The following is a 114,915-nucleotide window of genomic DNA, read 5'->3' on the forward strand; positions in this document are numbered from 1 at the left end:
GTGAATTAAACTTCGTAATGAATTACGTGTTCACTCAGCAAAGACTTGATATTTTTTAAAGCCCGTAGGCTTGTGATATCAATCCTGCGAGTGCCCACACAGATTGTCTGATAAATTGTTAAAGAGCAGTGCCGCGATTTCTCAAGCGGCGCGGGATGCGTATATTACGCTTTCCGCTTTCTCAGTCAAGCATTTATTTTTGCTTTTCTGAAGGTTGCCGTTAAGGGCCACCTCACTAACAGGGCGCTTCGTAAGCCGTTGTGCCGTGTCAGTGGAGGCGCATTATAGGGAGTTCTTTCGGGCTGACAAGGGCTAAATGCAAATTAATTTTCGAGTGCTGTTTTTTTCGGCGAAAGCCCGTCAAATCGCCAGTTTTTCCAGCAGCGGGAAGCCATAACGCTGCAAAACCGGTGATAATTGCACCACTTCGTCATCCATACGCGTACAAAATGCCACATTCTGTCCGCTGGAACGCGCCTGAGGCGCTTCGTGCTCTAACAACCAGGCAGTGCGCCGTGCAATGGCTGCGCCCGAATCCACCAGCCGGGTGCCATCAGGCAACACCTGCTGCAGCTCTTCACGTAACAGCGGGAAATGGGTACAACCCAGCACCACGGTATCCGGCGGCTCTTTCATACGCAGCCACGGTTGTACTGCGCGACGCACATCGTCCAGCGACACCGTTTCTCCGTGCAGTTTGGCTTCCGCCAGTTCGACCAGTTCCGCCGAGCCCAGCATTTCGATTTTACATTCGCGCGCAAACTGCGCCACCAGCTCATGGGTGTAAGGTCGTTTCACCGTGCCGCGCGTGGCCAGCAGGCCGACCACGCCGTTACGCGTCAGACGGGCCGCCGGTTTAATCGCAGGCACGACGCCAACGACCGGGAATTCAAAGCGCTGACGCAACGCTGGCAGGGATACAGTACTGGCGGAGTTACAGGCGATGACCACTAACGCCAGCGGCACGCGCTGCACGATAGCCTCCACCACCGCCACGACCCGCTCAACAATGTACTCTTCGCTTTTTTCACCGTAAGGGAAGCCGGCATTATCGAAGGCATAGAGATAGTGCAGGCCCGGCAGCAGTTGCCGGACCTCATCATAGACGGAGAGCCCACCGACGCCGGAGTCAAACACCAGCACGGTGGGGCGCAGATCAGAAGCTGTAGCTGGCGCTGAGATAGTACTCCGTTCCTGGAGTTTGATAGCCATACACTGTCTCGTAGTCTTTATCGAACAGGTTGGCAATTCTACCACGAACGGTGAGCTGTGATGTGACCGGATACGAAACTGCCAGATCCCATAAACTTACACCGCCCAGTTTGACGCGCTGCGGGGTAAAGGAGTGGTTGTAATCCGTATCATAGCGATCGCCGAGATAATGATAGGTCAGTGACCAGTCAAACTCATAAATCGTCCAGTCGAGCTGGTATTTCACCTGCTGCTTCGCACGGCGCACCAGCGGTTGATCGGTTTCAGCATCGCGCGCATCGACATAGTCGTAAGAAATCTGATGGCTAAGCGGACCGGTATCGAACGACGCCGTGGCTTCCACGCCCTTAATGCGCGCTTTATCAATGTTGTAATAGATATAGGTGGTGGGATCGCTATCAATCAGATTATCGATATCGTTACGATAACCGGATACGCGCCAGTTTACCGGCCCGGTCAGGCCGGAGAAGCCCGCTTCCCACTGTTTGCTCTCTTCCGGCTTCAGGTCGCTGTTGCCATAAGAACCATACAACTGGCCGAGACGAGGCGCTTTATACGCCGTCGCGTAATCGGCAAACACGCTATAGCCATCAACAAACGCCCATGACGCCCCGCCCTGCCAGGTGCCGTGCCAGCCAAACTGGCTGTTGTCGTCACCGCGTACCGCGCCTTCCAGCGTTACGCTGCCCAGCTGCTGCTGGGTGGTGGCATAAATGCCGGTGTTACGCAGCTCAGTACTGTCAGCCACGTAAGCCGTGCCGGGTTCCGTGGTCTGTTTCTGCCAGTCCACGCCCGCGCTTACGCTGCCCTGCGCCACCTGCAACGTATTACCCCACTGCACATTGTACTGCTTGCTGTCATCCAGCGTGGTCGACGGGCCGTAGCGGCCTGTACGCGGATCATAGTTATAGTCTTTGCTGCGGCTGTAGCTGGCGATCAGCTGCGTCGAATAAATGTCGTTGCTGTAACGCAGGCCGCTGTCCCAGGTCTGGCTGTAGAGCTGGCGGGTATCGTTTAATCCATTGATGTTGAAACTGTTATCGTAGCTGTAGGTGCCGTCGTAGGCCGTGCGGTTGTCAAAACCGTAGCCACGGACAAAGCCGCTCAGCCCGTCACTGAACTGGTGTTCCAGCGCGCCATACAGTGTTTTGTTCATGAAGCCATCGCGATCTTTCTGCGCCGGATCGCCATACACATCCGGCAGGTTTGCCACCACATCATAGCCGCGCGTGTAGGTGTAGTTGCCCGCCATGGTCAGCTTCGTGGCTGCCCCCAGCTGCTGCTGGGTAGAACCTTCATAGTTTTGATAGCCTTTCGAGCCCACGCCCGCGCTCAGCGTCGTGCCCGGCTTATCACGACCGGTGATGATGTTCACCACGCCGCCAATCGCATCGGAACCATACACCGCCGAGCGCGCACCGCGCACATATTCGATGCGCTGGACCAGAGAAAGCGGAATCTGGCTTAAATCAGACGATCCGGACACACCCGCCTGGTTTAGCCGGATACCGTCGATGAGTATAAGTACGTGGCTGGAGTTGGTGCCGCGCACAAACAGCGAGCTCAACTGGCCGAGGCCACCGTTCTGCGCGATGTCCACGCCAGGCAGGCGACGCATCACGTCCGTCAGGCTTTTAGCCTGCCAGCGATCGATATCGTCGCGGGTCACGACTGTCGTCGGCGCGAGAACGGAGGAAACCGGCTGCAAAAACCGGTTGGCGGTAACGATTTGCGTATCATCATTCTGCTGCGCGTAGCCAGATTGCGCCCAGAGCGACAACGCCGTTGCACTAAAGGCAAACAGCGAAGCGTGTGTTGTTTTCATTGTTATAGCATCCAAAAGACGAAGCAGGATGCCGCAGGTCCGGGATCGATAGCACGCGATGATCTCAGAAGTTGCGACGTCACACCGGCAGGTCTTCGGGCTGGGAATCATAAGTGGTGAAGACTTCCCATCCGCGAGGACAGTGTCTGCAATTGCGATCACCACGACATTCTTTTACCGCTGCGCGTCAGCTCCAGATTCACACTGGATTCCCTTTTAACTCAAGGAGGCCGGCAGCCGCAGTCTACGTTTAAGAAGGCCGGAAATCCAGACTGCCAGCCTTCCTGCACTGTCCGGGGCTGGACATCAGCAGGTGAATGCCTACAATCGCCCGGCAGGCAGGCTTAACACCAGGATTGAAGATGACACCCGAACAACTCCCGATTGAACAATACGACGCGCAACTGGCGGAAAAAGTCAGCCGCTTACAGGCGATGATGGCCCCCTACGCAGCGCCCGACGTGGAGGTGTTCCGCTCGTCGGTCAGCCACTATCGTATGCGCGCCGAATTCCGCATCTGGCACGACGGTGACGATCTCTATCACATCATCTTCGATCAAGAGACCAAACAGCGTATCCGCGTCGATCAGTTTCCGGCGGCCAGCCAGTTGATCAACACGCTGATGCCAAAGTTGATCGCCGCGATCCGCGATAATCGCGCGCTGCGTTTCAAACTGTTCCAGATCGATTATCTCTCCACCCTCAGCAACCAGATCGTGATTTCACTGCTGTATCACCGCAAGCTGGAAGCCGACTGGACCGAAGCCGCGACTGCGCTGCGCGATAGCCTGCGTGCAGAAGGGTTTGATGTGCAGCTGATTGGCCGTGCCACGAAAACCAAAATCTGCCTCGATCGCGATTACGTCGATGAGCGCCTGCCGGTAGCCGGCCAGGAGATGATCTATCGTCAGGTGGAGAACAGCTTCACTCAGCCGAATGCGGCGATGAATATTCAGATGCTGGAGTGGGCGCTGGACGTGACGCAAGATTCGCGCGGCGATCTGCTGGAGCTGTACTGTGGCAATGGCAACTTTTCGCTGGCGCTGGCGCGTAACTTCCGCCGCGTACTGGCGACGGAAATCGCCAAACCGTCGGTGGCTTCGGCGCAGTACAACATCGCGGCCAACCACATCGACAACGTGCAAATTATCCGTATGGCGGCCGAAGAGTTTACCCAGGCGATGAACGGCGTGCGCAGCTTTAACCGTCTGGAAGGCATCGATCTCAACAGCTATCAGTGCGAGACCATCTTTGTCGATCCGCCGCGCAGCGGGCTGGATGATGAGACGGTGAAGATGGTGCAGGCCTATCCGCGTATTCTCTATATTTCCTGTAATCCGCAGACGCTGTGCGACAACCTCAGCGTACTGAGTGCCACGCATAACATCACGCGGCTGGCGCTGTTTGACCAGTTCCCTTACACCCACCATATGGAATGCGGTGTGTTACTGACGCGCAAAGCCTAAAAAAAACGGGAACCCTGCGGTTCCCGTGATTGTTTTCAGTGCTTGTTCTTGCTGCGGCGGAAGCGCATGGCGATCCAGAACACCAGCGCCACCATCAGAATGGTCGGGATGAAGTTAGACCCGATATCCGGATATTCGGCACGCACCAGCGCGCTGTACACCAGAATCCCCAGCAGAAAAAATGCCGCCGCCAGCGAAGGCATGCCGTCCGGCATATTGCGGTTGAGATAGCGCTGATGCAGACACCACGCGGCAAGGCCAAGGGCGATCAGCGGGAAAATCGAAAAGGGAACAAAGGTGCTGAACAGCACCGAAAAGGAGCCGTTGATAGCTAAACCGGTGATAAAAGCCAGTAACAGCGTTCCTTTATCGCGAGGGTTTTGCTCAATCATTTCATTATCCTTATCACATTACTCTTCGGGGGTTTCCAGGGTAACCGCCAGGCGCTCTTGCTCCCGGCGATACCAGTAATACGCGCCTTTGGCGATCATTCGCAGCTGCAGCACCAGACGCTCTTCCAGTTTGCGCCGCTGTTCGATATCCACATCCAGCGCTTCCGCGCCGGCGCTGAACACAATCGTCACCATCGCTTCCGCCTGCGCTTCGGTAAAGCTGCGCGGCATGCGGTTTTCCAGCTCAAGGTAGTCGGCCAGTTCAGCGATAAAGTGCTGAATCTCCCGCGCGACCGCCGCACGAAAAGCCGCTGAGGTGCCGGAGCGCTCGCGTAGTAAGAGACGAAAAGCGTTGGGATTGTTCCCGATGAACTCCATAAACGTGGCGACCGAGGTTTTAATGATGCTGCCGCCTTTGGCAATGCGCTGGCGCGCCTGGCGCATCAGCTGGCGCAGCATCAGGCCACTTTCATCGACCATCGTCAGGCCGAGTTCATCCACATCGCGAAAGTGACGGTAAAACGAGGTCGGTGCAATGCCGGCTTCGCGTGCCACTTCGCGTAAACTCAGGCTGGCAAAACTCCTTTCTGCACTTAACTGACTGAATGCCGCTTCAATCAGTGAACGTCGTGTACGTTCTTTTTGTTGCGCTCGAACGCCCATTTTCCCGGCCTTGTGAGTAATCAGGCAGGCACTATAACAAACTTTTCAGCGTACAGCGGCGCAAAGTTTGTGACCGCCTGTTAACCTCACTGATTGTCAAACTTTGCCAATTTACGCTGTTAGAATTCAGATGTGCGCGGCGAGATGTTAGAATCTCGTTGTAAAAATGTATAGAAACATAGGACGTACTGGTATGCAAAAGTCTTACGATTACGATGCCATTGTGATTGGCTCCGGTCCGGGCGGCGAAGGTGCGGCGATGGGGCTGGTGAAGCAGGGAGCGCGCATTGCAGTGATCGAACGCTACCACAACATCGGCGGCGGTTGTACTCACTGGGGAACCATCCCTTCCAAAGCTCTGCGTCACGCTGTCAGCCGTATCATCGAGTTCAATCAAAACCCTCTTTATAGCGATCACACCCGACTCCTGCGCTCCTCGTTCGCCGACATTCTGAATCATACTGAGAACGTCATCAGCCAGCAGACTGCCATGCGTCAGGGCTTTTACGAGCGTAACCGCTGTGAGCTTTATCAGGGCGACGCCCATTTTGTTGATGCCAACACCATCGAAGTGGAACAGCCAGACGGCACGCGCGAGCGCTTAACCGCAGAGAAGTTTGTCATCGCCTGTGGTTCCCGCCCGTATCACCCGGCGGACGTCGATTTTACCCATCCGCGCATTTACGACTCCGACTCCATCCTCAACCTGCATCATGAACCCGGCCACGTCATCATTTATGGTGCGGGCGTGATTGGCTGTGAATATGCGTCGATTTTCCGCGGCCTTAACGTCAAGGTTGACCTGATCAACACCCGCGATCGCCTGCTGGCGTTCCTCGATCAGGAGATGTCTGATTCGCTCTCTTATCACTTCTGGAACAGCGGCGTGGTGATTCGTCACAACGAAGAGTTTGAGAAGATTGAAGGTGTCAGCGATGGCGTCATCATGCACCTCAAGTCCGGCAAAAAGGTCAAAGCCGATTGCCTGCTGTACGCTAACGGCCGTACCGGTAATACCGATTCACTGGCGCTGGAAAACGTCGGGCTGGAAGCCGATGGCCGTGGACTGCTGAAAGTGAACAGTATGTATCAGACCGCGCAGCCGCACATTTATGCGGTGGGCGACGTGATTGGTTACCCGAGCCTGGCCTCTGCCGCTTACGATCAGGGCCGCATTGCCGCGCAGGCGATCATCAAAGGGGAAGCCACCGCGCACCTGATTGAAGATATCCCGACCGGGATTTACACCATTCCGGAAATCAGCTCCGTCGGCAAAACCGAACAGCAGCTGACGGCGATGAAAGTGCCGTATGAAGTGGGCCGTGCGCAGTTTAAGCATCTGGCGCGCGCGCAGATTGTCGGCATGCACGTTGGCAGCCTGAAGATCCTGTTCCACCGCGAAACCAAAGAGATTCTGGGTATTCACTGCTTTGGCGAGCGTGCGGCGGAGATCATTCACATCGGCCAGGCCATTATGGAGCAGAAGAACGGCGGTAACACGATTGAGTATTTCGTGAACACCACCTTCAACTACCCCACCATGGCCGAAGCCTACCGCGTAGCGGCGTTAAACGGCTTAAACCGCCTGTTTTAACGAACGGTCCAGGTAACCCTGCATGTGGGTTTTAATTGCTTCTGCCAGCTGCTCATAGCGGCTGCGCAGAGGCGATCCCGGACGATACACCAGCGCGATGGTGCGCTGCGGCACCGGTTTGTAACACGGCAGATAGCACACGCCATCACGTACGCGCTCATTCGGTACCGCCAGCGACGGCAGCAAAGTGATACCGCTGCCAGCTGCTACCATGTTGCGCAGCGTTTCCAGGCTGGTCGCGCGGAAATGGGTATCTTCATCAGCGCCGGCTTCGAAGCAGAAGCCCATCGCCTGATCGCGCAAACAATGACCATCTTCCAGCATCAGCAGTTTCTCACCAGCCAGATCCGACATCGGCACACGATCGCGATCGTGCCACGGGTGATCCTGGTAGATCGCCAGCTTCATCGGCTCATCAAACAGCGGCACTTCAATAAAAGCTTCGCTCTCTTTTACCAGCGCCAGAATCGCGCAGTCGAGCTTACCGCTGTCGAGCTGCGCCAGCAGCTGCTGCGTTTGCGCCTCGTGCAGATACATCTCGAGTTTCGGGAAGGTCTGATGCAGCATCGGAATAATATGCGGCAACAGATAGGGACCGGTGGTCGGAATCAGACCAATGTGCAGCGGCCCGGACATGGTTTCGCCCTGCTGGCTGGCCATCTCCTTCAGTACCTTCACTTCACGCAGCACGGTTCGCGCCTGATCCACCAGCAGCAGTCCAGCCTGAGTAAACAGCACCTTACGGCTGGTCCGTTCCAGCAGCATCACACCCAGTTCATCTTCCAGCTTGCGAATCTGCCCGCTCAGGGTCGGCTGGCTGACATGACAGGCATCAGCGGCACGACGAAAGTGGCGATGTTCCGCCAGCGAAACCAGATATTCCAGATCACGAATGTTCATTGATAGCCTCCAAACCACGATAGCCCGTGGCGATAGATAGAATAGCAATGAACGATTAGCCCTATCAAGCGGTGAACAGGAATAATACCGGCCATCTGATTAAGACCACAGATTGTTAAAGCGGCTAACGCAGACACGCAACAACAACAATCTGGAGCAGCACCTGCAACCTGCTCACGAAATCACTGAGTTGGCCGGGAGTGCCAGCCCTTTGATGATGTGCCTATAACTATATGTAATTCCGAAGCTAGAGGTTGGCGGGCTACTTAAAGCCCGCTTTTTTTTGCCTTTGCATCACAGTGGTACATCACCCAGCAACTGCTGCAAATCCTGCTCCGTCAGCACCAGGAAGTGGCCAACAATACCGGACTGCGTCAGCTCCTGCTGCAGATCGTCATTATTCAGCACCAGCTCATACTGCTGCGTGGCCGGGTTAAGCTCCGCGTCCTGGAACAGGTTAACCGGCACGCTGGCCAGCAGGTCGTGCAGATGCAGGCCACTGAGTGCCTCCGGCCGGGCCACATCTCCCGTAATATCATCCGCGACGATCAGGCTGACCGGCGCACTGACATTCCCTGCGCCGCATGTCACCACGATCTGATGCTCGCCAGCGGCCAGCGCATGAGACGGCGTAAAGGTCCATTTGTGATCGCTATCGACCAGCGCACTGCCGAGCGGCTCATCGTTATCAAACAGCTCAACCCGGCTGCCGGGCTGGCCTTTACCGGAAAAGGTCGGCTGGGTTTGCGTAGTGCTCTCTTCCGGCCAGATAAACTGCGTGCCGCTGTGCATGGCGGTTAGCGTGACCGGTACAAAACCGGCATCCTCCACGATCAGTGTGAAGGGTGCGCTTGCGCTCTGCGGCATTGCCGCCACCTGTGCCACGAACTGATGATTCCCGCCAGCCAGCGCGTCAGGCAACGTAAAACTGAAGTAGCCGGTCTGAGCATCGCTGAGCGTGCTGCCTACTAACTCGCCGTGATGGTAACACTCAAGCGTGACGCCCCGGCCGGCATAGCCGTTCAGCGCAGGGCGCGTATCGCGGGTGATTTCGCCATCGACAATAAAACCGCCGTCATTCACCGAGGCGGAATCGAAGGTGACAGGAACCTGGTTTTCAACGGCCGGCTCCAGAGGAAAGAAAGGGTAGCCAAAGCGTGAAGTGCTCATTTATGTTCTCCAAATTAACTGCGAGCACACTTTAAGAACTCTTCACGCCAGACCGATCAAGAATTGTCTCTTTTTTGCGAAAGAAATTTCCTGGCGCGCATTACGCCAGGTTTAAGCGCTGCTTCGCTTCGCCGATCGCCAGCGCCACCTGCTGTGGTGCCACGCCGCCGCGCGCGTTACGCTTATCGAGACAAGACTGCAGCGACAGCACCGGATAAACATCTTCCCCGATCGCCGCGCTAAACTGCTTAAACTGCGCCAGACTTAATGCTTCCAGCGCGACGCCTTGTTTGATCGCTTCCACCACGGTTTCGCCGACGATATGGTGCGCTTCGCGGAACGGCACGCCTTTGGCTACCAGATAATCGGCCAGTTCGGTCGAGTTAGCGTAACCCTGCTCGGCGGCTTCCTGACAGCGCGGACGCTTCACCTGAATGCCATCCAGCACCAGAGCTGACATATGCAGGCAGTCAAGCCAGGTATCGAGCGCATCGAACAGCCCTTCTTTGTCTTCCTGCATATCTTTGTTGTACGCCAGCGGCAGCCCTTTCAGCGTCATCATCATGCCGGTCAGTGCGCCCTGCACACGACCGCACTTGCCGCGGATCAGCTCCAGCGCGTCCGGATTTTTCTTCTGCGGCATCAGCGATGAGCCCGACGTCACTTTATCGGACAGCTCAATAAAGCCGGCTTCACCGGTGTTGAAGAAGATCATGTCTTCAGCGAAGCGCGACAGGTGCACCATGCCAATCGAGGCATCAGACAGCAGCTCCAGCACGTGATCGCGGTCCGACACGGTATCCAGGCTGTTACGCGTGGCAGAGGCGAAGCCGAGCCAGCCGGCCAGCTGCTCACGGTCGATCTCATAAGCAGTACCGGCCAGCGCGCCGCAGCCCAGCGGGCTGACATCCAGCCGCTTCAGCGTATCCTGCAGACGGCTCTCGTCGCGCGCCAGCATCTCAACGTAGGCCAGACACCAGTGGGCAAACGTCACCGGCTGCGCCCGCTGCAGGTGGGTGTAGCCCGGCATCACGGCATCCTGATTGGCTTCAGCCGTGGCTACCAGCGCTGACTGCAGCTCGCGCGTGGCTTCCAGCAGCAGTGCCACCTGCGTTTTACACCACAGTTTGAGATCGGTCGCCACCTGGTCGTTACGGCTGCGCCCGGTGTGCAGCTTTTTGCCCAGCGCGCCGACTTTGTCGATCAGCTTGCCTTCCACCCAGCTGTGAATATCCTCGGCATCGCTCTGCAGAATCTGCTGCGGATTGGCGCGAACCTCTTCCAGCAGCGCATTCAGCGCGGCTTCCAGCTGCTGCTGCTCTTCACTGCTCAGCACGTTTACCGTTACCAGCGCTTTTGACCAGGCCACCGAACCGATGATGTCCTGCTCCGCCAGGCGGTAGTCAAACCGCAGTGAATCGTTGAACTGTTTAAACCGTTGATCTGCCGCCTGCGAAAAACGTCCGCCCCAAAGTGCCATCTGTTTGCTCCTGAATCTGTTAAACAAAGGGCGGCCCGAAGCCGCCCCTGCAAAATATGTCGCCTGCCGCCGGTATTACTTCTTCTGCTCGTTCAGCGCGCGAATGCGTGAAGAGAGCGAGAACAGACGGATAAAGCCGCCCGCGTGACGGTGATCGTACACTTCGTCTTCGCCGAAGGTGGCAAACTCTTCTGAGTACAGGCTGTTCGCCGATTTTTTCTGGATCGCCGTGGCCTGGCCTTTATACAGCTGCAGTACCACTTCCCCGTTCAACAGCTCTGCCAGCGATGCGGCAGCGGCCTGGATTGACTGACGCAGCGGTGCAAACCAGCGGCCGTCATACACCACGTAAGACATCTCCTGACCCAGCTGTTCACGCCATTTGAAGCTGTCGCGATCCAGTACCAGCTGCTCAACCGCACGCAGCGCGTTGACCATAATGGTGCCGCCCGGGGTTTCGTAGCAGCCGCGTGATTTAATGCCCACCAGACGGTTTTCCACGATATCAATCCGGCCCACGCCGTGTTTCGCTCCCAGCGCATTGAGTTTTTCCAGACACTGGAACGGGCTCAGTTTCTCACCGTTCACCGCCACAACCTGGCCTTTCTCCACGCTGACAGTGACGTTTTCTGGCTGATCCGGCGCTTCCAGCGGATCGACGGTCCACACCCAGCAATCTTTGTTTGGCGCGTTCCACGGGCTCTCCAGCACGCCACCTTCGGTCGAGATGTGCCAGGCGTTCTCATCACGGCTGTAGATTTTTTCCAGCGACGCGGTGGTCGGGATATTGCGCTCTTTCAGGTAATCCAGCAGCGCTTCACGCGAACGCAGGTTCCACTCACGCCATGGCGCCACCACTTTAAGCTGCGGTGCCAGCGCGGTATAGGTGGTTTCGAAACGCACCTGATCGTTGCCTTTACCGGTTGCGCCGTGGCACAGCGCGTCTGCGCCCACTTTCAGCGCCAGTTCAACCTGCGCTTTGGCGATGATAGGACGCGCCATTGAGGTGCCCAGCAGATAGGTGCCTTCGTACAGCGCACCGGTCTGCAGCACCGGGTAAACGTATTCGCTGATAAACTCTTCACGCAGATCGACCACGTGGCACTCAGACGCGCCCGACTGCAGCGCTTTCTTCTCTACGCCTTCCAGATCGGCCGGATCCTGACCAATGTTGGCCACGAACGCCACCACTTCACAACCACCGTAGTTCTCTTTCAGCCAGGGAATGATGGCCGAGGTATCCAGACCGCCCGAGTAAGCCAGAACGATTTTTTTGATGTTTTGCGTGCTCATGTCGTAATCCTTGATTATGCGAGAATCCGGGTGCCAATCGACACGCCGTTGAAAAGGGTTGGCAGCTGTTCAGCATGACGCCAGCTGGCGATATCCACCGGGCGGCCCAGCGTACGCGCCGCGTCGAGCGCCGCATGCACTTTCACAATCATGCCATCGGTAATAATGCCCTGGGCAATCAGCTGCTCGGCTTTGGCTGCGGTCATCTCGGCGATGCGCTGACCTTTGCCGTCGAGAATACCGCTGACGTCCGACAGCAGCACCAGATCGGCACCGATCGTCGCCGCCAGCGCGGTCGCGGCCTGGTCGGCGTTGACGTTCATCAGTTCGCCGCCGTCGGTGATGCCAATCGAGCTGATCACCGGCATATAGCCTGCATCCAGCAGCGTATTGAGCAGCTGCGGATTGCCCGGCGTGGCGTTGCCGACATGCCCCAGCTCCTCATCGAACTGTGCCACGTTCACCAGCCCGGCATCGCCGAGGCATAAACCCACTGCGCCAATGCCGTACTTCTTCGCCCATGCCAGCAGCGTTTTGTTGGCGGTGCCGGCCAGCGCACCGGTAATAATGTCGATCTGATCGGCTGGCGTCACGCGCAAACCGTTCTTCTTTTTCACCGGCAGCGCCAGTTTCTTCATCAGCTCGTCCACCAGGCAGCCACCGCCGTGGACGATGATCAGCGGACGCTGATACTGCGTGCGGTACGCCAGCAGGGCATCAAACAGACGCGCCAGCGCTTCTTCGCTATCCAGCAGTACGCCGCCCAGCTTAATGATCAGAGGATTGCTCATGGTCAGGTTATCCGTCCGTTAAATCAGAGACAGCGTTTCGGGGAAGCCGAAACGAATATTGAGACACTGCACCGCCTGTGAGGAGGCGCCTTTCAGCAGGTTGTCTTCCGCTGCGACAACAATCAGGTGCTCGCCCTGCACGGCAAAGCCGATATCGCAGAACGGCAGGCCAACCACCGCTTTCAGCGCCGGTACGCCTTTGTCGTACAGCCGCACCAGTGGTTTATCGTGGTAAGCGCTGTGGAACGCCGCCGCCACATCCTGCTGGCTCACACCGGCGTTCAGACGGCAGGTGATGGTTTCCAGAATGCCGCGCGGGAAATTACCGAGATGCGGCGTGAAGATCACCGGCGTGCCGAGATGGGCCACAATCTCCGGATGGTGACGGTGATTGAAAAGGCCGTACGGCTGCAGGCTGACTTCACAGAAGCTGGTGGTGACGCTGGCTTTACGTCCGGCACCGCTGACGCCGCTGGTGGCATTGATGACCGGCCACTGAGCCGGATTAAGCAGGCCAGCCTTAATCAGCGGTTTAAGCGCCAGCTGCGCGGCGGTCGGATAGCAACCCGGCACTGCCACCAGCTGCGCGTCTTTAATCTGCGCGTGGTTCCATTCGGCCAGGCCGTAAACGGCTTTGTCGAGCCACGCCTGGTGCTGATGGCTGAAACCGTAATACTGTTGATAAAAGCCGTCGTCGTTAACGCGGAACGCACCTGAGAGGTCGAACACCACGCAGCCGGCTTTCAGGAATTCCGGGGCCAGATCGTGGCTGACTTCGTGCGCGGTGGCGAGGAACACCACATCGACCTTGCCGGCCCACTCTGCGGCATCACCCAGCGGCTGCAATGGCAAATCGACCCTGCCTTTCAGCTGCGGATGGAGATCGGAGAGTAACTTTCCGGCATCCGGGCTTTGCGCTGAAACCGCCAAAGCGGTTATGTTCATATGCGGGTGGCGATTCAGGTAGGTGGCAAGCTCTACGCCAGCATAACCACTGGCACCAACGATCAGCGTATTCAACATCAGGCTGTATACCTTATTACAGTCACACGTATCGGGTCGCGGCATTGCCCCGTTGCCCACGATGCCGTTTGCAGCTTTTTTCAGTTCACATGCAGACGACGTTAATGTATTTTTATTCACTATTAATGCATTAATATTGATACATCCTAACCCAGGGACCGTCAACAGTGAAGACAAAAATTCCACCTTTTATCGAACTCTACCGCCAGCTGATTGCAACACCGTCGATCAGCGCCACCGACAGCGCGCTGGATCAGAGCAATGAAACTTTAATCAATTTGCTGGCGGGCTGGTTCCGCGATCTCGGCTTCAGCGTGGAAGTCCAGCCGGTGCCGGGTACGCGCCACAAATTCAACCTGCTGGCGCGCAGCGGCAGCGGCGCAGGTGGCCTGCTGCTGGCGGGCCATACCGACACCGTGCCGTATGACGACGGCCGCTGGACGCGCGATCCCTTCACCCTGACCGAACACGACAACAAGCTGTACGGCTTAGGCACCGCCGACATGAAAGGCTTCTTTGCCTTTATTCTTGATGCGCTGCGTGACGTTGACGTGACGAAGCTCAGCAAACCGCTGTACATCCTTGCCACCGCCGATGAAGAGACCACGATGGCCGGCGCGAAATACTTCTCTGAATCGACCCAGCTGCGGCCGGACTGCGCCATCATCGGCGAACCGACGTCGCTGAAACCGGTGCGCGCCCACAAAGGCCATCTGTCGCACGCCATCCGCATTCAGGGTCAGTCCGGTCATTCCAGCGATCCGGCGCGCGGCGTGAACGCTATCGAGCTGATGCATGAATCCATTACTCAGCTGATGCAGCTGCGTAATACGCTGAAAGAGCGCTATCACCACGACGGCTTCGCCATTCCGTATCCGACCATGAACTTTGGCCATATCCACGGCGGCGACGCGGCGAACCGCATCTGCGCCTGCTGTGAGCTGCATATGGATATCCGTCCGCTGCCGGGACTGACGCTGAGCGATCTCGACGGTTTACTCAATGAAGCGCTGGCACCGGTGAGCGCGCGCTGGCCGGGCCGTCTGACTGTCGGTGAGCTGCATCCGCCGATTCCCGGCTACGAATGCCCGGCCGATCATGAACTGGTGAAGGTGGTGGAGAAGCTGCTGGGGGTGCCGACAGAAGTGGTGAATTACTGCACCGAAGCGCCGTTTATCCAGCAGTTGTGCCCGACGCTGGTGTTAGGGCCTGGATCCATCAATCAGGCGCATCAGCCAGACGAGTTTATTGATACCGCATTTATTAAGCCGACTCATGCGCTTATCACTCAGGTTGTGCAGCATTTTTGCCATTGATGATTAAAAGATGGGGCATTTCACTGCGAAATCAGCAAATTGCCCCGTCATTATCCGGGATTTGATAATAAGAATAACTTATCCCACCTCCTGTCAATTAAATTCGATGAATTTCCGATAGTTAGCAGCACGATACCGGCAATTTAAGTCAATTGACGAACAGGAAGAACCGTGGCTAGATAAAAGACGATGTTATGCCCGTTGGGTATAGAGGTTTTATATTTAAGACGATAAGGGTGTCAGGGTCACATGAACGAACAATATTCCGCAATGCGAAGTAATGTCAGTATGCTCGGCAAACTGCTCGGGGATACGATAAAGGATGCACTGGGAGAGAACATCCTCGATCGGGTGGAGACCATCCGCAAGCTCTCTAAGTCATCCCGTGCAGGAAATGACACTCATCGTAAGGAACTGCTCTCCACGCTGCAAAACCTGTCTAACGACGAGCTGCTGCCGGTGGCGCGCGCGTTCAGCCAGTTCCTTAACCTCACCAACGTGGCAGAACAGTATCAAACCATTTCGCGCAGCGGCGACGGTGCTAACCATCCGGAGCTGCTGAAAAAAACCTTCGAGCGCCTGAAGCAGCAGAGCGATCTCAGCGAGCCGGCCATCCGCCAGGCGATTGAGGAGCTGTCGCTGGAGCTGGTGCTCACCGCCCACCCGACCGAAATTACCCGCCGCACGCTGATCCACAAGCTGGGCGAAGTGAACAGCTGTCTGCAGCAGCTCGACCACAGTGACATCACCGACTACGAACGCAACCAGGTCATGCGCCGTCTGCGTCAGCTGGTGGCGCAGGCGTGGCACACCGATGAGATCCGTAAATATCGCCCGACGCCGGTAGATGAAGCCAAATGGGGCTTCGCGGTGGTGGAGAACAGCCTGTGGGAAGGCGTGCCGGCGTTTCTGCGCGAGCTGAACCAGCAGGTGGAAGAGAGCTTCGGCATCCAGCTGCCGGTGGATTTCGTGCCCATCAAATTTACCTCGTGGATGGGCGGCGACCGTGACGGTAACCCGAACGTCACCGCACCGATTACCCGCCACGTAATGCAGCTAAGCCGCTGGAAAGCCGCCGACCTGTTCCTGCGCGACATCGGCGTGCTGGTGTCCGAGCTGTCGATGTCCGAGTGCAGCGACGAAGTGCGCGAACTGTGTGGCGATGCGGAGGCGCTGGAGCCGTATCGTGTAATTCTGAAACGTATCCGCAGCCAGCTGATGAGCACCCAGAGCTATCTGGAGCGCCGCCTGAAGGGCGAGCGCCTGCCGCGTCCGGCCGATCTGCTGGTTTCTAACGATCAGCTGTGGCAGCCGCTGTTTGCTATTTACCAGTCGCTGCAGCAGTGCGGCATGGGCATCATCGCCAACGGCCAGCTGCTGGATACGCTGCGCCGCGTGAAGTGCTTCGGCGTGCCGCTGGTGCGTATCGATATCCGTCAGGAGAGCACCCGCCACACCGAAGCGATTGCCGAAGTGACGCGCTATCTCGGACTGGGCGACTACGAAAGCTGGTCAGAAGCCGACAAGCAGGCGTTCCTGATCCGTGAACTGAATTCCAAGCGGCCGCTGCTGCCGCGGCAGTGGGAGCCCAGCGACAACACGCGTGAAGTGCTGGATACCTGCAAAGTGGCGGCAGAAGCGCCGCAGGGTTCGATTGCCGCCTATGTGATTTCGATGGCCAAAACGCCGTCTGACGTGCTGGCGGTGCACCTGCTGCTGAAAGAGGCCGGCATCCCTTACGCAATGCCGGTGGCGCCGCTGTTTGAAACCCTCGACGACCTCAACAACGCCAATGACGTGATGAGCCAGCTGCTGAATATCGACTGGTATCGCGGCTTCATCAACGGCAAGCAGATGGTGATGATTGGCTATTCCGACTCGGCAAAAGATGCCGGCGTGATGGCAGCCAGCTGGGCGCAATATCAGGCCCAGGATGCGCTGATTAAAACCTGCGACAAAGCCGGCATTACCCTGACGCTGTTCCACGGACGCGGCGGTTCGATTGGCCGCGGTGGCGCACCGGCGCATGCAGCTCTGCTGTCACAGCCGCCGGGCAGCCTGAAAGGCGGCCTGCGCGTGACCGAACAGGGCGAAATGATTCGCTTCAAATATGGCCTGCCGGAAGTCACCATCGCCAGCCTGTCGCTTTACACCGGGGCGATTCTGGAAGCCAACCTGCTGCCACCGCCAGAGCCAAAACGCGAATGGCAGGAGATCATGAACGGCCTGTCAGCCTATTCGTGCGCCATGTACCGTGGCTATGTGCGTGAAAATCCGGACTTCGTACCCTACTTCCGCTCGGCGACGCCAGAGCAGGAGCTGGGTAAACTGCCGCTCGGATCGCGCCCGGCGAAACGGCGTCCGACCGGCGGCGTTGAGTCGCTGCGCGCCATTCCGTGGATCTTCGCCTGGACGCAGAACCGCCTGATGCTGCCGGCGTGGCTGGGTGCCGGCGCGGCGCTGCAGAAAGCGATGGACGAAGGCCATCAGGATCAGCTGGAAACCATGTGCAGCGAATGGCCGTTCTTCGCTACGCGTCTCGGCATGCTGGAGATGGTGTTCTCGAAGGCTGACCTGTGGCTGGCGGAGTATTACGATCAGCGTCTGGTGGATAAATCGCTGTGGCCGCTCGGCAAACAGCTGCGCGATCAGCTCGATGCCGACATCAAAGCGGTGCTGACCATCGCGAATGATGCGCATCTGATGGCGGACCAGCCGTGGATCGCCGAATCCATCGCGCTGCGTAACGTCTACACCGATCCGCTCAACGTGCTGCAGGCGGAACTGCTGCAGCGTGCGCGTGCGCAGGAAGAGCGCGGCGATGAACCTGATGCGCGCGTAGAACAGGCGCTGATGGTCACTATCGCTGGCGTCGCGGCCGGCATGCGTAACACTGGCTAACGGCTGGCAGCGCATCACGCATCACAGCAAGAAGGGGGCCCTGAGGCCCCCTTCTCTTTTTTATCCTTTCACGCTTATGCCGCCAGCGTCGGGCGAACACCCAGCGTGTGGCAGATGGCGTAGCTCATCTCGGCGCGGTTCAGCGTGTAAAAATGAAAGTCCTTCACCCCTTCGCGCGACAGGATTTTCACCATGTCCATGGCGATGTTGGCACCGACCATTTTGCGCGTTTCCGCATCATCATCCAGCCCGTCAAACATGGCGTTCATCCAGCCCGGTACGCGCACGTTGGTCATGGTGGCGAAACGCTGCAGCTGTTTAAAGTTGGAGACCGGCAGAATGCCCGGCACGATCTCCACGTCGATACCGGTGGCCACGCAGCGATCGCGAAAGCGCAGATAGCTCTCCACATCGAAGAAAAACTGGGTGATCGCGCGACTGGCGCCGGCATCAATTTTTCGCTTCAGGTTGATCAGATCTGCCTGCGCACTCTTCGCTTCCGGATGCACTTCGGGATAGGCCGCTACCGAGATGTCGAAATCACCGACCTCTTTCAGCAGCGACACCAGATCGCTGCCGTACATGTCTGGTTTGCCGCCGCCCGGTGGTAAATCGCCGCGCAGCGCCACGATATGACGAATGCCGTTATTCCAGTAGTCACGCGCAATGGCGCGCAGTTCATCACGCGTCGCATCAATACAGGTGAGGTGCGGTGCCGCTTCCAGTCCGGTGCGCTCTTTAATGTCTTTGATGATGCTGTGAGTGCGATCGCGCTCGCCGGAGTTGGCTCCGTAAGTGACCGAGACGAATTTGGGTTTCAGGCTGCTCAGGCGGTCGATTGAGTTCCACAGGGTTGCTTCCATTTCGCTGGTGCGGGGCGGGAAAAACTCAAAAGAGACATTAATTTGCCCGTTCAGCTCAGCCAGGCTCTGGTTCAGCGCTTCGCGCTGATTGGCATGAAAGAAACTCATCCTGTTACCTCATCATCACATATCGATTAATTTGCGAACCGCGAACATCCATACGTTTAGACGTCCAGATGCACAAAATGAACGATCTTCAGCTTAGCGTCAACATAAAATTGCTTGCCGGGCGTGACAAATATTCAACCAAAGTGAAAGGGATTCACCTGACGGGGGAAGCAGAGGAAAAAACGCAGACAGCGGACGCCGTCTGCGCAGCAGGTTTACAGCAGTTGGGCGAGACGATTGATATCAGACTGTAGCGCACCGGCGGTGACATCCCGGCCGGCACCTGGCCCGCGGATCACCAGCGGATTGTCGCGATACCAGCGGCTTTCGATGGCAAACACGTTATCGCACGGCAGCAGCGCCGCCAGCGGATGCTCCGGACGCACCGCTTCCACGCCAACGCGCGCTTTACCGTTGGCATCGAAACGCGCCACGTAGCGCAGCACCAGCCCCATCTCCTGTGCGGCTTCGAAGCGCTGCAGCATCTGCTCGTTCAGCTCGTCGGCGTTTTCAAAGAAGTGGTCGATGGATTCACCTTCGCACTGTGACGGCACCAGTGATTCAACCCGCACCTGATCCGGCTCGATATCGTAACCGGCTTCGCGCGCCAGAATCACCAGTTTGCGCATCACATCCTGACCGGAGAGATCGACGCGCGGGTCGGGCTCGGTTAAGCCCTGCTGCCACGCCTGATCGACCAGCTCGCTGAACGGCACCGTGCCGTCAAACTGCAGGAACAGCCACGACAGGGTGCCGGAGAAGATACCGCTGATCGCCAGAATGCTGTCGCCGCTTTCACGCAGGTCGCGCACCGTATGATTGACCGGCAATCCGGCACCCACGGTCGCGTTATACAGCCAGTGGCGACCGGTTTTGGCGAAGGCATCGCGTACCTGACGCCAGCTCTGGCCGCTGGCAGCGCCGGCCACTTTGTTGGCGCTGATGACGTGGAAGCCGTGGCTGGCAAAATCGTGATACTGCTGCGCCAGCGAATCACTGGCGGTGACGTCGAGCACCACCAGATCGTCAAACGGGTGCGCGCGCATCCACAGGAACAGCGACTCTTCGTCGCGCGCTTCGGCTTCATCATCAAAGAAGGCCAGCGCCCGGCTGGCGTCGAGACCGTCATAGCTCAGCAGGCTGCGGCTACTGTCCGCCACGCCCGCCAGCACAAATTCAAACCCGGTACGCGCCGACAGCGTCTCCTGCTCGCGCGCGAACAGCTCCAGCCAGCGTGAACCGATATTGCCTTTGCCAAACAGGATCAGGCCGATGCGCTTCTCGGCGCGGAACAGCGACTGGTGCAGTCCCTGAATCAGGTGCTGGGTCGGTCCGACGCGCAGCACCGCCACCAGGCTGATGTGATCTTCTGACTGCCAGACGAATTCGACCGGCTGGTCTTTGATCTGCTGCCAGAAGCGATGGCTGTGCAGCGGATTACGCGTTACGCCAGCACCGACCAGCGCCACCAGCGCCAGACCGTCGCGCAGCTGCAGATGACCGGGCAGCGCCGCGTCCTGCAGCAGGTTGAAGGCGCTGTTGACCACTTCCGAGGTGTAACACAGCTGCAGCAGGCGACGATCCGGATGGATACCCATCGCCAGCGGACGCAGCTGCGCGCGCTTCAGCAGCAGATCGATCTCTTTCTGCTGGGTGGCAAAATCGTGGCTATCAGGAATCTGAATCTCAACCAGGCAGACATCGTCGTGGCTGGTGACAATGCGCGCGCCGGTGCCGGACGCCAGCACGCGCTCAATGCGCGTTGAGCCCTGCTCCGGCTGATAGCTGCAGCGCAGCTGTAAATCGATGTCGCTGTTGGAGACCGGCTGCAGCGTACGCGTGTGCAGCACCGGCGCCGCCAGTCGGGCCAGCTCGCTGGCCTCATCCAGCCGCAGCAGCGGCAGCAGGCAGGCATCGGAGACCTTACGCGGGTCCGCGCTGTAAACGCCAGCCACGTCGCTCCAGATGGTGACGCGGTTCACGCCTGCCAGCGCGCCAATCTGCGTTGCCGAGTAGTCAGAGCCGTTACGGCCGAGCAGTACGGTTTCGCCCGCTTCGCTGCGGCTGATAAAACCCGTCACCACCAGACGCTTATGCGGATGCTGCGCCAGCAGCGCCTGCAGCAGCGGCCAGGATTTGCCTTCATCTACCTGCGGCTGTGCCGCACGTTCGGCACGCAGAAAGTCGCGTGCATCCAGCCACGCCGCTTCGATATCACGCTGGCTGAGCACCGCCGCCATCAGGCGCGCCGACCAGATTTCGCCGTGGCCGACCACTTCGGCGTACACCGCATCGGTGATGGCGCCGTCGAGCAGCGCAGCCAGGCGTTCAAGATCGCGGATGAAGGCTGCGGTCAGGGTTTCTGCATATTCAGCAGGCAGCAGTGCAGCGATCAGCTCGCTGTGAAAACGGCGTAACGCCTGTTGCACCTGATGGGCCGATAAGCGATCGCTCTGGCTCAGCTTGAGCCAGCTAATCAGCTGGTTAGTGGTGCTGCCTGCGGCAGAGACCACCATTAAGTCGCCCGGCTGGCTGTAATCGGCCATGATACCGGCGACGCGCTGATAACAGCGCGCGTCGGCCAGGCTACTGCCACCAAATTTATGCAACTGCTTGATCGGCGTTCCCGCGCCTGCTGAAATCGTCATGGTTACCCCTCGGCTGCGATCCTGAATGCATTATCCAGGTCGGCGATTAAATCTTCGTGATCTTCAATTCCGACAGAAATACGCAGCAGCGAGTCGGAAATGCCCGCTGCGGCACGCGCGTCCGCCGACATGCCGGCGTGCGTCATGGTGGCGGTGTGCGAAATCAGACTTTCCACGCCGCCCAGCGATTCCGCCAGCGTAAACAGCTGCAGCGCTTTCAGGAAGCGGCGCAGCCGCGCCTCATCGGCGTCGAGTTCAAAACTGAGCATGGCGCCAAAACCGCGCTGCTGACGCGCGGCAAACTGGTGTCCGGCGTTCTCTGGCAGAGACGGATGATACAGCTTTTTCACCAGCGGTTGTTGCTTCAGGTAATCAACAATCGCCAGTGCGTTACGCTGCGCCGCCGCCATGCGCGGTGCCAGGGTGCGCAGGCCGCGCAGCAGCAGATAGCTGTCAAACGCCGCGCCGGTGACGCCAATGTTATTCGCCCACCAGGCGAGTTCCGTGACCAGCGCCGGATCTTTAGCGATAACCGCACCGGCCACCACGTCCGAGTGACCGTTCAGGTATTTGGTGCAGGAGTGGATCACCAGATCGGCACCCAGCGCCAGCGGGTTCTGCAGCGCCGGGCTGAGGAAGGTGTTGTCCACTACGCTCACCGCACCGGCAGCACGCGCGGCGGCGCAGATGGCCGCAATGTCCACCACGCGCAGCAGCGGATTGCTCGGGCTTTCGACCAGCACCAGCTTTGGCTTTTCCGCCAGCGCCGCCGCCAGCGCCGCTTCATCGCCCTGATCGACAAACTTCACGCGGTAAGCACCGCGCTTGCTCAGGCTGTCAAACAGACGATAGCTGCCGCCGTAGCAGTCGTGCGGCGCCACCAGCAGATCGCCTGGCTTCAGGAACACCGTCGTCACCAGATGAATCGCCGACATCCCGGTGTTGGTCAGCACCGCGCCCGCGCCCCCTTCCAGCTCAGCCAGCGCGCGCTGGACCACATCGCGCGTCGGGTTACCACGGCGTGAATAGTCATGCGCGCGCGGCTCGTTGAAATCGAGGAAGTTATAGGTGCTGGAGAGGTGAATCGGTGGGACAACGCAGCCATATTGCTCGTCATCATTCAAACCGCTGCGTACTGCGATGGTTGCCTGTTTACGCGTCATGGTGCTTACTGTTCCTGAAGTGTAATAAAAAAGTGGCAACAGAATAACATTCCGCAACTGGACGTCAATACATCTGGACATCTAAATGTCTTTGCGTATAGATTGAGCAAAGCCGCAATACCCGCTAAAATTACGCGTCATCGCCTGGTGTTCAGCGCGCTTTCCTGTGAAACGCGATGTGTAAGCATAAAACCGGCAGTTTAAGCGGTCAGGCATCGAAAAATCGGGCATAATCAACGGATTTCCCCATATTCAACTTTTTATTGATTAAGGTAACCCATGGCTGAATGGAACGGCGAATATATCAGCCCTTACGCTGAACACGGTAAGAAGAGCGAGCAGGTTAAGAAGATTACAGTTTCTATCCCGCTGAAAGTGCTGAAGATTTTAACGGATGAGCGTACCCGCCGTCAGGTGAACAATCTGCGTCACGCCACCAACAGCGAACTGCTGTGCGAAGCCTTTTTGCATGCCTTCACCGGGCAACCGCTGCCGAATGATGTTGATCTGCGTAAAGAGCGCAGCGACGAGATTCCGGAAGAAGCAAAACAGATTATGCGTGAGATGGGCATCGATCCCGACAGTTGGGAATACTAAGGCCAGAAATAAAAAAACCCAGCCGAGGCTGGGTTTTTTCTTGCAACCGAATCGTGAAGATTCGCCGGCAAATAATCTTATTTCTTGCTGCCCGGGATGCTGAAACGCTTGTTGAAGCGATCAACACGACCACCAGAGTCAACAACACGCTGCTTACCGGTGTAGAACGGGTGGCATTTGCCGCACACGTCCAGGTTCAGGGTACCAGTCATGGTTGAACGGGTGTTGATCACGTTGCCGCAAGAGCAGGTGATGGTCACAGCTTCGTATTTCGGGTGAATACCTTGTTTCATGGGAGAACCTCATAAAAGGCCGTGTCGCTCTCCGTGCCAGGCGAACCTGCACAGCACCACACGCGGTTAATAAATGGTGTATCTTTGACGAGTCATCTCATCAAAGGCGACATAGTATACAGAAAATGAGCGCATTGATCAAATCCGCGCAATGCGCCGTGCTCTGTCACTCCGGATAAACACCTGCAGCCAGCGCCGCCGCGCGCTGAAGTATGACGGGGGTGACGCCAGCGTGTACACTACTTCTCCTTTTTACAGAACCGGATAGAGATCGACATGCCCGTTGTTCAGGTTGCCCTGCCCGTTCCGCTGCCTCGCCTGTTTGACTACCTGCTGCCCGCCGATGCGCCGCAGCCGGTGGCCGGCGCGCGCGTGAGCGTGCCGTTCGGCAACCGGAAAATGACGGGCATCGTGGTTAGCACGCGCGCCACCAGCGATCTCCCCCTTGCCCAGCTGAAACAGATTGCTGCGTTGCTCGACGACCGCTCGCTGTTTTCGCCGGCGCTGTGGCGCATCCTCAACTGGGCCGCCGGTTACTATCACTCTCCGCTCGGCGAAGTGCTCAGCCATGCGCTGCCGGTGCTGCTGCGTCAGGGCAAGCCGGCCCAGGAAGCGCCGCTGTGGCAGTGGGTGATCAACGACGCCGGACGCGAAGTGGCGCTGGAAAGCCTGAAGCGCGCGCCGAAACAGCAGCAGGCGCTGGCGGCGTTGCGTCAGCGGCCGCTGTATCGGCATCAGATCGGCGAGCAGGATTTTACCGATGCCGCGCTCCAGGCACTGCGTGCCAAAGGGCTGTGCGACCTGCGCGAACATGCGCCACAGCAGCACGACTGGCGCGCCAGTTTCGCGGTGAAAGGTGAACGGCTGCGACTGAATACCGATCAGGCGATGGCGGTGGGCGCCATTCGCAGTGAGGACGAACATTACGCCGCGTGGCTGCTGGCAGGCATTACCGGATCGGGTAAAACCGAGGTCTATCTCAGCGTGCTGGAGAATGTGCTGGCGCGCGGTAAACAGGCGCTGGTACTGGTGCCGGAAATTGGCCTGACGCCGCAAACCATCGCCCGTTTCCGTGAACGCTTCGATGCGCCGATTGATGTGCTGCACTCGGCGCTCAATGACAGCGAGCGTCTGGCGGTCTGGTTGCGCGCGCGCAGCGGCGAGACCGCCATCGTCATCGGCACACGATCCGCGCTGTTCACACCGCTGGCGCGGCCGGGCGTGATCATCATTGATGAAGAACACGACAGCTCCTACAAACAGCAGGAAGGCTGGCGCTACCAGGCGCGCGATCTGGCGGTATTCCGCGCTCACGAAGAAGATGTGCCGATTGTGATGGGATCGGCGACGCCGGCGCTGGAGACGCTGCACAACGTGCGTGTCGGCAAATATCGCCAGCTCAACCTGACCAAACGCGCCGGTAACGCCAAACCGGCGCTGCAGCAGCTAATCGATCTCAAGGGACAGCAACTGAAAGGCGGTCTTGCGCCGGCGCTGCTGGGCAAGATGCGCCAGCACCTGCAGGCGGATAATCAGGTTCTGCTGTTTCTCAATCGCCGCGGCTTTTCGCCGGCGCTGATGTGCCACGACTGCGGCTGGCTGGCGGAGTGTCAGCGCTGCGACAGTTATTACACGCTGCATCAGCAGCATCGTCAGCTGCGCTGTCACCACTGCGACAGCCAGCGTCCGCTGCCGCATCAGTGTCCGGGCTGCGGTTCAACCCATCTGCTGCCGGTCGGCGTGGGCACGGAACAGCTGGAGCAGCAGCTCAGCACGCTGTTTCCTGGCGTACCGGTGTCGCGCATCGATCGCGATACCACCAGCCGCAAAGGCGCGCTGGAACAGCATCTGGCCGATGTGCATCGCGGCGGGGCGCGCATTCTGGTCGGCACGCAGATGCTGGCCAAAGGCCATCACTTCCCGGACGTGACGCTGGTATCGCTGCTGGATGTTGATGGCGCGCTGTTTTCCGCCGATTTCCGTGCCGCCGAGCGCTTTGCCCAGCTCTACACGCAGGTCGCCGGCCGCGCCGGCCGCGCCGGTAAGCAGGGCGAAGTGTTACTGCAGACGCACCATCCGGAGCATCCACTGCTGCAAACGCTGCTGCATCGCGGCTATTTTGCGTTTGCCGATCAGACGCTGCTGGAGCGCCAGTCTGTGCAGCTGCCGCCGTGGACCAGCCACGCACTGTTTCGCGCGGAAGATCTGGATAATGCGCAGGCGGCGGAGTTCCTTACGCAGCTGCGTAACCTGCTGGAAGCCAGCCCGCTCAAAGATGAGGCGATGTGGCTGATGGGGCCGGTGCCGGCGCTGGCACCGAAGCGCAGCGGACGCTGGCGCTGGCAACTGCTGCTACAGCATCCGTCGCGCAAGCGGCTGCAGCAGTTGCTGAGCAGTTCACTGCCGCTGGTCACCACCCTGCCCGCCGCGCGCAAAGTCAAATGGACGCTGGATATCGACCCCACCGAGAGTTAAGCCGCGCCACATCTGCGAGTCAGATCGAAAAAAGTCGCACAAGTCACAATTTTTATGCAAATTAAGTAACAACCTCACACGGCGTTGGGTTAACAATAGTGCCCGTCCCGGCTCTGGGCCGGCTATGTGTGAATATCTATGCGCTGTACCGCGTCAGGAGTTAACGTTGGATCAGAAGCAACCCTCATCGGCAGCCACCATGAAAGATGTGGCCGAGCAGGCTGGCGTCTCCACCGCCACGGTTTCGCGCGCGCTGATGAATCCGGAAAAAGTCTCCGCCGCGACCCGGCAGAAAGTGGAACAGGCGGTGCAGGCGGTCGGCTATGCGCCGCACGGTCTGGCGCGCAACGCTAAACGCGGCGACACGCAAACCATTCTGGTGATTGTGCCGGACATCTGTGACCCTTTCTTCAGCGAGATTATCCGCGGCGTGGAAGTGACCGCCGCGCAGGAAGGCTATCTGGTGCTGATTGGTGACTGCGCGCATCAGGATCAGCAGGAGAAAACCTTCCTTAACCTGATGCTGACGCGCCAGATTGACGGCATGGTACTGCTGGGTTCGCAGCTGCCGTTTGACGCCGGCATTGAAGATCAGCGCAATCTGCCGCCCATGGTGATGGGCAACGAGTTCGCGCCGGAGATGGCGCTGCCCACGGTGCATATCGATAACCTGACCGCGGCCTTTGAAGCGGTGAATCATCTGTTACAGCTGGGCCATCGGCAGATCGCCTGCATCACCGGACCGGAACATATCCCGCTCAGCCAGTATCGGTTGCAGGGCTACATCCAGGCGCTGCGCCGCAGCAATATCGCCATCGATCCCACGCTGATTGTGCACGGCGACTTCACCTTTGAAGCCGGTGCCAGCGCGCTGAAGCAGCTGATGAGCCTGCCGCAGCCGCCGAAAGCCCTGTTCTGCCATAGCGATCTGATGGCGCTGGGCGCGATGAACCAGGCGCGTAAGCTGGGAATGCGTATTCCGCAGGATCTGTCGGTGGTCGGCTTCGATGATATCGAGCTGGCGCAATACTACGATCCGCCCCTGACCACCGTGGCACAGCCGCGTTTTGCCATTGGCCGCGAAGCGATGCTGCTGCTGCTGGATGAGCTGCAGGGCAAACGGGTCAACAACGGTTCACGCCTGCTCGACGCCGAACTCCGCGTCCGCGGCAGTACTGCACCGGCAGCAAAACGCGAAAAATGAATGCGGGAACCCTGCATTTTCAGCAGATTCTGAAGGCAGACTGTGCTGGTCAAAGTTCCAGCCCTTGAGTAACATGACGCATTCCTTGCCGGGCAAAATTAACACCCCATTTACACGCCCAGTGGCATTTTTTTGAAGGGTATCAGAACGAAAGTGGCACAGAGAGATTACGTAGGCCGCGGGCGTTCAACAGGGACGCGTCGCAAAAAACCCGCAGGCCGCAGCAAGAAAAGCAAAGGCGGCTCCGGCACTTCAAAGCTGATGATAGTACTGGCCGTGGCAGTGCTGGTGACCTTTGCCGGTGGTTTATGGTTCATCTCGCATCACAAAAAAGAAGAAACACCGGTGATTCCGAATCATAAAGCCAACGGTAATGGCCTGCCGCCGAAGCCGGAAGAGCGCTGGAAGTACATCAAAGAGCTGGAAAATCGTCAGGTGACCGTGCCGTCGCCCACCGAGCCGTCTGCCGGTGGCGAAATCAAGTCGCAAACCCAGCTGACCGACGAACAGCGTCAGCTGCTGGAGCAGATGCAGGCCGATATGCGCCAGCAGCCGACCCAGCTGAATGAAGTGCCGTGGAACGAACAAACCCCGGCTCAGCGCCAGCAAACGCTGCAGCGTCAGCAGCAGGCACAACAGCAACAACAGCAGTTGCAGCGTCAGCAGCAGCAGTTACAGCAGCAGCGTCAGCAACAGTTGCAGCAGCAACGCCAGCAGGAATTGCAGCAGCAGGCGGCACGCCAGCAGCAGCAGCAGGCCGCACCGATCACTCGCGAGCCGGCGAAGCCGCAGGAGAGCGCCAAAGCCAAAACGGAAGAGAAAGCGAGCACCCAGCGCTGGATGGTGCAGTGTGGCTCGTTTAAAGGCACCGATCAGGCGGAATCGGTACGCGCCGGTCTGGCGTTTGAAGGTTTCGAAAGCCGCATCACGACTGGCGGCGGCTGGAATCGCGTGGTGATTGGGCCGTTTAAAGACCGCAGCAGCGCAGACAGCACCGTGAAGCGCCTGCACAGCTCCGGCCACAGCAGCTGTATCCCGCTCGCCCTGCCTTAACCCTCCCTGCTCGCCCCCGGCAATTTGCAGCATCAGATATTGCCGGGGGTTGAAACCCCACAGGATTACCCCATATCTGGTTGCATGATACGCCGCGCCCGCTGCGCGGTGTCTTTTTTCCACTGCAACAAGGGGTCTGCCCGTGACAACAATAGTAAGTGTACGACGCAACGGCCGGGTCGTGATCGGCGGTGATGGCCAGGCGACGCTCGGCAATACCGTAATGAAAGGCAATGTTAAAAAGGTGCGTCGTCTTTACAACGACAAAGTGATCGCGGGCTTTGCTGGCGGCACCGCAGATGCCTTTACCCTGTTTGAACTGTTCGAACGCAAACTGGAGATGCATCAGGGCCATCTGGTGAAAGCCGCGGTCGAACTGGCGAAAGACTGGCGTACTGACCGGATGCTGCGCCGCCTTGAAGCGCTGCTGGCGGTTGCCGATGAGAACTCCTCGCTGATCATCAGCGGTAACGGTGACGTGATTCAGCCGGAAAATGACCTGATTGCCATCGGTTCCGGCGGGCCTTACGCCCAGGCAGCCGCCCGCGCGCTGCTGGAGAACACGGAGATGGGTGCGCACGATATCGTAGCCAAAGCGCTGAATATCGCCGGTGATATCTGCATCTACACCAACCACAACATTAACTACGAAGAATTACCGTCTAAGGCGTAAGGACCAAAACCATGTCTGAGATGACTCCACGCGAGATTGTCAGCGAGCTTAACCGCTTCATCATCGGCCAGGACGGCGCCAAAAAAGCGGTCGCCATTGCGCTGCGTAACCGCTGGCGCCGCATGCAGCTTGACGAAGAGCTGCGCCATGAAGTGACCCCAAAAAATATCCTGATGATCGGCCCGACCGGCGTCGGTAAAACCGAAATCGCCCGCCGTCTGGCGAAGCTGGCCAATGCGCCATTCATCAAAGTTGAAGCCACTAAATTCACCGAAGTCGGCTATGTCGGGAAAGAAGTGGATTCGATTATTCGCGATTTGACGGACTCCGCCATCAAGATGGTGCGCAGCCAGGCGATCGAGAAAAACAAATACCGCGCTGAAGAGATGGCAGAAGATCGCATTCTGGATGTGCTGATCCCGCCAGCGAAAAACAACTGGGGCCAGCCGGAGCAGAGCGCTGAGCCGTCCGCTGCGCGCCAGTCGTTCCGCAAAAAACTGCGCGAAGGCCAGCTGGATGACAAAGAGATTGAGATCGATCTGGCTGCTGCGCCGATGGGCGTTGAAATCATGGCGCCTCCGGGCATGGAAGAGATGACCAGCCAGCTGCAGTCGATGTTCCAGAACCTCGGCGGCCAGAAGCAGAAACCGCGTAAGCTGAAAATCAAAGATGCGATGAAGCTGCTGATTGAAGAAGAAGCGGCCAAGCTGGTGAACCCGGAAGAGCTGAAGCAGGACGCCATCGACGCGGTTGAACAGCACGGTATCGTGTTCATCGACGAAATCGACAAAATCTGTAAGCGCGGCGGCCAGTCGTCGGGCCCGGATGTGTCACGTGAGGGCGTACAGCGCGATCTGCTGCCACTGGTGGAAGGCTGCACCGTGTCCACTAAACACGGCATGGTCAAAACCGACCATATCCTGTTTATCGCCTCCGGTGCGTTCCAGGTGGCCAGCCCGTCGGATCTGATTCCGGAGCTGCAGGGTCGTCTGCCGATTCGCGTTGAGCTGCAGGCGCTGACGGTCAATGATTTCGAACGCATCCTGACCGAGCCGAACGCGTCCGTGACCGTACAGTACAAAGCGCTGATGGGCACCGAAGGCGTTAACGTTGAATTCACCGAAGACGGCATTCGTCGCATCGCCGAAGCGGCGTGGCAGGTGAACGAAACCACCGAGAACATCGGTGCACGTCGTCTGCACACCGTGCTGGAGCGCCTGATGGAAGATATCTCCTACGACGCCAGCGATCGCAACGGCGAATCGATCACCATCGATGCCGAATACGTTGGTCAGCATCTGGATGAACTGGTGGCCGACGAAGATCTCAGCCGCTTCATTCTGTAATTCCAGTCAATACCCAGCCTTGCGCTGGGTATTTTTTTGCCCGCCCGCCGCGCTGTACCCGATTATCCCGTTGCCTCTGTTGTCGCTGCGCTGCAAAAGCGGGCGGATTTGATGTATCCTTTGCCTGTTTTCCTTAATGAGTTTTCCCAATGAAAGAACAAGAAAAAGCCGAGATTAAACGTCTCAGCGACCAGCTGGACGCGCTGAATCGCAAAGAACCGCAGCTGCTGGAAGCGGGCGATGCCGAAAAGCTTGGCGCGCTGCTGAAAGAGAAAGAGACGCTGGTGCAGGAGATAGAGCGTCTGCGCAACGTGCGCGAAGAGAAGCTGAGCAAAGAAGCCCAGCAGCTGAAAAAGCTGCCGTTCAGCCGTGAAATCACCAAAAAAGAGCAGGCGAACATGGGCGCGCTGAAGAAAAGCGTGCGCGGCCTGGTGGTGGTACACCCGATGACCGCGCTGGGACGCGAGATGGGGCTGAAGGTGATGACCGGCTACGCAAAGCAGCCGTTCTGATTGCCGTTACGCGGCGTGGACCACGTCGCGTTCTGCCCCGGCAGCCTGCAGCACCTGCTGCGCCAGCGTATCCAGCAGGGCATAGCGGCGGCGATACTCCGCGCGCTTCTTGCTGGCAATCTCTTCCAGATCTTTACGTGCCATGCTCAGCGGCAGCGTAAACAGCTCATCACCCCGCATTTCCCCGCCCAGTGACAGCCAGAACTCGCTATAGCTGGCAAAGAATTTATCACCTTTGCTGTGACGGTAGCGCAGGCTGCGGAAAACATGGGTGGTATCACCGACGGCGGTAATGGCCTGTACGCCGCACTGTGCCGCCAGAATAAATACCGCTTCCATCAGCAGACGCTTAGGAAATACGCCGTGCGCGGCTTTGGTGGCATCGCGAATAACGTCACTGGAAATATGTTTCCGCGGCCCCTGCAAGCCTCCAATTAATAGCGTGCGCTGCTGCTGTTCCTGAATAATAGAGAATGACAGCGAGGCCAGCGTCATATCCTGATAATTGAGCAGCAGTGTAATTTCCCCTTCCCGGTCGTAATGGCCGGAGCAGCAATAAAGCGCAAACTGCTCCTCGTTTTTGCCGGTGAAACGGGCAAGGAGATTACCGCTCGGGCTCAGCAGCAACTGGCGCAGCTGATTATTCGCCAGCCTATCCATCAATTGATAATGATCGAGAATCGCCTGCGCACGCTGCGCCACGCTGAAACCGGCGCGCAAATAGGGACGATGCGGCTTAGCCGGCAGTAAGCCCTGGCTGTTTAACAGCTGCGGCAGAAAAGAGAGTTTGGCCAGCTGATGGAGATAATTAAAGGTGGTCAGTGGAAACACCGCTGACCTTAAGGCAAATTTCAGGCGAAATTGCTGGCTATTCCACAGCTTATTTGGCCGCAGCTTTCCACTGACTAAAGGTATAAACAGCGCGGCCGACGAAACGGAGTCCGGCTCAGAATGTGTAATAATAGACATGATTATTTTTACGTCGCGAGATAACTGAAGGCTACTGTATGCCCCAAATTATCAACGGCGCGTTAATAACCACTTTAGCCTGGTCATGACGTGGAGTTTGTTGAGCTGCGGTTTAGGATGGTGATAAAAAAACCGGTGCACGCAGGCACCGGTTATTCACATAGCGTAAGCCAGAACTTATTTTGCCGAGGCGAAACGTGCCGCTGCTTCGTCCCAGTTCACCACGTTCCAGAACGCTTTGATGTAGTCAGGGCGCTTGTTCTGATACTTCAGATAGTAAGCGTGCTCCCACACATCCAGACCGATGATTGGGAAACCAGACACGCCAGCGATGGCTTCGCCCATCAGTGGGTTGTCCTGGTTAGCGGTTGAAACGACCGCCAGCTTGTCGCCTTTTTTCACCAGCCACGCCCAGCCAGAGCCAAAACGGGTCGCAGCCGCTTTCTCGAACTCTTCCTGGAATTTCTCAACGCTACCGAAATCTTTTTCGATTGCCGCTTTCAGGTCGCCCTGCAGCGTGGTGCCGGTTTTCAGGCCTTTCCAGAACAGGCTGTGGTTAGCGTGGCCGCCAGCGTTGTTACGCAGTGGGCCTTTTTTGTCTGCTGGCAGCTGATCCAGTTTGGTGATCAGTTCATCAACCGGCAGATTTGCGAATTCGGTACCTTCCAGCGCCGCGTTGGCGTTGTTAACGTAGGTCTGGTGATGTTTAGTGTGATGGATTTCCATCGTCTGCTTGTCGAAGTGCGGTTCCAGTGCGTCGTAGGCGTACGGCAGGGATGGCAGTGAATAACTCATGTTCTTCCTCTCCATTTAGTGTTTGGCAGCACAACCTTGCTGGTGTGCCGCATAAGCAGTCGGATCATTATAGTTAAAATCATGATCCGGAAAAGGGTTATCAATGCCTTAGTAATGATAAGGATTTGATCAATCTGGCAAAAGGTGCGCACACACGGCTACACCTTATGCGTACTGGCGCGCACCTTAAGCTGCACCGGCAGCTCATTGATGGCAGGCGGCTCGTCGCCGTTGAGCGCCGCCAGCAGGCGTTTACCGGCCATGCGCCCCATCTCCTCGTACGGCAGCACAATGCTGGTCAGCGGCGGCGAACATACCGCCGCCAGCGGGCCACCGCCGATGCTGGCAATCGCCAGCTGGCTGGGCACCGAGACGCCGGCTGCGTGACAGGCCATGATGGCGCCGCACGCCACTTCATCGCTGGTACAGATCAGGACGTCCAGTTCCGGCCAGGTGAGACGGATCTCTGCCAGCAGGCTGTGGCCGGCGGCAAAGGTGGGCATTTTCGGTGAGGTCACCACGCGGTGCGGTGCCAGATTCAGCGCCAGCATCCCGCTGTGCCAGCCATTGAGCAACTGACGGAAAATAGTGCTGTGCGTTTGTGTACACAGCAGGCCGGGATAGCGATAGCCGCGCTCCACCAGGCTGTTTACCAGCTGGCGAATGGCTTTCGCATAGTCCACGCCGATGCTGATGCCGGCAGAATCCTGATGCACGCCGCCGATGTCCATCACCGGCAGGCCGGAGTTGCTCAGCAGGCGCTGCGCTTCGGCGGCATTGTCGAAATTGAAGTGCACCATCGCGGCCGGGTTGTAAGAGAGCAGCATCTCGATCAGCTCGCTCTCCTCCGCCGCCGAATGATTGGCTTCGGCCAGCATCATGTTATAGCCCTGCGGCCGCAGCACCTCCTGCAGCGCCTCTGACACAATCGCGCTGCCCGGCGTCGCAAAAGATGGTACCACCATGGTGATCAGCCGCGACGAGGCTGACGCCAGGTTACGCGCCTGCACGTTGGGCACATAGGCCAGTTCCGCGACGGCCGCGTCGATCCTTGCGCGAATTTCGGGCGACACTTTCTCCGGCATACGCAAAGCGCGCGACGCCGTCATGGCGCTGACACCGACCAAACGGGCAACATCGGCCAGCGTACTTTTGCCGGTACTGCGCCGTCGTTTTTCTGTCATGCGTTCTCCTGTCTCTACCCTACTGGTTCCGGGTAGCGCTCGATTTATCCGCACGCAGCTTAAAACCAAAAGCAAATTGGTGCCATGTTAAAAACCACAGAATCGGGCATGTCTCATTGGCTGCGTGATTTTCGCTGGCCTGAGCATGTCACCCCGGCCTCAGCGTGACAAACCGCGCGCGCAAAAATGTTATCGCTAACACATTTTTTAACATCATTCGTGTTAGCGCTAACTTTTGCGAGCAACATCACAGAACCCAGGCGATAAAATCACCTACAGTGCACCGCATCGACGAATAAACAGGAATTACTGATGCTCACTCAATGGCTGACACCGCAACATATCCGGGTAATAGACGACGTTAGCGACTGGCAGGAAGCGGTGCGTTTATCGGCCGAGCCGCTGCTGGCGGAGGGGGCAATTACCCCGGCTTATCTGGATGCGATCTTTACCTCGCATGCTGAGCTGGGTCCCTATTATGTGCTGGCGCCGGGTCTGGCGATGCCGCATGCGCGTCCGGAACAGGGTGCGCGCAAAAACGGCCTGTCGCTGCTGCATGTAAAACAAGGCGTGAATTTTGCCGCCGATGAAAACGACCCGGTATTTGTCGTTATTATGCTGTGCGCCCTGTCTGGCGACGATCATATTCAGATGATCACCGCGCTGGCTGAGGTGTTCAGCGACGAATCCCGCCTGCAGCAGTTGCTGTCGGCATCGACCCTGCCAGCGATTGAAGCTGTCATTAAAGATTAATCACCAGAGAAACCTGAAAATGAAAAAAGTACTGATTGTGTGTGGAAACGGTTTAGGCAGCAGCTTCATTGTGGAAATGAACGTGAAGAAAATTATTAAGGAGCTGGGTAAAGAGGCTGAAGTGGGTCATACCGATTTAACCTCTGCCAAATCTGAGCAGGCCGATATTATCATCAGCGCTAAAGATATCGCTGACCAGCTGTCGAGCCACAGCGCACAGGTATTTGGCCTGAGCAATTTACTGGATAACGCCAGAATCAAAGAAATTCTCGCCGACAACCTGTAATTGACCCGACGAAATTTACTCACACGGAGTAATTTATGCTGCAGTTTATAATTAAGGATGTTCTTGGAACACCCGCTATACTTGTCGGCCTTTTTTCCCTGATTGGTTTATTACTGCAAAAGAAACCGGTATCCGATGTGATTTCCGGTACGCTAAAAACCATCATGGGTTTTGTTATTCTTATCGCCGGGGCCAACTTAATTGCGGCCACCCTGACCATCTTCAGCCAGCTATTCGAGCACTCGTTCAATATTCAGGGCGTAGTGCCGAATACTGATGCAATGGCCGCGCTGGCACAGAAAAACTACGGTACCGAAACCGCGATGATCATGGTGTTCGGTATGCTGGTGAATATTGTGCTGGCGCGCATCACGCCGCTGAAATACATCTTCCTGACCGGGCACCATACGCTGTATATGTCGGCCATGCTGGCAGTGATCCTGTCGGTGGGCGGCGTGCACGGCTTCTGGCTGGTGCTGATCGGCTCGCTGATTCTCGGCACCATGATGGTGGTATGTCCGGCGATTCTGCAGCCGTTCACCCGCAAAATCACCAACTCGGACGACCTGGCGCTGGGCCACTTTGGCTCCACCGGCTACCTGCTGTCGGCGCTGGTCGGCAAAGCGGTGGGCAAAGGCAGCCCATCAATTGAAGAGCTGAAAGTACCGAAAACCCTCAACTTCCTGCGCGACTCGTCCGTGGCAATTTCGCTGACCATGATGATTCTGTTTGTCGCGCTGGTGCTGGTCGCCGGTAAAGAGTTTACCGAAAGCCAGGTGAGCGGCGGTCAGAACTTCATCGTCTTTGCCATTATCCAGTCAATCACCTTTGCTGCGGGTGTTTACATCATTCTTGCCGGTGTACGCATGGTGATTGCCGAGATCGTCCCGGCGTTCAAAGGCATCGCCGATAAACTGGTGCCGAACGCAAAACCGGCGCTGGATTGTCCGACGGTCTTCCCGTTCGCGCCGAACGCCGTAATCATCGGCTTCCTGTGCAGCTTCGCCGCCGGGCTGATCAGCATGTTCCTGTGCCCGCTGTTCGGTCTGAGCGTGATTGTGCCGGGCCTGGTGCCGCACTTCTTCTGCGGCGCGACCGCTGGCGTCTACGGCAACATCACCGGCGGACGGCGCGGTGCCATCATCGGTTCCTTTGTCCAGGGGCTGCTGATCTCCTTCCTGCCCGCCATTCTGCTGCCGCTGATGGGTGACCTTGGCTTCGCGTCCACCACCTTTGGTGATGCGGACTTCGGTATCGTCGGCATTGTGCTCGGCCACATTATTTCGTTCTTCCATTGATGTCACAGACAGCGCCTGCGGGCGCTGTTTGCGTAATGAGGAAATCAGCATGAACGCCCGCTTTTCACCGTCCCTGATGTGCATGGATTTGACCCGCTTCCGCGAGCAGATCGAAGCGATGAACGCCAGCGCCTCGTTCTATCATGTCGATATTATGGATGGCAGCTATGTTAAGAATATTACGCTGTCGCCGTTCTTTATTGAGAACCTGCGTAAAATTACCGATGTGCCGATTGATGTGCATTTAATGGTGAACCACCCGGAAGATATTATTCCGATGTGCATTGATGCCGGTGCGGATATTATCAGTTTCCATCCGGAGACGGCGAATAACAAAATTTTTCGCCTGCTGACGCAAATTAAAGAGGCTGGCCGTCGCTGCGGCGTGGTGCTGAATCCGGCTACGCCAGCCGACAGCATTCGTGAATATGCGCATCTGCTGGATAAAGTGACGGTGATGTCGGTCGATCCCGGCTTCGCCGGGCAGAAATTTATTCCGGAAACGCTGAACAAAATTCGCCAGCTGATCGCTATGCGGGAAACGCACGGTTATCACTATCTGACCGAAATCGATGGGTCGTGCAATGCGCGCACCTTTAAGCAGATTGCCGCCTCGGGCGTCGACGTGTTTATTGTCGGCACCTCCGGCCTGTTCAATCTCGATGATGATGTGGCACAGGCGTGGCAGAAGATGGAGCAGATTTTTGCCCAGGAAACTGCCGCAGCGTGATGTCCTTTCACGCCCTGCCAGATGCGCATCAACGCGCGTCTGGCACATTATGCTGAAGGGTCGCCATTCATGGCGACCTGATATCTGAATAATTAACGCCCCAGCTCCGTCAGCGACTTATCCAGTGCTCCCACCAGCCAGTCGATATCACCGCTCTGGAACGCCAGCGGCGGACGCAGTTTCAGCACGTTGCCGTACGGCCCGGCCACCGACGTCAGCACATGGTGATCGCGCAGCTTCTCGATCAAATCCAGCGCCAGCGCTTTGTCCGGCGTCTTACTGCTGCGATCCTGCACCAGCTCAAACCCGATAAACAGCCCGGCACCGCGCACATCACCAATGCAGTCATGGCGATCCATCAGCTTCTGCAGCTCCGCCAGCAGCTGGGCGCCGACCACGCGGCTATGCTCCTGCAGCCCCTCTTCCTGGATCACCGTCAGCACCGCCTGCGCAGCGGCCATCGCCACCGGGTTGCCGCCGAAAGTATTGAAATAAGGGATCTCGTCGCTGAACGCGGCCAGCACGTCGCTTTTCGCCAGCAGGCCGGAAACCGGAATACCGTTGCCCATCGGCTTACCGGTGGTGACCACATCCGGCACCACGCCGTGACGGGCAAAGCCCCAGAAGGCATCGCCAGTACGGGCAAAGCCGGGCTGCACTTCATCAGCGATAAAAATGCCGCCGTTAGCATGCACCACATCTACCGCTTGCTGCAGGAATCCGCGCGGATTAGGCAGCACGCCGTCGGAGGAGAAGATCGAGTCGGCGAGGAAACCGGCGAATTTAATGCCGTGCGCTTTCATGTCATCAATCTGCTGCTGAATCTGATCGGCGAACCATGCCCCGAGGTCGGGCGCATCGACACGATAAGCATCCGGCGGTGGCACCAGGCGGGTGGTAACGGCCAGCGGCTGACCGCTACCGAGTGCCGGTGACGCGCCAGAGGTCAAATCACTGGTTCCGTGGTACGCCTCCTGCGAGACAATAATACCGGTGCCACCGCTCCAGGCGCGCGCCACGCGAATCGCCAAATCATTGGCTTCTGAGCCGGTACACATATACATGGCGCGGTCGATGGCTTCCGGCGTGGTCGCCAGCAACGCTTCGCTGTAATCAAGAATGCGCTCGTGCAGATAACGCGTGTGCGTGTTCAGCATCTTCATCTGCTGATTCACCGCCTCAATGACCGCCGGATGGCAGTGGCCGATACTCGCCACATTGTTATACACATCCAGATATTTATTACCCGCCGCATCCCATAAATACTGCCCTTCGCCGCGCACCAGATGCACCGGCTTGCGATAAAACAGACGATACGATTCGCCCAGCACTTTGCTGCGCTTGTCCGTCAGAGTGCGGGTGGCCGGATCCAGCGCGTCGGCGTGTTCGGCGCGAAAACTGTTGGTATCCATGATGGTGGAACGTGTAACCATGGTAACTCCCGTTGCGAAGGTGAAAGGGGTGTTTGCAGCCTGATCTCTGCGAACATCATGCCTGCTTTAGTGAAAAATGCAACCAAATACACAAATACAACCAAATACACATGACGCCACGATGACACTCAGGTAAGCTTAGGCCCAGCTTCGCTCTGCCACAGGGAAACGTCATGCTGCAGGAAACCCGTTTACATCGCATTCGCGCGCTGCTGAGCACGCAACATCAGCTCAGCACTGAACGCATCATCAAAGAGCTGGGTATTTCGCGGGAAACGGCACGGCGCGATATCATTTCGCTTGAGGCGCAGGGGCTGGCGCGCCGCGTACATGGCGGTCTGGTGGCGCTGGAGAGCCCGCCGGAGCCACCGCTGCAGGTGCGCCGTAACGCACAGGCCAGAGAGAAACGCGCGATTGCCGCCGCGGCGGTACAACATCTGCAACCCGGCCAGACGCTGTTCCTCGATGCCGGCACCACTACCACGCTGCTGGCTGAAGAGCTGCGCACCATGTCCGGCCTGACCATCATCACCAACAGTCTGCAGGCGGCACTGGCGCTTAGCGCGGCCGAAGAGCATGAAACCCTGAATAACCAGGTGCTGCTGCTGGGCGGCATGATGATGGCCGGCGCGCAGCAGACGCGGGGAGAAATGACGGTGGGGGAAATTTATCGATATCGCGCCGACGTGGCGCTGCTGTCACCGGTCGGCATCGATGCCCGAAACGGCGCCAGCAGCTTCCATCCGCATGAAGCCGCCATCGCGCACGCCATGGTACAGCAGGCCAGCCGCACCCTGCTGCTGGCGGATCACAGCAAACTCGGCGTGATCAGCCGTACCCAGTACGCCCCTGTCGGCGATATCGATCTGTTGATTTGCGACGGCGGCGCGGCAAAGCCTGGTGCACTCAGCGCTCTGCAGCAGGCGTTAGCGGTGCAGGTGGTGTAAGGAACTGCCCGATGCACGGTCACCGTACTGACGGCACAGTGACCTCATCGATTATGGCTGAACCAGCGTGTGGATTTTTTGGCTTATTTTCTCAACCAGTCGTCCGTCATTTTTAAAAACAAACTCGTCGGAAAATATCTGATGGCCGTTACTGTAGCCAGGCGACCACAGCTGATTATTTTTCAGGGAGTCCTGATAGATGCCAACCAGGGCTTTGTTATAAGCCGCCGAGATATGCACCACGGCGGTATCAGGAGTAATCACGCAATCACTTTTCTTAACCGCAGCGAAAGCGTGATACAGCGAGGGAACGCGATATAACTTCGCAGGGTGCAGCGATGCCTGTTCCAGCGCGCCTTTGTGATCAAGCACCACGATATTGGTGGCCGCATTGTGCCTGACAATCGCCCCGATTAGCTCATTCAGCTGCTGCTCAGAGAGGTCACGGTCGGCATGACTGGCATAAATATTGATTAAAATATTGTGCTCATCAGCGGAAAACATGCCGGACTGGTGAATTTCGGAATCAATTCGCTCAGGATAAAATATTTCATAATTCAGCCCATCAACCGTCTCAACCTGAAGATAGTCAAGAACCGCACGATAGATATTTTTAACGTGGTTATTAAGGTGATCGAACTGAATATTGATATCGTAGGGTTTAAGCCAGCCAGGCTTGTTGAAACCCAGCGTCATTTTAGGATTGATATCGGCAATCATTTTGGGCATATACAGCGCGGTTTGCCAGATAGCCGTATCGATCAATAAATCGTAAGCATTGTCTCTCAGGAGGGTAACGACCTCACTCCCGATGGCGGTGTCATATTTATCGCGCTGATGACAATCGCTGAAACTCTCCGAGAGATAGATGTTGTGAATATACGGGTTATGTCGGAAAAGGCTCTCATTCTCCTTTACCGCCAGAATATCTACACGATACCCGGCTTCAAACAGCGCTCTGAGAAAACACGTAGAAACGATGGCATCGCCGATTTTACCTTCATTGCGAACCAGCAGAATGGATTTGATATCCTGTCTATTCTGTTTGTGGCCTGAAGACTTTTTCCATTTCCTTGCTGCAAAATAAAGATCAAGAGAATATCTAATCTCTTTCTTTAAATAATTACGCCTGCGATTCAGCTGCCGCAGCTTTTTAATTAAAGCCATAATGGATATATTATTATTGATTGAGACGTTAATGATAGCGCATCAACTTCTTCATTCCTATCGAAAAGAATGTCACATTAAAAACTATTGCATGCATATTATTTAGCAGGCTAACCAGAAAAAGCGCAGCGTAATAAAAGATTGCCTGACACCTCCCGGTACGCTGCACGCCGCGAACGATAAAATTCCCGGCATGTACCGCTCATCAACCGTTAATCAGACGCTGCGGATGGCTGTACACCGTGGCGCGTCCCGGTTTAGAAAAACCGACCAGCGTCAGGTTACAGCGCTCGGCCACCTCAACGGCCAGCTGGGTGGCGGCCGAGACGGCAAACAGAATCTCTACGCCGCACATGGCAGATTTTTGCACCATCTCATAGCTGGCGCGGCTGGAAACCAGCACCGCACCCTGCTGCCAGTGCTGCTGGCTGCGCTGACCCAGCAGCTTATCCAGCGCCACGTGGCGACCCACGTCTTCGCAGCCGCCCTGCAGTTCGCCCTGCGGCGACATCCACGCGGCGGCGTGCGTACAACCGGTCAGATTGCCGATGGGCTGGAAATCGCGCAGCTGTGCCAGCCCGTTATCGAGGCAGGCCAGATCGAAGGTCTGCGTAAACGGCAGCGGCTGCACCGGCTTGCCGATTTGATCCAGCTGCTCCACCCCGCATACACCGCAACCGGTGCGGCCCGCCATGGCGCGACGCTGCGCCTTCAGCGCCATAAAACGCCGGCTGGAGAGTTCGATCTGCACTTCGAACCCATTGCAGCCCGGCACCACATCCATGCCATAGATCTCGCCGGATTGCTCAATAATGCCTTCGGAGAGCGAAAAACCGAGCGCAAAAGCCTGCAGATTATCCGGCGTCGCCATCATCACCACGTGTGAAATACCGTTGTAGACCAGCGCCACCGGCACTTCCTGCGCCAGCCAGTCGCTTTCCGCTTCAGTAATCGCGTGGCGCTGCCATACGGTGGTCTGGCTCAGTCCTGCGATCTCATTCACATTCTGGTTACTTTTTTGCTGTTTCGCTTTCACTTCTCTCGTCTCGCATAACAACCACATTAAAGTAGTGGTAATATCAGGTCGCTTTTGACGCAATCCTGCGTGGAGCCATTCTGAACCCCGGCTCCATCCAGCGCAAAAAAATTATTACAGCAATGTCGACTCAAGGATTACCCATGAACGTCAGCCGAAGAAAATTCTTCAAGATCTGCGCTGGCGGTATGGCAGGAACCACGGCAGCACTGCTCGGCTTTACGCCGGAAGCCGCGCTGGCGGAAACACGGCAGTATAAGTTGCTGCGTGCCCGCGAAACCCGTAATACCTGCACTTACTGCTCAGTCGGCTGTGGCCTGTTAATGTACAGCCTCGGCGATGGCGCAAAGAACGCCAAAGAGACCATTTTCCACATCGAAGGGGATCCGGACCATCCGGTGAGCCGCGGCGCGCTCTGTCCGAAAGGCGCGGGCCTGCTTGATTTTGTCCACAGCGACAGCCGTCTGAAATATCCGGAATACCGTGCGCCAGGCTCCGACAAATGGCAGCGCATCAGCTGGGATGACGCCTTTACGCGCATCGCGCAGCTGATGAAAGCCGATCGCGACGCCAACTTTATCGCGCAGAACGCCGCCGGCGTGACGGTAAACCGCTGGCTCTCCACCGGCATGCTGTGCGCTTCGGCCTCCAGCAACGAAACCGGCTACTTAACGCAAAAATTTACCCGATCGCTCGGTATGCTGGCGGTCGACAACCAGGCACGCGTCTGACACGGACCAACGGTAGCAAGTCTTGCTCCAACATTTGGTCGCGGTGCGATGACCAACCACTGGGTCGACATCCGTAATGCCAATCTGGTTGTGGTGATGGGCGGAAACGCTGCTGAGGCGCATCCGGTCGGTTTCCGCTGGGCGATGGAAGCCAAAATTCACAACAAAGCCAAACTGATTGTTATCGATCCGCGCTTCACGCGTACGGCATCGGTGGCAGACTTTTACACGCCTATCCGCCCCGGTACCGACATTGCCTTCCTGTCGGGTGTGCTGCTGTGGCTGCTGCAGAATGACAAAATCCAGCATGAATATGTGCAGGCGTACACCAATGCCAGCCTGATCGTGCGGGAGGATTACCATTTCGACGACGGCCTGTTCAGCGGCTACGACGAAGCCAATCGCAAATATGACAAAACCAGCTGGAACTACGAGCTGGGCGACGACGGCTTTGCCAAACGCGATGACAGCCTGAGCCATCCGCGCTGCGTCTGGAATCTGCTGAAGCAGCACGTCAGCCGTTACACGCCGGAAATGGTCGAGCGCATCTGCGGCACGCCAAAGGCGGATTTCCTGCACGTCTGTGAGCTGATTGGTGAAACCAGCGCGCGCGACCGCACCACCTCGTTCCTGTATGCGCTGGGCTGGACACAGCACTCCGTCGGGGCGCAGAACATCCGCACCATGGCGATGATTCAGCTGCTGCTGGGCAATATGGGGATGGCCGGCGGCGGCGTCAATGCGCTGCGCGGACACTCCAATATTCAGGGTCTGACCGATCTCGGCCTGCTGTCGCAAAGCCTGCCGGGCTATATGACGCTGCCGTCAGAAAAACAGACCGATCTCAACAGCTATCTGGCGGCGAACACGCCGAAGCCGACGCTGCCGGGCCAGGTGAATTACTGGGGCAACTACCCGAAATTCTTCGTCAGCATGATGAAAGCCTTCTTTGGCGATAAAGCGCAGGCGGAGAACAGCTGGGGCTTTGACTGGCTGCCGAAGTGGGACAAAGGCTACGACGTGCTGCAGTACTTCGAGATGATGTCGCAGGGCAAGGTCAACGGCTATCTGTGCCAGGGCTTTAACCCGGTGGCGTCGTTCCCGAACAAGCGCAAAGTGATCGATTCACTGTCGAAGCTGAAGTTCCTCGTCACCATCGACCCGCTCAACACCGAAACCTCGACCTTCTGGCAAAACCACGGCGAGTTTAACGATGCCGATCCGGCGCAGATTAAGACCGAAGTGTTCCGTCTGCCGTCGACCTGCTTTGCCGAGGAGAACGGCTCAATAGTCAACTCCGGCCGCTGGCTGCAGTGGCACTGGAAAGGTCAGGATGCGCCGGGCGAAGCGCTCAACGACGGTGAAATTCTCTCCGGTATCTATCTGCGTCTGCGTGAGATGTATGCGCGCGAAGGCGGTGCACAGCCAGAGCCGGTGCTGAACATGACCTGGAACTACCTGACGCCCGACAATCCGGCCTCGGAAGAGGTGGCGATGGAGAGCAACGGCAAGGCGCTGGCGGACATCTACGATGACAAAGGCACGCTGCTGGTGAAAAAAGGCCAGCAGCTCAGCACTTTTGCCCATCTGAAAGATGACGGCAGCACCAGCAGCGGCTGCTGGATTTTCGCCGGTAGCTGGACACCCGACGGTAACCAGATGGCGCGCCGCGATAACACCGATCCGAGCGGGCTGGGCAATACGCTGAACTGGAGCTGGGCGTGGCCGCTGAACCGCCGCATCCTGTATAACCGCGCCTCCGCCGACCCGCAGGGCAACCCGTGGGATCCGAAACGCCAGATCCTCAAATGGGATGGCAGCAAGTGGGGCGGTATGGATATTCCGGACTACAGCACGGCCGCGCCGGGCAGTAACGTCGGGCCGTTTATCATGCAGCCGGAAGGCATGGGCCGCCTGTTCGCCATCGACAAAATGGCAGAAGGACCGTTCCCGGAGCACTACGAGCCGTTTGAAACGCCGCTCGGCACCAATCCGCTGCATCCTGACGTGGTCTCCAACCCGGCCGCGCGCGTGTTCAAAGACGATCTGGCGGCGATGGGCAAAGCGGAGCAGTTCCCGTATGTCGGCACCACATATCGTCTGACCGAGCATTTCCACTACTGGACCAAACACGCGTTGCTCAACGCCATCGCGCAGCCGGAACAGTTTGTGGAAATTGGCGAGAAGCTGGCGAACAAGCTCGGCATCGCCCAGGGCGATACGGTGAAGGTGAGTTCCAACCGCGGCTATATCAAAGCCAAAGCGGTGGTCACCAAGCGCCTGCGTCCGCTCAACGTCGATGGCAAAACTGTCGATACCATTGGCATCCCGATTCACTGGGGCTATCAGGGCGTGGCGAAAAAAGGCTTTATCGCCAATACCCTGACGCCGTTTGTCGGTGACGCCAACACGCAAACGCCGGAGTTTAAGGCGTTCCTGGTTAACGTCGAGAAGGTGTAACGGAGAACGAAGATGGCTTATCAATCGCAAGACATTATCCGCCGCTCCGCCACCAATGGTTTCACGCCTGCCCCGCAGGCGCGTGACCATCAGCAGGAAGTGGCGAAACTGATCGACGTCACCACCTGCATCGGCTGTAAGGCGTGTCAGGTCGCGTGTTCAGAGTGGAACGACATCCGCGACGAGGTCGGTCATAACGTCGGGGTGTATGACAACCCGGCGGATTTGACCGCCAAATCCTGGACGGTGATGCGTTTCTCGGAAGTCGAGGAGAACGGCAAGCTGGAGTGGCTGATCCGCAAGGATGGCTGCATGCACTGTGCCGACCCCGGCTGTCTGAAAGCCTGCCCGTCGGAAGGCGCGATTATTCAGTACGCGAACGGGATCGTCGATTTTCAGTCGGAACAGTGCATTGGCTGCGGCTACTGCATCGCCGGCTGTCCGTTTGACGTGCCGCGGCTGAATAAAGACGACAACCGCGTGTATAAATGCACGCTGTGCGTCGATCGCGTTAACGTCGGTCAGGAACCGGCGTGCGTGAAAACCTGTCCGACCGGGGCGATTCACTTCGGCAGCAAAAGCGATATGCAGCAGCTGGCTGCCGATCGCGTCGCCGAGCTAAACACGCGCGGCTATGCCAACGCCGGGCTGTACGATCCGGCTGGCGTCGGCGGCACGCACGTCATGTACGTGCTGCACCACGCCGACAAACCGCAGCTGTATCACGGCCTGCCGGCCAACCCGAGCATCAGCCCGGCGGTCACCTTCTGGAAAGGCGTCTGGAAACCGCTGGCTGCTATCGGCTTTGCCGCCACCTTCGCCGCCGCGGTGTTCCACTACGTTGGTGTCGGTCCGAACCGGGTGGAAGAGGACGACGACGAAAACCTGCATGAAAAAGAGGAGCGCGAATAATGAAAAAGCGCGATCGTCTGGTGCGCTACAGCGCGCCGGAACGCATCAATCACTGGATTGTCGCGTTCTGTTTTGTGTTTGCCGCGCTCAGCGGACTGGGTTTCTTTTTCCCGTCGTTTAACTGGCTGATGCACGTGCTCGGCACGCCACAACTGGCGCGTATTCTGCACCCGTTCGTCGGCGTGGTGATGTTTGCAGCCTTTATTATCATGTTCTTACGCTACTGGAAGCACAATCTTATCCAGCGCGACGATCTGGTATGGGCGAAAAATATCCGCAAAATCGTGCGTAATGAAGAAGTGGGCGATACCGGGAAATACAACTTCGGGCAGAAGTGTGTGTTCTGGGCTGCTATCATCAGCTTAGTCTTGCTGCTGGCGAGCGGAATTGTCATCTGGCGCCCCTGGTTCGCCGGGTACTTCACCATTCCGCTGATTCGCGCCGCGCTGGTGGTGCATTCGGTCTCGGCTGTGGCACTGATCATGACGATTATGGTGCATATTTATGCCGCCCTGTGGGTGAAAGGCACCATTACCGCCATGGTTGAGGGCTGGGTACCGGCCGCGTGGGCGAAGAAACATCACCCACGCTGGTATCGCGAGCAGCGCCAACGCCAAACACAACAGGAAAAACGTCCCTGATGAGTATTCGCATCATCCCGCAGGAGCAGCTGGAGAAGAGCGAAAAGAACACGGCGGAGCAAGTTCCGCCGTTACTTTTCCCCCGGCTGAAAAATCTCTACAGCCGCCGTGCGGCGCGGTTGCGTGATCTGGCGGCGAAAAATCCGCTGGGCGACTACCTGCGTTTTGCCGCGGTGATCGCGCAGGCCCAGGAAATCGTGCTGTATGACCATCCGCTGCAGATCGATCTGCATCAGCGGCTGGCAGAGAGCGCGCAGCAGGGCAAACCGCCGCTGGATATCCACACTTACCCGCGCGATGTGCACTGGCAGCGGCTGCTGCATTCGCTGATCGCCGAGCTGAAGCCAGAGATGAGCGGCCAGGCGCTGGCGGTGCTGGAGAATCTGGAGAAGGCCTCGTCCACCGAGCTGGAAACCCTTGCCAGCGCGCTGCTGGAGGGCGAATTCGCCCAGGTCAGCAGTGATAAAGCCCCGTTCATCTGGGCGGCGCTGTCAATTTACTGGGCGCAGATGGCAGCGATGATCCCCGGCAAAGCGCGGGCCGAATATGGCGAGCACCGTCAGTTCTGCCCGGTGTGTGCCAGTGTGCCGGTCGCCAGCGTGGTGCACATGGACGTTGGCCAGCAGGGTCTGCGCTATCTGCACTGTAATCTGTGCGAAAGCGAGTGGTACGTAGTGCGCAGCAAGTGCTCGAACTGCGAGCAAACGCGCGATCTGCATTACTGGTCGCTGGACAGCGAGCAGGCCGCCGTGAAAGCCGAAAGCTGCGGCGACTGCGGTACCTACCTGAAGATGCTATACCAGGAGAAAGATCCGGCGCTGGAACCGGTGGCCGACGATCTCGCCTCGCTGGTGCTGGATGCCCGCATGGAGCAGGAAGGATTCGCGCGCAGCAGCCTGAATCCGTTTATGTTTCCCGGGGATTGATGCAGTAAATTTACTCATTCTGCGATTTGTAGCGGCGCGATTTATCGCGCGGTTTTGCACCATCAAACCCTGCGCGATAAATCGCGCCGCTACAATGTGGAGCCTGGCATTTATCGCAACGGAGACATCTGATGAAACTGATTGGCAGCTATACCAGCCCGTTTGTGCGCAAAATCTCAGTGATCCTGCTGGAAAAGGGCCTGGTGTTTGAATTCGTCAACCACTCTCCGTGGGAGCCTGACAGCCACGTCCCGCAGTACAATCCGCTGGGTAAAGTGCCGGCCTTAATTGATGACCAGCAGCTGACCTGGTTTGACTCCTCGATCATTGCTCAGGTGATTGAACTGCGTGGCGATGCGCCTGCCCTGCTGCCCGACGACGCACTGCGCGCCCTGCAGATCCGCCAGCTGGAGAAGCTGGCCGACGGCATCAATGATGCGGCGGTGATGATCGTGCGCGAGCAGATGCGTCCCGGCGATCGGCAATCGGAAGAGGTGCTGCTGCGTAATCGCGAGAAAATCGCGCGCGGCCTCGACGCGCTGGAAACCGCTGCCGCGCAGGGCGAGTTGCTCAACAGCGGCACGCTCAACCTCGCCGATATCGCCACCGGCTGCACCCTGGGCTATCTCAATTTTCGCCGCGTGCTGCCCAACTGGTGCGTCAATCGCCCGGCGCTGGTTAAACTGGCAGAAACGCTGTTCGAGCGGGAAAGCTTTGCCCGTACGGTTCCGCCCACCCACTAAGTGATGTGATGAAAGCCCTCTACAGTCAACTCCCTGCCATCGACAGCCTGCTGCGCGATCCGGCGCTGCAGCCGCTGCTGGCACAAACCGGTACCGCCTTTATCACGCGTCAGCTGCGCGGCATGCAGCAGGAGGCGCGCGACCACATTCAGCAACATCAATCGTTACCGCACTGGCACGCCAGCTGGCCGGATGAAGCGCTGCGCCGCGCGCAGCAGCAGCAGAAAAGCGCGCTGCGCCCGGTGTTTAACCTGACCGGCACCGTGCTGCACACCAATCTCGGGCGCGCGCAGCTCAGCGATCGCGCGATCGCGGCGGTCAGCGCCTGCTTGCGCCAGCCGGTAACGCTGGAATATGCGCTGGACGACGCGGCGCGTGGCCATCGCGATCGCGCAGTCAGCGCACTGCTGTGCGAGCTAACCGGCGCTGAAGCTGCCTGCATCGTCAATAATAACGCCGCTGCGGTGCTGCTGATGCTGGCCAGCCTGGCTGCGGGCCGCGACGTGATTATGTCGCGCGGCGAACTGGTGGAGATCGGCGGCGCATTCCGCATTCCCGACGTGATGCGCCAGGCGGGCTGCCGATTGGTGGAGGTCGGCACCACCAATCGCACCCATCTGAAGGATTATCGCGGCGCCATCGGCGGGGATAGCGGCCTGCTGATGAAGGTACATACCAGTAATTACCAGATTCAGGGCTTTACCCATGCCGTGCCTGAAGCCGAGCTGGTGCAGTTAGGCGACGCGCACGGCCTGCCGGTGATCAGCGATCTCGGCAGCGGTTCGCTGGTGGATATGACGGCGTACGGATTGCCGCCTGAACCGATGCCGCAGCAGCTGATTGCGGCCGGCGTGAGCCTGGTGAGTTTCTCCGGTGACAAACTGCTGGGTGGCCCGCAGGCCGGGATTATCGTCGGCAAAAAAGCGCTGATTGACCAGCTGCAACAGCATCCGCTGAAGCGCGCTCTGCGCGTCGATAAAATGACGCTGGCGGCACTGGAAGCCACGCTGCAGCTCTACCGTCAGCCGGAAACCCTGCACGAGGCGCTGCCAACACTGCGACTGCTGACGCGCAGCGCGCACGATATTCTGCAACAGGCTGAACGTCTGATGCCGGCGCTGGAGCACGCCTTCAGCGCCGATTTTTCGCTGGCGATCGCCGCCTGTTCCTCGCAAATTGGCAGCGGTTCGCTGCCGGTCGAACGTCTGCCCAGCTTTGCTATCACCTTCACGCCACGCGACGGTCACGGCAGCCAGCTCAACGCCCTGGCGCAACGCTGGCGCCAGCTGGCACGCCCGGTGATTGGCCGCCTGCAGGAGGGCAAACTGTGGCTGGATTTACGCTGCCTTGATGACGAAGCCGCCCTGATACGGACCTTAGTACCATGATTATTGCCACGGCCGGACATGTCGATCACGGTAAAACCGCGCTGTTGCAGGCCCTGACCGGTGTTGATGCCGATCGCCTGCCGGAAGAGAAACGGCGCGGCATGACCATCGATCTCGGATATGCCTACTGGCCGCAGCCCGATGGCCGCACCCTGGGCTTCATTGATGTGCCTGGCCATGAAAAATTTCTCGCCAACATGCTGGCCGGCATCGGCGGCATTCATCATGCGCTGCTGGTGGTGGCCTGTGACGATGGCGTGATGCCGCAGACGCGTGAGCACTTACAACTGCTGAGCCTCGCCGGACAGCCGCCGCTGAGCGTGGCGCTGACCAAAGCCGACCGCGTTGACGCCGCACGCATCGCGGAGGTACAGCAGCAGGTCGCTCAGCTCACGCAGCAGCTCGGCTGGCCAGCGGCAGCGCAGTTTGTTACCAGCAGCCATACGCTGCAGGGCATTGAAACGCTGCGCCAGCACCTCAGCAGCCTGAACGCACCGGCGTTTGAGCCTGGCCGCCGTTTCCGCCTCGCCATCGACCGCGCTTTCACGCTGAAAGGCACCGGGCTGGTGGTCACCGGCACCGCGCTGAGCGGTGAAGTCAGGGTGGGCGACACACTGTGGCTCAGCAGCCTGAACCTGCCGCTGCGCGTGCGGGCGCTGCATGCGCAGAACCAGCCGGTGACGCACGCGCAGGCGGGCGAGCGCATCGCGCTGAATATCGTCGGTGACGTAGAGAAGGCACAGATTACGCGCGGCGACTGGCTGCTGGCGCAGCCGCGTCCCGCCGGCTCGCAGCGGCTGATCGTCGCACTGCGCCTGCTGCAACCGCTGAAAACGGCCTCGCAGCCGGTGCATCTGCATCACGCGGCCAGCCACGTCACCGGCCGCTTAACGCAGCTCACGGACGATGTGGCTGAACTGGTGCTCAGCCAGCCGCTGTGGCTGGCGGAAAACGATCGGATAATTATCCGCGACAGCAATGCGCAGCATACGCTGGGCGGCGGACGCGTACTGCTGTGCGACAGCAAAAAGCGCGGTAAACGCCAGCCGGACTACCTGCAGTGGCTACAGCAACTGGCCGCGGCGCGGGATGACAGCGCCAGCCTGCAGGCGCATCTGGCGTATCAACCGGCCGCGTATGACGAGCTCGGCTGGGCGCGCCAGCTCACTGCGCCGGCGCTGGACGCGCTGCTGCCGCTGCTGAATCCGGTGCGGCTGGGGACCAGCCTGATGAGCGACACCATGGCCAGCGCCTGGCAGCAGCGTTTACGGGAAGCGCTGAGCGCCTTCCACCAGCAGCACCCGGAGTTGCCGGGCATCGGCCACGATCGCCTGCGCCGTGTGGCGCTGCCGCATGCGCCGGCACCGCTGGTGCCGGGATTAATCGATCAGATGCTGGCACATGGCGAGCTGCGGCAGAAACAGGGCTGGCTGCACCTGCCCGACTTCGCGCCGCGCTTTAATCCACAGGAAGCCACGCTGTGGCAGCAGGTCGAGCCGCTATTCAGCGACCAGCCACTGTGGGTGCGCGATATTGCCGATGCGCTGCAGCAGGATGAAGAGCAGATTCGCGGTTTATTACTCACCGCGGCGCGTCTCGGCCATATCACGGCGATCGTGCGCGATCGCTACTACCGCAGCGCGCAGATCCAGATCTTCGCCGATCTGATTCGTCAGCGTGCGGCCGCCGGAGGCAGCACCAGCGCCGCCGACTTCCGCAACCAGCTGGGTACCGGCCGCAAAGTCGCGGTGCAGATTCTGGAATTCTTTGACCGCAGCGGCTTTACCCGCCGTCGCGGTAACGATCACCTGCTGCGCGACGCGCGCCTGTTCACCCCTTCTGCCGCCTGAAACAAAAAAAGGGACGATTGCTCGTCCCTTCGATTCACTTCTGCCCATCGCTTACTGCAGCAGCGAAATGTCCGCCACCTGCAGGAACAGCTCGCGCAGTTGCGCCAGCAGCGTCAGGCGATTGATACGCACCGCGTCGTCATCGGCATTTACCATGACGTTGTCGAAGAAGTTATCCACCGCTTCGCGCAGCTGTGCCAGCTCCACCAGAGCATCCTGATAGCGGCCTTCCGCAAAGTATGGCTGCAGCTTGTCGCCCAGCGCGGTGACAAAGGTCGCCAGCTGAATTTCAGCGTTCTCTTTCAGCAGGGATGCCTGCACGCTGTCGTTCAGGGTTTCGGTGGCTTTCGCCAGGATATTCGACACGCGCTTGTTAGCCGCCGCCAGCGCCGAGGCAGCTTCCAGCGTACGGAAGTGCGAAACCGCCTTCATACGTGCATCGAAATCGGCCGGACGGGTTGGACGACGCGCCAGCACCGCCTGAATGGTGTCAACGCTGTGGCCCTCTTCCTGATACCAGGCGCGGAAACGACCCAGCATGAAGTCGATGACATCATCAACCACGTTGGCGTTGCTCAGCTTGCTGCCGTACAGGCGCACCGCTTCTTCCGTCAGGGTTTGCAGATCGAGCGGCAGGTTCTTCTCAACGATGATACGCAGCACGCCCAGCGCGGCACGACGCAGCGCAAACGGGTCTTTATCGCCTTTCGGATGCTGTCCGATGCCGAAGATACCGGCCAGGGTATCCATTTTATCGGCAATCGCCACGGCGCAGGCCACCGGGCTGGACGGCAGATCGTCACCGGCGAAACGCGGCTGGTACTGCTCGTTAAGTGCGACCGCCACATCTTCCGCTTCACCATCATGGCGCGCGTAGTGCATGCCCATCACACCCTGGGTGTCAGTGAACTCGAACACCATGTTGGTCATCAGGTCGCACTTCGACAGCAGGCCGGCGCGCGTGGCGTGATTGACATCAGCGCCAATCTGCGCGGCAATCCAGCCGGCCAGCGCCTGAATACGGTCGGTTTTGTCACGCAGCGTACCCAGCTCTTTCTGGAACAGCACGGTTTCCAGACGCGGCAGGTTATCTTCCAGACGCTTTTTGCGGTCGGTGTTGAAGAAGAACTCGGCATCGGCCAGACGCGGACGCACCACTTTTTCATTACCGGCAATGATCTGCTGCGGATCGCGCGATTCAATGTTAGTGACGAAGATGAAGTTTGGCAGCAGCTGGCCATCTTCGGCGTACACCGGGAAGTATTTCTGATCCCCTTTCATGGTGTACACCAGCGCTTCAGCCGGTACCGCGAGGAACTTCTCTTCAAACTTCGCCGTCAGCACCACCGGCCACTCCACCAGCGAAGCCACCTCTTCCAGCAGGCTGTCGCTCAGGTCGGCTTTACCACCCAACTGCTGCGCGGCGGCTTCGGCATCGGCTTTGATTTTGGCTTTACGCGTGGCGTAATCGGCGATCACTTTACCGCGCTCCTGCAGCAGCTGCGGATACTGATCGGCATTGTCCAGCATCAACTCCGGCTCGCCCATGAAACGGTGGCCGCGAATGACGCGATCGGACTGAATACCGAGGATGGTGGCCGGAATCAGCTCATCACCCAGCAGCAGCGTCACGGTGTGCACCGGACGCACGAACTGCACGTCGCTGGCGCCCCAGCGCATCAGTTTTGGAATCGGCAGCTTGCTCAGCGCGGTCGCGACCATCGCCGGCAGCAGCGCCTGCGCGCTTTCGCCTTTTACCGCAGCACGATGCACCAGCCACTCGCCTTTGTCAGTGCTGAGACGCTCAGCCTGCTCTACGGTGATGCCGTTGCCACGTGCCCAGCCTTTTGCCGCTTTAGTCGGCTTGCCTTCGGCATCAAATGCCGCAGCGACGGCCGGGCCGCGCTTTTCTACTTCGCGATCGGGCTGTGCGGCCGCCAGCTGTGCCACCTTCAGCGCCAGACGACGCGGTGCCGCAAACCAGCTGACGTCGCCATGCGCCAGACCGGCGCTGTCGAGCTCAGCGGTAAAGTGCGCAGCAAAGGCTTCTGCCAGGCTGCGCAGGGCTTTCGGAGGCAACTCTTCGGTGCCAATTTCCACCAGGAAAGTTTTATCGGTCATGGCTGCCTCTTACTTATTACGGTTGCACATAGGGAAGCCGAGCGCCTCGCGGGAGGCATAATAGGCTTCCGCCACGGCTTTCGTCAGGGTGCGGATACGCAGGATATAGCGCTGGCGCTCGGTGACCGAGATCGCCTTGCGCGCATCAAGCAGGTTGAAGCTGTGCGCGGCTTTGAGAATGCGCTCATAAGCCGGCAGCGGCAGCGGTTTCTCCAGCGCCAGCAGCTGCTGTGCCTCTTTTTCATACTGCTCGAAGCAGCTGAACAGGAAATCGACGTCGGCGTACTCAAAGTTGTAGGTCGACTGCTCCACTTCGTTCTGGTGGAACACGTCACCGTAGGTAGTTTTGCCGAACGCGCCGTCGCTCCAGGTGAGATCGTACACGCTGTCCACGCCCTGGATGTACATCGCCAGGCGCTCCAGACCGTAGGTGATCTCGCCGGTCACCGGCTTACACTCCAGGCCGCCGACCTGCTGGAAGTAGGTGAACTGCGTGACTTCCATGCCGTTCAGCCACACTTCCCAGCCGAGACCCCAGGCACCCAGCGTCGGGTTTTCCCAGTTATCTTCGACGAAGCGAATGTCATGCACGCCAGGGTCGATACCGAGCTCTTTCAGCGATCCGAGGTACAGCTCCTGAAGGTTGTCCGGGTTCGGCTTAATCACCACCTGGAACTGGTAGTAGTGCTGTAAACGGTTCGGGTTTTCACCGTAGCGGCCATCGGTGGGACGGCGCGAAGGCTGCACATAGGCGCTCGCCATTGGCTCTGGCCCGAGAGCACGCAGGCAAGTCATAGGGTGAGAAGTGCCAGCGCCCACTTCCATGTCCAGCGGCTGGACGATGGTGCAGCCCTGACGCGCCCAGTAATCCTGCAAGGTCAGGATCAGGCCCTGAAAGGTCTTGGTATCAAACTTTTGCATGTTGAATTCGCACGCGATACGGGTGGATTTAAAAAGAGTGCGACAGTATACCCTTTGACCGCGCATTGTGCAGCCGGAAATCCTGGCGCAGGCGGCTGCGGTTGTGCGGCGGTTAACAGAGAGCTCCGAAATCCAGGCTGCGGGGGTTGTTGGCCCGCTGTGCACTGGCTACCCTTCTTCGCACGGAGTACGCACGAGGAAGCCATGTCGCAAAAAATCTGCTGGATTGATAACTTACGCGCGGTCGCCTGTCTGATGGTGATCGTCATTCACACCACTACCTGGTACATCACCGGACCGATGGCAGTCACCGGACCCAGCTGGGACGTCGCCAATCTGCTTAACTCGGCTTCGCGCGTCTGCGTGCCGCTGTTCTTCATGATTTCCGGTTATCTGTTCTTTGGCGAACGCAGCGCGCAGGGCCGCCATCTGCTGCGCATTGTGCTGTGCCTGCTGTTCTACAGCGCCGTCGCGCTGGCCTACATCACCTGGCTGACGCCGATCAGCGAAGGCCGATCGCTGCTGAAACTGTTGCAGAAGCCGGTGTTCTACCATCTGTGGTTCTTCTTCGCCATTATCGGCATCTACCTGCTGTCTCCGCTGATTCAGGTGAAAAACGTGCCGCCGCGCTATGTGGCGCTGCTGGTGCTGGTCCTCGCGGTGATCGCCAATCCGAACACCGTCAGCCAGTCGCTGGGTCCGTTCCACTGGCTGCCGGTCAATCTGTATGTCAGCGGCGACTCGATTTACTACCTGCTGTACGCGCTGCTTGGACGGGCGATTGGCGTGATGGATACCGACAGGCGCGGCATCAGCTGGCTGGCCGGGCTGAGTTTTATCGCCTGCGTCATCGGTATCGCGCTCGGCACCAGACAGATGCTGAAGATTAATGGCGCGTTTAATGACACCTGGTATCTTTACTGTGGCCCACTGGTGTTTATCGCGGCGATAAGCCTGCTGGTGCTGTTTAAAAATGTGCTGAACCACCGGCCGCTGCCGCTGCTGGCGACCATTTCACGCTATTCGCTGCCGATTTATGGTTTCCATGCGCTGTTCATTCACTATCTGCGTACCCATCATTACGACGATATGTCACGGCCGTGGCTGGATCTGCCGTGGGTCTTTGGCGTAACCCTGCTGGGCAGTCTGCTGCTGGCGATGTTGCTAAAACGCGTGGACAAGCATCACCTGGTGAGCTGATCGTCCCAGCGCTGCCGGGCGCGGCGCAGCTGGCGTGCCGAGGAGAAGCCGGCGGCCAGCGCCGCTTTCTCCGCCGCCTCCCCCTGCTGCTGGCGCTGGCGCGCAATCACCAGCCGCAGCTGCTCGTGGTATTCCCGCACGCTGATACCCAGATGCTGGCGAAACAGGCGCGTCAGATGGCGCTCGCTGACGTGGGCACGTTCGGCCAGCGCGCCCAGCGACCAGTCATGTTCCGGATGTGCAATCATCGCGTCCTGCGCGCGATGAATCGCCGGATGCAGATGATTACGATAACGTAGCCACGGCGACAGTTGCGGATCGTCACCCGAGCGGCGGAACCACACCACCATCTCCCGCGCCACCGTTAGCGCCTGCCGCGCGCCGCACAGACGGTTGATCAGGTGCAGCGCCAGATCGATACCCGCAGTAATTCCCGCGCTGGTCCAGATGCCGGCATCTTCCACAAAAACGCGGTTGTCTTTCACCAGCGCAGCCGGCGCGGCAGCTTTCAGGCGCGGCAACACATCATGGTGCGTGGTGCACTGTACGCCATCCAGTAGGCCAGCCTGCGCGGAGAGCAGCGCGCCGGAGCAAATACACACGAGGGTAATACGCCGCGTATGAATCGCGCCGTGTTGCTGGCGCAGCCAGTCGCGCGCCTGCCCGGCAGCCCCGGTATCGAACCAGATGCGGGAATCGAACACGCCAGGCACAATCAGCAGACTGTTATCGGGTAGCGTGGCGGGCAGCGGTGCAATATCAGCAATGGTCATGCCGGTCGAGCAGGTGACGCTCGCCTGCGGGCCGATGTAGTGCAGCGCAAAATGTCCTCCCGCCAGCTGCAGCGTCTCTGCCGGCCCGGTGAGGTCGAGCGCCATGACGCCCGGCAGGACAAGAAAATAGACGGGCTGCGGCATGGTGGGTTCCTCAGGCGATGAAGGGGTAACGATGGGTGAAGATGCGCAGCCAAATCCGGCCACGTATCTTCATCGATTCTTCCCATCATACCCGACTCTGTTCAAGCCTTGCGACCTCATCCGGCCATGCGTCAGCCAAATCAGGACATCAGTGGTAACAGCTGCTGATATAGCTGCGCAAAGCGCGCACGGCGCGGCTGATAGGCCTGATGCTGCGCGGCGTCCGGCTGATGGCGCTGCACTAACGCCGGTGCCGGCCATTCGCTGGCCGGGTCCACCGCCAGCTGCGCCAGACGTACGGCACCGAGCGCCGGCCCCACCTCGCCGCCGTGACAATAATCCAGCGTCAGTCCGCTGATGTCCGCCAGCATCTGCCGCCAGTACGCGCTGCGCGCACCGCCGCCAATCAGCATCACCGTGTTGGGCAGTACGCCACACTCATGCACCGCATCCATGCCTTCCGCCAGCGCAAAACCCACGCCTTCCAGCACCGCGCGCGCCAGTTCCGGCCGGCCGTGCTGGTGCGTCAGGCCAAAGAAAGCTCCCTGTGCCTGCGGATTATTGTGCGGCGTGCGCTCGCCGGAAAGATAAGGCAAAAACCACACCGGCGTGGCCTGCGCGCTGGCGCGTTCAGCTTCGGCCAGCAGGTGCGGCACATCATCGCAGCCGGTCAGTGCAGCGGCCCAGTCCAGACAGGCGGCGGCACTCAGCATCACTGACATCAGATGCCAGCGCTGCGGCAGCGCATGACAGAAACTGTGCACGGCGCGTTGCGGATTGCTGAGATAGCCTTCGCTCACCAGAAAATAGACGCCGGAGGTGCCGAGCGACAGCATGCCCAGCCCTGGCTCAACCATGCCAACGCCGACGGCACCAGCCGCATTGTCGCCGCCGCCGGCCACCAGCGGCACAGGCTCCATCCCCCAACGCGCCGCAATTTCCGGCAGCAGCGTGCCGGTAATCTGGTTGCCTTCAAACAGCTGCGGCATGTGGCTGCGGTTCAGCCCGCACGCCGCCAGCATTGCATCGCTCCAGTCGCGCTGTGCCACATCCAGCCACATCGTTCCCGCCGCATCTGACATATCGGTGGCAAAATCGCCGCTCATCCGCCAGCGCAGATAATCTTTCGGCAGCAGCACTTTTGCTACCTGCGCAAATATCGCCGGTTCATGCTGCTGCACCCACAACAATTTGGGCGCGGTAAAACCCGGCATCATCAGGTTGCCGGTAATCTGACGTGACGATGGCACGCGCTGCTCCAGCTCGTGGCACTGCGCGCTACTGCGCCCGTCGTTCCACAATATCGCCGGACGCAGCACCTGATGCGCGGCGTCCAGCAGCGTCGCGCCGTGCATCTGGCCGCTAAAGCCGATGGCGCTGACGTGGCGTAAATCGTGCTGCTGCGCCAGCGCCTGCATGGCACTATCGGTGGCCTGCCACCAGCTTTCGGGATCCTGTTCGCTCCATAGCGGCTGCGGACGCGTCACCTGCAGCGGCGCGCTGGCCGTTGCCTGAACCTGGCCGTGCGCATCCAGCAGCGCCACTTTGACGCCGGAGGTGCCTAAATCGATCCCGATAACCATGCTTCGCTCCCGATGGATTAGAAATTATACAGATAGTGATTCACCAGATTTTCCAGCTGCTCCTGGCGTCCGCTGCGATGCTGCGGATTGAGTTGCTGTTGCTGAGCATGCGCCGCCAGCGAGGCAAGAGAAAACTCGCCTTTCAGAATTTGCTGACCGAACTCACCATTCCAGCCGCTATAGCGCTGCGCCACACGCTTATCCAGCTCACCATCGCTCACCATACGCGCCGCCACTTTCAGCGCCAGCGCCATGGTATCCATCGCGCCGATGTGGCCATAAAACAGATCGTATTTGTCGGTGCTCTGGCGCCGTACTTTGGCATCAAAGTTTAAGCCGCCGGTGGTGAACCCGCCCGCTTTGAGGATCTCGTACATCACCAGCGCGTTTTCTTCGACGCTGTTCGGGAACTGGTCGGTATCCCAGCCGCACTGGCTGTCACCGCGGTTGGCATCGACTGAACCGAAGATGCCCAGCGCAATCGCCGTCGCAATTTCATGATGGAAAGAGTGACCCGCCAGCGTGGCATGGTTGGCTTCCACATTCACTTTGATCTCTTTTTCCAGGCCAAACTGCCGGAGGAAACCGTAGACCGTCGCAACATCAAAGTCGTACTGGTGTTTAGTCGGTTCCTGCGGCTTCGGCTCAATCAGCAACATCCCCTGGAAACCGATTTTATGCTTGTGCTCCACCACCATCTGCATGAAGCGCCCGATCTGCTCGCGCTCCTGCCGCAAATCGGTATTCAGCAGCGTTTCGTACCCTTCGCGTCCGCCCCACAGCACATAGTTTTCACCGCCCAGCGTCTGCGTCGCCTGCATCGCGCTGCACACCTGGCTGGCTGCCCAGGCGAAAATTTCCGGATCCGGGCTGGTCGCCGCGCCGGCCGCATAGCGGGGATGCGTAAAGCAGTTCGCGGTGCCCCATAGCAATCTGACGCCGGTTTCCTGCTGTTTTTCCAGCAGTTTATCGGTCATTACCGCCAGGTTTTCCTGGTAGCTGCGCAGCGAATCACCTTCCGGTGACACATCGACATCATGGAAGCAGTAATAAGGCACGTTGAGTTTGTAAAAGAACTCGAACGCGACATCCGCTTTGAGCTTCGCCAGCTGCAGCGCATCGCCATTTTTCTGCCACGGGCGATCAAAGGCCCCCACGCCGAACATATCCGCACCGTTCCAGCAGAACGTGTGCCAGTAACAGGCGGCAAAACGCAGGTGTTCCGCCATGGTTTTACCCAGAATCACTTCCTGCGGATTGTAATGACGAAACGCCAGTGCGTTAGTGGTATTGGCCCCTTCATAACCAACGCGCTCAAGCTGGTCGAAATAAGCGTGCATGTTGTGCTCCTTAGCATCAGACCCGAATGGTCAGCAGTGAAGCGTTATTTTGCGGAGGCGTAAGCGTTCAGCTCAATTACGATATTTCACACTGAACTTAAGATAATTATTATTTGTGCGGCAGCTCGCAAATCCATGTATTTAATTACATCACGTGCCGGCGCGCAGCGCCGCTGCAAGATTTAACAGATGGCCGCGTAAAATTTCGATCGCGCTCAAAGAATCACAAATAAACAAAAAAACGTAATAGCAGGATAAAAATCAGTAATTGATGTTGTTCACGTCGCAGGGCAACAATTCATCCGCCCTGGTTCATAGCCTTACAACGACAATAGCCTCAACCTACAGGATGACCATGATGAAAATGAGACACACGCTGTTAGCCCTCAGCGCTGCACTGGCCCTGTTCAGCCACGCCGGGCTGGCGAAAGAAGTGAAAATCGGTATGGCGATCGATGATTTACGTCTGGAACGCTGGCAGAAAGACCGGGACATTTTTGTCAGCCAGGCGGAAAAGTCTGGGGCCAAAGTATTTGTCCAGTCGGCCAACGGCAATGAAGAGACGCAAATCTCGCAGATTGAAAATATGATCAACCGCGGTGTCGATGTGCTGGTCATCATTCCTTATAACGGTCAGGTATTGAGTAATGTGGTGGCCGAAGCGAAACGCGAAGGCATTAAAGTCCTCGCTTATGACCGCATGATTAATAATGCTGATATCGATTTTTATATCTCGTTTGATAATGAAAAGGTCGGCGAACTGCAGGCCGAAAGTCTGGTTAAACAGGTACCTAAAGGGAACTACTTTTTGATGGGCGGATCGCCGGTGGATAATAACGCGCGTCTTTTCCGTGCCGGCCAGATGAAAGTGTTAAAACCTTACATCGATAACGGCAGCATTAAAGTGGTGGGCGATCAGTGGGTCGATGCCTGGCTGCCAGAGAATGCGCTGAAAATCATGGAAAACGCGCTGACCGCTAACAGCAACCACATTGATGCCGTCGTTGCCTCCAACGATGCCACCGCCGGTGGGGCCATTCAGGCGCTGAGCGCGCAGGGACTGGCGGGCAAAGTCGCCATTTCCGGTCAGGATGCCGATCTCGCCGCCATCAAACGCATCATGAACGGCACGCAAACCATGACGGTGTACAAACCCATCACCGAACTCGCCACCGAAGCGGCAAAAATTGCGGTGGAACTGGGTGATGGCAAAACCCCCGCCAGCAACAGCAAGCTGAATAATGGCCTGAAAGAGGTGCCGTCGCGCCTGCTGAAGCCGATTCCGGTCAACAAAGACAACATCGAAAGCACCGTACTGAAAGACGGCTTCCATAAACAGAGCGAACTCTAAGCGCCTGAAACGCGAAGGAGCAGATCGATGCTGCTGGAAATGAACAACATCACCAAGCGTTTCGGCGCGGTGAAAGCGCTGGACGCCGTCAGCCTGCGGCTCGAAGCCGGTGAAGTCATGTCGCTGTGCGGTGAGAACGGCTCGGGCAAATCGACGCTGATGAAAGTGCTGTGCGGGCTTTACCCGCACGGCGAATTTGACGGCGAAATTCGCTTTGCCGGCGATCGCATCGAGGCGCAAACCATTCGCGACACCGAGCGCAAAGGCATTGTGATTATTCATCAGGAGCTGGCGCTGGTGCGGCAGCTTACGGTCATGGAGAACATTTTCCTCGGTGCCGAGCTGGGTCGCTTCGGTATGGTCGATGATGAAACCATGACGCTGCGCTGCCAGCAGCTGCTGGAGCGGGTCAAACTTAACGTTTCGCCTGCCACTAAGGTTGGCGAGCTCGGCCTCGGCCAGCAGCAGCTGGTAGAGATCGCGCGGGCGCTGAATAAGCAGGTGCGATTGCTGATCCTTGATGAGCCGACCTCGTCGCTCACCGAACAGGAAACCGAAGTGCTGCTTGGGATTATCACTAACCTGCGCGAGCACGGTATTGCCTGCATCTACATCTCCCACAAGCTTAATGAGGTCAAAGCGATTTCGGATACCATCTGTGTGATTCGCGATGGCCAGCACATCGCCACACGGCCAGCGGCCGGGCTGAGTGAAGATGACATCATCACGATGATGGTGGGCCGCGAACTCACCGCACTCTATCCGCACCAGCCACACGAGATCGGCGAAACGGTACTGAAAGTGGAAAACCTCACCGCCTGGCATCCGGTCAACCGCCACGTGCGCCGCGTCAATAATGTGTCGTTCAGCCTGAAGCGCGGCGAAATTCTCGGTATTGCCGGGCTGGTGGGCGCAGGACGCACCGAAACGGTCCAGTGCCTGTTTGGTGTCTGGCCCGGTCGCTGGCAGGGCGAAATCTGGATTGATGGCCAGCAGGTGAAGATCGACGATTGCCGGGCAGCGATTGCGCACGGCATCGCCATGGTGCCGGAGGACCGGAAAAAAGATGGCATCGTGCCACTGATGGGCGTGGGGAAAAACATCACGCTGGCCGCGCTGGATCAATACAGCCATCGCTTCTCCACGCTGGATGAAGCCCAGGAGCAGCAGGCGATCAACGATGCTATCCGCCGTCTGCGTGTCAAAACCTCCTCACCCGAGCTGGCGATTGGCCGACTCAGCGGGGGCAATCAGCAAAAAGCGATCCTCGCCAAATGCCTGCTGCTCAATCCGCGCATTTTGATTCTGGACGAACCGACGCGCGGCATCGACGTCGGCGCTCGCCAGGAGATCTATCTGCTGATTAACGCGCTGGTGCAGCAGGGCATCGCGGTGATTGTTATCTCCTCCGAACTGCCTGAAGTGCTGGGTCTGAGTGACCGCGTATTAGTGATGCACGAAGGGCAAATCAAAGCCGATCTGATTAACGACAACCTGACTCAGGAGCAGGTCATGGAAGCTGCCCTGCGGAGCGAACATTATGCTTAAAACTGAAAGTAGCCAGAGCCTGTCCGGTACCCCGGGCAAGCCAGCGCCGGGCAAGTTTCCGCGCTTCAATCTGCAGGTGCTGGTGATGCTGGGAGCGATTGCGCTTATCGCTCTGTTCTTCACCTGGACCACCGACGGTGCCTGGCTTAGCCCACGCAACGTCTCTAACCTGCTGCGCCAGACCGCCATCACCGGCATCCTCGCGGTGGGCATGGTGTTTATCATTATCTCGGCGGAGATCGACCTTTCCGTCGGTTCGATGATGGGCCTGCTGGGCGGTGCCGCGGCCATCTTTGACGTCTGGCTCGGCTGGCCGCTGCCGCTGACCATCGTGGTAACGCTGGTGCTTGGCCTGTTATTGGGCACCTGGAATGGCTGGTGGGTCGCGTACCGTAAAGTGCCTTCGTTCATCGTCACGCTGGCGGGCATGCTGGCGTTTCGCGGCATTCTGGTTGGTATCACCGATGGCACCACCGTTGCGCCAACGACGCCGGCGATGTCGCAGATCGGGCAAAGCTATTTGCCCGGCGGCGTTGGCTTTGGCTTCGGCTTCGCCGGTCTGGCACTGTTTATTCTCTGGCAATGGCGGCTGCGGCTGCGTCGCCAGCAGCTGGGGTTATCACAACCGGCCGCCAGCGGCACGGTGGCACGCCAGGCGATTACCGCTGTTCTGGTGCTGGGTGCCATCTGGTTGCTGAACGATTACCGCGGCGTGCCGACACCGGTCCTGCTGCTGGCACTGCTGCTGCTCGGCGGCATGTTTATGGCCACGCGCACCGCCTTCGGACGACGGATTTACGCCATCGGCGGCAACATTGATGCAGCGCGCCTGTCGGGCATCAACGTGGCACGCACCAAGCTGGCGGTGTTCGCCATCAACGGCGTCATGGTGGCTATTGCCGGCCTGATCCTCAGTTCACGTCTTGGTGCTGGCTCGCCCTCGGCGGGCAATATTGCCGAACTGGACGCCATCGCTGCCTGCGTGATTGGCGGCACCAGCCTGGCGGGCGGCGTCGGTTCGGTGGCTGGCGCGGTGATGGGCGCCTTCATCATGGCGTCTCTGGATAACGGCATGAGCATGATGGACGTGCCGACCTTCTGGCAGTACATCGTTAAAGGGGCGATTTTACTGCTGGCGGTGTGGATGGATACGGCTACGCGCCGCCGGGTGTAATCGCGTGGGCGATCACAATGTGGCGCAAACAATTTCTGCTGCCTTTTCCGCCGTGCTATGCAATGCGCAACAGGTTTAAGGGAGCGCGCCACGATGCACGAAAAACGTTACCGTATTACGCTGCTGTTTAACGCCAACAAGGTGTATGACCGTCAGGTGGTGGAAGGGGTCGGCGAGTATCTGCAGGCTTCGCAAACCGACTGGGATATCTTCATTGAAGAGGATTTCCGCTGCCGCATCGACAACATCCGCGAATGGCTGGGCGACGGCGTCATTGCGGATTACGACGACAGCTCGATCGAGAGCCTGCTCAGCAATGTGCCGGTGCCGATTGTCGGTGTTGGTGGCTCTTATCACCGGCAGCAGGATTATCCGCCGGTGCACTACATCGCCACCGACAACGCTGCGCTGGTGGAGAGTGCCTTTCTGCATCTGAAAGAGAAAGGCATTCATCGCTTTGCGTTTTACGGCCTGCCCGCCGCCAGTGGCAAACGCTGGGCGCAGGAGCGCGAGCAGGCGTTTCGCCAGCTGGTGATGCGCGAGCGCTATCAGGGCGTAGTGTATCAGGGAATGGAAACCGCGCCGGAAAACTGGCAGCACGCGCAAAACCGCCTCGCCGACTGGCTACAAACGCTGCCGCCGCAGACCGGCATTATCGCGGTGACCGACGCGCGTGCGCGTCATTTGCTACAGGCCTGTGAACACCTGAAAATTCCGGTGCCGGAGAAGCTCAGCGTAATCGGTATCGATAACGAAGAGCTGACGCGCTATCTGTCCCGCGTGGCGCTCTCTTCGGTAGCCCAGGGCACGCGCCAGATGGGTTATCAGGCCGCCAAACTGCTGCATCGTCTGCTCGATCGGCAAACGCTGCCGTTGCAACGTATTCTGGTGCCGCCGGTAAAAGTCATTGCCCGCCGCTCTACCGATTTTCGCTCGCTGCGCGATCCGGCGGTGATTCAGGCAATGCATTACATCCGCTTTAACGCCTGTAAAGGCATCAAGGTCGAACAGGTGCTGGATGCGATTGGCATGTCGCGCTCCAATCTGGAAAAGCGTTTTCGCGATGAGACCGGCGACACCATTCACGCCATGATTCACCGGGAGAAGCTGGAGAAAGCGCGTGAACTGCTGGCCTGCTCTTCATTGAATATTAATGAAATTTCGCAGATGTGCGGCTATCCTTCCCTGCAGTACTTCTATTCGGTGTTTAAGAAAAGCTACGCCACCACGCCAAAGGAGTATCGGCAGCATCACGGCGAGAAGGTGCAATAACGCCCCGCTGCGATCAAGATTTTGCCGCCAATTGCCGCTATACTGCGCGGCATCTTCAAAGGAAGATCGTCGTCTCCGGTGAGGCGGCCGGATTTCAAATCCGGTTGGGGCCGCCAGCGGTCCCGGGCAGGTTCGACTCCTGTGATCTTCCGCCACTCACCACTCAGGCCCAGCCATGCTCATCCATCCATCCGACAACCTTCCGTTCTCTGGCGATCCGCGTAAGGAAGAGCTGCGCCAGCGGCTGATGCGACCGGATGCGCCCAAAGTCATTGCCGTGTCACTGTCGAAGGAGCTGGATCGCGAGCGACGCACGCATCGTCATGCCGCCGGTCAGCTGTTTTGTCTGCGCCAGGGATTGATGACGGTGAACACCTCGTCGGGCATTTTTGCTAATCCGCCGCGGCTGGTCGGCTGGATTCCGCCGTGGTTTGACCATGCCCTTGTCGGGCCGGGGCGCGTGCTGGGCTGGACGGTACTGATTGACGAAGCGCTGGCTGCGCCGCTGCCGGATCGGCCGGTGCTGCTCTCCTGCCCGACCGTGCTGGAGCCGCTGGCAGAACGGCTGGCGGTGCTGGAGCCTGAACTGTGGAGCAGCGCGCGCTATACCCGGCTGGGTCAGGTGTTTCTTGATGAACTGTACGAATCCACGCCGCAGGAACTCACCCTGCCGCTGCCGGAAGAGCCACGCCTGCGGCAGATTGCACGCCTGCTGATGGACGATCCGGCTGATACACGCACCGGGCCGGAGCTGGCGCAGTGGGCTGGTCTGAGCGCGCGCAGCCTGAGTCGCCACTGGTCGAGCGCGGTTGGCATGAGCCTGAGTAAATATCGTCAGGTATCGCGCCTGCTGAAATCGCTGGAAGGGCTGGCGGCGGGCCACAGCGTGCAGCAGGTTGCCTGGCAGGTGGGCTTCGACAGCGTCAGCAGCTATATCAGCGCGTTTCGCGCCGCCTTCGGCTCAACGCCAGGCAAATACTTTACGACGCCAGCCGACTCTGCGAATGCAGCATCAGCAGGCTAGCCGGACCGTCAATCGGTGGCAGGCTGTGCCGGTATTTGCGACGAAAAGCGCCCGGCGGCAGGTCAAACATGCGCCGAAAGGTGCGGCAGTAGGTTTGCTGTGAATCGAAGCCAAACTGCAGCGCAATCTGCATCAGCGACGTGTTACTGCTGAGCAGGGTGATGACGGAAGCCGTTAGCTTCCGTTCACGGATATAGGTTCCCAGCGCCACGCCAGTATAGCTGCGGAACAGCCGCTGCAAATGCCACTGCGAATAACCGGCCCGCCGCGCGACCGTCTCCAGCATGAGCTTTTGTTCAATATTCGCCTCTATCCACATCATCAGCTGATGCATAAAGGCTGCGTGAATATCCATCCTCTCCTCCTGATGCCGTGGTGCGACTCAATCTGGGACATTGTAAAAACAGGACGACTGGCTGTGTTTGCGCATAAAGCCAATAAATAGCGATAACTCGCCAATTTGCATATCACTACTCTGCCGGGGAGAACACGCTGTTGCGTCAGCGCACATCATGTAATATCGTAAGTTACATGAAAGATAAGCCGCCGTTCTTTCCGCTGCGCCAATCGTCACAAAGGAGAAAATCTATGCATGCCTTTTTACTCTCTGACATGGGTGTGTGCCTGGCGATTGCGCTGGCCTCAGCCAGCATCGCGATGACCATGACGCAGACCGAACTGTTTGCCGGTTTGCGCGCCTGGACCGCACGCAAACACGCCTTGCTCGGTCATCTGTTTCACTGTTTCTATTGCCTGAGCCATTGGGTGGTGTTTGCCGCGATGCTGATTTACCACCCAACGCTGCTGAACAGCGGTTGGCCGCTGGTCGACTGGTTCATGACAGCCTTCATCACGCTGACGCTGACCACGTTTGTCAGCGGTATGATGTTTAAAGTGTTTCAGGCCGCCGTCACCACGCATGTGATGAAGCATGACGCGCAGATCAAATTGCAGAAGCAGGATTAACGGCCGCGCGGGTTAGTCGCTGCAGCGCGGAAAGGTGTGCGGATCCAGCCCGAGGCTGGCCATTTTTTGCAGGTAATCGTCGGCGATGTCCGCCACGGTAATCTGGCTAAAGCGCTGCAGCAGTAACGCTTCGGCTTCACCCAGCGCCTGGTCGAGCCGGGCGTCTACCGCATGTTCCACCAGGCAGGGCGAAGGATCGGCCGCCGGGCCAATGCTGAACAGCGCCGGTGAGCCGATGGCCTGGTACACATCCAGCAGCGTGATATCGCGCAGGTCCGCGCGCAGCTCCCAGCCGCCGCCGTGCCCCTTTTCCGACACCAGATACCCCTTTTCACGCAGCCCTGACATCATGCGACGCACCACCACCGGGTTGGTGCCGAGCATTTTTGCCATGGCATCGGAAGTAGCGCGTTTAACGTGACGATCAAGATGAATGAGCGCGTGCAGCGAGCGGGACAGGCGGTTATCGCGTGGCATGGACGTTTCCTCTGAAATTCCCGCTACTGTAGCAAACCATGCTGGCGGCAACAATTTATCCCGGCTGAGGGTTGATGGCGCCCTGACCAGGCATCCGCGTTAATCAGGCTGCCAAATGGGAAAAGGCAGACCGCCACAGTAAAAGAAATTACGGTGAAAAGGCGATTGGGCATCAGTTAATTAATTAATGAACTGAGTGAAAGAAAGGGAATATTTATTTCCCACCAGGAAAGATAACTCCTCCAGGCGGAATAACCATTTCCCTTTTATAATTAATTTAATCTTGTAGGACATAGACTACAAACAATTATTTTATTGTTCTTGATCATACGCAATATATATAATTCAACGAGCGGCTAAAGTTTGACCTGTCATTCACTCATCAGGAAAAGGTTAACTATGGCTCAGGTCGTTGTGGTTGATGACCATCCGATCGCGCGGATGGCCGTTCGTTATTTGCTGGAACAAAATGGACATACGGTGCTGGCCGAAAGCGCCGATGGCCGGGAAGCGGTAACGCTGATTCAGCAGCAGCAGCCGGATATCGTCATCATTGATATCGACCTGCCGTCGCTGGACGGAATTGAAGTGGTTAAGTCGTTACGCGATCAGAGTTTTCCAGGAAAAATCATTGTTATCTCCGGGAAAAATGAAAACGTGTATGCTGTGCAGAGCCTGCGCAGCGGTGCCAATGGCTTTGTCAGTAAAAAAACCGATATGCCAGAGATCGCCAGTGCTATTCAGGCGACACAACGTGGTTATGGTTATTTCCCGCTGGGCGGTTTTATGCAGCAAATGGAGCAGGAAAGCACGCAGGCGGAGAAAAAAATGATTGAATCATTGTCACCACAGGAGTTTCAGGTTTTTCATCATATTATTAAGGGCCTGAATAATATGCGCATCGCGGCGCGGATGGGCGTCAGTAATAAAACCGTCAGTACCTATAAAAGCCGGTTAATGGATAAACTTCACTGCAAAACCATGAGTGATTTATTTGCTTTCGTGCACCGCAATCAAATGGAAGCCTCATAAATCGTCTGCAAAGAGTTATCGAGACACAGCCGTTTGACGTAGCGCTCACCCTCTCGCTCAGGCCGGTAACCATAACCGTGTGTTGATCGGTAAGTTGCCGTGCAGCAGTTATGATCAAATCCTTGCCAGGCTAACCGACGATGTGCTGGCAGACACCGTATAACTGCCCAGGGAGGAATTCCATTTCCTCTGCGGCATCTGCGTTACCGCGGCGCTTCCCGCTTACCGCTTCACCAGGCTGCTTTGCCAGGCGTGGAACAGGGTGAGCCAGTTTTGCACCGGCAGATGTTGCTTCTGCCCGGTGCCAAAGCCGTGACCGCCCTGCTGGAACAGATGCAGCTCCACGTTGACCTTGTTCTGCCGCAGTGCGCTGAACATGCCCAGCGCGTTTTGCGGTGAGGCGGTACCGTCGTTCAGCGCCTGTACCAGAAAAGTCGGCGGCGTGTGTGCGCTGACACGATCCTCCTGCGAAAGCTGCGCCATTTGCTGGGCACTGAGATCTTTTCCGTACAGCGCCGCGCGCGTGCCTGGGTGGGTCACGCCCTGTTTCAGCGACAGCACCGGATAGATAAGCGCGCTGAAATCCGGACGCGCCGACACCTTATCCTGCGCGTCGACCGCCTGATAGTTCGCTTCATCGGGATTGTTGCTTAGGTTGGCGGCAAGGAACGCGCCGGCGGAAAAGCCCATCACGCCAATGCGGTCCGGCGCCACCTGATACTGCTGCGCATCAGCCCGAATCAGCCGCAGCGCTCGCTGGGTATCGGCAAAAGCCTGCTGGCGATACTGCGCTGAACCGTCGTGTGGCAGACGATAAATTAACACAAATGAAGCGTAGCCCTGCTTGCTGAGCACGTTGGCCACATCCAGCCCTTCGAGATCTTTCATAATATAAGAAAAACCCCCACCGGGAATGATTAGCACCGCCGCATGATTATTTTTTCCTGTTGCCGGAACATAAATCATTTGTGGCGCATCGACGTGGGTAACAGCCCGGTTATTAATGGCCGGGTTTTTACTAAAATTAATAAATTTATTATTTGCTGACACTTCATTTGGCCAGATCGGAATTTCCTTATTGGCAAACGCGGCCGGAAGATACAGTAAAAAAAACAGACTAAATATCCGCAACCCTCTCATCGCACTGGCTCCAAATCCTGAATAAAAACAGTAACAAAAGTCAAACTGAACGGATAAAATCGCTCAGTGACGCTCCGGCTCCCCGCGAGATAATGAAAAAAACATACTCATCGAAAAATATCTGTGGAAACGGTAGCAAATAAATATGGCAAAACCTATTCAATATAATATCGGACCAGGAAAAATTAGACTTTTCTCATGTTTACGTTAACAAGGCCGTATGTTATAAGTGAATTTTAAACTATAAGAATCTGTGACCATGGGAATTTACTGGATCATAAGTCTTAGCCTGACTTTCGTCGCTATTGTCGAAATCATGTTAAGTAAAAATGAAAACACAGCGCAAATCAGGACGTGGCTTTATTTTGTTGCCGTTGTAGTACTTTTTACTTTTGGCGGTATTCGTGGCCTGGGAACCGGCCTTGATGACTTCCAGTATCGCGACTTCTATGCCCAGTTTATCGATAAAATTATTATCGAAGGTTTCTGGCGTGCGGTCGTGGAATTCCGTTATGAACCAGCCATTTACGCCATTGCCGGTGCGACACGCATCTTTACCGCTAATCCGGACATTTTCATCTTTGTCTTCGCGGTCATCGCTGTTGGTGTCAACGCGCACTACTTCCGTAAGCTGACACCGCTGCCGCTGGTGGCCCTCGCCGTCTACTCTGCGCACCTGTTTATCAACAAAGACATGAACCAGATTCGCTTCGGTTTATGTTCGGCGTTTTTGATGGGCTTCGTCTGGCACATGTCGCGGCGCAGCAAGTCTGGCATGATCACCACCTTCATCCTGTCGTTTATCAGCCACGCCACCGCGATTGTCGCGCTGCTGATTCCGCTGGCGATGATTGTGCGTAAAAACAAATACATCCCGATTGCTATCGTGGTCGCCAGCCTGCCGCTGGCGTTTCTCGGCAGTTCAGCGCTGATCGCCGCGCTCTCCAGCCACCTCGGTGCGCTGGGCGACAGGGCCATGGGCTATGCCGATGCCGATTCTCGCCAGGAACAGGGTATTCTGACGCTGTCTAACCTGAAGAACATCGGCTTCGTGTTTATCTTCAGCTACATGCTGCTGAGCGACAAAATTAAAAATTTCGACCCGGAAAAGTTTAATACCTATTACATTCTGGTGATCACTTTTGCCATCGGTAGTGGCCTGAGGATGGCGCTACAGGATTACGCTTCTGGTGGTCGTCTGGCGAACTATTTGCTGCAGGTTGAGCCGGTGCTTATTTCGCTGTGTATCTGGGAAACCCGTAAGCTGAAGAAGGTGCTTGCCGTGGCTGTCACCATTCTGATGGTGCTGTACTATCTCTACTACAACACCATATCGAGCAAGCAGTCGATTGTCGGCTATGAGGTGTCACGCACCTTCCAGCTGTTCCGTTAGGTCCAGAAATAACGCTAGCCAACTGGTTAGCGTTTTTTCATTAATAAGCCCTTTCTCATCGTCATCCAGGGAAAATCCGAATATTTTACTGGTCCTGAACATTGCTTGCTTTTTATGAGGATTAAAATTCTAATAGATTGCATCTGCTCACGCAGAACACCTGTGATAAGAATATTCCGAAGCAACCATGCAAAGTCTTTCATGGCTTTTCCTGGCACGTCGTCACTCAATGAAAGAATGCTGACATGAACGAAAAAAACAATTTTGACATCGTACGACTTTCCCTCGCCTTTATCGTAATGCTGGTGCATTCCGCTGAGGTGACGAGAAACGCCGATATCCGTTTCCTGGCGCATTTTCTCAATAGTGATTTTGCCGTCAAAGGATTTTTCGCAATAAGTGGTTTTCTTATTGCAAAAAGTTACTTAAGAAGTAAATCGCTGACGTCCTATTTTATTAAGCGCGCGCAACGTATATTGCCGGCTTATATTTTCACCATCATCATGTGTTTTGTGATTGGCATGTGTCTTACCACCCTGCCGCTGATGGATTTCCTGAAAAATAAAGAAACCCTTAAATATCTGGTCGCCAACTTCTCGTTTCTTAACTTTATTCAGCCGTCGCTGCCGGGCGTGTTTACCGACAACCCCAATCAGCCGCTGGATGGTTCACTGTGGACCATCAAAGCCGAGCTGACACTCTACGTGCTGCTGCCCTTTATCGTGCCGTTGCTGAAGCGAAGCCCGCTGAAAGTGTGGAGCGTGATTTTTATTATCTCCTGCGCCTGGTACTTCTACTTCACCGCGCTGTACAGCGGCCCGAAAGCCGATACGCTGGCCAAGCAGTTTATTGCGCTGTCGTCCTACTTCTTCTTTGGCAGCCTGCTGGCGGTGCATCAGCCAACCTTTGACCGCCTGAAAGAGATCACCATTGTGTCGCTGGTGGTGTTCCTGCTGTTCAAGAGCACGGATTACGCGTTTATCGTTGAGCCGGTGGCGTTTTCGGCGGTAGTGATTCTGTTCTGCACCAGCCTGTGTAAAGAGATAAAAATCAGCCAGTACGGCGATCTCTCTTACGGCATGTACCTCTATCACTGGCCGATTATTCAGGTGCTGCAGCATTTCGGTGTGTTCGATGCCAACGCGTTTGCTGGCCTGGGGCTGACAATTGTGATGACACTGGCGCTGGCTTACACCTCGTGGAATTTGCTGGAGAGCCGTTTCCTGAAGCGCACCCATCACGCTCAGCCGTCGATTGTGCCGCCCACCGCTGCACGCGACTAAGCGTTAATTATGCAGGCGCACGTCGCGCCTGCACCAAAGCGCCACCGCTCAAATGGTGGCGCCCATCGACAGCTGATAATGCAAATCCACCTGTTCAATGGTGGGCTGCTGGTTAATCTTCTTCAGCACAATTTCCGTTGCCACTTTGCCCATCTCGAAGCGCGGTGTAATCACACTGGCCAGCCGCGGCGTTGTCGCCTGACCAATCTCCAGTCCGTGGAATCCGGCAATCGCCAGCGCCTGCGGCACTGCAATGCCTGCCGCCTGACACTCCTGCAGCACGCCGACCGCCAGATCATCGTTGGTACAGAGAATGGCATCCATCTGCGGATAGAGCTGGCGCGCCAGCGTCATCATGCCGGTGCCAATCGACACCGAAGAGACTTTGTTCGGTACGATGCGTCCGGCCGGCAATCCGGCCGCCGCCACGGCATCGCAATAGCCGGCATAGCGTTGTTGATCGCGGCGATCGGACATTGAGCCAAAATAAATCACCCGCCGTTTGCCGCTGGCCAGCAGCATCGCGGTCATGTCGTAGCCGGCACGGTAATTATCAAAGCCGACGTTAATGCGCCCGCGCGTCTCGCTCAGTCCCATCACTTCGGCGACCGGAATGGTGGCCGCGTTAAGATACTTTTCCGCGCGCACGGTATGCACCGACTCGGTCAGGATCAATCCCTGCACGTTAAAAGCCAGTACCGTGGCAATCTGCTCCTCTTCGCGCTGCGGATTGTAGTCGTAGTTGACCACCAGCGTCTGATAGCCGTGGGCGCTGGTGACCGATTCGATACCGGCCAGCAGATCGGCAAAGATTTGATTATTGAATGAGGGGATGAGCACGCCGATGCGCGGCGGCGGGTGCCGCGACGCCGCGGTGTTTTCCTGTTCGGCGACGTAGCCGATTTCGGCCATGACGCTGGCGATTTTCGCCGCCGTTTCCGCCCTGACCTTTTCCGGCGTGCGCAGATAGCGGCTCACCGTCATCTTGGTGACCCCAGCGAGAGTCGCAATATCGTCCAGAGTGATGCGCTGCGTTTTCATTGCGCGGTCCGCAAAGAGAGCCTGTCAATCAACGTATTATGCCCGCTGGCGAGTCAAAAAAGAAACGCTGCTCCGCCGGTCATACCGGTCGCTCGTAGTGCTCAATCACCGCCAGCGCCAGGCCATTGGCCGGATCGATGCGCTGCGGCAGAAAGTGCAGCGCGGTATGGGCAAAGGTAAACGCCAGCGTGCCGGCCTGTGCCGCCTGCTGTACCGCCTGCACAAACGCCGGTTGCGCATTCCACGGACCGTCGATGATGATGCTGGCCGGATTGACCAGCTGCATTACCTGGCTCAGCGCATGGCCGAGATAGCGGCCGGTCTGCGCCATCAGCTCATACACGATCTCCGGCTCGCTGTCGCCAGACTGCCAGCGTAAACCGGGCTTGCGCCGGGCCAGCTGCTGCTGGATCGCCGGCAGGCTCACCAGCGTCTCCAGACAACCCTGTCGCCCGCAGCTGCAGCGCGCGCCATTGGGCTGCACGCTCAGATGGCCAATCTCACCGGCGGTCCAGCTGCTGCCGCTGAACACCTCGCCGCGCTCCACCAGCGCGCCGCCCACGCCATCGGCGATGCGCAGATAGAAGTGGCTTTGCGCTTTATTGAGCTCCAGCTGCTGCACCGCAAGCAGCGCGGCCGCTTTGACGTTATTCATGATGCGCAGCGGCAGCTCAACGCCGCGCCGCAGCGGCGTCAGCACATCGACATCCTGCCAGCCGAGCGGCGCAGAAAAGTGCACCCGCCCGCGCTGAGAATCAATGATGCCGGGAAAACCGATGGCGACGCCCAGCAGCGCCGGATGCGCCGCGCGCAGCGTCTGACACACTTCCGTCAGCTCGTGCAGCAGCCCGTCGGCATCGGCCGTTTCGGTGCGCCAGGTTTGCTCGGCCACCACGCGCGAAAAGTAGTCGCACACGCGCCAGTGAATCGCCTGGCGCTCCACCATGATGCCCGCGCTTTTCAGCTGACCCGCGCGCAGTTCGATCTCAATTTTGGGCCGGCCAGCCGCAGCCACGCTGACCGGGCCAAGCTCGTGAATCAGCCCCTGCGCCAGCAGGTCATCGATAATCAGGGAAACGGTGTTTTTGCTCAGGTCGAGCGCCAGCGCCAGATCCTGGCGGGAAGTGATGCGGGTGGTGCGCAGCTGCGTCATCACCCGTTTGAGGTTGTTCAGTCGAAGTACCGCTGGTCCTTTCCCGGCTGCTTTCATCGCACCCTCACCTGACAAAGAGTAATAGGTGTAAGTTTAGCAGCCCGCACCGGCGGTTAATCGCCGGTAAAACCGGGTTTTTACCGCTTCTGCCGCGTATCAATACTCGTCGCCGCGCACGCGGCTGCGGTAACTTTCCCAGTCAAAACGCACCCACAGGCTATTACCGAGGCGCATGCGATCCATCACCCGTTCGCCAAGCAGCGTGTTCATGCCGGCCGGATCGAGGTTGGAGAGCATGCCGGTCGGCCGCTTTGACGACGAACGGCGATCGACAATCTGATTGATGATCACTTTCTCGTAGCGCGATTCGCTCTGCATACCGATCTCATCGATCACCAGCAGATCGACATGGCTGAGATCCTGCAGCAGCCGCTCTTCGGTCAGGTCGCTGCCGCCGCTGAAGGTGCCTTTCATGCTCGACATCAGATCGGCCACCGTGACAATCAGCACGCTTTTACCGCGCAGAATCAGATCGTTACCAATCGCCGCCGCCAGATGGTTTTTACCGGTACCGGGACGGCCGGAGAAGACAAAGCTGGCGATGCTGTTCTCAAACCCGGCGGCGTATTCACGCGCCAGACTGAGCGCCTTGCGCTGGCCGTCATTTTCGACGCGGTAGTTGTCGAACGAGCAGTTCATGTGCAACTCACGGATGCCGGAGCGGCCCATGATGCGCTGCATCTTCATGGCGCGGTTTTCGCGCACAATCGCTTCTGAGCGCAGCCGGCCCTGCTCCTGATTCCACGCCAGCAGCTCGGCGCCGTTTTTAAACTTTGGCTGCACATCCGCGGGCATAATTTTTTTCAGGCGACTGAAAAGATCGTTCGGCGTTTTCATTACTCACCTCGGAATCCATCGGGAATATCATAATCAGTATTGCTGATCTGAGTGATATCGCGCTTTGGCTGACCGCCGTTGGCGGCGCGGTTCATCTGCACGCTGCGCGCCAGTTTCTGCTGCCACTGTACATGGTGAAACAGCCGGCCTTCCGCCTGCCAGTAGGCGACGAAAGCCGCCAGCTCTGCGGCGGTCACCGGCTCGCTCAGCGCCACGCCCCAGATCGCCGCCTGGCGCTGGAAGTCGCTGTCCGGCTGCCAGCCCGGATACATGGCGAACTTGCCCACCGGCACGGCGATTGGCGCGGCGTCGCTGTGAAACAGGCTGTCGTCCAGCGTGACATCATTCGGCTGCTGCGCCGCTGCTTCCAGCGCCAGCAGGTGCGCGAGGCGCTGCGGCGTGATCGCGTAAAACGCCGGAACATTGTTGTGCAGCACCGCCAGCGTGCCGTTATCGGCCTGCTGCAGCGTGGTGAGGGGATCGTGGCAAAAGCCGTCCAGCCCCACCAGCGTTGAAGATAAGATTTTGACTGACATGAAGAAACCTGACGTTGACTCACCCGGTGCACCGGCGACCCGGTGCTAAGCGGTCAGTGTACCTGTTTTAGCACCGGGGATCGCCATAAAACCGCGCGGATTTAGCGCGAGGCGAAGTGCGCTTCAGCCGCCTCAATGCTGACCACGCGACGGCTGGCGCGGGCCGTTGCCAGCGCCGGGCGGGTTTGCCACAGATAGCGCAGCGATGCCACCAGACACAGGCTGTAGCCAAACAGCTCGCTGCCCTCTTCCGCCATGTTCTTCACCACGCGGTTATAGCCATCCAGCATCAGTTGCTGCCACAGCTCATGCATGCCAAACAGCCGCGAGAACACCAGCACCGCCAGCAGCCCGGCGGCCATCATTTGCCAGCTGCGATGCTGCAGCAGTGCCGCCAGGCCCGGCAGGATTTGCCGCGGCTGACGCAGCGCCATCGCCAGCGAGGCCGCGGTCGTTGCCAGCGCAAACCACAGCCATGCGCCGTGTTGCACCACGTCGAACAGAAAATCCATTTCACGAATCAGCATGCAGCTGAAGAAGCCACCGACCAGGATCAGCGCGCTGCGCTGCTGCGGTCGCTGCCAGGCGGCGAGGAAGAACAGTGCGGCAATGGCCGCCAGCATCAGCTCCTGTGTCGCTTCGGTGAAAGAGGTTTCGTGCAGTGCATCGTTCATCCAGTTGACGTCGATGTAGACCATCGCCATACAGAAGACCAGCACCAATCCACTGATGATAAAGGCCGCCAGTTCGCGGCTAATAAGAATAATGTTTTCGCGCATTGTGATACCAAATCAGAAAATAATTAGCGCGCTTATTATATTTCCGCTGGCTGGCACCACTTCTCATTTCATGCCGCTTCAGAAGCTGGCGCTGACGCCGAGGTTGTAAATGAACTGTTCGCCGCTGCTGACCGCGCCGGTCTGGGCAAAGGAGGCGAACGCTGCCATGTTCTGGCCGAGCGGCAGACGGGCACCGACGCTGACATCCATCCAGTTCGTTTCCCGGTTCATCTCTTCCGGCCGATCGCGTGGCGCGGCCGTGCCGTCGAAGCTGAGCTGATGGCTGTAACTCACCTGCGCCCACGGCGATATCCAGCCAAAACTGGAATCCACGCGCCAGCCCAGTGAAGCGATGTGTTCGGCGTTATTACGATCGACCGGCGCGCAGGCGGCGCAGCTCAGGGTGGAATCATCGACAGCAAACTGCGCCACCGGACCGGTGCGCAGGCGGTCATTCATCGGCAGGTTCCAGCCTGCCGAGTAGCGGTTCACCAGCGGCGAGTTGCCGACGCTGGCCGTTTCGCTGTGCAGCGCCATGCCGCCGCCGGGCGGATTGAGCGCGGCATCAAGCAAATCGCTCTCGCGGTTTTCTGTCAACATCAGATGATTACTGGAAATTTTTTCGGCAAGTATCGCATTGTAATCCGGCGCGCTGCTCTCGCTGGCCTGATCCCAGGCGTGCGCCGGCAGGGCCGCCACCAGTAGCCACCCACCGCTAAAGGCCAGCGCAAGGAGACGCTGGCCGGTCCGCTGACTGTTCTGCCACATGAAAGACTCCTGACGAGCCGGAAGGGATCGGGTTGGCCTTGAAATTGATGATGATCCTGAAGCGTTCACCCGGTTGCAGCGCGAACGTCCATGACGTTATTATCGGCACCCATTGATTAACTATTAATCGATTCTTTCAAACGTCAAGCGACTGACCGCTTTTTCCTCATGCTTAGGGAGTGATGCAATGCAGCGATGTGGCTGGGTAACACAGGATGCGCTTTATCTGGCGTACCACGACACGGAATGGGGCGTGCCGCAGACCGATAAGCGCGCCTTATTTGAGATGCTGTGTCTGGAGGGGCAACAGGCTGGCCTGTCATGGATCACCGTGCTGAAAAAGCGCGAGAACTACCGCCAGGCGTTTCATGATTTTGATCCGCAGGCGGTGGCGCTGATGGATGAGGCCGATCTGCTGCGCCTGCTGCAGAACAGCGGTTTGATCCGCCATCGCGGCAAGCTGGAAGCCATCATCAATAATGCCAAAGCGCTGCTGGCGCTGGAGGCCACCGGTGAAGACTTTTCCCGCTTTATCTGGTCATTTGTCGATAACCAGCCGATTTTGCACCGTTATGCGGATTATAAACTGGCGCCCACCACCTCCGAACCGGCCATTGCGCTGTCTAAAGCGCTTAAGAAGCGTGGTTTTAAATTCGTCGGGCCTACAACCTGCCACTCTTTTTTACAGGCCTGCGGGCTGATAAACGATCATCAAACCAGCTGTTTCTGCCATCCCGATAATCTTTAAGGCAAAAGTTTACAAATTAAGACTGCGCCTCACGAATTTCCCCATCATTGAACGGCATAATAGTGCCGTTTTGGGGCATTTTCCCCGTTTCCGTATGAGGGACTTTTTCATGAAAAAGCGTGTACTGGCGCTGGCCTTGTTAATGAGCGGCAGCGTGGCGCTGTCGGGTTGTACCACCAATCCTTATACCGGCGAATCGCAGGCCGGGAAATCGGGCATCGGCGCGGGTCTGGGCGCGGTGCTGGGCGCTGGCGTGGGCGTGCTCTCTTCGTCAAAGAAAGATCGCGGTAAAGGTGCGCTCATTGGCGCAGCGTCCGGTGCGGCACTGGGCGGCGGCGTCGGCTATTACATGGATGTGCAGGAAGCCAAACTGCGCGACAAGATGCGCGGCACCGGCGTCAGCGTAACGCGTCAGGGCGATAACATCGTGCTGAACATGCCGAACAACGTGACTTTTGACTCGAGCAGCGCCAACCTGAAACCGGCCGGCGCAAATACGCTGACCGGCGTGGCGATGGTGCTGAAAGAGTATCCGAAAACCGCCGTCAATGTGGTCGGCTTTACCGACAGCACCGGCACGCGCGCGCTGAACATGCGCCTGTCGCAGCAGCGTGCAGAAAGCGTCGCCAGCGCGCTGATCGTGCAGGGCGTGGCGCAAAACCGCCTGCGCACCCAGGGCATGGGCCCGGATAACCCGGTCGCCAGCAACAGCACCGAAGCCGGTAAAGCACAAAACCGTCGCGTCGAAATTACCCTGAGTCCGCTGGGCTAAGGCACAGGCCGGTCTGCCGCTGCAGGCCGGCTTTTGACGCGTTTTTACGCGCTTATTGACGCGCAAAGCAGCAGATAACGCGTAAACGTCGCAGCACGATAGAGCCAGCGATGACTTTATGCTAGCGTGATCAAAATTTGATCAGTGGAAAGCCATCATGTCACTCAAAGCTATCGCCTCCGCCCTTGGCCTCTCTGTGACCACCGTGAGCCGCGCGCTGAATGGGTTTGATGATGTCGCCGCTGCTACCCGCAAACGCATCGAAGAGGAAGCCGACCGGCGCGGTTATCGCCCGAATGCCGCCGCGCGTCGCCTGAAGACCGGCCGTGCCAATGCGGTCGGGCTGGTGTTTCCGGTCAGCAATGCCTCACTCAACGACAGCTACTACAGTGAAATGCTGCTGACGCTCGATCAGCGTCTCGCCCTGCACGAGATCGATCTGCTGTTGCTCCCCGACAAACCGCAGGATCAGCAGCGCAATTTGCTGCGCATGCTGCGCAGCGGCATGCTGGACGCGCTGATTGTCACCCATACCACGCCGCAGGATGTGCGATTGCAGCGCCTGCAGCAGAAGGGTTTTCGCTTTCTTACGCTGGGGCGCAGTCAGCTGCCGCAGCCTTACGCCTGGTTTGATTATGATAACCATGCCGGAACGCTACTGGCGGCGCAGCACTGCCAGCAGCAGGGCTATACGCGCATCGCTTATCTCGGTGGTAACGAGCCCAGCACCTACATTCTTGACCGCCGGCAGGGGTTTATCGACGCGCTGCCCGCCACGCCATGCGCGCAGCAGGCTGGCTGGATGGCCGCGCTGCCGCCCTCGCGCCGCGCGGGCTATCAGCAAACCCGTGCCTGGCTGGCGCACGTTATCCAGCCTGACGCCATCATCACCGACTGCAGCCCGCTCGGCGAAGGCGCAGCGATTGCCCTGCAGCAGGCCGGGCGTCTGAGCGGCGCGCAGGCAATTCCCCTGTACGTGTACGATGGTCTGCCGCACGACTCGATTATCACGCAACCGGTCAACGCGATTCTGCAATCATCACAGCAGCGGATTGGCGAACGCGTCGCCGAAATGGTGCTGCAGCTGCTGGAAGGCGCGCCGCCCGCGCAGTTACAGACGCTGTGGCAGCCAATGCTGCGCCTCACTTCTGACGCACAGTGATTGCGCGGGTGCCGCGCTGTGATAGTCTTCGCCTGATGCAATTAATCAGGTGTATGTGATGAAAACCAGGCCGCCACGAGCCACAATCAGTGACGTTGCCCGCACGGCAAAAACCGGTAAAACCAGCGTTTCCCGCTATCTGAATGGCGAAGTTCATCTGCTTTCGCCGGATCTGAAAGCCCGTATCGAACAGGCGATTGCCGACCTCAACTACCGCCCCAGCCAGATGGCGCGCGGACTCAAACGCGGCCGCACCCGGCTGATAGGCCTGATCATTGCCGATATCACCAACCCCTACTCGGTGGATGTGCTGAGCGGCATTGAAGCCGCCTGCCGCGCGCGCGGCTTCACGCTGCTGATGTGTAACACCAACAACGAAGTTGACCTCGAACAGCACTACCTGCAGCTGCTCAGCAGCTATCAGGTGGAAGGCATTGTGGTGAATGCGGTCGGGATGCACGAAGAGGTGCTCAACCGTCTGCAGCAGTCGATGCTGCCAATGGTGCTGATTGACCGCAAAATTCCCGACTTCGCCTGCGACGTGGTCGGGCTCAACAACCCGGAGGCCGCCCGCATCGCCACCCGGCATCTGCTGGATAACGGCTATGAAGCGCTGCTGTTTCTCAGTGAACCGCTCGGCAGCGTCAATACCCGCCGCGAACGTCTCGCCGCCTTCTTTGATACCATCAGCGGCGCGCCACAGGTGGTGGCAGAGAATGCCGAAGTGGTGTTGCATCAGCCGGCGCAGCTGGAACAGGTGCTGCAGGCGTTTCATCAGCGCCATCCGGGCAAACGCTGCGCGGTGATGGCCGCCAACGGTGCGCTGACGCTACAGGTGGCGCGGGCGTTACAGCGCCTGACGCTGCGCTGGGGCGAGAGCATTGGCCTGCTGGGCTTTGACGAACTGGAGTGGGCGGCGCTGGCTGGCGTCGGTATCACCACGCTGAAGCAGCCCACCTGGCAGATCGGCTATGCCGCGCTGGAGCAGGTGATCGCGCGTATCGAAGGCAGCGAACAGCCGATTCGCGAGCAGGTTTTCTCCGGTGAACTGATTGTGCGCGGCTCCAGCCAGCCGCTGCGCTAATCCCGCTTTTCACGGCTCACTTCGTGAGCAGGATCATAATTCCGCACTCTGCTACTTTCCTTTGGAACCGGTTCCATTAAGCTTTTTACAGCACATTAACGTGCTGTCCGGCGCAAAACGGTGCGGCGGGCAGTACAGCGAGACAGGCTGGAGGAAAGATGTCGAAAGCGGAAATTATTGTGGTCACGGCTGCCTACGGCGCGCACAAGGTGGCAGAACTGGGCGGCCAGGCAGCGCTGCTGCCGCTGATTAAAGCAGCCGGTGCCGATGGCGTCGAGATCCGCCGCGAGCTGTTCAGCGACGACGAATTGTGCCAGCTGCATACGCTCGGCGACGCGCTGCGTCAGCATCAGCTCAGCGTCAGCTATTCAGTGCCGGAAGCGCTGTGGCAGGCGGACGGTGCGCTCAATCCACGTCTGGCGCAGTTCCTGCAGGAAGCTGAGCTGCTGGGCGCTCAGCGCCTCAAGCTGGCGCTGGGTCACTATGTCTCGCTGGCCGATCGCCAGCTGATTGAAGTGCTGGCCGGCTCGCACGTCACGCTGGTGGTGGAGAACGATCAGACGCCCGACAGCAAACTCACGCCGATGCTGCACTTCTTCCATCACGCCTGCGATGCCGCGCTGCCGCTGGATATGACCTTCGACATGGGCAACTGGCGCTGGACCGGCGAGGACGCCCTGCAGGCAGCGGCGCAGCTCAGTCGCTACGTGAGCTACATTCATGTTAAGGCGGCGGTGCCGCACGGTGACAGCTTCCGCGCCATTGCGCTGGATGACGCCGACGACAGCTGGCGCACGCTGCTGCAGGCGCTGCCGGCCGATGCACCGCGCGGTATTGAGTTCCCATTAGCCGGCGCAGATTTACTGGCGGTGACCCGCCACTATGTCGATCTGCTGCGCGCGGTGTAAGGAGTTGAGCATGACACACACCTCTCAGCTGGATGTCGTCACCATTGGTGAGGCGATGGCGATGTTTATTGCCGGGCAAACCGGCGATCTCGCCGCAGCCGATCAGTTCACGAAGCGCATTGCCGGTGCCGAACTTAACGTGGCGATTGGTCTGGCGCGCCTCGGTTTGCAGGTGGGCTGGGTCAGCCGCGTCGGCGACGACAGCTTCGGCCGTTTTACCCTGCAGCAGCTGGCGAAAGAGCACGTTGACCACCGCTGCGTGACCATTGATAACCGCTATCGCACCGGTTTTCAGCTCAAAGCGCGCGTGGACGACGGCTCCGATCCGGAAGTGGAGTATTTCCGTAAAGGCTCCGCCGCCAGCCACCTGTCACCGGATGATTTCGACGAAAACTATTTTGGCAGCGCGCGCCATCTGCATCTGAGCGGCGTGGCCGCCGCGCTTTCCGATAGCTCGCTGGCGCTGGCTAAACATGCGGCGAAAGAGATGCGCGCCCGCGGCAAAACCATCTCCTTTGATCCTAATCTGCGTCCGGTGCTGTGGCGCAGTGAAGAAGATATGCGTAAGCAGCTGAATTTGCTGGCAGAATACGCCGACTGGGTGCTGCCAGGTGAAAAAGAGGGGCTGATTCTGACCGGCTACCGTCAGCCTGAGGCGATCGCGGATTTCTACCTCGACAAAGGCGTGCGGGCGGTGGTGATCAAAACCGGCAGCGACGGCGCCTGGTATAAAACCGCCGCGGGCGAACAGGGCCAGATTGCGCCGATCCACGTGGAGAATGTGGTGGATACCGTCGGCGCGGGCGATGGCTTTGCGGTCGGGCTGATCAGCGCACTGCTGGAAGGGAAATCGCTGCCGCAGGCGATTCTGCGCGGTAACAAAATTGGTTCGCTGGCGATTCAGGTTGCCGGCGACAGCGAAGGTCTGCCGACGCGCGCAGCGCTAGGCGATTATTAAACAAACGCACGGACCCGTAGCGGCGCAATTTATTGCGCACATGCAGGACGCAACGTCAACAACGCGCGATGAATCGCGCCGCTACGATGCCGTGCCAATACGCTAAAACTGTCTCTACACCCTAATTTCGAGACGCATCCACAGAATGCGCCCGCCTCAACCAGAGGAGTCACCCATGAAATCGCAGACAATCGCGCCAAAACGCTGGTGGTATATCATGCCCATCGTGTTTATCACCTACAGTCTGGCGTATCTGGACCGGGCGAACTTTAGCTTCGCCTCTGCCGCAGGGATAAATGAGGATCTCGGTATCACCAAAGGCATGTCATCGCTGCTCGGTGCCCTGTTCTTCCTTGGCTACTTCTTCTTTCAGATCCCCGGCGCGGTCTATGCCGAGCGCCGCAGCGTAAAAAAACTGATTTTCTGGTGTCTGATTCTGTGGGGCGGCTGCGCCTCGCTGACCGGTATCGTCAGCAATATTCCGATGCTGGCCGCCATCCGCTTTGTCCTCGGCGTGGTGGAAGCGGCGGTAATGCCGGCGATGCTGATCTACATCAGCAACTGGTTTACCAAATCCGAGCGCTCCCGCGCGAATACCTTCCTGATCCTCGGCAACCCGGTGACGGTGCTGTGGATGTCAGTGGTGTCCGGCTACCTGATTAACTCCTTTGGCTGGCGCGAGATGTTCATCATCGAGGGCTTCCCGGCGGTGATCTGGGCGATTGCCTGGTGGTTTATGGTGCAGGATAAACCGGCCCAGGCCAAATGGATGAGCGACGAAGAGAAAGCGGCGCTGCAGGCGCAGCTGCAGAAGGAGCAGGAGAACATTAAAGCGGTGCGCAACTACAGCGAAGCCTTCCGCAACCGCAACGTTATCCTGCTGTGCCTGCAATATTTTGCCTGGAGCATCGGCGTGTACGGTTTCGTGCTGTGGCTGCCGTCGATTCTGCGTAACGGCACGCAGATGGGCATGGTCGAAGCGGGCTGGCTGTCGGCGGTACCGTATCTGGTGGCGACCATCGCCATGCTGGTGGTGTCGTGGACGTCGGACAAGACGCAAAACCGTAAGCTGTTTGTCTGGCCGCTGCTGCTGATTGGCGCACTGGCGTTCCTCGGCTCGTGGATGGTGGGCTCCAGCAACTTCTGGCTGTCGTATGCGCTGCTGGTGATTGCCGGTGGTGCGATGTACGCCCCGTATGGCCCGTTCTTCGCCATCATTCCGGAGATGCTGCCGCGCAATGTTTCCGGCGGTGCCATGGCGCTGATTAACAGTATGGGCGCACTGGGTTCCTTCATCGGTTCATGGATCGTAGGCTATCTTAATGGGGCGACCGGCAGTCCTGCCGCCTCCTATGTCTTTATGGGTGCTGCGCTACTGGCGTCGGTGTGGCTGACGCTGATTGTTAAACCGGCGGCCAACAAAACGCCGCCGCCGATTCACGGGGCGAAGCACGCCTGAAAGCGTAAGCGATGACTTTTCCGGGCGACTCAGGTCGCCCGTCACACGTTCTACAGGGAGCAAATAATGAAACCTGCTGTGATTCTGTATAAGAGCCTGCCCGATGACCTGCGTGCCAAGCTGGACCAGCACTTCAGCGTGACGGAAGTGAAAGATGTCTCGCCGGAGACGGTGAAACAGCATGCGGCGCAGTTCGCCGCAGCGCTGGGTCTGCTGGGCTCCGGTGGCAAAGTGAATGATGAGCTGCTGGCCAGCATGCCGGCACTGCGTGCCTGTTCTACCGTCTCCGTCGGCTATGACAACTTTGACGTTGATGCGCTCAACCAGCGCAACGTTCTGCTGATGCACACGCCCACCGTACTGACCGAAACCGTGGCCGATACCATGATGGCGCTGGTGCTGAGCACCGCGCGTCGCGTCGCCGAACTGGATAAGTGGGTCAAAGCCGGTGAGTGGAAAAAGAGTATTGACGCTGAGCACTTCGGCATCGACGTACACCACAAGACGCTGGGCATTCTCGGCATGGGCCGCATTGGTCTGGCACTGGCGCAGCGCGCGCACTTTGGCTTCGGCATGAACATTCTGTACAACGCCCGCCGCCAGCATGAAGAGGCAGAAACCCGCTTTGGCGCGCGCGCCTGCGATCTGGAAACGCTGCTGAAAGAGAGCGATTTTGTCTGCATCAGCCTGCCGCTGACCGAGCAGACGCACCATATGATCGGTGCGGAACAGCTGAAACTGATGAAGCCGAGCGCGATTCTGATCAACGCCGGACGCGGTCCGGTGGTCGATGAGCAGGCGCTGACCGCCGCACTGAAAGACGGCACTATTCACGCCGCCGGGCTGGATGTGTTTGAAGTCGAGCCGGTGCCGGCCGATGCGGAAATCCTCACGCTGCCGAACGTGGTCGCGCTGCCGCACATCGGCTCTGCCACGCATGAAACGCGTTACGGCATGGCGCGCGATGCGGTCGACAACCTGATCGCCGCGCTGAGCGGTAAAGTGGAGAAAAACTGCGTTAACCCGCAGGTCCTGGCCTGATCCCACGGCTTTAGCCATTGCGCCTGCCGGTTGCGGGCGCTATGGTGGTCTTCCCCCTGATAACAATGTTTTTACCTCCTATGGCTTTTTCTCAGTTCGGCGACAAATTTACGCAACATTCCGGCATCTCTCGTCTGATGGAAGATATGGGCGAAGGGCTGCGCACGCCTGGCACGATCATGCTGGGCGGCGGTAATCCGGCGCAGATTCCGGCCATCAATGATTATTTCAGTCAGCTGCTGCTGCAGATGCATCAGGACGGCAAGCTGAACGAAGCGCTGTGCAACTACGACGGCCCGCGCGGCAAAGCGCTGCTGCTGGAGGCGCTGGCCACGCTGCTGCGCGAGGAGCTCGGCTGGCCGGTGACGCCACAAAATATCGCGCTCACCAACGGCAGCCAGAGCGCGTTCTTTTACCTGTTTAATCTGTTTGCCGGCCGCCGCGCCGACGGCAGCAAAAAGCGCGTGCTGTTCCCGCTGGCGCCGGAATACCTCGGCTATGCCGATGCCGGGCTGGAGGAGGATCTGTTCATCTCCGCCAAACCCAACATTGAACTGCTGCCGGAAGGCCAGTTCAAATACCACGTCGACTTCGACCATCTGCCGCTGAATGATGAGACCGGCCTGATTTGCGTGTCGCGTCCGACCAATCCAACCGGCAACGTCATCACCGATGACGAACTGCTGCAGCTGGATGCGCTGGCACAGCAGCACGGCGTCCCGCTGCTGATCGATAACGCCTACGGCGTGCCGTTCCCCGGCATCATCTTCAGTGAGGCACGTCCGCTGTGGAACCCCAACACCATTCTGTGCATGAGTCTGTCGAAGCTGGGCCTGCCGGGCGCACGTTGCGGGATTATCGTTGCCGATGAGAGCACGATCAGTGCCATTGGTAACATGAACGGCATTATCAGCCTGGCGCCAGGCAGCATCGGTCCGGCGATTGCCACCGAGATGATTGTGCGTGGCGATCTGCTGCGCCTGTCGCAGGAAGTGATTAAACCGTTCTATCAGGCCAAGGTTAGCGAAACTATCGCGATTATTCGCCGCTATATCAGCGAAGATCGCTGCCTGATCCACAAACCGGAAGGCGCTATATTCCTGTGGCTGTGGTTCCGCGACCTGCCAATCAGCACCGAAGCGCTGTATCAGCGCCTGAAAGCGCGCGGCGTGCTGATGGTGCCGGGCCACTTCTTCTTCCCGGGGCTGGAACAGGCCTGGCCGCACACCCATCAGTGCATGCGCATGAATTACGTACCGGACAGCGACAAGATTGAGCGTGCGGTACAGATTCTGGCGGAAGAGCTGGATAACGCCTGGAACGCTTAATCCGCGCTTAACGACAGCTGGCACCACTGCGCCAGCTGCTGAATCGCCTGTTCGACTTCGGCATTCCAGCCAAAACCGGCGTTGAGTCGGAAGCAGTGATCGTAGCGGTGATCGGTGGCGAAGATGTGCCCAGGCGCGATGCCGATGCCCGCGTTGCGCGCCTTGAGAAACAGCGCGCGCACGTTCAGTGCCTGTTGCGGCATCTCCACCCACAGCACGTAACCGCCCTCCGGCTCCGACACACGCGTGCCCGCCGGGAAGTAGCGCAGCACCGCCTGGCGCATATGGTGGATCTGATTTTTCAGCTCGCGCCGCAGCTTGCGCAGGTGCGCATCGTAACCGCCGCTGCGCAGCAGTTCGGCAATCGCCGCCTGCGACAGCACCGACGTACCCATGCTGGTGGTGTACTTCAGCGAGGCGATTTTGCGCATGTACTTGGTGCTGTGCACCCAGCCAATACGGATGCCGGGCGCCACGGTTTTGGAGAAGCCGCTGCACAGGATGGCATTGGGGCTGAAAGCGCGCATCGGAAACGGCCGGCGCTCGCCGAAAGCCGTATCGCCAAAGATATCGTCCTCAATAATCACCACATCATTCTCATCGGCCTGGCGCGCGATATACGCCTTGTGCTCGTTGGGAATGCTTTTGCCCAGCGGATTATTGATGTTGTTGATGGTGAGATAGGCCTGCACCGCTTTACGCCGGAACAGCCCGGTGAGTTTCGCGACATTAACGTAACCCTCCGGCCCGGCTTCCACTTCAATGACGCGCAGGTTGAGGTTGTGCAGCATCTGTAGCAGCACGAAGTAGCACGGCGACTCCACCGCCACGATATCGCCTGGCCGCGTGGTGGCGCGCAGCGCCAGCGAAATCGCCTCAATGCAGCCGTTAGTGACCAGGATGTCATCAGCGCTGATATTGCAGCCATAATCCACCGCGCGCCGGGCAATTTCCGCCTTGAGCGGCGCATAGCCGGTGCCTTTCACCGTATTACCGAGCAGCGCCGGTTTGCTGTAACCCATCTGCCGCATCAGCAGGCCAATTTTTTTCACCGGATAGAGCGAGATGTCGCCGTTGGCCAGATCGAGCCGCACGCGGCAGTCCGATCCCAGCATCGCCAGGTGCAGTTCGGTTTGCTCATCCAGCGGCGCCACTTCGCGCGGCTGCTCGCTGAATACCGCCGGCACTTTTTTCTCTGTGGGACGCGGTGCGACAAAAAAGCCAGACTTCGGCCGCGCCACCGCGTAGTGCTCATCCTCCAGCGTGCGTAATGTTTTCAGCGCAGTGGTCATGCTGACGCGATACTGCGTCGCCAGCGTGCGCACCGACGGCAAACGGCTGTCGGGCGGCAGCGATCCGCTGTGAATGGCCTGTTTTATCTGCTCAGCGATCTGACGGTAACGACTGCTCTGACTCTCCTGTTCCTGCGTTTCACCCGCCATCTGTTCCACCCCATATCGTGCTGATCTGTGCGTATTCATCAGATTACATTCAAAGTACTTTAGGCTGCATCTGTTAATTCAGCTTCACGCAGCACCTTCGTGGCCCGTTTTCCAGCCCGTTGTCGCCCGCACGGCAGCGGCGATTTTATTAGCCAAAGGATGAAGTGAAAAATGAATAATCTGTCCGCGATGATGAGTGAAATTGAAGAATACCTGACGCCCGCGATTCTCGATTCCGCCCAGCACTGTGCTCAGCGACTGCTCGCCGCCCTGCCCGATCCCGACCATCCCGAACGTAACCGCGTACTGCTGGCCTATGGCGGCGGCAAAGACAGCAGCTATATGGTGGCCTACGTACGTTACATTCAGGGGTTAATCTGGCAACAGCGCAACAGCACGTTTCAGCTGCGCATCAGCACTAACCGCCATGCCGCCATGAACGACAGCGTGATGGAAAACATCGACCGCGTCTATCGTGCGCTGCGTATCCATGACGACGCGTTCACCGAGTGCCTGGTGACCGACGGGCTGCAGATTCGTCCCTTCGATCGCCATTTGCCGATGCCGCAGAGCGTGCGTCAGCAGAACCGCGACGATGTGCTGATGAATGGTCACCGCTTCCGTGCCGACGCGCGCTCCACCTTCTGCAACGCCTGCAACCTGAGCATGGTGAATTCGTTTGGCCTGGCGGCGCATTACGATGGCGGCGTCGATGTGATCATCACCGGCGATTCGCCGCAGGAACAGACCGCTTACCTTGCGTGGGCGCGCCACCTGTCAAAACTGTTTGATGCGCCGATGGCCGATAAGTCGCGCGGCTTCAGCGGCTTTCTGCACACGCTGGACGGCGTGGCGGCGCGCTACTTCGCCGACATTTACGGCGCTGACCAGGTCACGCCGGCACATCGCATTACCTGGCAGCTGGCGCGCGACCCGCTGTTCTTCAACATCTATCAGGACACCGCTTATGAGGCTGGCGCGCACTGGGCGCTGCTGACCGAATTCATGCATTTCCGCTTCGACGAGCTGATGTTCAGCTTCTCCGAATCGGACTGCGGCAACCCGACGTTAATGGCACATATTCGCGGTCTGCGTGCGGAGACGCTGTTGCAGCGCAGCTACGCCGAAGGCATTCGCGAATATGTGCGCTTTGCGCTCGGCCTGATGGTGCAGAAGGACTTTCCGCCGCAGCTGATCGATGAGATGGCCGCGCGCTATCAGGATGACGCCGCGATTGCCCGCGCACGCCAGCGCGCCGCGCAGTTCGCACTCGATGCTTTCGGCCTCAGTGAAACCCAACTGGTATGCATGATCTATTCACCGTTTATCGCCGCCGGCCAGCAGCTGAAAGCCTGGCTGCTGCAGCTGCCGGCCGCGCCGGAAGAAGCCGCGGTGCGCGCCTTACTGAGCGGAGAGAGCGAGGATGTGGCGCTGGCGCAGCAGCTCACGCAGCTGTCTGGCCTCAGCGTGGCACAGATGCGGCACTGCTGGCGCAGCGCGGCGGTGAGTTCGCTGCTGGACGGCGCGCGCGGCGATGCGCTGTCGCGCGTGTTGCGTTTCGACCCGCACAAAGCGGTGATTCAGGTTAACAACGGTGCGTTACAGGACATCGTTACTGAAGTGATTTCCGGGCGTTAACCCGGTAAGGCGACGCGATGAGAAAGATTTTTCTGCAGATTGGCGCCACGCGCGACGGGCAAAATCCCTACTGCGCGGTGGCAAAACGCGAAGGCTATTTTACCGTACTGGCCGAAATGGGGGATTTTGTCGACTATCAATCGCTCAGCATCGCCCTGCCGTTCGATCTGATTGTGCGTCTCGATCGCCCGGAAAATCCGTGGGATGTCCTCAATGCCTGTCTGCACGCCGGTCTGCTGGAGCATCCACAGGTGGTGCTGGCCGGTTTTGAGGCTTACAACGCCAGCGCTGGCCGGGTGCGTGAACTGCTGGCCGGCCCGGATGCCGGTCCGGGTTTTATCCCGCCGGATAAATATGCACAGCGCATGGCGCTGCGCAAAGCCTGGCCGCGTTTTCCGCAACCGGAGTTTCGCTTCTTTGCCTCACCGCTCAGCATTGGCGACGCGCGGGATGCACTGCTCTACCCCTGCGTGATCAAACCGGTCGACGGCGGCGGCGGGCTGGGCATCTGGCTGGTGGAAGAGGCCAGCCAGCTGGATGCGGTGATTGCCCGGCTGCTCGACACCATGAACTATGGCGGACGCGGCTTTACCGGCTTTATCGTCGAAAGCTGGCTGGCCGGTGACGAATATTCGCTGCAGGGCGTGGTGGAGAATGGACACGCGGTGGCGCTGACCTGCTGCCAGAAGGTGATTGAGCAGCATACCGAGGCCGACGGCTGTATCAGCTTTTACGAATCCGGCCATGTAGCGATGGCGGCGCAGCAGCTGCCCGCCGCTTTCACCAGCCTGATGAGTTTCTGCTGTGAAACCTTCGGCTACCGGCGCGGCGCTTTCCACATTGATTTCATTATGGTGAACGGCGAGCCGCACTTTCTCGAAATGGGCTTTCGCCTGTCCGGCATGGGCGTGGTGAACCTGGTGGAAGAGGTCACCGGCATCAACTGGGCCGAGGTGGCCTTTCAGGTTGAAGCCGGACGCGGCCTGCCTGAACTGCACTTCGCCGCACCGTCACAGGCCGTCGGCCGGCTGCGGTTGCGCCAGCGGCTGCAGTATGACGCCGCCGAGCGCTGGATTGCCGAGCATCAGCGCGGCCAGCTGTTACCGCCGCTCAACTTACCGGCGCTGGAGGTCTCGCCACGCTCATCGCTGTACGCCGATCTGACGCGCCACGCCGGGATTCTCGCCACGCTGCGTCTGCCTGCCGCCAGCCGCGACGAAATTCTGGCGGTGTTTCACGCCCTTCTTGCTGTTCCCGCTTTGACCTCACGGAGAGATTTACTATGTGCAGAATGATTCTGGCACACGGCCAGTTTGACGCCGCTGCGGTACTGGACGCCGCACGCGCCATGAGTTGCGGTGAAACCGCCGCGCACGATGGCCCGATTAAACAACATCCCAACGGCTGGGGCTGCCTGTGGCTGGAGCACGGTCAGATCCGTACGCTGCATGGCACCGGCACCTTTGCCGAAGCACTGCCAGGCATTGACGTCACGCGCATGCAGCACAGCCGCTTTCTGGCGGTGCACGTGCGTCACGCCACGCTCAGCAAAAATCAGGGCATTGCGTTCTCCCATCCGCTGCGGCGCACCAGCGGCACCACCCAGTGGTACATGATGCACAACGGCTTTTTGCCGACCGTCTATGCGCAGCTGGGCATGGCGCAGTCGCGCTTTGATTCCGCTGAATATCTGGAATATATCGTCGACCGCGTCACGCCCGCCGATTTCACCCGCGACTACCTGCGCGAAAAAATGGCCCGGGTGGCGCCGGGTGGCAGCGCGGCAAACGCCATTTTCGTCACCCGCGAGAAGGCCTGGGCGTGGCAATGGCATCCTGATGACACGCCTTACCCCGACTATTTCACCCTGCATCGTTGTCAGCAGAACAACAGCACCTTTATCTCCTCTGAACCTATTTCAACACTGGGCACGGCGTCAGCATGGCACCGTATGAGCAACCATGAACTTCATGAAATTCCTTTTGGAGAGTGAACCCATGGCCATTTTTAATCAGATTCGCGTCATTAACCCCAATATGTTCGTCGAAAGCACCTGGCTGGATGACATCGTCACCGCGCGCGTGCCGCTGCTGGTGCTGCGCAATTTCCTCACGCCAGAGGTGCGCAACGCGGTGGTGGCTGATCTGCAGCAGTGCCGCGAGCAGGTACGGGTTTCTCACTATCCAAATGGCGCGCTGACCACGCTCGGCCCGTATCTGGCGAAGCATACCGCCGCGCCGGAAAACTATTTCACCGAACTGCGCGACATCCAGCCGGCGCTGCCGGCCTCGCTGCACGACCTGCGCGCGCAGATTTACCACTGGGTGCAGCATGCGCTGCGCCTTGAGAGTCTGCAAACCGCCACCGAACCGGCACTGGGTGATTACGCCGGCTCGATTGTGCGTTTCCACGCTGACGGCGTCGCGAATCCGCTGCATAACGACAACATCGTGCGCGATGCCGCTGGCAGCGGTCTGGCGGTGACGCACATTCTGCATCAGCTGAGCTGCGTGGTGTGCCTGCAGGAGTGCAACGCCGGCGGCGCGCTGCGCATCTTCAATAAGAAATGGCAGCCGGAAGACGAGCGCTTTAAAACGCCCGGTGAACTGGGCTACCAGAGCGGCGTCATCGCCGGCAGCGAGACCTGTGAGTTCGCGCCGCGCAGTGGCGATATCTATCTGTTTAATCCCGCGTTTTATCATGAAATCGATCGCGTTGAAGGCGACACGCGCATCACCATGGGCTTTTTCTTTGGCCTGACCGACAAAAAAATGAAGCACGCCATTGCCTGGAGTTAATCCCGGCCTTAGACGAGGAAGACAGTATGACAACCTATGACAAAGTGATTGCGCTGCTGGATGCGCAGCAGGCCCGCTACCGCGTGGTGGAGCATGAGGCCATCGGCCAGACCGAGGTGATCAGCGCCATCCGCGGAAACGATCTCCAGCAGGCGGCCAAAGCGATGGTGCTGGAAGTCACCATGCCGGACGGCGCCGCGCCGCGCTATCTGCTGGCGATCGTACCCGGCGACTGCAAAATCAACTTCAAGCACGCCGCACGTGCCATTGGCGGTAAGAAGTCGACGTTTGCCACCCCTGAGCAGGCACAAGCGCTGACGCAGTGCGTGATGGGCGCGGTGCCGCCGTTTAGTTTTGATGACCGACTGGCGCTGCGCGTGGATGCGCGGCTGCGTGATGTCGGGACGCTGTGGTTTAACGCCGGTGCGCTGGACCGCTCGGTAGCGTTGGATGTGGATGATTATTTTCGACTGATCGGCGACGACTGCGGTGCAGAGATCGCCACACCGGTGACGGCAACCGCCTGATTGCCGCGCTGAGGAATGCGTATGTCCGTGAAAGATATGTTGTTAGCCCTGTGCGTCGTGGTGGCGTGGGGCGTAAATTTTGTGGTGATTAAGCTGGGTTTGCAGGGCATGCCGCCCTTTTTGCTGGCGGGACTGCGGTTTACGCTGGTGGCGTTTCCGGCGATCTTTTTCGTGCGTCGTCCGGCAATTCCGCTGCGCTGGCTGGTGGTGTATGGCATGACCATCAGCTTTGGTCAGTTCGCGTTTCTGTTCCTCGCCATCAAGCTTGGCATGCCAGCCGGGCTGGCTTCGCTAGTGCTGCAGGCGCAGGCATTTTTCACCCTGCTGCTCGGCGCGCTGCTGCTGGCCGAGAAGCTGCGCTGGAACCACATCGCCGGCATTCTGGTCGCCACGCTCGGCATGTTTATGCTGGCAACCGCCGGTATGGAGGGCCAGACAACCGCGGGCATCACGCTGACCACCATGATGCTGACGCTGGCGGCGGCGCTGTCGTGGGGGCTGGGCAATATCACTAACAAGATTATCCTGCGCAACCGCAAGGTGCCGGTGATGTCGCTGGTGGTGTGGAGCGCGCTGGTGCCGATTGCACCGTTCTTTGCCTGTTCGTGGTGGTTCGAGGGCGAATCCGCCATTGTCACCAGCCTGCTGGATATTTCGCTGCAGACGGTGCTGGCGCTGCTCTATCTGGCGTTTTTCGCCACCATCATTGGCTACGCCATCTGGGGCAATCTGCTCAGCCGCTACGAAACCTGGCGCGTGGCGCCGCTGTCGCTGCTGGTGCCGGTGGTCGGTATTCTCAGCGCCGCGCTGATCCTCGGCGAAACTCTGTCGGCGCAGGAGATTCTCGGCGCGTCGGTGATCATTCTCGGGCTGCTGGTGAATGTGTTCGGCGGTATGGTGAGCCAGCGCCTGCTGGTACGTACCTGATGATGCAGCCATAAAAAAACGCCGCGTTGCAGCGGCGTTTTTCTTTACTTCGTTAGCCTTATTTCAGGATTTCAATCCGGCGTGGTTTCGCCTCTTCCGGGACGATGCGTTCCAGATCGATACTCAGCAGGCCCAGTTCGAGACGCGCATCGCGCACCACGATGTGATCGGCCAGCTGGAATTTGCGTTCGAAGTTACGTTCTGCGATGCCCTGGTACAGGTATTTACGTTCCTGCTGCTCTTCAGGGTGGGCGCCGCGTACCACCAGCATGTTGTCATGGGCGGTGATATCCAGTTCGCTCTGCGCAAAGCCGGCGACGGCAATGGTGATGCGATAGTGGTTTTCGTCTACCAGCTCGACGTTGTACGGAGGGTAGCCGCCGTTAGCCTGGTTTTGGTTGGACTCAAGCAGGTTAAACAGACGGTCGAAACCAATAGCAGAACGATAAAGCGGAGAGAGATCAAAGTTACGCATAATAAGACTCCTGATAATCAGCAAGTTTTGGCAACCTTCCACCATGGACAGGTTGTCCGGCCCGTCGGTGTCCCTGTCGGCGACCGCGTCGTGACCGTAGCTTAAAGATGGGTGCGCTCAGGTCGCTTTCAAGGGGCAATGCGCTTTTTTTTGCAGCAATTCTGACGATATGGCATACACTCAGGGGACGCTTCGCCTGACGGGAAGGACATAACCACAGAGTTATGCGGATGTCAGGTGACACACTCCAGCCAGGGCCATGCCATGACTGTAGGGATGATGATGATGAAAATGATGAAACGCTTTCCACTCACCGGCCTGCTGGTCTGCTGCGCCTGTGCCACATCAGGCTGCTCCAGCGTGATGTCGCATACCGGTGCCAGCCAGGGTTACTACCCCGGCACGCGCGCCAGCGCAGAGATGCTGACCGATGACAATACCAGCTGGGCGATTAAACCGCTGGCGCTGATCGATCTGCCCTTCTCGGCGGTGATGGATACGCTGCTGCTGCCGTGGGATTACTTCCGCGCCGACGACGATAAAACCAAAGATTCGCCGCGCGAACGCGTGCTGCAGAGCGAGAAGATGGCTGGCACCCAGGCCAGCCTGGCCACCGCGGCGGCTATGCCGGCGGAATCGCACTGACGCAGAACAGCTGTCGCCAGCCGTCAACCTCGCGCATGTAGGCGATCTGCTTCCCGTCCGGCGACCACACCACCGCGTCGCCGCCCGGCGGTTGCGCGCTGCGTGCGGTAAGGCGCGTACACTGTCCGCTGGCGATCTCACACCGCATCACGCTGTTATCACAGACAAAGGCAATGGCCGCGCCGTCCGGCTGCCAGCTGAAAGCAGACTGAATGCTGCTGCGCAGTGAAGTGATCTGACGCGCTGCGCCGCCGTTGGGTGAAACCGTCCACAGCTGCACAATGCCCTGCTCGTCAGCCTGCAAAAAGGCGATCGCGCTGCCATCCGGCGCGGCGCGCAGCCAGTGGCGCGGCTGCAGCGCCAGCCCTTTGCTGTGCGTGATCCGCCGCTGCTGTACGCCAGCTGGCGGTGCCGGCAGCTGCTCTGCCGTGCCCTGCAGCGGCGCGTTGCCGGCTTTGGCATAGTCCGCCAGCGCCTCCGGCAGATCGACCACAAACACTTCCGGCACTTTTTCACCACTGGCATTGCGCGTATCGCCGATAAAGGCGATGGCCCAGCGCTGCCAGCTGCCGTCCGCTTTCTGGTAGCCGCGCTCACCAATCCAGCACTCTTCATAAGCGCGGTCAATCTGATCGCTGCCCGGTTGCGGATCGCGCCGGGTGTGGCTCACCAGCACGCAGTAGTGGCTGCCGTCATATTCGCGCGGATGCTGCTTCGGCGGGCACACCGGATGCAGCGGCACCGCCACGCCGACGTTGCGCAGGTCGTCACGCACATCGCGCTCATGCATCACGTGATCGTTATAGGTAAAGCTCAGCCGCGAGCCATCCGGACTGAACACATGCACGTGCGAGCCACCACGCAGCGCACCCGGCGTATAGGGCGCGGTGATATCGCAGGCGTCGAGGTTCTCCACGATGCCCTGCTGAACAATCACGCCGCGCCGGTGATGAAAGTCATAGTGCCAGTGTGCATCGGGATGCTCCGGCCCATGAATACAGACATAGCGCGGCGGCAGATCCGGACTCACGGTCACCACGCCGACGTGCGCGCCATCGCGCGCCTGATACAGCACCTCGACCGCGCCGCTATGCACGTTGACGCGCTCAATGGTCAGGCTGGTAAACGAGGCGCCGGACGGGCGCACATCAAATGCCAGCCACTGGCTGTCGGCGGTCCAGACGTTGATATTGGTCAGCTGATGATGGCGCTGAGTAAAGGTGAGTTGTTTTTCTGACATGGGGCAACCTCAGATGTAACCGTTGCCGGACAAATTACGTGATGCCGTTCAGTTAAGCAAAAGCTGAGCAGCTAATGCGGGTGCGCAGGCATGCGCACCCGGAAGCTTAGCCCACGCGCTGCACATCCCCCACCAGCAGGATGTAAGAGAGCGCGCCAATCAGCGCAACCGCGGAGATGTACACCAGCGCGGGCGCAAAGCCGTAATCCTGCGCCAGATACCCCACCACCAGCGGTACCGTGATGCCACCGAGGCCTCCGATAAAGTTAAACATGCCGCCGGTCAGGCCAATCAGGCGTACCGGCGCCAGCGACGAGACCAGCGACCAGGTGATGGACGCGAACCCGTTACCGAAAAAGGCCAGCGCCATCAGCACCATAATCCACAGCGGATCGTTGGTGTAGTTGGCGCCCATAATGCAGGTGGAGATCAGCAGGCCGCAGATGATCGGCGTCTTGCGGGCAAAGCCGAGCGAGCAGCCGCTGCGCACCAGACGATCGGCCACCATCCCGGAAAGGATCACGCCAACAAAGGCAGCGAGAAACGGCACGGTAGTCATAAAGCCGGCCGTCAGCGCGGCAATATGTTTCTCCTGCGTCAGGTAGTTGGGGAACCAGGTAAGGAAAAACCACAGCGTTGAGGTCACCGCGAACTGGCCGAGATACACGCCGCACAGCTTGCGATGAAACACCAGTTTCCAGTCGGCCGCAGTGAGTTTAACGCGTGCTTTTTTCTCGCCGGGTGCATCGCCGTCGACCATCGCGCCACCGGCACGAATGTAATCCAGCTCGGCCTGATTGATGCCTTTGCTCTGGCTCGGCGCCTGATAAACCTTCATCCACACCAGCGACCAGATAATGCCAATCCCGCCGGTGATGATAAACACCCAGTGCCAGCTCAGCAGTTCCTGAATCCAGATCAGCAGCGGCGTGAGAAACGCCAGGCCGACAAACTGACCTGAGGTGTAAAAACCGACGGCCGAAGCGCGCTCCTGTTCCGGGAACCAGCTGGTAACCAGGCGATTATTAGTCGGGAAAGCCGGCGCTTCAAAAATACCGGTAATGGCGCGCAGACCTATCAGCGATAATAAGCCGCTGGCGAATCCCTGCAATAATGTCGCCACCGACCAGCCGAGAATAGCGATAAAATAGGTCAGGCGTGAACCTACGCGATCGAGAAACCAGCCGCCGGGAATCTGGCACAGCGTATATAACCAGGCAAAAGCAGAAAACACATACCCCATTTCTGCTTTGCTGATGCCGAATTCCTGCTGAATATGCGCCGAGGCCACGGCTAAATTAGCGCGATCGACATAACAAATGACCACCGTAATAAAAATCATCAGCAGCGTAATATAACGGCGACGCGTAGGTTTCGCCTGAACAGCAGAGAGATCCATGGTGTTTCTCCGTCAGATGTCAGCTGGCGGACGTGCCGAAACACGCCGCAGCCAACGCAGGGTAAGGTTATCGAAGATAAAAGCCGCAGCAGCGGTAAACTGGCAGCGCGGTGAAAACAGGTTGAGCGCTGCCCTGTGCCTTATATATTCCGCACATGGTTTAAATAGTCAGATGTTTAATCGCCTGATAATCGGCGCTGTTATAAAGCGGTAAACGCAGCGACCGGGCGCAATACCACGGTTATTACCACTCGGCTACCGATCCATCCGGAAAGCGCCATAATGGGTTACGCCAGTCTGGCGCATTTTTACTGCGCGCAATCACCAGCTCTTCATTAATTTCCACACCGAGGCCGGGTTTATTTAACGGATAGAAATGGCCGTCATCCATTTTAAAATCATCTTTATTGATCACGTAATCGAGCAGTTCAGCGCCCTGATTATAGTGAATACCCATGCTCTGCTCCTGGAACACCGCATTACGTGACACGAAGTCGACATGCAGACAGGCAGCCAGCGCAATTGGCCCCAGCGGACAGTGCGGTGCCAGCGCCACGTCATAGGACTCGGCCATCGCCGCGATTTTGTAGCATTCGGTGATGCCGCCAGCGTGCGACAGATCCGGCTGCAGAATCGCCAGCCCACCGGCTTCCAGCACGCGCTTGAACTCGAAGCGGGAGAACATGCGTTCGCCTGCGGCAATCGGCAGGTGCGTCTGCGCCGCCAGGCGCGGATAGTATTCTGCCTGCTCGGCCAGCACCGGTTCTTCAATAAACAGCGGGCGATACGGCTCCAGCTCTTTGATCAGCACTTTGGCCATCGGCGCGCTGACGCGACCGTGGAAATCGAGGCCAAACTCAATGTCACTGCCAAAGGCTTCGCGGATCTGCGCGACGGTGTTAACAGCGGCATCGACCTGACGAGAATTGTCGATGATGCCCATCTCTTCACAGCCGTTGAGTTTGAAGGTGTCAAAGCCGATACCACGTAATTTCTTAATGCCATCGATCACTTCAGCCGGACGATCGCCGCCTACCCAGCTATAGGCTTTGATGCTGTCACGCACCAGACCGCCCAGCAACTGATACACCGGCACGCCCAGCGCTTTGCCTTTAATATCCCACAGCGCCTGATCGATACCGGCAATGGCGCTCATTAAAATCGGGCCGCCGCGGTAAAAACCGCCGCGATACATCACCTGCCACAGATCATTAATCCGCGCCGGATCCTGCCCAATCAGATATTCCGACAGCTCATGCACCGCCGCTTCGACGCTGCGTGCGCGCCCTTCAATCACCGGCTCGCCCCAGCCGATGATGCCTTCGTCGGTTTCGATTTTCAGGAACATCCAGCGCGGCGGCAGGCGATAAGTGGTCAGTTTCGTAATTTTCATCGTACAGCGTCCTTATAGGCAGCAATAAATGCGCGAGCCTTCTCCACGGTGCGCGACAGTGGCTGACCGGCGCGATAGAGATCGCTGCCCAGGCCAGCCCCGACGCAACCGGCGGCGATAAATTCATGCAGGTTTTCCGGCGTGACGCCGCCCACGGCAAAGACCGGCACCTCCGGCGGCAGCACCGCTTTCAGCGCTTTGATGTAGCCCGGACCAAACGCCGACGACGGAAAAATTTTCAGCGCCTGCGCCCCAGCCTGCAGCGCGGTAAAGGCTTCGCTGACGGTGGCACAGCCTGCGGCAACCAGCATACCGTGCGCCACGGCCTGGCGAATCACCGCAGCATCGGTATTGGGCGTCACCACCAGCTTGCTGTTGAGCGCCGCCAGCTGATCGACCTGCGTCGCCTGCAGCACGGTGCCGGCACCGATCAGCGCTTTATCGCCGAAGGTTTGCACCATCGCGCCGATACTTTTCGCCCACTCAGGCGAGTTGAGCGGAATTTCAATCGCATCGAAACCGGCATCGATTAACGCCGCGACGTGCGCTTCAGCTTCATCCGGCGTGATGCCACGCAGAATGGCGATCAGCGGAAGTTTAGTGGGCCAGGACATGCGCAATACTCCTTATTCCGTGCTGGAAAGCGCGATCGCCCTCCAGCGTGACTGAATCTGTTCCGATAAAGGCCAGCGCCTGCTGATAACGCTGTGCCAGCGCGCTGCCGGCGATAATGACAATCGGCTGGCGGCTATGCGTTAACTGCTGCGTCATCTGCGCCACTTCATGGCCGATTAACAGGCCAGAGAGAAAATCACTGATATGGCGCCGATCGCGCGCGCCGAGCACGTGGGCGGCACGCACTTCAAACAGGCGCGCCAGAATTGAGCGGTCGTGGCTGCCAATCTGCAAACCGTCCCGGAACGCGTCCGGACTGGCTTCCTGCTCGGGTAAACCGGCGCCAATCAGCGACTGCTTCAGCAGTAAATGGTGCAGCTCGCCGGTCATCACGGTGCGGAAATCGATGACGCGATCCTGCTCCATCTGCACCCACTTAGCGTGCGTGCCCGGCATGACATACAGCGGCGCGGGCTGCAGCGTGACCGCGCCGAGCAGCTGGGTTTCTTCACCGCGCATTACGTTGTAGTTGTCGTCACGTTCGATGCTCAGTCCCGGCACAATCCACGCTTTTCCTTCCACGCAGGTCAGGCGATCGCTTAATGCATTGAGCGCCACCGGACAGGCGAGATAAGGCACTGCCAGCCAGCCAGCGTTGCTGCCCACCATACCGGCCATGATCACCGGGACTTCGGCCACCGGCCAGCCGTCGGTAATGGTGGCAAACACCTGAGCAGGCGTGCGGTCGCCGAGGCGCGTCACGCCCGCTTCCGAACGGCGCTCATCGACGCATTCACCGGCGCGGTAATACCAGGCGCGCAGGTTGGTGGAGCCCCAGTCAATAGCGATATAACCGGTCACAAAATCTCCTTGAGTCGGGCGGTTGAGCTGGCAATCATCGCCTTCGCCGCCTGTTCCGCCGCATCGCCATCCTGGTGACGAATGGCATCGAACAGCGCTTTATGTTCGGCTAACGTGCGCGGCATGTTGCCGGAGTCCGCCATGTAGGTTTGCGCAAACACCGCTTTTTGCAGCTGGCTGATCGCCACATTAAGCTGCTGCAGCACCGGGTTATGCACCGAGGCCATCACCGCTTCGTGATAGCGGATATCTGCGTCGTTAAAGGCATCACGGTTGAGGTGGTTGGCCACCATATCGTTGTAGGCCAGCTCAATCGCCGCCAGATCGGTCGACGTTGCCCGCTCGGCCGACCAGCGCGCAATTTGCGGCTCCACCAGCACGCGCACCTCATTCATGGCCGCAATCAGTCGCGGATCGTGATCGTGCGCCAGCGCCCACTGCAGTACATCGCTGTCGAGATAGTTCCACTGGTTACGTGAGGTGACAAACGCGCCGCGGTAGCGCTTCATCTCCATCAGGCGTTTAGCCATCAGGGAGCGATACACTTCGCGGATAATGTTGCGCGAGGTTGAAAATCGCTCGCACAGCTCCGCTTCCGCCGGCAGCGCGGCGCCCGGCACATATTTTCCGGCAACAATCTCTTCACCCAGCGTCTGGATGATGCGCTCTGTTTTACTCAGTGGTTCCTGCGTCATCGTGTTCGATTCCATGAAAGGCGTGAGAAATCAGATTACTGCTTTCGTAGTGCAAATCCCAATCCCTGACGCATCCTGTAGCGGAGATTGTAGTACCATATATATTGTTTGTACTACAATGTGGATCACAAAACAGACAACCCATCGGCGCACTGACAGCAAAAATTCAGCAGAGAAGTGACGGGCAGCAGAACGCCGCCCGCATCAGAGGAGGGTTACAGCACTAGCTCTTCAATGGCGTGCGCGACACCATCTTCCATATTGGTCTTGGTCACGAACTGCGCAATCTGCTTCACGGAATCAATCGCATTGCCCATCGCCACGCCGGTGCCGGCGTATTCAATCATCGCAAGATCGTTTTCCTGATCGCCAATCGCCATCACTTCTGACGGCTGCAGGCCGAGTTTCTCCGCCAGCATTTTTACGCCGTAGCCTTTGTTGACCAGCGGATTAAGGATTTCGAGATAGTAAGGTGCACTTTTCAGAATGGTATAACTGTCGCGGGCGCGCGCCGGTAAGGCGGCGATGGCTTTATCCAGTAGCTCCGGTTTATCGATCATCATCAGTTTCGGGAAGCGCGTCGCCGGGTCCATCTCTTCTACGGCGCGATAGCGCACCGGAATGCCAGTCAGGCTGGCTTCGTGAATGGTGTATTCACTGATGTCTTTATTTGGCGTGTAGAGGAAGGATTTGTCGAACGCCTGAAAATGTACCCCAAGGTCGCGCGCCAGTTGTTCCAGGTAGAGATAGTCATCAAAGCCAAGCGTCTTCTCAGCCACCACCTCACCGCTGTCCGCGCTGTGCGCCAGTGCGCCGTTGTTGCTGATGCAATACTGCCCCGGCTGGCGCAGATCCAGTTCCATCAGGTAGCGCTCCACACCAACAAACGGGCGTCCGGTGGCCAGCACGATCGACACACCTTTATCCCGCGCCCGGCCAATCGCCGCTTTGACGCCCGCCGTGATTTCGTGCTGCGGATTCAGCAGCGTGCCGTCCATATCGATCGCAATCAGTTTTATCGCCATAACGTCCTCGGTTAATTCAGGGTCTGGCTTTAATGCTAGCGCGATTCAGCTCACATTGACCAGTTAATCGGCAGCGGAAGATGCGTTGCGAACAAAGAGGTTGGTGCTCAGGAGGGAATTAATAACGGCAATTAAAACAAAAAACCCTTCCCGTTTGGGAAGGGTTTTGCGATATCAGATATCGATGTTGGCGGCTTTCAGCGCGTTCTCTTCGATGAAGGCGCGGCGCGGTTCAACCGCATCGCCCATTAGCGTGGTGAACAGCTGGTCGGCGGCGATGGCGTCTTTGATGGTGACGCGCAGCATGCGGCGGCTGTCCGGATCCATGGTGGTTTCCCACAGCTGATCCGGGTTCATCTCGCCCAGACCTTTATAGCGCTGCACTGACAGACCGCGGCGCGACTCTTTCACCAGCCAGTCAATCGCCTGCTCGAAGCTGGCAACCGGCTGACGGCGCTCGCCGCGCTCGATGTAGGCATCCTCTTCAATCAGACCACGCAGGTGCGCGCCGAGTGCACAGATTTTGCGGTATTCCGCGCCGTCAATGAACTCGCTGTCCAGCGGATAATCGGTATCAACGCCGTGAGTACGCACGCGCAGCACCGGCTCAAAGCGCTGCTGTTCGCGGTTTTCCCGCACCTGTGCCACATAGCTGCTTCCATGCGCTTCGCGCTCGTTCAGGTAAGCCACCAGGCTCTCCAGCCATGCGGTCACTGCCGTCTGATCGCTGAGATCGCTCAGGGTCGGATGATAAACCAGCGCGCGCAGCAGCGCAGACGGGAAGCGGCGCTCCATACGCTTGATCATCTTCTGGGTGCTGTTGTATTCCGCCACCAGGCTTTCCAGCGGCTCGCCGCCCAGCGCCGGTGCGCTGGCGTTGGTGTGCAGCGTTGCACCGTCCAGCGCGATGGCAATCTGATACTGATCCATCGCGTCGTCATCTTTAATGTACTGCTCCTGCTTGCCCTTCTTCACCTTGTACAGCGGTGGCTGCGCGATGTAGACGTGGCCACGCTCGATGATTTCCGGCATCTGGCGATAGAAGAAGGTCAGCAGCAGCGTACGGATGTGCGAACCATCGACGTCCGCATCGGTCATGATGATGATGCTGTGATAGCGCAACTTGTCCGGGTTGTACTCATCGCGGCCGATACCGCAGCCCAGCGCGGTGATCAGCGTGGCGACTTCCTGTGAAGAGAGCATTTTGTCGAAACGCGCTTTCTCCACGTTAAGGATTTTACCTTTCAGCGGCAGAATCGCCTGGTTCTTACGGTTACGTCCCTGCTTGGCGGAACCTCCTGCAGAGTCACCCTCCACCAGGTAGATTTCAGACAGCGCCGGATCGCGTTCCTGACAGTCTGCCAGCTTGCCCGGCAGGCCCGCCAGGTCCAGCGCGCCTTTACGACGGGTCATTTCACGTGCACGACGTGCGGCTTCACGCGCACGCGCGGCATCGATAATTTTGCCGACCACAATTTTGGCGTCAGACGGATTTTCCAGCAGGTATTCGCTCAGCAGTTCGTTCATCTGCTGTTCCACCGCCGATTTCACCTCGGAAGAGACCAGCTTGTCTTTGGTCTGAGAGGAGAATTTCGGATCCGGTACTTTCACCGAAACTACTGCCACCAGGCCTTCACGCGCGTCGTCACCGGTAGCGCTGACTTTGGCTTTTTTGCTGTAACCTTCTTTATCCATGTAGGCGTTGAGCGTACGCGTCATCGCCGCGCGGAAACCGGCAAGGTGCGTTCCGCCGTCGCGCTGCGGAATATTGTTGGTGAAGCAGTAGATATTTTCCTGGAAACCGTCGTTCCACTGCAGCGCAACTTCAACGCCGATACCGTCTTTTTCGGTGGAGAAGTAGAACACATTGGGGTGAATCGGGTTCTTGTTGCGGTTGAGATATTCAACGAACGCTTTGATACCACCTTCGTAGTGGTAGTGATCGTTTTTATCGTCGCGCTTGTCTTCCAGGCGAATCGACACGCCGGAGTTAAGGAATGACAGCTCGCGCAGACGCTTCGCCAGGATTTCATATTCAAAATCGGTGACGTTGGTGAACGTATCGTGGCTCGGCCAGAAACGCACGCGCGTACCGGTAGCGTCGGTATCGCCGGTCACCGCCAGCGGCGCCTGCGGCACACCGTGCACGTAGGTTTGCTGATGCACTTTGCCGTCGCGACGAATGGTCAGTTCCAGCTTCTGCGACAGGGCGTTCACCACCGATACGCCGACGCCGTGCAGACCACCGGAAACTTTATAAGAGTTGTCATCAAACTTACCGCCGGCATGCAGTACGGTCATGATCACTTCGGCAGCAGAGACGCCCTCTTCCGGGTGGATACCGGTCGGAATACCACGGCCGTCATCCTGTACGGAGACAGAGTTGTCGGCATGGATGGTGACCACGATATCACTACAGTGGCCGGCGAGCGCTTCGTCGATGGCGTTATCCACGACCTCGAATACCATGTGATGCAGACCGGTGCCGTCATCCGTATCGCCGATGTACATACCCGGGCGTTTGCGTACCGCATCAAGCCCTTTCAGGACTTTGATACTTGAGGAGTCATAAGAATTCGACATCAACGTTTCTCGCTCATTTAATCTTCAGGTTGAACCGCTATTTTACCCTGTTCCACGCGGAACATCTTGCCCTTTTCGTCACTCATATCGATTACATGCTCGACACCAATGGCGCTGACAAACACCTGAGCCTGCGTGGCTTTCAGGCGTTCCGCCAGCAGGCGACGACGGGTGTCATCCAGCTCGGAGGCGAAGTCGTCAATCAGGTATAAACAGCGACGTCCGCTGCTGCGCGTCAGGTACTCGCCCTGCGCTAACCGCAACGCACACATCAGCAGCTTTAACTGACCGCGTGAGAGTAAATCTTCCACCGGCGTGCCTTCAGCACGAATCCGAAAATCGGCTTTGTGCGGACCGCTGGCGGTGTAGGTGAGCGCACGATCGCGCTCGAAGTTGCGCTCCAGCAGCTCGCCGAAGTCGCTCTCTTTGTCCCAGCCGCGCTGGAAGGAGAAGCTCAGCGCAAACTCCGGTAAAAACTGGCTGCAGGTGGCGGTGATTTCGCTGGCAATGGCTGCGCTGTATTCAGCGCGCCAGGCGCTGATCTGTTCTGCCAGCGGCACCAGCTCCTGATCCCATGGCCGGATCTGGCTGTAGCGCGCGACCTGGCGCAGCGCCGCGTTGCGCTGTTTCAGCAGGCGACGCAGATTGCTCCAGGCCAGAAAGAAACCGGGATAAGCATGAAAGCAGCCCCAGTCGATGTAGGCTCTACGGTATTTGGGGCCGCCGTTGAGCAAAGTAAACCCCTCTGGCGTAATCAGCTGCATCGGCAGCAGCTGCGCCAGCTCGGCGACTTTATGGCCGTCGCTGCCGTCGATGCGGACTTTGCTGTCGCCGGCGCGGTTTTTACTCAGGCCGACCGCCAGCTCGCGCTCGCTGCCTTCAATCCGCCCGTGCAACACAAACGCGTCCTGATCGTGACGAATTACGCGTCCGGCCTGCAAACTGCGGAATGCGCGGCCGTGGCCCAGCGTATAAATCGCCTCCAGCACGCTGGTTTTACCGCTGCCGTTGGCGCCCACAAGAAAATTAAAGCCCGGCGCCAGCGTGAGATCGGCCTGCTCGATATTACGAAAATCTTTAATCAGGAGGCGGGTTAAAGCCATGAACGAATCCAGCTGCGCATTAAGAAGTGGTGTTCACCTAACCCTGCAATCGAGGGCGTTAACGGCGAAGCTAGTTTGCGCACGGCCAGCGCACAGACCCTGGGAGCATACTGAAGTATGTGACCAGGGGCGAGCACTGCCCGGGTGCAAAATAGCGAGTAAGTTAGCCCGCCAGACGATCACAGGCGCATGGGCATCACGACGTAGGCCGCAGCCGGACTGGCTACATCTTCAATCTGCACGCTGGAAACCGAATCGGTCAGCAGCAGGCGCACGTTTTCGCACTTCAGCGCGTTCAGCACATCCAGCACGTAGCTGACGTTAAAGCCAATCTCCAGCTCGGTGCCGCTGTACGACACGTCCAGCATCTCTTCCGCCTCTTCCTGCTCCGGGTTATTGGCCGTGATGCGCAGCTGATTTTCGGTGATATAGATGCGAACACCACGAAACTTCTCGTTCGACAGGATCGCCGCGCGGGCAAAAGCCTGTTTCAGCAGATCGCAGCCCGCTTCCAGCGCTTTGTCAGGATTCTTCGGCAACACGCGGCGATAATCCGGGAAACGGCCATCAACCAGCTTCGACGTAAAGATAAAGTCGCCGACATGCGCGCGAATGTTGCTGCTGCCGATCTGCACCTGCAGCGGCGTCTCACCGCCGTCCAGCAGACGAACCAGCTCAATCACACCTTTACGCGGTACGATCACCGAATGGTTCGGCAGCGCCTGCCCGACAGGCATCGAACAGACCGCCAGACGATGGCCGTCAGTGGCAACGGTGCGCAGCTCTTCGCCTTCGGTCTCGAACAGCATGCCGTTGAGATAGTAACGCACATCCTGATGCGCCATGGAGAACTGCGTGGCTTCAATCAGGCGTTTGAGCGTGGCCTGCGGCAACGTGAATTCCACTTCGCTCTGCCAGTCGTCGAGATTCGGGAAGTCGCTGGCTGGCAGCGTCGACAGCGAAAAGCGGCTGCGGCCGGAGCGCACCAGCATGCGGTCACCTTCCAGCGTCAGACTGATCTCTGCGCCTTCAGGCAGACCACGGCAGATATCAAGAAACTTACGCGCCGGGACGGTTGTCGCGCCCGGTTCGTGCGGCTGGGTCAGCGCCACGCGCGCCACCATCTCCATCTCAAGATCGGTACCGGTCAGCAGCAGCGTGCCTTCATTCACCTGCAGCAGTAAATTTCCGAGGATCGGCAGCGTCGGGCGTCCGCCAAGCGGGCCACTCACCTGTTGCAGTGGCTTCAGCAACTGCTCACGTTCAACAATAAATTTCATATGCGTCAGGAAGATAATGTTCGAATGAGGTTAGAGAAATCTTCTTTGATGTCGTGGCTCTCTTCACGCAGCTGCTCGATTTTACGGCAGGCATGAAGCACGGTGGTATGGTCACGGCCACCAAACGCATCGCCAATTTCCGGCAGGCTGTGGTTGGTGAGCTCTTTGGCCATCGCCATCGCCATTTGACGCGGACGCGCCACCGAGCGCGAACGGCGCTTCGACAGCAAATCCGCCACTTTAATTTTGTAGTACTCGGCCACCGTCTTCTGAATGTTGTCGATGGTCACCAGCTTTTCCTGCAGTGCCAGCAGGTCGCGCAGCGCTTCGCGCACAAAATCGATGGTGATGGCACGGCCGGTAAAGTTGGCATTGGCAATCACACGATTCAGTGCCCCTTCCAGCTCACGCACGTTAGAGCGCAGACGCTTGGCAATAAAGAAGGCCACTTCGCCCGGCAGACGGATGTCGTTTTCGTCCGCCTTTTTCATCAGGATCGCGACACGCGTCTCCAGCTCAGGCGGCTCGATCGCCACGGTTAATCCCCAGCCAAAGCGTGATTTCAGACGATCTTCCACCCCGTTGATCTCTTTCGGGTAACGATCCGAGGTCAGGATGATCTGCTGATTACCTTCCAGCAGCGCGTTAAAGGTGTGGAAAAACTCTTCCTGCGAGCGCTCTTTATTGGCAAAGAACTGAATATCATCGATCAGCAGCGCGTCCACCGAACGGTAGTAGCGCTTAAACTCCTCGATGGCGTTGTTCTGCAGCGCTTTCACCATATCCTGCACGAAGCGTTCAGAGTGCATATAAACCACTTTGGCATTCGGCTTGCGCGCGATGATGCCGTTGCCCACCGCGTGCAGCAGGTGCGTTTTGCCGAGGCCAGTGCCGCCATACAGGAACAGCGGGTTGTAAGCGCCGCCAGGATTATCCGCCACCTGACGTGCCGCCGCGCGCGCCAGCTGGTTGGATTTACCCTCAACGAAGTTGTCGAAGTTGTGGCGGTTATTCACGTTCGAGCGGTAGGTCACATCAGCCGGTGCCGGAACCGAATCCCAGCTCGGGCGCAGCGGCTGTGCCGGTGCCGGACGATTCTCAGCCGGTGCGGGCGCGCTGACGCTGCTGGCCATGGCGGGTTGCGTAGCAGCAACCGGCGCAACCGGGCGCGTACCGACCTCAAAACGCAGCAGCGGCACGTTCGCACCGCAGAATTCATTCAGCAGCCCATTGATACTATTGAGATATTTATCCCGAACCCAGTCGAGTACAAACCGATTTGGTGCATACAAGGCCAGCGTATTGTCGTTCAATTCAGCCTGCAGCGGACGAATCCACATGCTGAATTCGGTGGCAGGAAGCTCATCCTGCAAACGGGCAAGACACTGTTGCCAAAGCGTAAGTGACACGGCGGACTCCACTCGTACAAAATCGATAAGAATTTCAGGCGCTAATAATAGAAACTGTCTTTTTTGACACAGGCGGTCAGAAAGCGCCTGCGACCGCTATCCGCGGTAGTCATCCCCGGCGATCGCAAGGAGGATCGTCAGCGGAAGGGCGGATCATAGCGCAAAGCGCCTCAGAGATCTTCCCTTTCTACACAGTTTTGATCCATTTTATCCACAGGGTGTCCAGGCATGCATCAGTTTACGCCGTCTGCGGAAAAAGCGAGCGGGGATCAGGCTGAAAGCGAGAAATTTTCCACCGCGCTCGCATTTTTGCCGTCACGATCGGCGCGGCGATCGCAAGAAGATCCTGGACGATCCTTGCGCTTTCCTTTATAGCCCGTATAATTCCCCACCCGGCATTGGCGCGTGAAGCTTTGATGCCCGGAATTAGCGGGCTGTATCAGAGTTTTCAGGTCTCGCGCCCAGCGAAGTAAATTGACTCCGGACTGTACAATTATTACAATCCCGCCTCTTTATTAAAGACACATTGAGGCGTCGGTCGTTTTACTGGCCCGAAAACGCGTCACCCAGTGAAATTTTTCAAGTTTAGGTAGAAATCGCCATGAAACGCACTTTTCAACCGTCCGTACTGAAGCGCAACCGTTCTCACGGCTTCCGTGCTCGTATGGCTACTAAAAATGGTCGTCAGGTTCTGGCACGTCGTCGTGCTAAAGGCCGTGCTCGTCTGACCGTTTCTAAGTAATAAAAGCTAACCCTCGTGGTTAAGCTCGCATTTCCCAGGGAGTTACGTTTGTTAACTCCCGCTCATTTCACTTTCGTCTTCCAGCAACCTCTTCGGGCTGGCACGCCGCAAATTACCATCCTCGGCCGCCTTAATTCGCTGGGGCATCCCCGCATCGGTCTTACCGTCGCCAAGAAGCACGTGAAACGCGCCCATGAACGCAACCGGATCAAGCGATTGACCCGCGAAAGCTTTCGTTTGCGTCAACACGAGCTGCCGCCGATGGATTTTGTCATCGTGGCGAAAAAAGGGATTGCTGACCTCGATAACCGTGCACTGACGGAAGCGTTGGAGAAATTATGGCGTCGTCACTGTCGCCTGGCGCGCGGCTCCTGATCGCCCTGATACGCGTTTATCAACGCGCCATCAGCCCACTGCTGGGACCTCATTGCCGGTTCCATCCCACCTGCTCGCAGTATGGGGTGGAAGCTGTACGCCGCTTCGGCATGTTAAAAGGCAGTTGGTTGACGATTAAACGCGTATTAAAATGCCACCCTTTGAACCCGGGTGGCGACGATCCGGTGCCGCCAAAAACCTTTGATACCAGAGAACATTAACGATGGATTCGCAACGCAATCTCTTTCTCATCGCTTTTCTGTTCGTGTCTTTTATGATCTGGCAAGCCTGGCAGACGGACCACGCTCCGCAGCCACAGCAGACCCAGACCACGCAGAACACAAGCAGCGCAGCGGGTGATGCCGCCTCTTCCGGCGTGCCGGCTAGCGGCCAGGGCAAAACGATCACCGTTAAGACTGATGTCCTGTCACTCAACATCAATACCCGCGGCGGTGATATCGAGCAGGCACAGCTGCTGACTTACCCGGACAAACTGGGTTCAGACGCACCGTTCCAGCTGCTGGAAACCACTCCGGCCTTCGTTTATCAGGCGCAGAGCGGCTTAACCGGCCGTAACGGTCCGGATAACCCGAACAACGGCGCACGTCCGCTGTATACCGCTTCCCAGGATCACTTCGAGATGGCCGATGGCCAGACCGAGCTGCGCGTGCCGCTGAGCTGGACCGGTGAGAACGGCGTGGTTTATACCAAAACCTTCGTGTTCAAACGTGGCGAATTCGCGGTTAACGTCGACTACAACATCAATAACGCCTCGCAGCAGCCGCTGGAAGTGGCGATGTTTGGTCAGCTGAAGCAGACGATCGATCTGCCGAAGCATCGCGATACCGGCAGCAATAACTTTGCGCTGCACACTTTCCGTGGTGCCGCTTACTCGACCAGCGATGCGAAGTATGAAAAATACAAATTCGATACCATCGCTGATAACGAGAACCTGAACACCACCACCAGCAACGGCTGGGTGGCGATGCTGCAGCAGTACTTTGCGACCGCATGGGTGCCGCGCACTCAGGGTAACAATACGCTGTACACCAGCAATCTCGGCAACGGTGTGGCGGCAATCGGCTATAAGTCGGCGCCTGTGACCATCGCCGCCGGCGCGCAGCAGGATCTCGGTGCCACCCTGTGGGTCGGTCCGGAAATCCAGGACAAAATGGCCGCTATCGCGCCGCACCTCGATCTGACCGTGGATTACGGCTGGCTGTGGTTCATCTCTCAGCCGCTGTTTAAGCTGCTGAAGTTCCTGCACAGCTTTATCGGTAACTGGGGCTTCTCCATTATCGTTATCACCTTCATCGTGCGTGGCATCATGTACCCGCTGACCAAAGCGCAGTACACCTCGATGGCCAAGATGCGTATGCTGCAGCCGAAGATTCAGGCTATGCGTGAGCGTCTGGGTGATGATAAGCAGAAGCAGAGCCAGGAGATGATGGCGCTGTATAAGGCGGAGAAAGTGAACCCGCTGGGCGGCTGTCTGCCACTGGTTATCCAGATGCCAATCTTCCTGGCGCTGTACTACATGCTGTCCGGTTCCGTTGAACTGCGTCATGCTCCGTTTGTACTGTGGATCCATGACCTGTCCGCGCAGGACCCGTACTACATTCTGCCGGTCATCATGGGTATCACCATGTTCTTCATTCAGAAGATGTCACCGACCACCGTGACCGATCCGATGCAGCAGAAGATCATGACTTACATGCCGGTTATCTTTACCGTGTTCTTCCTGTGGTTCCCGTCAGGTCTGGTGCTGTACTACATCGTCAGCAACCTGGTAACCATTCTCCAGCAGCAGCTGATTTATCGCGGGCTGGAAAAGCGTGGTTTACACAGCCGCGACAAGAAGAAAGCGTAACGCCCGGCAACGCTGAGCAGGACGCAACATCTCCAGGGGCGGCATTTATGCCGCCCTGTTTTTTTTGGAAGAAGGTACTTATGAGCCACAGTGACACTATTGTTGCCCAGGCGACGCCTCCCGGCCGTGGTGGCGTCGGTATTCTGCGTATTTCCGGTGCCAAAGCCGCTGAAGTGGCGCAGGCCGTGCTGGGCAAGCTGCCGAAGCCACGCTACGCCGACTATCTGCCCTTTAACGATGCTGATGGCAGCGTGCTGGATCAGGGCATCGCGCTGTGGTTCCCGGGTCCGAACTCCTTTACCGGCGAAGATGTGCTGGAACTGCAGGGCCACGGCGGTCCGGTGATTCTCGATCTGCTGCTGAAGCGCATTGTGGCGCTGCCGGGTGTGCGCATTGCGCAGCCGGGCGAGTTCTCGGAACGCGCCTTTCTGAATGACAAGCTCGACCTGGCGCAGGCAGAAGCGATTGCCGATCTGATTGATGCCAGCTCCGAGCAGGCCGCCCGCTCCGCCGTCAACTCGCTGCAGGGTGCCTTTTCACTGCGCGTTAATGCGTTAGTGGAAGCACTTACTCACTTGCGCATCTATGTGGAAGCAGCGATTGATTTTCCGGATGAGGAGATCGACTTCCTTTCCGACGGCAAAATCGAAGCGCAGCTGAATGCGGTGATCGGCGATCTCAACGGCGTGCGCGCCGAAGCGCGTCAGGGCAGCCTGCTGCGTGAAGGGATGAAAGTGGTGATTGCCGGTCGTCCCAACGCCGGGAAATCGAGCCTGCTCAACGCACTGGCCGGACGCGAAGCAGCGATCGTCACGGATATCGCTGGCACCACGCGTGACGTGCTGCGCGAGCACATCCACATCGACGGCATGCCGCTGCACATCATCGATACCGCCGGTTTGCGTGAAGCCAGCGACGAAGTGGAACGTATCGGCATTGAACGCGCCTGGCAGGAGATTGAGCAGGCGGATCGCGTCCTGTTCATGGTGGATGGCACCACCACTGACGCCACTGAAGCCGCCGCCATCTGGCCTGATTTCGTGGCGCGCTTACCAGCCGCGTTGCCGATTACCGTGGTACGTAATAAAGCGGACATGACCGGTGAAACGCTGGGCCTGACAGAAGTAAATGGCCACTCACTTATTCGCCTGTCGGCGCGCACCGGCGCAGGCGTCGATACGCTGCGTGAGCATCTGAAACAGAGTATGGGCTTCGCCGGCAATATGGAAGGCGGCTTCCTCGCGCGTCGTCGCCATCTGCAGGCGCTGGAGTTAGCAGCCACTCACTTACAGGAGGGCAAAGAGCAGCTGCTGGGAGCCTGGGCGGGCGAACTGCTGGCCGAAGAGCTGCGGCTGGCGCAGCAGGCGCTGAGTGAAATCACCGGCGAGTTTACCTCCGACGATCTGCTGGGCCGGATTTTTTCCAGTTTCTGTATTGGTAAGTAAAACAAACCTTTATATTAATGGCTGGCGGCGTCTCTACCGTTCGTCAGCCACTCCATGCTGTGCTTCCCGGTATTATTAACCCGCGTTAACCCCAGTTCACTACCGCCAGTTGCGCGTGAAGCCGGGATTACCTGTGATAGCGAGTAAACCTTGATTCACACGCAATAGCGTGTAATGGTATCACGGTTGCCAGACTGGAGCGCCGCTATGAAAATCACCAGCGCCAAACAATTAAGTTCTTATCTCAAAGATAGAAGACTCACAGAGTCACTCTCGCAAGCGAAAGTCGCCAGCAAAATTGGGATTCGTCAGGATACCGTCTCGAGCTTTGAGCTACAGCCAGAAACCACCCGACTGGACACGCTGTTTCGTATTCTCGCTGCTCTGGATCTGGAAATGGAGATAAAACCCCGTGGTTTGCCATCGGCCAAACAGGACCCGGACGGCTGGAAGGAAGAGTGGTGATGACAGAACTGGATGTCTACATGAACGGCTATCGGACAGGCGTTTTCAGCAGGGCAGCAACCGGTGCACACACCTTCAGATATTATGAGAGCTGGCTGAATCAGCCGGGTAGCCGACCGATATCCCTCTCCATGCCTTTGCGCCACCAGCCTTACAAGGGCGCGGAGGTCTATAACTTTTTTGATAACCTGCTGCCTGATAACCCTGAAATTCGCGCACGTATTCTGTCTCGCTATCAGGCCAGCTCCACCCAGCCCTTTGACTTACTCGCAAAAGTCGGCAGCGACACCATTGGTGCGCTGCAATTGTTACCGCCTGACAGTAAACCGCACACTGTCCGAACGATCGATTACCGCCGGTTAAGCGATAGCGAACTGGAAAAAATCCTTTCAGGCTATCAGTCAGGCGCACCGCTTGGCATGCTGGAAGAGCTGACGGATTTTCGTATTTCACTGGCTGGCGCGCAGGAGAAAACGGCGCTGTTACGCATCGATCAACAGTGGTGCCTGCCGCAGGGCAATACGCCCACCACCCACATTTTAAAATTGCCGATTGGCAATATTCAGAGCCATTCGCATCGCATCGATCTTTCAGATAGCGTGGAGAATGAGTGGCTTTGTACGCTGATTGCCAGAGAATTTGGCCTGGCAGTTCCCCCTTGCTTTATCGTAAACACCGGGAAAATTAAAGCACTGGCCGTGGAGCGGTTTGATCGGCGTTATGCATCGGATGGACAGTGGATCATGCGGTTACCCCAGGAAGATTTTTGTCAGGTGCTGAATGTGCCCGCAGCAGGAAAATATGAAAGCCACGGCGGCCCGGGCATTTCTGCGATTATGGATTATCTCCTGAATTCAGTTAATGCAGAACAGGATCGATATGATTTCATGAAAGCTCAGGTCCTGTTTTGGCTGCTGGCGGCCACCGATGGCCATGCCAAAAACTTTTCTATTTTTATCGAAGCGGAAGGACGTTTTCGCCTGACGCCGTTTTACGACATTCTTTCCATTTATCCCGTGATTGGCGGTGCGGGATTACACATTCGTGATGCAAAGCTGGCAATGGGACTGAACGGGAGCAAAGGCCGGAAAGCCGCCATCGAACACATTTTTCCCCGCCATTTTATAGAAACCGCAAAAACGACAAAATTTGCCCTGACGGCGATGGCACACATCCTCGATGAGTTCAGAGCCAGAACGCCAGAAGTGATCCAACGCGTGCAGGAGCAAATCCCTGCAGCCTTCCCGTTACGCGTGAGCCAGACCATCCTCAATGGCTTTAAGGCGCGGGCCGCGCGTCTGCAGCAGTAAACGTTCAACGGTTGTCATGCGTGTTTGTTATTTGGCGCGCCTTCGCCTTTGTCGTATAACGGTTGAG

104 protein-coding genes, 1 tRNA gene and 1 riboswitch are annotated in these 114,915 nt (G+C 58.2%); of the genes, 57 read left to right on the top strand and 48 right to left on the bottom strand.

What is annotated here, in order from left to right; translation table 11 throughout:
- Positions 1–360: 360 nt before the first annotated feature.
- Positions 361–1,212, bottom strand: a complete 852-nt coding sequence (gene murI / locus C1Y42_RS21060) for a glutamate racemase (protein WP_040679621.1) — start codon at positions 1,210–1,212, stop codon at positions 361–363.
- Positions 1,157–3,037 carry a TonB-dependent vitamin B12 receptor BtuB gene (gene btuB, locus C1Y42_RS21065; RefSeq protein WP_104094277.1) on the bottom strand — a complete coding sequence of 627 codons (1,881 nt, stop codon included), beginning with the start codon at positions 3,035–3,037 and terminating at the stop codon, positions 1,157–1,159. The genes murI and btuB overlap by 56 nt, the downstream gene beginning before the upstream one ends.
- 68 nt (positions 3,038–3,105) lie before the next feature.
- A riboswitch (cobalamin riboswitch) is annotated at positions 3,106–3,287 on the bottom strand.
- A gap of 112 nt (positions 3,288–3,399) precedes the next feature.
- On the opposite strand from btuB, the gene trmA reads away from it, so the two are divergent.
- Positions 3,400–4,503, top strand: coding sequence for a tRNA (uridine(54)-C5)-methyltransferase TrmA (trmA, locus tag C1Y42_RS21070; protein ID WP_104094278.1), 1,104 nt, complete (start codon positions 3,400–3,402; stop codon positions 4,501–4,503).
- 35 nt (positions 4,504–4,538) lie between these two features.
- On the opposite strand, the gene C1Y42_RS21075 is transcribed toward trmA, so the two are convergent.
- Positions 4,539–4,895, bottom strand: a complete 357-nt coding sequence (locus tag C1Y42_RS21075) for a YijD family membrane protein (protein ID WP_021506823.1) — start codon at positions 4,893–4,895, stop codon at positions 4,539–4,541.
- Between the two features lie 18 nt (positions 4,896–4,913).
- Positions 4,914–5,558 (bottom strand): HTH-type transcriptional repressor FabR, encoded by a 645-nt coding sequence (fabR, locus tag C1Y42_RS21080; RefSeq protein WP_031279587.1) that lies wholly within the window; start codon positions 5,556–5,558, stop codon positions 4,914–4,916.
- Positions 5,559–5,751: 193 nt separating this feature from the next.
- Here fabR and sthA point away from each other — a divergent pair, with 193 nt between their 5' ends.
- Positions 5,752–7,152, top strand: a complete 1,401-nt coding sequence (gene sthA / locus C1Y42_RS21085) for a Si-specific NAD(P)(+) transhydrogenase (protein WP_021506825.1) — start codon at positions 5,752–5,754, stop codon at positions 7,150–7,152.
- On the opposite strand, the gene oxyR is transcribed toward sthA, so the two are convergent.
- The 6 genes from oxyR to argC form a co-directional block, all read right to left on the bottom strand.
- Complete coding sequence (gene oxyR, locus C1Y42_RS21090; RefSeq protein ID WP_021506826.1) at positions 7,135–8,052, bottom strand: DNA-binding transcriptional regulator OxyR; 918 nt, start codon at positions 8,050–8,052, stop codon at positions 7,135–7,137. The genes sthA and oxyR overlap by 18 nt on opposite strands.
- Before the next feature lie 294 nt (positions 8,053–8,346).
- Entirely contained in the window at positions 8,347–9,222 is an 876-nt protein-coding gene (locus C1Y42_RS21095) for an Ig-like domain-containing protein (protein WP_104094279.1), read from the bottom strand.
- Positions 9,223–9,322: 100 nt separating this feature from the next.
- Positions 9,323–10,702 (bottom strand): argininosuccinate lyase, encoded by a 1,380-nt coding sequence (gene argH, locus C1Y42_RS21100; RefSeq protein WP_104094280.1) that lies wholly within the window; start codon positions 10,700–10,702, stop codon positions 9,323–9,325.
- 75 nt (positions 10,703–10,777) lie between these two features.
- Entirely contained in the window at positions 10,778–11,995 is a 1,218-nt protein-coding gene (locus tag C1Y42_RS21105) for an argininosuccinate synthase (protein ID WP_104094281.1), read from the bottom strand.
- Between the two features lie 14 nt (positions 11,996–12,009).
- A complete protein-coding gene (gene argB, locus C1Y42_RS21110) occupies positions 12,010–12,786 on the bottom strand; it encodes an acetylglutamate kinase (protein WP_021506830.1) in 777 nt (258 codons plus the stop codon).
- 18 nt (positions 12,787–12,804) lie between these two features.
- Positions 12,805–13,809 (bottom strand): N-acetyl-gamma-glutamyl-phosphate reductase, encoded by a 1,005-nt coding sequence (gene argC / locus C1Y42_RS21115; RefSeq protein ID WP_104094282.1) that lies wholly within the window; start codon positions 13,807–13,809, stop codon positions 12,805–12,807.
- A gap of 167 nt (positions 13,810–13,976) precedes the next feature.
- Here argC and argE point away from each other — a divergent pair, with 167 nt between their 5' ends.
- Complete coding sequence (gene argE / locus C1Y42_RS21120; protein ID WP_021506832.1) at positions 13,977–15,125, top strand: acetylornithine deacetylase; 1,149 nt, start codon at positions 13,977–13,979, stop codon at positions 15,123–15,125.
- Positions 15,126–15,374: 249 nt separating this feature from the next.
- On the top strand, positions 15,375–18,026 hold the full coding sequence (gene ppc, locus C1Y42_RS21125) for a phosphoenolpyruvate carboxylase (RefSeq protein ID WP_031279588.1): 2,652 nt from the start codon (positions 15,375–15,377) through the stop codon (positions 18,024–18,026).
- 74 nt (positions 18,027–18,100) lie between these two features.
- Here ppc and metF read toward each other — a convergent pair whose 3' ends face one another.
- From metF to metB, 3 genes are all read right to left on the bottom strand, one after another.
- Positions 18,101–18,997: a methylenetetrahydrofolate reductase gene (gene metF / locus C1Y42_RS21130; RefSeq protein ID WP_104094283.1), complete on the bottom strand. Its 897-nt coding sequence runs from the start codon at positions 18,995–18,997 to the stop codon at positions 18,101–18,103.
- 215 nt (positions 18,998–19,212) lie between these two features.
- Positions 19,213–21,645 (bottom strand): bifunctional aspartate kinase/homoserine dehydrogenase II, encoded by a 2,433-nt coding sequence (locus C1Y42_RS21135; protein WP_021506835.1) that lies wholly within the window; start codon positions 21,643–21,645, stop codon positions 19,213–19,215.
- 2 nt (positions 21,646–21,647) lie between these two features.
- Positions 21,648–22,808, bottom strand: a complete 1,161-nt coding sequence (gene metB, locus C1Y42_RS21140) for a cystathionine gamma-synthase (RefSeq protein ID WP_021506836.1) — start codon at positions 22,806–22,808, stop codon at positions 21,648–21,650.
- Positions 22,809–23,087: 279 nt separating this feature from the next.
- Between metB and metJ the strand changes: the two genes are divergently transcribed.
- Positions 23,088–23,405: a met regulon transcriptional regulator MetJ gene (metJ, locus tag C1Y42_RS21145; RefSeq protein WP_007885403.1), complete on the top strand. Its 318-nt coding sequence runs from the start codon at positions 23,088–23,090 to the stop codon at positions 23,403–23,405.
- Between the two features lie 77 nt (positions 23,406–23,482).
- Here the strand turns inward: metJ and rpmE are convergent, their stop codons facing one another.
- Positions 23,483–23,698, bottom strand: a complete 216-nt coding sequence (rpmE, locus tag C1Y42_RS21150; RefSeq protein ID WP_021506837.1) for a 50S ribosomal protein L31 — start codon at positions 23,696–23,698, stop codon at positions 23,483–23,485.
- A gap of 276 nt (positions 23,699–23,974) precedes the next feature.
- Here rpmE and priA point away from each other — a divergent pair, with 276 nt between their 5' ends.
- The 6 genes from priA (at position 23,975) to C1Y42_RS21180 (ending at position 30,961) form a co-directional block, all read left to right on the top strand.
- Entirely contained in the window at positions 23,975–26,173 is a 2,199-nt protein-coding gene (gene priA, locus C1Y42_RS21155) for a primosomal protein N' (protein WP_104094284.1), read from the top strand.
- A gap of 124 nt (positions 26,174–26,297) precedes the next feature.
- A complete protein-coding gene (gene cytR / locus C1Y42_RS21160; protein ID WP_370445720.1) occupies positions 26,298–27,377 on the top strand; it encodes a DNA-binding transcriptional regulator CytR in 1,080 nt (359 codons plus the stop codon).
- 153 nt (positions 27,378–27,530) lie between these two features.
- On the top strand, positions 27,531–28,430 hold the full coding sequence (gene ftsN, locus C1Y42_RS21165; protein ID WP_072208558.1) for a cell division protein FtsN: 900 nt from the start codon (positions 27,531–27,533) through the stop codon (positions 28,428–28,430).
- Between the two features lie 142 nt (positions 28,431–28,572).
- Positions 28,573–29,103 (top strand): ATP-dependent protease subunit HslV, encoded by a 531-nt coding sequence (gene hslV, locus C1Y42_RS21170; RefSeq protein WP_031279590.1) that lies wholly within the window; start codon positions 28,573–28,575, stop codon positions 29,101–29,103.
- 11 nt (positions 29,104–29,114) lie between these two features.
- A complete protein-coding gene (hslU, locus tag C1Y42_RS21175) occupies positions 29,115–30,449 on the top strand; it encodes an HslU--HslV peptidase ATPase subunit (protein ID WP_058758145.1) in 1,335 nt (444 codons plus the stop codon).
- Positions 30,450–30,598: 149 nt separating this feature from the next.
- Positions 30,599–30,961 carry a YibL family ribosome-associated protein gene (locus tag C1Y42_RS21180; protein ID WP_021506843.1) on the top strand — a complete coding sequence of 121 codons (363 nt, stop codon included), beginning with the start codon at positions 30,599–30,601 and terminating at the stop codon, positions 30,959–30,961.
- Between the two features lie 6 nt (positions 30,962–30,967).
- Here C1Y42_RS21180 and C1Y42_RS21185 read toward each other — a convergent pair whose 3' ends face one another.
- The 3 genes from C1Y42_RS21185 to C1Y42_RS21195 form a co-directional block, all read right to left on the bottom strand.
- Entirely contained in the window at positions 30,968–31,930 is a 963-nt protein-coding gene (locus tag C1Y42_RS21185) for a VirK/YbjX family protein (protein WP_104094285.1), read from the bottom strand.
- Between the two features lie 177 nt (positions 31,931–32,107).
- Positions 32,108–32,725: a superoxide dismutase [Mn] gene (gene sodA / locus C1Y42_RS21190; protein ID WP_021506845.1), complete on the bottom strand. Its 618-nt coding sequence runs from the start codon at positions 32,723–32,725 to the stop codon at positions 32,108–32,110.
- A gap of 158 nt (positions 32,726–32,883) precedes the next feature.
- Positions 32,884–33,909, bottom strand: coding sequence for a LacI family DNA-binding transcriptional regulator (locus tag C1Y42_RS21195; RefSeq protein ID WP_104094286.1), 1,026 nt, complete (start codon positions 33,907–33,909; stop codon positions 32,884–32,886).
- A gap of 312 nt (positions 33,910–34,221) precedes the next feature.
- Between C1Y42_RS21195 and C1Y42_RS21200 the strand changes: the two genes are divergently transcribed.
- From C1Y42_RS21200 to alsE, 4 genes are read left to right on the top strand one after another with little or no spacing between them, the layout of a single operon-like run.
- Positions 34,222–34,662, top strand: a complete 441-nt coding sequence (locus C1Y42_RS21200) for a PTS sugar transporter subunit IIA (protein WP_021506847.1) — start codon at positions 34,222–34,224, stop codon at positions 34,660–34,662.
- 19 nt (positions 34,663–34,681) lie between these two features.
- On the top strand, positions 34,682–34,948 hold the full coding sequence (locus C1Y42_RS21205) for a PTS sugar transporter subunit IIB (protein WP_021313417.1): 267 nt from the start codon (positions 34,682–34,684) through the stop codon (positions 34,946–34,948).
- A gap of 35 nt (positions 34,949–34,983) precedes the next feature.
- Positions 34,984–36,246, top strand: a complete 1,263-nt coding sequence (locus C1Y42_RS21210; RefSeq protein WP_058758148.1) for a PTS ascorbate transporter subunit IIC — start codon at positions 34,984–34,986, stop codon at positions 36,244–36,246.
- Between the two features lie 49 nt (positions 36,247–36,295).
- A complete protein-coding gene (alsE, locus tag C1Y42_RS21215; RefSeq protein ID WP_021506849.1) occupies positions 36,296–36,976 on the top strand; it encodes a D-allulose 6-phosphate 3-epimerase in 681 nt (226 codons plus the stop codon).
- A 92-nt stretch (positions 36,977–37,068) separates the two neighbouring features.
- On the opposite strand, the gene C1Y42_RS21220 is transcribed toward alsE, so the two are convergent.
- Positions 37,069–38,409, bottom strand: coding sequence for an aspartate aminotransferase family protein (locus C1Y42_RS21220; protein WP_104094287.1), 1,341 nt, complete (start codon positions 38,407–38,409; stop codon positions 37,069–37,071).
- Positions 38,410–38,582: 173 nt separating this feature from the next.
- Here C1Y42_RS21220 and C1Y42_RS21225 point away from each other — a divergent pair, with 173 nt between their 5' ends.
- Entirely contained in the window at positions 38,583–39,356 is a 774-nt protein-coding gene (locus C1Y42_RS21225; protein ID WP_088516188.1) for a DeoR/GlpR family DNA-binding transcription regulator, read from the top strand.
- Positions 39,357–39,407: 51 nt separating this feature from the next.
- Here C1Y42_RS21225 and C1Y42_RS23495 read toward each other — a convergent pair whose 3' ends face one another.
- Together C1Y42_RS23495 and fdhD are read right to left on the bottom strand one after the other, a co-directional pair.
- Positions 39,408–40,523 carry a glycosyltransferase family 9 protein gene (locus C1Y42_RS23495; RefSeq protein WP_146068813.1) on the bottom strand — a complete coding sequence of 372 codons (1,116 nt, stop codon included), beginning with the start codon at positions 40,521–40,523 and terminating at the stop codon, positions 39,408–39,410.
- Between the two features lie 205 nt (positions 40,524–40,728).
- Complete coding sequence (fdhD, locus tag C1Y42_RS21240; protein ID WP_104094290.1) at positions 40,729–41,559, bottom strand: formate dehydrogenase accessory sulfurtransferase FdhD; 831 nt, start codon at positions 41,557–41,559, stop codon at positions 40,729–40,731.
- 143 nt (positions 41,560–41,702) lie between these two features.
- On the opposite strand from fdhD, the gene fdnG reads away from it, so the two are divergent.
- From fdnG to selB, 7 genes are all read left to right on the top strand, one after another.
- Positions 41,703–44,750: a formate dehydrogenase-N subunit alpha gene (gene fdnG / locus C1Y42_RS21250; RefSeq protein WP_146068814.1), complete on the top strand. Its 3,048-nt coding sequence runs from the start codon at positions 41,703–41,705 to the stop codon at positions 44,748–44,750.
- A 12-nt stretch (positions 44,751–44,762) separates the two neighbouring features.
- Positions 44,763–45,662, top strand: coding sequence for a formate dehydrogenase subunit beta (fdxH, locus tag C1Y42_RS21255; RefSeq protein ID WP_021506856.1), 900 nt, complete (start codon positions 44,763–44,765; stop codon positions 45,660–45,662).
- Entirely contained in the window at positions 45,662–46,303 is a 642-nt protein-coding gene (gene fdoI / locus C1Y42_RS21260) for a formate dehydrogenase cytochrome b556 subunit (protein WP_031279592.1), read from the top strand. Before fdxH ends, fdoI begins: the two co-directional genes overlap by 1 nt.
- A complete protein-coding gene (gene fdhE / locus C1Y42_RS21265; RefSeq protein ID WP_058770768.1) occupies positions 46,303–47,229 on the top strand; it encodes a formate dehydrogenase accessory protein FdhE in 927 nt (308 codons plus the stop codon). The genes fdoI and fdhE overlap by 1 nt, the downstream gene beginning before the upstream one ends.
- A gap of 131 nt (positions 47,230–47,360) precedes the next feature.
- On the top strand, positions 47,361–47,972 hold the full coding sequence (locus C1Y42_RS21270) for a glutathione S-transferase (protein WP_104094292.1): 612 nt from the start codon (positions 47,361–47,363) through the stop codon (positions 47,970–47,972).
- Between the two features lie 8 nt (positions 47,973–47,980).
- Positions 47,981–49,360: an L-seryl-tRNA(Sec) selenium transferase gene (gene selA, locus C1Y42_RS21275; protein ID WP_104094293.1), complete on the top strand. Its 1,380-nt coding sequence runs from the start codon at positions 47,981–47,983 to the stop codon at positions 49,358–49,360.
- Complete coding sequence (gene selB, locus C1Y42_RS21280; protein ID WP_104094294.1) at positions 49,357–51,210, top strand: selenocysteine-specific translation elongation factor; 1,854 nt, start codon at positions 49,357–49,359, stop codon at positions 51,208–51,210. Before selA ends, selB begins: the two co-directional genes overlap by 4 nt.
- Positions 51,211–51,261: 51 nt before the next feature.
- Here selB and glyS read toward each other — a convergent pair whose 3' ends face one another.
- Positions 51,262–53,331, bottom strand: coding sequence for a glycine--tRNA ligase subunit beta (gene glyS / locus C1Y42_RS21285; RefSeq protein WP_104094295.1), 2,070 nt, complete (start codon positions 53,329–53,331; stop codon positions 51,262–51,264).
- A 9-nt stretch (positions 53,332–53,340) separates the two neighbouring features.
- Positions 53,341–54,252 carry a glycine--tRNA ligase subunit alpha gene (gene glyQ / locus C1Y42_RS21290; RefSeq protein WP_021506863.1) on the bottom strand — a complete coding sequence of 304 codons (912 nt, stop codon included), beginning with the start codon at positions 54,250–54,252 and terminating at the stop codon, positions 53,341–53,343.
- Between the two features lie 204 nt (positions 54,253–54,456).
- On the opposite strand from glyQ, the gene C1Y42_RS21295 reads away from it, so the two are divergent.
- A complete protein-coding gene (locus C1Y42_RS21295; protein WP_058758160.1) occupies positions 54,457–55,452 on the top strand; it encodes an acyltransferase in 996 nt (331 codons plus the stop codon).
- On the opposite strand, the gene C1Y42_RS21300 is transcribed toward C1Y42_RS21295, so the two are convergent.
- The 3 genes from C1Y42_RS21300 to xylA all read right to left on the bottom strand — a co-directional run bounded on the left by C1Y42_RS21300 (position 55,437) and on the right by xylA (position 59,292).
- A complete protein-coding gene (locus tag C1Y42_RS21300) occupies positions 55,437–56,369 on the bottom strand; it encodes a GlxA family transcriptional regulator (protein WP_058770764.1) in 933 nt (310 codons plus the stop codon). The two genes, C1Y42_RS21295 and C1Y42_RS21300, sit on opposite strands and share 16 nt — an antisense overlap.
- Positions 56,370–56,509: 140 nt before the next feature.
- Entirely contained in the window at positions 56,510–57,952 is a 1,443-nt protein-coding gene (gene xylB, locus C1Y42_RS21305) for a xylulokinase (RefSeq protein ID WP_104094296.1), read from the bottom strand.
- 17 nt (positions 57,953–57,969) lie between these two features.
- Positions 57,970–59,292: a xylose isomerase gene (gene xylA, locus C1Y42_RS21310; RefSeq protein WP_058775593.1), complete on the bottom strand. Its 1,323-nt coding sequence runs from the start codon at positions 59,290–59,292 to the stop codon at positions 57,970–57,972.
- A gap of 358 nt (positions 59,293–59,650) precedes the next feature.
- On the opposite strand from xylA, the gene xylF reads away from it, so the two are divergent.
- From xylF to C1Y42_RS21340, 6 genes are all read left to right on the top strand, one after another.
- Positions 59,651–60,643 (top strand): D-xylose ABC transporter substrate-binding protein, encoded by a 993-nt coding sequence (gene xylF / locus C1Y42_RS21315; RefSeq protein WP_104094297.1) that lies wholly within the window; start codon positions 59,651–59,653, stop codon positions 60,641–60,643.
- A gap of 27 nt (positions 60,644–60,670) precedes the next feature.
- The gene (locus tag C1Y42_RS21320) at positions 60,671–62,191 is read left to right on the top strand and encodes a xylose ABC transporter ATP-binding protein (RefSeq protein ID WP_058758165.1); all 1,521 of its coding nucleotides are present in this window, start codon (positions 60,671–60,673) and stop codon (positions 62,189–62,191) included.
- Positions 62,184–63,365, top strand: coding sequence for a xylose ABC transporter permease XylH (gene xylH, locus C1Y42_RS21325; RefSeq protein ID WP_104094298.1), 1,182 nt, complete (start codon positions 62,184–62,186; stop codon positions 63,363–63,365). The genes C1Y42_RS21320 and xylH overlap by 8 nt, the downstream gene beginning before the upstream one ends.
- 93 nt (positions 63,366–63,458) lie before the next feature.
- Positions 63,459–64,637: a D-xylose utilization transcriptional activator XylR gene (gene xylR, locus C1Y42_RS21330; protein ID WP_021506871.1), complete on the top strand. Its 1,179-nt coding sequence runs from the start codon at positions 63,459–63,461 to the stop codon at positions 64,635–64,637.
- Between the two features lie 60 nt (positions 64,638–64,697).
- Positions 64,698–64,792: transfer RNA gene (locus C1Y42_RS21335), tRNA-Sec, on the top strand.
- A 20-nt stretch (positions 64,793–64,812) separates the two neighbouring features.
- A complete protein-coding gene (locus tag C1Y42_RS21340) occupies positions 64,813–65,661 on the top strand; it encodes an AraC family transcriptional regulator (RefSeq protein ID WP_104094299.1) in 849 nt (282 codons plus the stop codon).
- On the opposite strand, the gene C1Y42_RS21345 is transcribed toward C1Y42_RS21340, so the two are convergent.
- Positions 65,618–66,016, bottom strand: a complete 399-nt coding sequence (locus tag C1Y42_RS21345) for a helix-turn-helix domain-containing protein (protein ID WP_104094300.1) — start codon at positions 66,014–66,016, stop codon at positions 65,618–65,620. The two genes, C1Y42_RS21340 and C1Y42_RS21345, sit on opposite strands and share 44 nt — an antisense overlap.
- 233 nt (positions 66,017–66,249) lie before the next feature.
- Between C1Y42_RS21345 and C1Y42_RS21350 the strand changes: the two genes are divergently transcribed.
- Positions 66,250–66,627, top strand: a complete 378-nt coding sequence (locus C1Y42_RS21350; RefSeq protein ID WP_104094301.1) for a DUF1360 domain-containing protein — start codon at positions 66,250–66,252, stop codon at positions 66,625–66,627.
- Between the two features lie 12 nt (positions 66,628–66,639).
- On the opposite strand, the gene C1Y42_RS21355 is transcribed toward C1Y42_RS21350, so the two are convergent.
- Positions 66,640–67,104, bottom strand: coding sequence for an Rrf2 family transcriptional regulator (locus C1Y42_RS21355; RefSeq protein ID WP_059010242.1), 465 nt, complete (start codon positions 67,102–67,104; stop codon positions 66,640–66,642).
- Positions 67,105–67,503: 399 nt separating this feature from the next.
- Between C1Y42_RS21355 and C1Y42_RS21360 the strand changes: the two genes are divergently transcribed.
- The gene (locus C1Y42_RS21360; protein ID WP_021506876.1) at positions 67,504–68,136 is read left to right on the top strand and encodes a response regulator; all 633 of its coding nucleotides are present in this window, start codon (positions 67,504–67,506) and stop codon (positions 68,134–68,136) included.
- A gap of 222 nt (positions 68,137–68,358) precedes the next feature.
- Here the strand turns inward: C1Y42_RS21360 and C1Y42_RS21365 are convergent, their stop codons facing one another.
- The gene (locus C1Y42_RS21365) at positions 68,359–69,276 is read right to left on the bottom strand and encodes an alpha/beta hydrolase (RefSeq protein WP_104094302.1); all 918 of its coding nucleotides are present in this window, start codon (positions 69,274–69,276) and stop codon (positions 68,359–68,361) included.
- A 316-nt stretch (positions 69,277–69,592) separates the two neighbouring features.
- On the opposite strand from C1Y42_RS21365, the gene C1Y42_RS21370 reads away from it, so the two are divergent.
- On the top strand, positions 69,593–70,669 hold the full coding sequence (locus C1Y42_RS21370; RefSeq protein WP_233210743.1) for an EpsG family protein: 1,077 nt from the start codon (positions 69,593–69,595) through the stop codon (positions 70,667–70,669).
- A gap of 26 nt (positions 70,670–70,695) precedes the next feature.
- Here C1Y42_RS21370 and C1Y42_RS23765 read toward each other — a convergent pair whose 3' ends face one another.
- Positions 70,696–71,025 (bottom strand): hypothetical protein, encoded by a 330-nt coding sequence (locus C1Y42_RS23765; protein WP_164861029.1) that lies wholly within the window; start codon positions 71,023–71,025, stop codon positions 70,696–70,698.
- Here C1Y42_RS23765 and C1Y42_RS21375 point away from each other — a divergent pair.
- Positions 70,969–71,952, top strand: a complete 984-nt coding sequence (locus C1Y42_RS21375) for an acyltransferase (protein WP_230857092.1) — start codon at positions 70,969–70,971, stop codon at positions 71,950–71,952. The two genes, C1Y42_RS23765 and C1Y42_RS21375, sit on opposite strands and share 57 nt — an antisense overlap.
- Positions 71,953–72,000: 48 nt before the next feature.
- Here the strand turns inward: C1Y42_RS21375 and C1Y42_RS21380 are convergent, their stop codons facing one another.
- The 6 genes from C1Y42_RS21380 to C1Y42_RS21405 all read right to left on the bottom strand — a co-directional run bounded on the left by C1Y42_RS21380 (position 72,001) and on the right by C1Y42_RS21405 (position 77,126).
- Complete coding sequence (locus C1Y42_RS21380) at positions 72,001–72,993, bottom strand: LacI family DNA-binding transcriptional regulator (RefSeq protein WP_104094304.1); 993 nt, start codon at positions 72,991–72,993, stop codon at positions 72,001–72,003.
- A gap of 79 nt (positions 72,994–73,072) precedes the next feature.
- Complete coding sequence (locus C1Y42_RS21385) at positions 73,073–74,203, bottom strand: ROK family protein (RefSeq protein WP_104094305.1); 1,131 nt, start codon at positions 74,201–74,203, stop codon at positions 73,073–73,075.
- Positions 74,204–74,302: 99 nt separating this feature from the next.
- A complete protein-coding gene (dnaC, locus tag C1Y42_RS21390) occupies positions 74,303–75,043 on the bottom strand; it encodes a DNA replication protein DnaC (RefSeq protein ID WP_021506883.1) in 741 nt (246 codons plus the stop codon).
- Positions 75,043–75,579: a primosomal protein DnaT gene (gene dnaT, locus C1Y42_RS21395; protein ID WP_021506884.1), complete on the bottom strand. Its 537-nt coding sequence runs from the start codon at positions 75,577–75,579 to the stop codon at positions 75,043–75,045. Before dnaT ends, dnaC begins: the two co-directional genes overlap by 1 nt.
- Before the next feature lie 101 nt (positions 75,580–75,680).
- Positions 75,681–76,358: a hypothetical protein gene (locus tag C1Y42_RS21400; RefSeq protein ID WP_059010246.1), complete on the bottom strand. Its 678-nt coding sequence runs from the start codon at positions 76,356–76,358 to the stop codon at positions 75,681–75,683.
- A gap of 78 nt (positions 76,359–76,436) precedes the next feature.
- A complete protein-coding gene (locus tag C1Y42_RS21405; RefSeq protein ID WP_058781879.1) occupies positions 76,437–77,126 on the bottom strand; it encodes an autotransporter domain-containing protein in 690 nt (229 codons plus the stop codon).
- Positions 77,127–77,313: 187 nt separating this feature from the next.
- On the opposite strand from C1Y42_RS21405, the gene C1Y42_RS21410 reads away from it, so the two are divergent.
- From C1Y42_RS21410 to C1Y42_RS21450, 9 genes are all read left to right on the top strand, one after another.
- Positions 77,314–77,874 (top strand): DNA-3-methyladenine glycosylase I, encoded by a 561-nt coding sequence (locus C1Y42_RS21410; protein ID WP_058781878.1) that lies wholly within the window; start codon positions 77,314–77,316, stop codon positions 77,872–77,874.
- A gap of 109 nt (positions 77,875–77,983) precedes the next feature.
- On the top strand, positions 77,984–78,646 hold the full coding sequence (locus C1Y42_RS21415; protein ID WP_021506888.1) for an OmpA family lipoprotein: 663 nt from the start codon (positions 77,984–77,986) through the stop codon (positions 78,644–78,646).
- A 157-nt stretch (positions 78,647–78,803) separates the two neighbouring features.
- Positions 78,804–79,808 carry a LacI family DNA-binding transcriptional regulator gene (locus C1Y42_RS21420; RefSeq protein ID WP_104094306.1) on the top strand — a complete coding sequence of 335 codons (1,005 nt, stop codon included), beginning with the start codon at positions 78,804–78,806 and terminating at the stop codon, positions 79,806–79,808.
- Positions 79,809–79,866: 58 nt separating this feature from the next.
- Positions 79,867–80,892, top strand: a complete 1,026-nt coding sequence (locus tag C1Y42_RS21425; RefSeq protein ID WP_058758181.1) for a LacI family DNA-binding transcriptional regulator — start codon at positions 79,867–79,869, stop codon at positions 80,890–80,892.
- A 158-nt stretch (positions 80,893–81,050) separates the two neighbouring features.
- Positions 81,051–81,800, top strand: coding sequence for a sugar phosphate isomerase/epimerase (locus C1Y42_RS21430; protein ID WP_104094307.1), 750 nt, complete (start codon positions 81,051–81,053; stop codon positions 81,798–81,800).
- A 10-nt stretch (positions 81,801–81,810) separates the two neighbouring features.
- On the top strand, positions 81,811–82,758 hold the full coding sequence (locus C1Y42_RS21435) for a sugar kinase (RefSeq protein WP_104094308.1): 948 nt from the start codon (positions 81,811–81,813) through the stop codon (positions 82,756–82,758).
- 175 nt (positions 82,759–82,933) lie between these two features.
- Complete coding sequence (locus C1Y42_RS21440; protein WP_104094309.1) at positions 82,934–84,217, top strand: MFS transporter; 1,284 nt, start codon at positions 82,934–82,936, stop codon at positions 84,215–84,217.
- A 66-nt stretch (positions 84,218–84,283) separates the two neighbouring features.
- Positions 84,284–85,258 carry a glyoxylate/hydroxypyruvate reductase GhrB gene (gene ghrB, locus C1Y42_RS21445; RefSeq protein WP_104094310.1) on the top strand — a complete coding sequence of 325 codons (975 nt, stop codon included), beginning with the start codon at positions 84,284–84,286 and terminating at the stop codon, positions 85,256–85,258.
- A gap of 80 nt (positions 85,259–85,338) precedes the next feature.
- On the top strand, positions 85,339–86,586 hold the full coding sequence (locus C1Y42_RS21450) for a valine--pyruvate transaminase (protein ID WP_104094311.1): 1,248 nt from the start codon (positions 85,339–85,341) through the stop codon (positions 86,584–86,586).
- Here the strand turns inward: C1Y42_RS21450 and C1Y42_RS21455 are convergent.
- The gene (locus tag C1Y42_RS21455; protein ID WP_058770738.1) at positions 86,583–88,028 is read right to left on the bottom strand and encodes a PLP-dependent aminotransferase family protein; all 1,446 of its coding nucleotides are present in this window, start codon (positions 88,026–88,028) and stop codon (positions 86,583–86,585) included. The two genes, C1Y42_RS21450 and C1Y42_RS21455, sit on opposite strands and share 4 nt — an antisense overlap.
- Before the next feature lie 171 nt (positions 88,029–88,199).
- Between C1Y42_RS21455 and C1Y42_RS21460 the strand changes: the two genes are divergently transcribed.
- Genes C1Y42_RS21460 through C1Y42_RS21485 form a run of 6 tightly spaced genes read left to right on the top strand, consistent with a single transcriptional unit; the run spans position 88,200 to position 93,918 of the window.
- The gene (locus tag C1Y42_RS21460) at positions 88,200–89,666 is read left to right on the top strand and encodes a hypothetical protein (RefSeq protein WP_059010250.1); all 1,467 of its coding nucleotides are present in this window, start codon (positions 88,200–88,202) and stop codon (positions 89,664–89,666) included.
- A 17-nt stretch (positions 89,667–89,683) separates the two neighbouring features.
- Positions 89,684–90,961 (top strand): acetyl-CoA carboxylase biotin carboxylase subunit family protein, encoded by a 1,278-nt coding sequence (locus tag C1Y42_RS21465; RefSeq protein WP_104094312.1) that lies wholly within the window; start codon positions 89,684–89,686, stop codon positions 90,959–90,961.
- A complete protein-coding gene (locus C1Y42_RS21470; protein WP_104094313.1) occupies positions 90,949–91,659 on the top strand; it encodes a class II glutamine amidotransferase in 711 nt (236 codons plus the stop codon). The genes C1Y42_RS21465 and C1Y42_RS21470 overlap by 13 nt, the downstream gene beginning before the upstream one ends.
- A gap of 4 nt (positions 91,660–91,663) precedes the next feature.
- Positions 91,664–92,464, top strand: coding sequence for a hypothetical protein (locus tag C1Y42_RS21475; RefSeq protein WP_104094314.1), 801 nt, complete (start codon positions 91,664–91,666; stop codon positions 92,462–92,464).
- 26 nt (positions 92,465–92,490) lie between these two features.
- On the top strand, positions 92,491–92,991 hold the full coding sequence (locus C1Y42_RS21480; protein WP_058775617.1) for a YbaK/EbsC family protein: 501 nt from the start codon (positions 92,491–92,493) through the stop codon (positions 92,989–92,991).
- Between the two features lie 21 nt (positions 92,992–93,012).
- The gene (locus tag C1Y42_RS21485; RefSeq protein WP_021506902.1) at positions 93,013–93,918 is read left to right on the top strand and encodes an EamA family transporter; all 906 of its coding nucleotides are present in this window, start codon (positions 93,013–93,015) and stop codon (positions 93,916–93,918) included.
- A gap of 58 nt (positions 93,919–93,976) precedes the next feature.
- On the opposite strand, the gene ibpA is transcribed toward C1Y42_RS21485, so the two are convergent.
- Positions 93,977–94,393 carry a small heat shock chaperone IbpA gene (ibpA, locus tag C1Y42_RS21490; protein WP_010617843.1) on the bottom strand — a complete coding sequence of 139 codons (417 nt, stop codon included), beginning with the start codon at positions 94,391–94,393 and terminating at the stop codon, positions 93,977–93,979.
- A gap of 285 nt (positions 94,394–94,678) precedes the next feature.
- On the opposite strand from ibpA, the gene C1Y42_RS21495 reads away from it, so the two are divergent.
- The gene (locus C1Y42_RS21495; RefSeq protein WP_040679624.1) at positions 94,679–95,038 is read left to right on the top strand and encodes a YceK/YidQ family lipoprotein; all 360 of its coding nucleotides are present in this window, start codon (positions 94,679–94,681) and stop codon (positions 95,036–95,038) included.
- On the opposite strand, the gene C1Y42_RS21500 is transcribed toward C1Y42_RS21495, so the two are convergent.
- The 11 genes from C1Y42_RS21500 to dnaA all read right to left on the bottom strand — a co-directional run bounded on the left by C1Y42_RS21500 (position 95,016) and on the right by dnaA (position 108,641).
- Positions 95,016–96,278 carry a DUF3748 domain-containing protein gene (locus C1Y42_RS21500; RefSeq protein ID WP_104094315.1) on the bottom strand — a complete coding sequence of 421 codons (1,263 nt, stop codon included), beginning with the start codon at positions 96,276–96,278 and terminating at the stop codon, positions 95,016–95,018. The two genes, C1Y42_RS21495 and C1Y42_RS21500, sit on opposite strands and share 23 nt — an antisense overlap.
- A 106-nt stretch (positions 96,279–96,384) precedes the next feature.
- Positions 96,385–97,677, bottom strand: coding sequence for an MFS transporter (locus C1Y42_RS21505; RefSeq protein WP_104094316.1), 1,293 nt, complete (start codon positions 97,675–97,677; stop codon positions 96,385–96,387).
- 244 nt (positions 97,678–97,921) lie between these two features.
- Positions 97,922–99,070, bottom strand: coding sequence for a galactonate dehydratase (gene dgoD / locus C1Y42_RS21510; protein WP_021506906.1), 1,149 nt, complete (start codon positions 99,068–99,070; stop codon positions 97,922–97,924).
- Complete coding sequence (locus tag C1Y42_RS21515) at positions 99,067–99,684, bottom strand: 2-dehydro-3-deoxy-6-phosphogalactonate aldolase (protein WP_059010260.1); 618 nt, start codon at positions 99,682–99,684, stop codon at positions 99,067–99,069. The genes dgoD and C1Y42_RS21515 overlap by 4 nt, the downstream gene beginning before the upstream one ends.
- Positions 99,668–100,546 carry a 2-dehydro-3-deoxygalactonokinase gene (locus C1Y42_RS21520; RefSeq protein WP_059010261.1) on the bottom strand — a complete coding sequence of 293 codons (879 nt, stop codon included), beginning with the start codon at positions 100,544–100,546 and terminating at the stop codon, positions 99,668–99,670. The genes C1Y42_RS21515 and C1Y42_RS21520 overlap by 17 nt, the downstream gene beginning before the upstream one ends.
- A complete protein-coding gene (locus tag C1Y42_RS21525) occupies positions 100,543–101,241 on the bottom strand; it encodes a FadR/GntR family transcriptional regulator (protein ID WP_021506909.1) in 699 nt (232 codons plus the stop codon). Before C1Y42_RS21525 ends, C1Y42_RS21520 begins: the two co-directional genes overlap by 4 nt.
- Before the next feature lie 215 nt (positions 101,242–101,456).
- Positions 101,457–102,266, bottom strand: coding sequence for a sugar-phosphatase (yidA, locus tag C1Y42_RS21530; protein ID WP_058758197.1), 810 nt, complete (start codon positions 102,264–102,266; stop codon positions 101,457–101,459).
- A gap of 174 nt (positions 102,267–102,440) precedes the next feature.
- Positions 102,441–104,849, bottom strand: coding sequence for a DNA topoisomerase (ATP-hydrolyzing) subunit B (gyrB, locus tag C1Y42_RS21535; RefSeq protein ID WP_058758200.1), 2,409 nt, complete (start codon positions 104,847–104,849; stop codon positions 102,441–102,443).
- A gap of 17 nt (positions 104,850–104,866) precedes the next feature.
- Positions 104,867–105,952: a DNA replication/repair protein RecF gene (gene recF, locus C1Y42_RS21540; RefSeq protein WP_058758201.1), complete on the bottom strand. Its 1,086-nt coding sequence runs from the start codon at positions 105,950–105,952 to the stop codon at positions 104,867–104,869.
- Positions 105,953–106,131: 179 nt separating this feature from the next.
- Entirely contained in the window at positions 106,132–107,232 is a 1,101-nt protein-coding gene (dnaN, locus tag C1Y42_RS21545; RefSeq protein WP_010617831.1) for a DNA polymerase III subunit beta, read from the bottom strand.
- Positions 107,233–107,237: 5 nt separating this feature from the next.
- The gene (dnaA, locus tag C1Y42_RS21550) at positions 107,238–108,641 is read right to left on the bottom strand and encodes a chromosomal replication initiator protein DnaA (protein ID WP_031279599.1); all 1,404 of its coding nucleotides are present in this window, start codon (positions 108,639–108,641) and stop codon (positions 107,238–107,240) included.
- Positions 108,642–109,242: 601 nt separating this feature from the next.
- On the opposite strand from dnaA, the gene rpmH reads away from it, so the two are divergent.
- The 7 genes from rpmH to C1Y42_RS21585 all read left to right on the top strand — a co-directional run bounded on the left by rpmH (position 109,243) and on the right by C1Y42_RS21585 (position 114,848).
- The gene (gene rpmH, locus C1Y42_RS21555) at positions 109,243–109,383 is read left to right on the top strand and encodes a 50S ribosomal protein L34 (RefSeq protein WP_000831330.1); all 141 of its coding nucleotides are present in this window, start codon (positions 109,243–109,245) and stop codon (positions 109,381–109,383) included.
- A gap of 15 nt (positions 109,384–109,398) precedes the next feature.
- The gene (gene rnpA / locus C1Y42_RS21560; RefSeq protein WP_040679622.1) at positions 109,399–109,758 is read left to right on the top strand and encodes a ribonuclease P protein component; all 360 of its coding nucleotides are present in this window, start codon (positions 109,399–109,401) and stop codon (positions 109,756–109,758) included.
- Entirely contained in the window at positions 109,722–109,979 is a 258-nt protein-coding gene (gene yidD, locus C1Y42_RS21565; RefSeq protein WP_071813586.1) for a membrane protein insertion efficiency factor YidD, read from the top strand. Before rnpA ends, yidD begins: the two co-directional genes overlap by 37 nt.
- Before the next feature lie 2 nt (positions 109,980–109,981).
- Complete coding sequence (yidC, locus tag C1Y42_RS21570; protein ID WP_021506916.1) at positions 109,982–111,628, top strand: membrane protein insertase YidC; 1,647 nt, start codon at positions 109,982–109,984, stop codon at positions 111,626–111,628.
- 80 nt (positions 111,629–111,708) lie between these two features.
- The gene (gene mnmE, locus C1Y42_RS21575) at positions 111,709–113,073 is read left to right on the top strand and encodes a tRNA uridine-5-carboxymethylaminomethyl(34) synthesis GTPase MnmE (RefSeq protein WP_104094317.1); all 1,365 of its coding nucleotides are present in this window, start codon (positions 111,709–111,711) and stop codon (positions 113,071–113,073) included.
- A 207-nt stretch (positions 113,074–113,280) separates the two neighbouring features.
- The gene (locus C1Y42_RS21580; RefSeq protein WP_104094318.1) at positions 113,281–113,538 is read left to right on the top strand and encodes a helix-turn-helix domain-containing protein; all 258 of its coding nucleotides are present in this window, start codon (positions 113,281–113,283) and stop codon (positions 113,536–113,538) included.
- On the top strand, positions 113,538–114,848 hold the full coding sequence (locus C1Y42_RS21585) for a type II toxin-antitoxin system HipA family toxin (RefSeq protein WP_104094319.1): 1,311 nt from the start codon (positions 113,538–113,540) through the stop codon (positions 114,846–114,848). Before C1Y42_RS21580 ends, C1Y42_RS21585 begins: the two co-directional genes overlap by 1 nt.
- The last annotated feature ends 67 nt before the right edge of the window (positions 114,849–114,915 follow it).

This window comes from Pantoea sp. ICBG 985, from assembly GCF_002928365.1.
Taxonomy (GTDB): Bacteria; Pseudomonadota; Gammaproteobacteria; order Enterobacterales; family Enterobacteriaceae; genus Pantoea; species Pantoea dispersa.

What these genes read in the sequence shown, in the direction of transcription:
- C1Y42_RS21480 (WP_058775617.1), top strand. Translation starts at nt 92,491, where the DNA reads ATGACAACCTATGACAAAGTGATTGCGCTGCTGGATGCGCAGCAGGCC.
- gyrB (WP_058758200.1), bottom strand. Translation starts at nt 104,849, where the DNA reads ATGTCGAATTCTTATGACTCCTCAAGTATCAAAGTCCTGAAAGGGCTT.
- sodA (WP_021506845.1), bottom strand. Translation starts at nt 32,725, where the DNA reads ATGAGTTATTCACTGCCATCCCTGCCGTACGCCTACGACGCACTGGAA.
- metJ (WP_007885403.1), top strand. Translation starts at nt 23,088, where the DNA reads ATGGCTGAATGGAACGGCGAATATATCAGCCCTTACGCTGAACACGGT.
- recF (WP_058758201.1), bottom strand. Translation starts at nt 105,952, where the DNA reads ATGGCTTTAACCCGCCTCCTGATTAAAGATTTTCGTAATATCGAGCAG.
- mnmE (WP_104094317.1), top strand. Translation starts at nt 111,709, where the DNA reads ATGAGCCACAGTGACACTATTGTTGCCCAGGCGACGCCTCCCGGCCGT.
- metB (WP_021506836.1), bottom strand. Translation starts at nt 22,808, where the DNA reads ATGACGCGTAAACAGGCAACCATCGCAGTACGCAGCGGTTTGAATGAT.
- C1Y42_RS21430 (WP_104094307.1), top strand. Translation starts at nt 81,051, where the DNA reads ATGTCGAAAGCGGAAATTATTGTGGTCACGGCTGCCTACGGCGCGCAC.
- hslU (WP_058758145.1), top strand. Translation starts at nt 29,115, where the DNA reads ATGTCTGAGATGACTCCACGCGAGATTGTCAGCGAGCTTAACCGCTTC.
- yidC (WP_021506916.1), top strand. Translation starts at nt 109,982, where the DNA reads ATGGATTCGCAACGCAATCTCTTTCTCATCGCTTTTCTGTTCGTGTCT.
- C1Y42_RS21340 (WP_104094299.1), top strand. Translation starts at nt 64,813, where the DNA reads ATGCTCATCCATCCATCCGACAACCTTCCGTTCTCTGGCGATCCGCGT.
- oxyR (WP_021506826.1), bottom strand. Translation starts at nt 8,052, where the DNA reads ATGAACATTCGTGATCTGGAATATCTGGTTTCGCTGGCGGAACATCGC.
- C1Y42_RS21205 (WP_021313417.1), top strand. Translation starts at nt 34,682, where the DNA reads ATGAAAAAAGTACTGATTGTGTGTGGAAACGGTTTAGGCAGCAGCTTC.
- C1Y42_RS21105 (WP_104094281.1), bottom strand. Translation starts at nt 11,995, where the DNA reads ATGAGCACGCAAAACATCAAAAAAATCGTTCTGGCTTACTCGGGCGGT.
- xylF (WP_104094297.1), top strand. Translation starts at nt 59,651, where the DNA reads ATGAAAATGAGACACACGCTGTTAGCCCTCAGCGCTGCACTGGCCCTG.
- fdoI (WP_031279592.1), top strand. Translation starts at nt 45,662, where the DNA reads ATGAAAAAGCGCGATCGTCTGGTGCGCTACAGCGCGCCGGAACGCATC.
- C1Y42_RS21370 (WP_233210743.1), top strand. Translation starts at nt 69,593, where the DNA reads ATGTTAAGTAAAAATGAAAACACAGCGCAAATCAGGACGTGGCTTTAT.
- sthA (WP_021506825.1), top strand. Translation starts at nt 5,752, where the DNA reads ATGCAAAAGTCTTACGATTACGATGCCATTGTGATTGGCTCCGGTCCG.
- fdhE (WP_058770768.1), top strand. Translation starts at nt 46,303, where the DNA reads ATGAGTATTCGCATCATCCCGCAGGAGCAGCTGGAGAAGAGCGAAAAG.
- selA (WP_104094293.1), top strand. Translation starts at nt 47,981, where the DNA reads ATGAAAGCCCTCTACAGTCAACTCCCTGCCATCGACAGCCTGCTGCGC.
- C1Y42_RS21440 (WP_104094309.1), top strand. Translation starts at nt 82,934, where the DNA reads ATGAAATCGCAGACAATCGCGCCAAAACGCTGGTGGTATATCATGCCC.
- C1Y42_RS21465 (WP_104094312.1), top strand. Translation starts at nt 89,684, where the DNA reads ATGAGAAAGATTTTTCTGCAGATTGGCGCCACGCGCGACGGGCAAAAT.
- C1Y42_RS21485 (WP_021506902.1), top strand. Translation starts at nt 93,013, where the DNA reads ATGTCCGTGAAAGATATGTTGTTAGCCCTGTGCGTCGTGGTGGCGTGG.
- ppc (WP_031279588.1), top strand. Translation starts at nt 15,375, where the DNA reads ATGAACGAACAATATTCCGCAATGCGAAGTAATGTCAGTATGCTCGGC.
- xylA (WP_058775593.1), bottom strand. Translation starts at nt 59,292, where the DNA reads ATGCACGCTTATTTCGACCAGCTTGAGCGCGTTGGTTATGAAGGGGCC.
- trmA (WP_104094278.1), top strand. Translation starts at nt 3,400, where the DNA reads ATGACACCCGAACAACTCCCGATTGAACAATACGACGCGCAACTGGCG.
- C1Y42_RS21460 (WP_059010250.1), top strand. Translation starts at nt 88,200, where the DNA reads ATGAATAATCTGTCCGCGATGATGAGTGAAATTGAAGAATACCTGACG.
- fabR (WP_031279587.1), bottom strand. Translation starts at nt 5,558, where the DNA reads ATGGGCGTTCGAGCGCAACAAAAAGAACGTACACGACGTTCACTGATT.
- C1Y42_RS21135 (WP_021506835.1), bottom strand. Translation starts at nt 21,645, where the DNA reads ATGACGATTTCAGCAGGCGCGGGAACGCCGATCAAGCAGTTGCATAAA.
- C1Y42_RS21380 (WP_104094304.1), bottom strand. Translation starts at nt 72,993, where the DNA reads ATGAAAACGCAGCGCATCACTCTGGACGATATTGCGACTCTCGCTGGG.
- C1Y42_RS21495 (WP_040679624.1), top strand. Translation starts at nt 94,679, where the DNA reads ATGAAAATGATGAAACGCTTTCCACTCACCGGCCTGCTGGTCTGCTGC.
- C1Y42_RS21225 (WP_088516188.1), top strand. Translation starts at nt 38,583, where the DNA reads ATGCTGCAGGAAACCCGTTTACATCGCATTCGCGCGCTGCTGAGCACG.
- C1Y42_RS21185 (WP_104094285.1), bottom strand. Translation starts at nt 31,930, where the DNA reads ATGTCTATTATTACACATTCTGAGCCGGACTCCGTTTCGTCGGCCGCG.
- C1Y42_RS21365 (WP_104094302.1), bottom strand. Translation starts at nt 69,276, where the DNA reads ATGAGAGGGTTGCGGATATTTAGTCTGTTTTTTTTACTGTATCTTCCG.
- glyS (WP_104094295.1), bottom strand. Translation starts at nt 53,331, where the DNA reads ATGACCGATAAAACTTTCCTGGTGGAAATTGGCACCGAAGAGTTGCCT.
- fdxH (WP_021506856.1), top strand. Translation starts at nt 44,763, where the DNA reads ATGGCTTATCAATCGCAAGACATTATCCGCCGCTCCGCCACCAATGGT.
- C1Y42_RS21095 (WP_104094279.1), bottom strand. Translation starts at nt 9,222, where the DNA reads ATGAGCACTTCACGCTTTGGCTACCCTTTCTTTCCTCTGGAGCCGGCC.
- cytR (WP_370445720.1), top strand. Translation starts at nt 26,298, where the DNA reads ATGTGTGAATATCTATGCGCTGTACCGCGTCAGGAGTTAACGTTGGAT.
- C1Y42_RS21270 (WP_104094292.1), top strand. Translation starts at nt 47,361, where the DNA reads ATGAAACTGATTGGCAGCTATACCAGCCCGTTTGTGCGCAAAATCTCA.
- priA (WP_104094284.1), top strand. Translation starts at nt 23,975, where the DNA reads ATGCCCGTTGTTCAGGTTGCCCTGCCCGTTCCGCTGCCTCGCCTGTTT.
- dnaC (WP_021506883.1), bottom strand. Translation starts at nt 75,043, where the DNA reads ATGAAAACGCCGAACGATCTTTTCAGTCGCCTGAAAAAAATTATGCCC.
- C1Y42_RS21515 (WP_059010260.1), bottom strand. Translation starts at nt 99,684, where the DNA reads ATGTCCTGGCCCACTAAACTTCCGCTGATCGCCATTCTGCGTGGCATC.
- argH (WP_104094280.1), bottom strand. Translation starts at nt 10,702, where the DNA reads ATGGCACTTTGGGGCGGACGTTTTTCGCAGGCGGCAGATCAACGGTTT.
- C1Y42_RS21300 (WP_058770764.1), bottom strand. Translation starts at nt 56,369, where the DNA reads ATGCCGCAGCCCGTCTATTTTCTTGTCCTGCCGGGCGTCATGGCGCTC.
- dnaN (WP_010617831.1), bottom strand. Translation starts at nt 107,232, where the DNA reads ATGAAATTTATTGTTGAACGTGAGCAGTTGCTGAAGCCACTGCAACAG.
- dnaT (WP_021506884.1), bottom strand. Translation starts at nt 75,579, where the DNA reads ATGTCAGTCAAAATCTTATCTTCAACGCTGGTGGGGCTGGACGGCTTT.
- xylH (WP_104094298.1), top strand. Translation starts at nt 62,184, where the DNA reads ATGCTTAAAACTGAAAGTAGCCAGAGCCTGTCCGGTACCCCGGGCAAG.
- C1Y42_RS21500 (WP_104094315.1), bottom strand. Translation starts at nt 96,278, where the DNA reads ATGTCAGAAAAACAACTCACCTTTACTCAGCGCCATCATCAGCTGACC.
- argB (WP_021506830.1), bottom strand. Translation starts at nt 12,786, where the DNA reads ATGAGCAATCCTCTGATCATTAAGCTGGGCGGCGTACTGCTGGATAGC.
- C1Y42_RS21580 (WP_104094318.1), top strand. Translation starts at nt 113,281, where the DNA reads ATGAAAATCACCAGCGCCAAACAATTAAGTTCTTATCTCAAAGATAGA.
- ghrB (WP_104094310.1), top strand. Translation starts at nt 84,284, where the DNA reads ATGAAACCTGCTGTGATTCTGTATAAGAGCCTGCCCGATGACCTGCGT.
- rpmH (WP_000831330.1), top strand. Translation starts at nt 109,243, where the DNA reads ATGAAACGCACTTTTCAACCGTCCGTACTGAAGCGCAACCGTTCTCAC.
- C1Y42_RS21420 (WP_104094306.1), top strand. Translation starts at nt 78,804, where the DNA reads ATGTCACTCAAAGCTATCGCCTCCGCCCTTGGCCTCTCTGTGACCACC.
- yidA (WP_058758197.1), bottom strand. Translation starts at nt 102,266, where the DNA reads ATGGCGATAAAACTGATTGCGATCGATATGGACGGCACGCTGCTGAAT.
- C1Y42_RS21400 (WP_059010246.1), bottom strand. Translation starts at nt 76,358, where the DNA reads ATGCGCGAAAACATTATTCTTATTAGCCGCGAACTGGCGGCCTTTATC.
- C1Y42_RS21075 (WP_021506823.1), bottom strand. Translation starts at nt 4,895, where the DNA reads ATGATTGAGCAAAACCCTCGCGATAAAGGAACGCTGTTACTGGCTTTT.
- C1Y42_RS21585 (WP_104094319.1), top strand. Translation starts at nt 113,538, where the DNA reads ATGACAGAACTGGATGTCTACATGAACGGCTATCGGACAGGCGTTTTC.
- glyQ (WP_021506863.1), bottom strand. Translation starts at nt 54,252, where the DNA reads ATGCAAAAGTTTGATACCAAGACCTTTCAGGGCCTGATCCTGACCTTG.
- C1Y42_RS21220 (WP_104094287.1), bottom strand. Translation starts at nt 38,409, where the DNA reads ATGGTTACACGTTCCACCATCATGGATACCAACAGTTTTCGCGCCGAA.
- C1Y42_RS21410 (WP_058781878.1), top strand. Translation starts at nt 77,314, where the DNA reads ATGCAGCGATGTGGCTGGGTAACACAGGATGCGCTTTATCTGGCGTAC.
- C1Y42_RS21200 (WP_021506847.1), top strand. Translation starts at nt 34,222, where the DNA reads ATGCTCACTCAATGGCTGACACCGCAACATATCCGGGTAATAGACGAC.
- metF (WP_104094283.1), bottom strand. Translation starts at nt 18,997, where the DNA reads ATGAGTTTCTTTCATGCCAATCAGCGCGAAGCGCTGAACCAGAGCCTG.
- xylR (WP_021506871.1), top strand. Translation starts at nt 63,459, where the DNA reads ATGCACGAAAAACGTTACCGTATTACGCTGCTGTTTAACGCCAACAAG.
- C1Y42_RS21525 (WP_021506909.1), bottom strand. Translation starts at nt 101,241, where the DNA reads ATGACGCAGGAACCACTGAGTAAAACAGAGCGCATCATCCAGACGCTG.
- C1Y42_RS21455 (WP_058770738.1), bottom strand. Translation starts at nt 88,028, where the DNA reads ATGGCGGGTGAAACGCAGGAACAGGAGAGTCAGAGCAGTCGTTACCGT.
- dgoD (WP_021506906.1), bottom strand. Translation starts at nt 99,070, where the DNA reads ATGAAAATTACGAAACTGACCACTTATCGCCTGCCGCCGCGCTGGATG.
- xylB (WP_104094296.1), bottom strand. Translation starts at nt 57,952, where the DNA reads ATGGTTATCGGGATCGATTTAGGCACCTCCGGCGTCAAAGTGGCGCTG.
- C1Y42_RS21505 (WP_104094316.1), bottom strand. Translation starts at nt 97,677, where the DNA reads ATGGATCTCTCTGCTGTTCAGGCGAAACCTACGCGTCGCCGTTATATT.
- argC (WP_104094282.1), bottom strand. Translation starts at nt 13,809, where the DNA reads ATGTTGAATACGCTGATCGTTGGTGCCAGTGGTTATGCTGGCGTAGAG.
- murI (WP_040679621.1), bottom strand. Translation starts at nt 1,212, where the DNA reads ATGGCTATCAAACTCCAGGAACGGAGTACTATCTCAGCGCCAGCTACA.
- C1Y42_RS21195 (WP_104094286.1), bottom strand. Translation starts at nt 33,909, where the DNA reads ATGACAGAAAAACGACGGCGCAGTACCGGCAAAAGTACGCTGGCCGAT.
- C1Y42_RS21375 (WP_230857092.1), top strand. Translation starts at nt 70,969, where the DNA reads ATGCTGGTGCATTCCGCTGAGGTGACGAGAAACGCCGATATCCGTTTC.
- C1Y42_RS21295 (WP_058758160.1), top strand. Translation starts at nt 54,457, where the DNA reads ATGTCGCAAAAAATCTGCTGGATTGATAACTTACGCGCGGTCGCCTGT.
- C1Y42_RS21345 (WP_104094300.1), bottom strand. Translation starts at nt 66,016, where the DNA reads ATGGATATTCACGCAGCCTTTATGCATCAGCTGATGATGTGGATAGAG.
- alsE (WP_021506849.1), top strand. Translation starts at nt 36,296, where the DNA reads ATGAACGCCCGCTTTTCACCGTCCCTGATGTGCATGGATTTGACCCGC.
- C1Y42_RS23495 (WP_146068813.1), bottom strand. Translation starts at nt 40,523, where the DNA reads ATGGCTTTAATTAAAAAGCTGCGGCAGCTGAATCGCAGGCGTAATTAT.
- btuB (WP_104094277.1), bottom strand. Translation starts at nt 3,037, where the DNA reads ATGAAAACAACACACGCTTCGCTGTTTGCCTTTAGTGCAACGGCGTTG.
- C1Y42_RS21435 (WP_104094308.1), top strand. Translation starts at nt 81,811, where the DNA reads ATGACACACACCTCTCAGCTGGATGTCGTCACCATTGGTGAGGCGATG.
- C1Y42_RS21350 (WP_104094301.1), top strand. Translation starts at nt 66,250, where the DNA reads ATGCATGCCTTTTTACTCTCTGACATGGGTGTGTGCCTGGCGATTGCG.
- C1Y42_RS21320 (WP_058758165.1), top strand. Translation starts at nt 60,671, where the DNA reads ATGCTGCTGGAAATGAACAACATCACCAAGCGTTTCGGCGCGGTGAAA.
- C1Y42_RS21470 (WP_104094313.1), top strand. Translation starts at nt 90,949, where the DNA reads ATGTGCAGAATGATTCTGGCACACGGCCAGTTTGACGCCGCTGCGGTA.
- C1Y42_RS21385 (WP_104094305.1), bottom strand. Translation starts at nt 74,203, where the DNA reads ATGAAAGCAGCCGGGAAAGGACCAGCGGTACTTCGACTGAACAACCTC.
- C1Y42_RS21405 (WP_058781879.1), bottom strand. Translation starts at nt 77,126, where the DNA reads ATGTGGCAGAACAGTCAGCGGACCGGCCAGCGTCTCCTTGCGCTGGCC.
- C1Y42_RS21210 (WP_058758148.1), top strand. Translation starts at nt 34,984, where the DNA reads ATGCTGCAGTTTATAATTAAGGATGTTCTTGGAACACCCGCTATACTT.
- C1Y42_RS21180 (WP_021506843.1), top strand. Translation starts at nt 30,599, where the DNA reads ATGAAAGAACAAGAAAAAGCCGAGATTAAACGTCTCAGCGACCAGCTG.
- C1Y42_RS23765 (WP_164861029.1), bottom strand. Translation starts at nt 71,025, where the DNA reads ATGCGCCAGGAAACGGATATCGGCGTTTCTCGTCACCTCAGCGGAATG.
- rpmE (WP_021506837.1), bottom strand. Translation starts at nt 23,698, where the DNA reads ATGAAACAAGGTATTCACCCGAAATACGAAGCTGTGACCATCACCTGC.
- ibpA (WP_010617843.1), bottom strand. Translation starts at nt 94,393, where the DNA reads ATGCGTAACTTTGATCTCTCTCCGCTTTATCGTTCTGCTATTGGTTTC.
- selB (WP_104094294.1), top strand. Translation starts at nt 49,357, where the DNA reads ATGATTATTGCCACGGCCGGACATGTCGATCACGGTAAAACCGCGCTG.
- C1Y42_RS21415 (WP_021506888.1), top strand. Translation starts at nt 77,984, where the DNA reads ATGAAAAAGCGTGTACTGGCGCTGGCCTTGTTAATGAGCGGCAGCGTG.
- C1Y42_RS21475 (WP_104094314.1), top strand. Translation starts at nt 91,664, where the DNA reads ATGGCCATTTTTAATCAGATTCGCGTCATTAACCCCAATATGTTCGTC.
- C1Y42_RS21360 (WP_021506876.1), top strand. Translation starts at nt 67,504, where the DNA reads ATGGCTCAGGTCGTTGTGGTTGATGACCATCCGATCGCGCGGATGGCC.
- C1Y42_RS21425 (WP_058758181.1), top strand. Translation starts at nt 79,867, where the DNA reads ATGAAAACCAGGCCGCCACGAGCCACAATCAGTGACGTTGCCCGCACG.
- C1Y42_RS21450 (WP_104094311.1), top strand. Translation starts at nt 85,339, where the DNA reads ATGGCTTTTTCTCAGTTCGGCGACAAATTTACGCAACATTCCGGCATC.
- yidD (WP_071813586.1), top strand. Translation starts at nt 109,722, where the DNA reads ATGGCGTCGTCACTGTCGCCTGGCGCGCGGCTCCTGATCGCCCTGATA.
- C1Y42_RS21355 (WP_059010242.1), bottom strand. Translation starts at nt 67,104, where the DNA reads ATGCCACGCGATAACCGCCTGTCCCGCTCGCTGCACGCGCTCATTCAT.